The following is a 112574-nucleotide window of genomic DNA, read 5'->3' as shown; positions in this document are numbered from 1 at the left end:
GCCGTCGCTGTTCACGGCGAGCCGGACCACCGACTCACCGAGGTGGCCGGGCGGCCTGCTGCCCGGGCCGGGGCTCGGCGAGGAGCCCGTGCCGAAGCCGTTGCCGGTGGTGAGGAAGATCCGGCCGGAGCCGTCCGAGACCAGGCCGCCGCCGCTCTGCCAGATACCGGCCCCCTGGTTGCCGGAACCGGCCTCGTCGGACCACAGGGTCAGGCTACGGCTGCTGGTCTTCACCCCCACCACCTGGCCGACGTAGGGAGCGGCGTCGCAGTGAGAGGCGAAGGCCGCGTACACCCAGCCGTTGAGCAGCAGCAGCCCCGCACGCTGCAAGGAGGTGAACGCGTTGAACGGGTGGCCGGGGCTGTTGGTCGGCGTGCCCTGGATCCGCACCGGCCAGCCCGCGCGCTCGGCGCCGCTGGAGGCGTCCAACGCGTGGAAGTACCAGTGCGGGTGCTGCACGTCCGCACCGTCGTTGACCTTGCTGGTGAGGTAGACGGTGTTGGACGACTGGTCGTACACCGGGGTGGAGGTGATCCCCGTGTGCGGCGCGGGGGCGGTGCAGCCGGCCTGGACCGCCGAGGTGGGCCAGGTCGGGCCGAGCTGACGGGTCCAGTTCTTCTGCCCGGTGACGGCGTCGATGCCGTAGACGTAGTTGTTCTCGGTGGCGACGATCACATGCCTGCCGGTGACCAGCGGTTGGCCCTCCACCGCACCGCTCACCGCGGTGGACCAGCGCTGTCCGAAGCTCGACGAGGACACCTGGGCCGGCGACAGGTTCGGCTCGTTCGCGTCCCATCCCGTGCGGCTGTTGTTCACCGAGATGGTGGAGTCGATGGCCTGTGCCTGGGAGGCGAGTCCGAGCAGCAGCAGGCCCGCCGCAGCGGTGGCTCTCAGCCGCAGCAGCCGCCGTCTGCCCTGTCCTCCTGCCCCGGTTCGTCGGTTCGCAGGCGACGTGAGTCGTGTCATGTGCTCCGCCCTGGTTTCGGGTCCCGCTCAACTCGGCCGACACCGATTGTCTTGACGCACACTCAGGTGATCGGGCAGGCGGCTCTCGCCGCGACGAGGGATTCATTCCCGGGGAGCAACAGACACGGGGCGAGGACACCGGCAGGGTCCTCGACACCCCCGCCCGGCGTTGCCCCGCGCTCCTCCCGCCCAGCACAGTGGGGGCCATGGACGAACGACAGGCCCGCGTCTGGCTCGCCACCGCCGTAGCGGAGGCCCGTGCCGGCCTGGCCGAGGGCGGGATCCCGATCGGTGCCGCCCTCTACGCCCCGGACGGCACCCTCCTCGGCCGTGGCCACAACCGCCGGGTCCAGGACGGCGACCCCTCCGCCCACGCGGAGACGGCCGCCTTCCGCGCGGCGGGACGGCGGCGCACGTACCGTGGCACCACCATGGTCACCACCCTCTCCCCCTGCTGGTACTGCAGCGGCCTGATCCGCCAGTTCGGTATCTCCCGGGTGGTGATCGGCGAGGCCACCACCTTCCACGGCGGCCATGAGTGGCTGGCCGAGCACGGCGTGGAGATCCTGGTCCTGGAGGACCCCGAGTGCGTCTCGGTGCTGCGCGCCTTCGTCAAGGACAACCCCGAGCTGTGGAACGAGGACATCGGTGAGTGACACGCGCGTTCCGACCATTGATCTGCGGCCCTGGCTCCACGGCGACGAGGAGGCCCGCGCCGGCCTCGCTCGTACCGTCGACCAGGCACTGCAGACCGCCGGGTTCCTGCTGGTCACCGGGCACGGTGTGGAGCCCGGGCTGCGGGCCGGGATCCGGGCGGCCGCGCGGGAGTTCTTCCTGCTGCCCGTCGAGGTCAAGCGGCGGTACGAGGCGAGGGTCGGCGGCCGGGGCTGGCTCGGGCCCGGTGCCGAGGCCAACGGGTACGCGGAGGGTACCGAGACACCGCCCGACCTGAAGGAGTCGCTGACCTTCGCCACGGACGAGCCCTTCGAGGACCCGGTCGTGAACGCGGAGTGGTACGCGCCCAACGTATGGCCGGCCGAGGTGCCGGAGCTCCGGGAGCTGTGCAGGACCTACCTGTCGCGCATGGCCGCCCTGGAGAAGGAGCTGCTGTCGCTGCTCGGGTACGCGCTCGGGCTCGAGCCCGACTTCTTCTCGCGGCACATGGAGCGTCCGACGTACGGCTTCAACATCAACTGGTATCCGGGGACGGACGTCGTCGGCGAGCCGCTGCCCGGGCAGTTCCGGATCGGGCCGCACACCGACTTCGGCACCGTGACCATTCTCGACCGGCAGGCCGGGAAGGGCGGGCTTCAGGTGTACACCGACGCCGGCGGCTGGGAGGACGCGCCGTACGACCCGGACGCCTTCACCATCAACACCGGTGATCTGCTGGCCCGTTGGACCGGCGACCGGTGGCGGTCCGGGCGGCACCGGGTGCTGCCCCCGCCCGCCGACGCGCCCGCCGAGGAGCTGATGTCGCTCGTGTACTTCGGCGAGTGCACCCCGGGCACCGTCGTGGAGTCCGTGCCGGCGCCGGTGGGCCGGGTGACGTACCCGCCGGTCGACTCGCACGTGTACCTGCGCGAGAAGCTGGACTCGATCACCGTCGGCTGAACCGGGCCACCCCTGTCAATCCCGTGTCCGGGCCGCCACCCGTTCCGCTGAAACGAACCCGCCGGGCATGTCCCGTTCGCGTCCCGTGGCATTGGCCCTTGAAGGGGGCCCGCGACCAGGGGCCCCCTTTCTGCGATGGGAGACGCGTGCGAATCACTGACATCCAGCGCTGCGAGGTCCGGCCGGGACGGCTCGTCGAATGGACGCTGAGCCCGGCGACGGTGGCGGCGGCGACGGCACTCCCGGACGACTGCCGGCCCCCGGCGTACATCCAGGAGTCGCACATCAGGACCGCCCGGTGCGTCCGGGAGGACGGGCTGTTCGTGCCGACCTGGCTCGGCACCGCCTTCGACCTGCCGGGCCCGGTCGACCTCGATGTGCTGCAGGAGGCGCTGCGCGGCTGGACGGTACGGCACGAGACGCTGCGCAGCGGCTTCCGCTGGGCGGGACCCGCGGAAGACGAACTGCGCCGCTTCACCCTGGACGCCGCCGACGTGTCCCTGCACCGGGAGGAGGCAGGCGACTTCCGGGACGCGGACGAGCTGGTCCGGCGCCTCGAGGAACGGTTCGACGCGGTCGCGGACGCGCTGCGCTGGCCGAACCTGATCTACACGGCCGTCGTACGGGACGACGGCGCCAGCGTGTACATGGCCTTCGACCACAGCAACGTCGACGCCTACTCCCTGACCCGGATCGCCGCCGAGGTGCACGAGCTGTACACGGCGGGCCTGGCCGGCACCGGCCCCGGCTCCCGCACCCCGGCGGCCAGTTACGTCGACTTCTGCGAGCTGGAGCGGGCCGACGCGGACGGCATCGACGCCCGGCACGCCATCGTCGGCCGCTGGCGCGAGTTCATCCGGCGCTGCGACGGCATGCTGCCCGGCTTCCCCGTCGACCTCGGAGTGGAACCGGGCGGCCCGCTGCCCCGGCAGCGGATGCTGTGCGAGCCGCTGGCCGACGCCGCCGAGGCGGCGGCGTTCGAGGCGTACTGCAGGCCGTACGGCGGCAGCCTGGTCGGTCTGCTGGCCGCGACCGGGCTGATCGTGCACGAGCTGGGCGGGCAGCCGGTGTACCGGACGGTGGTGCCGTTCCACACCCGGGTGAAGTCGCGCTGGAGCGACTCGGTGGGCTGGTACGTGGGCGGCGCCCCGATCGAGGTCCCGGTGGGCCGTACGACGGGCTTCCCGGAGACCCTGCGGGCGGTGCGCGCGGAGCTGCAGGCCAACCGCTCGCTCGCCCGGATGCCGCTGGCCCGGGTGCTGAGCCTGCTCGGCGCGGACTTCCGGCCGACCTCGCCGGACCTGTACTCGATCGTCTCCTACGTCGACACCCGGGCCGTCCCCGGCGCCGAACGCTGGGCCGAGCAGCGGGCGCACGCGCTGCTGCGGGTGTCGTACGGCGACCAGGTGTGCGTGTGGGTGAACCGGCTGCACGAGGGGCTGTGGCTGGCGAGCCGGTATCCGGACACGGACGTGGCGGCGAAGAACCTGCGCCTGTACGTCGAGCGGCTGCGCGACCACATCGCCTCGGTGGCCCACGGCAGCCTGTCCGCGGTGTCCTGAGCCGGACACCGGGAAGGAGTGACCTGCCGCCCCCTAGGTGAACTGACCGGGAAGGGGCTCCGAGGGCTCGGGCGGCATCTTTCCCGGAAGAGGCCGGGACGACTCCAGGATGCCGATCAGGCGTTCGAATCTGTTGCGCCAGTCGGACTCCGACGCCGCCTCGCCCTGGAACTCGTGGGTGAAGCGCAGCACGCTCTCCGCGTCGCCGCCCCGCTCCAGATGGAACCGGATCCGGCCGCCGCCCTCGACGGTGTACTCCGCGACCCGGTCCACGTCCCAGGCGGTGACCCGGCCGGAGCCCAGGTCACGCAGGGTGACCGCGCCGTCGAGGCGGGGCTGCAGAACGTCGACGGCGGTGCACCACGCCCCGAGTCCCTCGGGGGTGGCCACCGCCGGCCAGACGTCTTCCATGGGCCGCGGGAGCCGCACCAGGAAGTGGAGTATGTGCGTGTTCCCGTGGGTCTGGCTGGTGCCCTGTGCGATGGAACCGCTCATGACACCAGTGTGGGCGACCCTCGGCTCACACGCCCGCGTAGGAGTGCTTGCCGCTGACGAAGATGTTGACGCCGTAGTAGTTGAACAGCCAGCAGCCGAAGGCGATCATCGCCAGGTAGGCGGCCTTGCGGCCCTTCCAGCCGGCGGTGGCCCGGGCGTGCAGGTAGCAGGCGTAGGCGACCCAGGTGATGAAGGACCAGGTCTCCTTCGGGTCCCAGTTCCAGTAGCGGCCCCAGGCGTCGCCCGCCCAGATCGCGCCCGCGATGATCGTGAACGTCCACAGCGGGAACACCGCCGCGTTGACCCGGTAGGCGAACTTGTCCAGCGAGGCGGAGGCGGGCAGGCGCTCCAGGACCGAGGTCGCGAAGGCACCGGGCTTGCCGCCGGTCTGCAGCTTGGTCTCGTACGAGTCCTTGAACAGGTACAGGATCGTGGCGACCGCGCCGACGTAGAACACCGCGCCGCAGAAGATCGCGGTGGAGACGTGGATGTACAGCCAGTACGAGTGCAGCGCCGGCACCAGCTGGTCGCTCGCGGTGTACAGGACGGTGACCGCGAGGCCCAGGTCCAGCAGGACCGTGGTGATCAGGAACAGCCCGAGCCAGCGCACGTTCTTCTTCAGTGCCAGCAGCGCGAGGTACACGCCGACGGCCACCGTGGAGAAGGTGATGTTGAACTCGTACATGTTGCCCCACGGCGCCCGCTGCACGGAGGCGGCGCGGGCGACGACACCGGCCAGCTCCACCAGGAAGGCGAGCACGGTGAGCGAGACGGCGATGCGGCCGTAGAGGTCGCCCTGCGCGTCCCCGCCGTGCGCACCCGGCCCGTCCGGCACATCACGGGCGCCGGAGGCCGAGCGGACCACGACCTTCGGCCGCTCCAGCACGGCCGTACCGCCGGCCTGCTTGACGGTGACGGCGGGGGCCTTCGCGGAGGTCTCCGGCTGGGCCGTCAGCGCGGCGGCCGTACGGGCCACCTTGCTGCGGCTGCCGAAGAGCCACTCGGCGATGTACGCGAAGAAGGCCAGGGTGTAGACGGCCATCGACGAGTAGATCAGCGTGTTGCTGATGCTCGCCAGGTGTTCGTTGGTCGCGGCGGCGAGATCGGTTGCGGCGGCGAGAGTCACTTCTCAGCCCCTTCGGCAGGTACGACTGGGGTGTCGGGGGATTCTGAAGGGTCGTCGTCGGGGTCGGGTGCCCCCGGCGCCTGGTCGTAGAGGATTCCGGCGAGGTCGCCCAGTTCCTCGGGCACCTTGGCGGACTCGCTGCGGCCCAGCCCGGCCATCTCGACGACCGTCACGCCGTCGGCGCCGCGCACCGCGCGCACCCACACCCGGCGCCGCTGGATGAACAGCGAGGCGGCCAGGCCGAAGATCGCGGTGAGGGCACCGCCCAGCGCCCAGCCGCTGCCGGGCTCCTGGACGATCTCGAAGCCGGCCCACTCCTTGATGTCCTTCTCGAAGGTGATCGACCCGGCGCCGTTCGGCAGCGTGAGCGTGTCGCCCGGCTGGAGAAGCTTCTTCAGCAGCTGGCCCTTGCTGTCCTTGAACGCCTTCATGTGCGTCTTGTCCAGCTGGTACACGCTCTGCGGAATACCGGAGTTGACGCCGAGGTCACCGTGGTAGGCGTTCACCGCGAGCAGCGGGTTCACCAGCGCCGGGAACTGGGAGAGCATCGTGCCGCTCTTCGGGTCGAAGGTCGGCACGAAGAAGGCCTGGAAGCCGAGCTGGTCCTTCCTGCCCTGCGCGTCGCGGTAGCCGTCCATCACCTTGATCACACCGTTGGAGGTGACGTTTCCGTCGAGCGGCAGCAGCGGCACGGCGTCGTGGTAGACGACGTCGCCCTTGCCGTCGCGGACGGTGATGACGGGTGCGTAGCCGTGGCTGACGAGGTAGACCTTGGCGTCGCCGATGTGCAGCGGCTGGTTGACCTGGATGGTGGTCGACTTCTGCTTGCCGTACGCGCCCTGGCTGTAGTCGATCTTGGCTTCGAAGGTGCGCGGCGTGCCCCTGTTGGGGCCGGTGACCTCGTAGGTGCCCCTGAAGTCCTTCAGGTCGAAGCTGAACGGCACGAGGTCGTCGTTCTGGAACAGGCTGCCGGACTTGAAGTCGTCGTACTGCGACAGCGCGTTGGAGAAGCCGTCGCCCTCGACCACCAGCTTGGTTCCGTCCGACTTGTACAGCTGGCCGGAGGCGAAGGCGATCAGCAGCACGATCAGGGCGATGTGGAAGGCCAGGTTGCCCAGCTCGCGCAGATAGCCCTTCTCGGCGGCGACGGCGTCCCCGGCGACATGGGCGCGGAAGCGGCGCTTCTTCAGCAGGGCGAGCGCGGCCTCGCGGACCTGCTCGGGCTCGGCGGTCGTACGCCATGTCGTGTAGGCGGGCAGCCGGGTCAGCCGCTTGGGGGCGCCCGGCGGACGGCCGCGCAGCTGGCCGACGAACTGCCAGGTGCGCGGGACGATGCAGCCGATGAGGGAGACGAACAGCAGGATGTAGATCGCGGAGAACCACACCGAGCTGTAGACGTGGAACAGTCCGAGCTTGTCGTAGATCGGCGCGAGCGTCTTGTGTGCCTTGCGGAAGTCGTCGACCTTGTTGAGGTCGGCGCCGGTCTGCGGGATGAGCGAGCCGGGGATCGCGCCGAGCGAGAGCAGCAGGAGCAGCAGCAGCGCGACCCGCATGGAGGTCAGCTGCCGCCAGAACCAGCGGGCCCAGCCGATGACGCCGAGGCCGGGGGCGGCGGACAGCTCCTCGCGCGGGGCGGTGGACAGCTGGGAGCCGGCCGCGCCGAGGTCCTCCTGGTCCGCGTCCGCCTGGTCCCGGCTCTTGTCGGTTTCGGTCTTGCTCATCGATCAGATCCCCACAGTGAAGCCGTCGGACCAGGTCTGCATCTGCTGCACCAGACTGTCCCAGGCGCCGGTCAGCAGCAGCACACCGGTCACGATCATCATCGTGCCGCCGATGCGCATCACCCATACGTAATGGCGCTTGACCCAGCCGAACGCGCCGAGCGCCTTGCGGAAGGCGATCGCGGTGAGCACGAAGGGGACGCCGAGGCCGAGGCAGTAGGCGACGGTCAGTATCGCGCCCCGGCCGGCGCTCGCCTGCTGGGAGGACAGGGCGATGACGGAGGCGAGGGTCGGGCCGATGCAGGGGGTCCAGCCGACCCCGAACAGGGCGCCGAGCAGGGGCGCGCCGATCAGACCGGCCGCCGGACGCCGGTGGAAGCGGAACTCGCGCTGGGTCAGCCAGGGCATCAGTCCCATGAAGAAGACGCCCAGCAGGACCATGAGCACGCCGAGCACCTTGGACAGCGTGTCCTTGTACTCCTGCAGGGTGGAGCCGAAGAAGCCGAACAGCGCGCCGCCGGAGACGAACACGGCGGTGAAGCCCAGGACGAACAGGAGGGCACCGGTGGCCATCCGCCCGCGTCTGGCCTCGGCCAGGTCGGTGCCGGCCACGCCGGTGACATAGGAGAGGTAGCCGGGGACCAGGGGCAGGACGCAGGGGGAGAAGAAGGAGACGAGCCCGCCGAGCAGCGCGACCGGCAGGGCGATCAGCAGGGCGCCGCTCCGCACCGTCTCGTTCTGGCCCGTCGCGGCCAGCGTCAGGAGCGCGCTCACGTCACTTCTCCGCGAGGACCGGCTTGAGCATCTTCAGCAGGGCGGTGTCGTCGAGCGCCTCCAGGGCCCGCGCGGCGACCTTCCCGTGCTTGTCGATGACGAGCGTGGAGGGGATCAGCTGCGGGTTGAGGGTGCCCTTCTCGAAGCGGAGCATCAGCTTGCCCGTGGGGTCGTACAGGCTCGGGTAGCTGATCCCGTGCTCCTTCTCGAAGGCGACCGCGGGAGTGGTGCTGGTGTCCCGGGTGTTGATGCCGACGAACTGCACGCCCTTGCCGTCGTACTGCTTCGACACCTTGGAGAAGTACTCGGCCTCCTCGCGGCACGGCCCGCACCACGAGCCCCAGACGTTGATGACGACGACCTGGCCCTTGTAGTCGGCGACGTCCAGGGTCCTGCCGTCGATGGTCTGGCCGGACAGGTCCGGGGCGCCGGCGCGCTTGCCCGCCGGCACGGTGTCGATGCCGTTGTGGCCGGTGACGAAGCCCATGTTGCCACCGCCGCCGGAGGTGCCGCCCTTGCCGCACGCGGACAGGGTCAGGGCCGCGACGGCGGCCACGGCGCTGAGCAGGACGGCGCGGCTACGGGTACTCATGTGAAAAGTTTCGCATGTCCGTTCCGGCGATCTCTGGCACCCCCCTGCCGGGCGGAAAACCGCATTTCAGGGCGTATTTACACGGGACATTTCCGACAGGGGGCCGAGCGGGAGGGCGCTGCGGGGAGCGAGCGGGAGGCTAGGCGAGGAAGGTCTTCCAGCCACCGGCCGGCGCCTGCCCGGGAGCGAGCGTGCGCAGCTTGGCGAGCACCTCGGGCTTCTGCACGTCGATCCAGTCGACGAACTGCCGGAAGGAGACCAGCCGGACGTCGGCGCCCTTCTCCTTCGCCTGGGCGATGTGCTTGAAGGCCTGCTCGACGGCGTCCATGTAGATGCCGCCGTTCCAGTGCTCGAAGTGGTTGCCGATGAACATCGGCGCCCGGTTCGAGAAGTATGCCCGCCTGAAGCCGGCGATGTACGCCCCGGCCGCCTGCTCGCGCCAGGCCGGGTAGTTGTAGGCCGGCGCCTTGGTCGAGTTCTGCGACTGGTTGAACATCATGTTGTAGTCCATCGAGAGGACCTGGAACTTCTTGCCGGGGAAGGGGATCTCCTGGAGCGGCAGGTCCCACAGCCCGTGCTTCTTCACCGGCCACATCTGCAGACCGCCGGGCGAGGAGGCGTCGTAACGCCAGCCCAGTTCACGGGCGGTGGGCAGCAGGTTCTCCTGGTTGAGCAGACAGGGCGTACGGCCGCCGACCAGTTCCTTCTCGTAGTCGAACGGCAGGGCCGGCATGTCGGTGAAGCCGGTGTTGGTCTTCCAGTTCTTCACAAAGGACTTGGCCTGCTTGATCTCGCTGTGCCACTGCTGGGGCGTCCACCACTTGACCGAGGTGTGGGCATCGCCGCAGAAGTGCCCGTTGAAGTGGGTGCCGATCTCGTGGCCTTCCAGCCAGGCCCGGCGGACGTTGGTCAGCGTCGCCTTGATGTGCTCGTCGTTGAGGTAGCCGATGTCGGAGGCGCCGACCCGGTTGTTCGGCGGCTGGTACAGGCGCTTCTTCGACTCGGGCAGCAGGTAGAGACCCGAGAGGAAGAAGGTCATGCTCGCGCCGTGCTCCTTGGCGAGGTCCAGGAAGCGCGGGAAGAGCCCGTTGCCGACCTCGCCGGCACCGTCCCAGGAGAAGATCACGAACTGCGGCGGGGTCTGGCCGGGCTGCAGCGGCTCGGGCGCGGCCGGCTGGTGCGGCTGCTTGCCGGTGTACGACGTGGAGCCGTCCCCGATGAGCCGGCCCTGCGGCGCGCCGTTCGCGCCGCCGTCCTGGCCGTTCTTCCCGTCACCGGAACCGTTCGACTGCCCGGCGCCGTCCGATGACGTGTGGCTCCCACAGCCGGCGAGGGTCGCGGCGGCAGCGGCACCCGCGCCGAGGCCGAGTATTCCCCGGCGGGAGAGGGTCCGGGAGTCGGTGCGCATGGAAATCCCCGATTCATCGCGCCATCTGATGGTCACCCATTCAGAGGGCACGACGATCGGGGAGGTTCCGATAATTCTTATGTTTTTCGCAATAGTTGCGGAAAAGACACCCTAAGTTACGTCAAACGGACCGTCAGGAAACCGCGGTCAGACGTCCTCAGGCCCCGAAGGCCTTCCCCTGAGCGGTGCCCTTGCCCTTCTGCGGCTTGGCACCGGCCCGCAGATGAGCCGGGACGAGATCGATGGCGGGCTCGCTGTAGCCGACCGACACGATCTTGTCGCCGAGGTAGGTGAAGGACGTGAGAGAGGCCAGCGTGCACTGCCGCTTGCGCGGATCGTGCCACAACCGGCGCCGCTCGACATAGGACCGCACGATCCAGATCGGCAGCTGATGGCTGACCAGCACCGCCTCGTGCCCGCGCGCCTGGTCCTTGGCCGCGTTCAGCGCGCCCGTCATCCGCACGACCTGGTCGACGTACGGCTCCCCCCAGGACGGCCGGAACGGGTTGACCAGGTGCTTCCAGTTCCCCGGCCGCTGCAGCGCGCCGTCACCGACGCCGAAGGTCTTGCCCTGGAAGACGTTGCCGGCCTCGATGAGCCGCTCGTCGGTGTCCAGGTCGAGACCGTGCGCCTTGGCGATCGGGGTGGCCGTCTCCTGCGCCCGCTCCAGCGGTGAGGCGCAGACGTACGTCACGTCCCGCGAGGCGAGGTGCTCGGCGACCCGGTCGGCCATCTGCCGGCCCAGCTCGGACAGGTGGTAGCCGGGCAGCCGCCCGTACAGAATCCCGGTCGGGTTCTCGACCTCACCGTGCCGCATGAGGTGGACGACGGTGACGTCCTTGTCCCGGCCGCTGCTGTCGCTGCTGCTGATGCTGTTGCTCACGCGGTGGCCTCCGCAGCCGCCCGGGCCGCCGCCGGAAGGGCGTCGGCGATCTTCTGGACGGCCCGCTCGTCGTGGGCCGTGGACACGAACCAGGACTCGAAGGACGACGGCGGCAGGTAGACGCCGTTCGACAGCAGCGAGTGGAAGAACGCGGTGAAGCGGAAGGACTCCTGTCGCTTGGCGTCCTCGTAGTCGCGCACCTGCCGGTCGGTGAAGAACACCGAGAACATGTTGGAGGCGGTCTGCACCCGGTGCGCCACGCCCTCCTTGTTCAGCGCCTCGGTGACGAGGGCCTGGATCTGCGCGGACACCGCGTTCACCGCGTCGTACGCGGCGTCGTCCAGCAGCCGCAGCTGGGCGAGCCCGGCGGCGGTGGCGACGGGGTTACCGGAGAGCGTGCCGGCCTGGTAGACCGGCCCGGCGGGCGCGAGGTGGGCCATGACGTCGGCCCGCCCGCCGAAGGCGGCGGCGGGGAACCCACCCCCCATCACCTTCCCGAAGGTCATCAGATCGGGCTTGACCCCGTCGACGCCGTACCACCCGGCGCGGCTGGTCCGGAAGCCGGTCATCACCTCGTCGGAGATGTAGAGGGCGCCGTTCTTGTGGCAGGCGTCCCTGAGCCCCTGGTTGAACCCGGGCTCCGGCGGCACGACCCCCATGTTGCCCGGCGAGGCCTCGGTGATCACGCACGCGATCTCGCCGGGGTGCCGGTGGAAGGCCTCCTGCACGGCCTCGAGATCGTTGTACGGCAGCACGATCGTGTCGCCGGCCTGGGCGCCGGTGACACCGGGGGTGTCGGGCAGCGCGAACGTCGCGACCCCGGAGCCGGCGGCGGCGAGCAGGGCGTCCACGTGCCCGTGGTAGCACCCGGCGAACTTGATCACCTTGGACCGCCCGGTGAACCCACGGGCGAGCCGGATGGCGCTCATGGTCGCCTCGGTCCCGCTGCTGACCAGCCGGACCTGCTCGATGGGCTCGACGCGGGCGACGATCTCCTCGGCGAGCGCGACCTCGCCCTCACCGGGCGTGCCGAAGGACGTACCGCGCGCGACGGCCTCCTGCACGGCGGCGATGACCTCGGGGTGCGCGTGCCCGAGGATCATGGGCCCCCAGGAACAGACGAGGTCGACATACTCCCGGCCGTCCGCATCGGTCAGGTACGGGCCGCGGCCGGACACCATGAAACGGGGCGTGCCGCCGACGGCGCGGAAGGCGCGCACCGGGGAGTTCACACCGCCGGGCGTGACGGCACAGGCGCGGTCGAAGAGCGCCTGGGAGGCGGGCGCGTCGTAGGGATAGGGCGTTTCGCTCAGGGCACTCATGGCGTGCGGCTTCTCCGGCTTCTCGGACTCCGGTGATGTGGGTGACCTCCTCAGGGTAGGCCGCGGCCGGGCCGCGAGGCGGCCGGCCTCCGGTCCGCAGCACCGCGGGGGCGCCATCTGCGAGACTGAGACCTGATACACACAGCTCTTACGCACGTAATGATCAGAGGCCGGACAAGAACCCGTGGACTGTTGTTCCACCGCACGTTTCGGCGGGCGGGCGTGGGGGAGGTCACTGACACGATGATCGGGTTGCGCGGCGGGGGCCACGCGTCCTAGAAAAGCAGTCGGGTGGAGATATGCATCGCGGTGGCGGACTGGGCGAGGGGACTGATGACCTGGGTCCTCGACGTGCCCGGCGGGGAAGGCACCGGCGCGACGCGGAGGAATCGACCGAGGCACGGCAGAGCGACGCACGTCAGACACAGGGTGTACCGGGTGAGCCCGAGCGGTACGACCGGCGGACCGACCGGCAGCTGGAGAGCCAGCTCGACCGGCCGGCGGATCGCCGGCTCGACCAGCGGGTCGACCGCCTGAGGGCGGGGAGCAGAAATGGTGGTCGAGTGGGGGTGACATACAAATACTTCGGCGCGCCGGACGGTGCGACCGCGGCTCGCGTCCCCATCTCGATGCGCCCCGAGGAACTCGGCGGCGACGAGCTGGGCATGAACGGCATGTTCACCAAGATCAAGCCGGAGACGATGGCCGCCATGGTGCTGACCGGCATCGAGGGTGTCCCCCTGCACAAGGTCCCGCCCCTGGAACTGGTCGTCCTCCACCCCGACTACGCCGTCGTCAAGCTCCCCATGACCGTCGTCGACCCCCTGCGCGGCATCGGCGAGGAAGCGGTCGGCGCGGCGGCCTTCATCTGGTCGACGGTCCCGGACCGGGGCGGGCCACGGGATGCGTTCAATGTGTACCAGTTGCTGCACGAATGGCAGGACTTCAGCCATCGGCTGCATGAGGCGGGACATCAGCCGTACTGCCTGGTTTGGCCCTGACCGGCTCTGAGCTGGGGTTTCTTGCGGGTTGGGCGGGGTCTTCGGGCCTCGCCCTTTTTGGTGCCGGGGAGGGCCGTCAGGCGACCAGGGCACATTGAGGGCACATTGGTTTTGCTGGGGGTGCTGATGTGCCCTGGGCTGCGGGTGGGTCGCCGTCGTTTTCCGCCTCGGCTTCCGTTTCCGTGAAGGCGTCGTCGATCGCCTTGCGGGTGCGGGTCTCGCTGGACGGCAGCAAGTGCGTGTACGTCCGGAGCGTGAAGCCCGGGTCCGAGTGGCCGAGGTACTCGGAGAGCGCCTTTATGCTCTCACCCGCGTCCAGGAGCACGGAGGCGTAGGCGTGCCGGAGGGCGTGCATCCCGTCTTCGGGGGCCGCCTGGAGGTACATCGCCCCGCGCTCGCGGGGAGGGATCACGCCGGCGGCGGCCAGAGCGCGCTTCCAATCGCCCATGTTGAAGACGCTGCGGTTGTAGGCCCGCCCCTTCGCGTCGACGAAGAGGAGACGGAAGGTCTTCGGCTCGCCGTCCGGCTTGGCCCAGGGCAGGGCGACTTCGACCGGCGGGAACTCCTTCATGTGGGCCTTGAGGGCTGCGGCAAGCTGGGCCGATAGAGGCACGGACCGGATCTTGTTCCCCTTGGGCAGGGCGAAGACGGGCTTCGTGCCGACGAGCCGCACCTGGCGGTTGACGTGGATCCAGCCGCCCTTGAAGTCGATGTCCTCGACGGCGAAGCCGAACACCTCGCCCTGACGCAGCCCGCAGCCGAACGCGAGCTTGCCTCCGGCCTGGAAGCGCTTGGGCAGACCGGCGAGGACTGCCCGGACGCGCTCCAGCGGCCAAGGGATGATCTTCTTCTTGGTCGCGGTCGGCAGCTTGACCGACTTCGCCTTGCAGGGGTTCTTCGGCAGCAGCCCATCCTCCACGGCCGCGCCGAGGATGCTGGAGAGGATGTCGAAAATGCCCTCGATCGTCGACACCTCCAGGCGGGCGTCCTGGAGCCTGCGGATCCAGCCCTGGATGACCGAGGGCTGGTTGAGGGAACGCAGCTCGCGTCGCCCGAGGTGCTCGACGATGTGGTTGCGGACCGTCGCCTCGTAGCGGAGGGCTGTCGTCGGACCGACGGAGTTCGCGTCCAGCCACTTCTGCGCGTAGGCGCCGAGCGTCTGCTTCGTCTCGGCTGGTACGACGTAGGAGCCGCGCCGGATCTCGACGTCGACCTCGGCGGCCCGGTTGTCCGCCTCGGCCTTGGTGTCGAAGTTCTCCTTGCGCTGGCGGCCGTCCAGATCGCGGTAGCGGACCTGCCACCGCTTGCCGACGCCGTGATCGGCGGTGGGGACCATCTGCCGCGTACGGCTCTTGTGTTCACCGCACTCGGCCTCGGTGGGCTTGGGGTGGGACTTGTGCCAACGGTCGTACACGTCAGCCAAGAAGGACCCCCTGAATGCGCTCCCAGGTCTGGATCGCAGAGGTCTCCAGAGGCAGCAGGACTGCGTGCGAGACGCCGAGGGCGGCGGCGATCGCGACGAGGTCGTCGACGTCACAGCGGCGGTGGGCGCGCTCGGTGCGGCTGAGGGCCGTGTTGGACATCGGGCGGCCCAGCGCGGTGCATCGGGCAGCCAGCTGGTGCTGGGTCAGGCCGCGCGCGATGCGTATTCGCTCTATGGCGCGGGCGGCGTGGAGGCCGGCGGGGCCTATTTCAACGGGTCGAGTTGCCATGACAGGTAGCTGTAACTTGCAGCCGACCTTTATGGCAAGAGTTGGCTCTAAAACTCTACAGAAGTCGTTGCAGGGTGACCGTGGGGCGGCGTGGCGTTTATCTCGCCCATTCACGAGGCACGGACGGGTAATTCCGGGAGTCGCCGTGCTAACTTGCCGTCGCGCGTGAACCTTGGGCGTTTTGAGCCGGTAACCGATGATGTGCTCACCGCTTGCTTCAGCTCACCTGATCACCTGCCCAGACAGGCTCCGGCCTGCACCAACCGACGAGACAGGCCCGGTCGAAGCCCCTCGGGCGATCAGGGATGAGGAGGTAGTCGCCAACTTTTTGGTCAACGGCCGATCCGCCTCTACGGTTATTCCCCCTCCCAGCCACGCCGAGGGAATTAGTGGAGAGTTTTAGAACCAACGCTGGACTTCTTCGCTGACGGTGTGGCTGTGTTGTCCAGGCACGCTGTCCAAGACCGAAAAGGAGCCCTGTGCCGAATACCTCTCTCCGCAGCGCGAACGCCCCTTCCTCCGCCGACGCTGCCCGGCGCGGCCCGTTGGCCACCCCGGCGGAAGTCGCTGCCTATCTCGGGGTGCCGGTGAAAACGCTCTACCAGTGGAAGTACCGGGGCATCGGCCCCAACGTGCACAAGGTCGGCCGCCACCTCCGCTACCGCTGGTCCGAGGTGGACGCCTGGGTGAACGCCCAGTCCGCGTACGACCTCACGGCCTGAAGCCGCCCTGCCGGGACAGCGAAGCGGCTCTCCGCGAGCCACCGCCGAGAGCCACGGAGTCCCCGCCCCCATCGCCCTTGAACGATCGAATCGGTGGGCCGGGCCTTGCCCGTCCGGCCCACCGGGAAGGAACGCCTATGGACGAATCTACGTCCCCCGACTCCTCCGCCGCATCCTCGATACCCACCTGGCCGCCCGTCGCCGCCCTGGGCCAGGACGCCACCGCGAAAGCCTCGACCTCGGAGGACGACGAGCCAGGGCAGCCCGGAGAAGGCGCACAGCTACTGGACGAGCTGCAGGAAGCCATCGCGCGGTACGTGATCCTGCCCAGCAGTGAGGCGCTGACCGCCGTCACGCTGTGGGTGGCGGCCACGCACATCCAGCCCGCCCTCCAGCACGCACCTCGCCTCGCCGTGGTCGGGCCTGCGAAGCGGTGCGGTAAGTCCCGCCTGCTGGACGTGCTCACCGAGACTGTGCGCGAGCCGCTGATCACGGTCAACACCAGCCCGGCGGTGGTCTTCCGCGCCATCGGTGCGGACCCGCCCACCCTGCTGGTGGACGAGGCCGACACCATCTTCGGCAGCATCAAGGCCGCCGAAAAGAACGAGGAGCTGCGTGGCCTCCTCAACGCCGGCCACCAGCGCAACCGGCCCGCCCTGCGGATCTCCGGGCCGGAGCACAAGCCGCAGGCGTTCCCCACCTTCGCCATGGCCGCGCTCGCCGGCATCGGGGACCTGCCGGACACGGTCATGGACCGGGCCGTGGTGATCCGAATGCAGCGGCGCAAGCCAGGTGAGCGGGTGGAACAGTTCCGCTCCCGCCGCGACATACCCGCCCTGCACGCCCTACGTGACCGGCTGACTGCCTGGCTGCGCCCGCTGATGGACACCGCAGCCGACCTGGTGCCGCCGATGCCGGTGCAGGACCGTGCGGCCGACACCTGGGAACCGCTGGTGGTCGTCGCCGAACTGGCAGGCGACTCCTGGCCGGAGCGAGCACGCGAAGCGTGCGTGGCCATGTGTGCCGCCGAGGTCGGCCAGGACGACGAGTCCAACGTGAAGACACGCCTGCTGAAGGACATCCGCCGCGTCTTCGCGTGCTACGGCGATCCTGACACCGTGCGCACGCGGGACCTGCTGGAAGAGCTACTCAAGGACCAGGAGGCGCCGTGGGCGGAGTACCGCAACACCGGTCTGACCCCGCGCTACCTGGGGATCCTGCTGAAGGACTTCGGTATCCAGGCAGCCGTCCTCCGCTTCGAAGGCGGACGGCAGGCCCGGGGATTCACCCACGCACAGTTCACCGATGCCTGGGCCCGCTACTGCCCCGAGGAGCAGCCACCCGACGGCGGTGAGACCACACGTCACGGGTCGGCCGTACACCCGTAAACACCCGTCGCACACGTCGCACCGCAGGTCATCCCCGTGACGGGTCCGGCAACTGTGACGGGTCCTCCCGTATCACGCCAGGCTCCCGTACCTGCCCTGACCAGGCATGCGACGGGTGCGACGAGTCCGCCGCCCTCCCCACTGGCAACCCCGCACCGTGCCTAGGCACCCGTCTCCCCCTGGAGTACCACGCTTGCCCTCACGCACCGCCCAAGCCCCCGTGCCGCCAGTGACCGTAGCGATCCGCCTCGGGGTCGCCCTGGTCGGCACGATCGGCTTCGCCCTCTCCTACGACGCCCTGCGGCAGATGGCCGTCGCCATCCACATCCGCGGAGTCCTCACCTACGCCTTCCCCCTCGTGATCGACGGGTTCATCGCCATCGGCGTCGCCGCCCTGCTCATCCTCCGTACCGCGCCCTGGCGTTCTCGCCTGTACGTCTGGGCACTGGTCGGTCTCGCCACCGTCACGAGCATCTGGGCGAACGCTCTGCACGCCGTCCGCCTCAACCAGCAGGCACACACCGCCGGGCTCCATCTGGACGATGTGACCGTCGGCGCCCTGTCCGCGATAGCTCCGCTCGCCCTGGCCGGCGCGGTCCACCTCGACCTCGTCATCCGCCGCCACCCCATGAGTCTGCGCCAAGAGGCCGCCTCCGCACCGGGCCACAACACCTCTGGCCACAGCCACAACGGCACGCACAGCGCCATGCGGCCTGCCTGTTCGCAAGACGATGACTTCCTGCCGAAGGAGGCACAGAGCTCGCCCGACGTGGCCGAGCGCCCAGACGTGGCGGAGGCAGCCGCCAACGTGCCGCAGGCATCGAAGCCGCTCTCCAAAGACGAGGGCCACGAAAGGGATGTCACCTTCGACGAACTCCTCGCCATCGCCCGCACCGCACCGCTGGGACGCGGGGACCGTGCCTCACGCCGCAACATCGAGGCGGCCATCCGAGCCGCTGAGTACCGCATCGGCAAGGACCGTCTCACCCAGCTCAAGGACCGAGTACAGGCCGAACTCGACTGGGCTGCCCGCCAGCGGCAGGCCGAGCCCGACACGGCCCCCGTCGGCGCGCGCTGAGGGCCGCCGCCCTACCCCGATCGACCCACTCCGCTCGTTCCCGCACAGTCCGGAGCGGGGACGAGCGGCCCACTAGGCGACACGGCCTCGCCCCCCAACACCGCACGGAGAACCCCTCAATGCACGACCAGCACCCCGAACTCGCCACCGACCGGACGCAGATGATGACCATCGCCACCAGCGCAGCAAGGTATGGCGTTGGACCGTCCAAGGGCCGGTCCAACGCAGGCACCTCCGCCCCGGGGGTGGCGGAGGACCTCGGGCACCAGGGGGTGCCCGAGGAGGTAACGCCCGGCGACGCAGCCGAACAGTCGCCCGCCGCCCCCGCCGACGAAGTCACCCTGCGTCGCATCGCTCGCCGCCGTACCCGCGAGAGCGTCCAGCGCAAGCAACGTGTCGATGTCCGCTACAGCAGCGATGAGAAGGCCCGGATCCTTACCCGTGCCCGCAAGATGGGCATCGCCGGCGCCCACCTCGTCGGCGCCGTGATCACGGCCTACCTCGACGGTGATCTCGCCGTGGGCCTGGCCGGGCAGCGCACCCAGCTCGACGACTGCCTCGACAAGCTCGACGCCCTACGGGCCGAAGTCGCGCGCATCGGCAACAACGTCAACCAGATCGCGCACCGCCTCAACGCCGGAGGCGATCCACACCCTGTGGACGCCACCGTCCTCGCCCAGACCGAACGCACCCTGGACGCCGTCCGCGCCGCCATCAGCGACATCGCGCAGACCATGAACCACGCCGTCTCCGTGAAGGCGGCCTGGTGATCGCCAAGATCGGCAGCGGCAAGAGCACCGCCGGCCTGATCCGGTACCTGTTCGACACGAAGAAGGCCAAGGACCACACCGACCCGCACCTGGTCGCCTCCTGGGACGGCTTCGCTCCCGACCCCGGCCGCGCCGACGACTTCGACGCCACAAAGAAGCGCCTCGTGGCCGACCTCGACCTGCGGGTCAAGCAAGCCCGCCGACTGGGCCGGGTACCCGAGCGGCACGTGTGGCACTGCTCCGTACGTGCCGCCCCCGGCGACCGGCACCTCACCGACGCCGAGTGGGCGGACATCGCGCGCCGCGTTGTGGCGGCCACTGGCATCGCGCCACAAGGCGATCCGGACGGGTGCCGGTGGGTCGCCGTCCGCCACGCCGACGACCACATCCACATCGCCGCCACCAAGGTCCGTGGCGACCTGCGCACCGCCCGCCACTGGAACGACTACCTGACCGCCGACAAGGAACTCGCCGCCACCGAGAAGGAATACGGCCTCAAGCAGGTCGTGCGCGGCGACCGCACCGCCGCCAAGCGTCCCACCCGCGCCGAGACGGAGAAGGCCCGCCGCGTCGGCAAGACCCAGACCTCCCGCGAACGCCTGCGCACCACTGTCCGCCAGCTAGTGTCCATCGCCACCAGCCCGGAGGACTTCCTCCTTCTGCTCGACGGCGTCGAGGGCGTCCTTGTGGACGTGCAGCATTTTCCCTCCGGTGACGTGCGCGGGTACAAGGTCGCCGTGGAGGGCGATACCAACGCCACTGGTGAACCCGTCTGGTTCTCCGGCGCCAAACTCGCCCCCGACCTGTCCTACCCCAAGATCCGCGAACGCCTCACTGCCATCGACGTCGCGCCTGTCAGCGAGCCGGGCTGCCGACGCAGGCCCAACCCCTGGCACCAGGCCACCGCCGCGGTCGAGCGCATCCCCCACCACCTCCACCACGGCGACGACGCAGCCGCCCAGGCCCACATCGGGGCCTTCGGCGAGGCCATCGACATCCTGCCCCTGCTCGCCCCCAGCCACCTGCGGCCACAGCTGCAGCAGGCCGCCATCGCCTTCGAGCGCGCCACCCGCTCCCGCATCCGCGCCCAGCAGGACCAGGCCCGCGCCCTCCGGGGCGCCGTCCGCGCCCTGCGCACCACACCGGTCACCGGCGACGGCTCCGGACTGGCGATGTTTCTCGACATCGCCGTCCTCGTCGTCATCGCCGCAGCGCGCTGGCACCAGGTCCGCCAGCACGACCAGCAGGTCGCCGCCGCGCACCAAGCCCTGCTCCACCTGCATGCCGCCTACCGACAGGCTGCTGCCGAGCCGCTGGCCGCTCTGGCCCAGCGCCAACCACCGGCCCGCACCATCGAACGGCACGCCCAGCGCGTCCTCGTGATGCTGCCCGACCACGCCCAGCAGATCCTCGACGACCCCGCCTGGCCGGCACTGGCCGCCGCCCTGACCGAAGCCGAGAACGCCGGCCACGACCCCGAACAGCTCCTCCAGCACACCGCACGGCAACGCGCCCTGGACGACGCCCGCTCCACCGCCAGCACCCTCACCTGGCGCATCCAACGCCTCGCCGCCCGACAGGCCCCCAGCGCCCGAGCACGAACCGCGCAAGCCGACACGAGCGCGCCAGCGCGACCGGCACGTCGCGAGCAGCGACGACGACCGCTATGAGGGACGACGGCCACCCGTACGAGCCATGCGTGGCGACACCAGCCGGCGGGGGATTCGCGGCAGCCGCCTCTACCTCTACCTATGCGGCTTCAGCCCCACGCGGAGTCGAGGACACGCTTGCGCGGAGTGCCGAAACCTCCGTGGCCCATGCCGAGATCTCGGCCAGGTGCTGTGGCTCGATACCTACTCGGGGATTGGGCTGGATGAGGAGAGTTGGCAGGCCGCGGGCGACACGCTCGGCTGACCATTCGTGGTCGAGGCCGGTGAAGTCGTCGTCGATCCACACAGCGGGCTCGTCGCCCAGCCAGGCGTCGACGTGGTCGCGTTTCCACAGATAGCCGTTGGGATGGCTGGTGGTGATGTCGGGGCGTGGCAGGTCGACGTGCGGCAGGGGCGGGAGGTCGAGGAGTGGGCCGATCAGCGTGGTGGCGTCCTGCCTCCAGCTCGTACACCAGATCGGTGTGATCAGGCCCGTACGGATCACGTCCATGAGCATGGGGCCGTGGTCGGGGTTGAGCCAGATGGTGACCGGGTCGTCTGCGCTGCGGCCGGTGGGGACGACGTCGTGGCGAACGTGGGAGGCCGGGGTGGCGCCGTCCGCGTCGGGGAAGGGTATGAGGACGCCGTCGATGTCGAGGAGCAGGTAGGGCGGGCGCATCGATTCCTCCACGGGGAGCCGAGGGTCAGAGCTTGCGCGCGGTGATCAGCAGGGTGGTGGGCCAGCGGCCCTGTCGGGGGTCGTGGAACTCCTGGGCCGAGGCGAGCCACAGGCCCGCGCGGCCGAGGTGCTTCTCCCAGCGGGCAGCGTCGAAGTCCCAGCGCGCGACGGGCAGGCGGGTGCGGTCGGGCAGCGTGACGTGGTCGCGGCGGGGGCGGTCGTCTGCGGAGGGCGGTCGACCGCCGCGCTGGGGGTGGGGGACGGAGAAGGCCAGGGTGCAGCCGGGCTTGAGGCGGTGGGTGATGGCGGGGAGCAGGAGTTCGGGGGCGACGAGGCCGACAGCTCCGAATACGGAGTAGATCGCGCCGAACTGCTCGTCGGAGGCGTGCAGGTAGTGCAGGGCGTGGCCGGCGACGAAGGTGAGGTTGTTCAGCCGTCCGTAGTGTGAGCGGGCGCGACGGACTTGCAAGCCGACCAGGTCGACGCCGGTGACGTGGGCCGCGTGCCGGGTGGCGAGGTAGGCGGCGTTGTGGCCGGGGCCGCAACCGAGTTCCACCACGCGCTTGCGGCGCAGGTCGGAGCCGAGGATTTCGGCTCCGGGCCCAATGCCCGGCCGTGTGGTCCACTCCATCCGCGGCGGTGGGGCGAGCGGCTCGGCCGGACCCGCGGCCGTGCGCTGGAGGGCGTGGGCGTACCAGGGGGAAGCTTGGGCGAGCACTTACACCTCCAGGAGCTGGAGGGCGTCGGTGATGTGTCGGCGTACGACCTTGATGTAGGTGGGATCGGTGGCGGGGTCGTTGATCCAGCGGATGGACTGCTCCATGAACCACTCGACGGCCCACATGCGGTGCCATCCCAGCGCCCACTTCTCGGCGGGCAGGCCACCGCGCTCGGCGAGGGCGTCGGGAGTACCGCCCTCGGTGACGTAGGACTCCAGGAAGACGCGCACGCATACGGGGTCGGGGTCGTCGAGGGTGCCGTGCCAGCTGGCGAGGTCGAGCAGGCCCGGTCCGGTGAAGGCGCGGGCGAAGTCCAGCAGGCGCCAGCCGCGCCGGCCGATGTGGAGGCTGGTGGGGTGAAACTCGGAGTGCACCCAGCCGAACGGGGCGACGGTGGTTCCTCGTGCGCGGGTGCCAGCGGCCTGGGCGATCTGGTCGAGGGCGTGCTCGATGTCGCCGGTGTCCGGCCAGCGGTCGGCCTTGCGGAGCTGGTCGAGGTGGTCCAGGGCGCGGCCGGGCAGGGCCCGCAGCCCTTCCTCGTGCAGTACAGGCAGCGCGCCGGCAGTGCGGGTGCGGTGGAGGACCACGGCCGCAGCGGCGCCGTCGAGATCGTCCGCTTCCCGGGTAGGAGTGCCGAGGTCTTCCAGGAACATGCCGAGCCAGCCCTCGATCCGGACCGAGTGGTAGACCTTCGGGACGGGGATGCCGAGGGTGTCGGCCAGTCGTAGAGCCTGGTCCTCGCTGTCGAAGGGCCTTTTGGCGTACTTGAAGATCCGCGTGCTGCCGTCGGGAAAGGTCACGCGTTCGACGCCGGACATCGACCACACCCTCACCTCCTCGCGCTTGGCGGTGGTCTGGTTCGCGACGATGCACAGGTTGGCGAGGAGATCGGTGGTCAGGTTCTCGTTCACGAGGACTCCATCACGGTGGTGGCGGCATCCGGGGCGAGCGAGCCTGCCCGCCCCGGAGCCTTGCTGCTGGGCGTTACGCGGCGGGGGCCACGCGCTGGGCGTAGACCTGCTCGATCCAGCCGGCCTTGAAGGCGGCCAGGTCGCCACGGAAGTTCGCCATCGACGCACCGTAGGGCGCGACGACGCCGCCGGACTGGTCCGGCACGGACTGGCAGCCGTGCACCAGGCGTCCGCCGAGGGCGGCGTGGGCCTTGATGGACTCGATGCGGCGGTGCTCGTTGAACCAGCCGCCGTGGTAGACCTCGTCCAGCATCCCGCCCATCTCGTCGTCCAGGTCGAAGACGACCGAGGTGGCGGCGGGGAAGAACCAGCACGGGCCGACGTTGGAGATGTGCCCGTCCAGCTCGACCTTGTTGAGTGCCATGAGCGTGGCCGCCTCGCGCAGCATGCGCAGGTGCTCGGCGGTGATCTGCGGCAGGCCGAGGCCGGCGAGGTGCTCGTCGCGGAACAGGTAGGCGTAGACCTCGTAGGCGGTCGCCAGCACGCGGGCGGCGTCCGAGGTGGACTCGCCGTGGGTCTTGATGAAGTCCAGCGCGAGCTGCTCGACCGCGCTCTCGGTGGTCTCCCGCGCGTCCAGGAGTTGGGACTTGACCAAGTCCCAGTCAGCGACGAGCCAGGTATTCGACTCGAAGCGGAAGAAGTACTCGGCCGGGTCGATCGTGATGCGCCGGCCGTCGACCTGGATGCCCGGCAGGCGGCTCCAGCGCTCGTCGAACGCCTGCGGCAGTTCGACCGTGATGGCCTTGGTGTCGATGGTGGTCACCGTGTCTCCGTCTCTGATCGGCCGGGTTCGGGCACAGGAGTGCCCGAACCCGGAGCGGGCGTACGGAACTTCAGGGAGCCGCCCGGAGCCGTGGGGAGAACCAGGACTGCAGTCGGGCAGTTCCGGGCGGCTGTGATTAAGTGAACAGTCCGTCACGCACAGTGGGTACGGTGTGGGCAAGGCCAAGCGGTATACACGGTTTACAGCCCCAGGACGGAGGAGGTCATGGCGGCACCCAACAGGCCCAATGTCCGTTTACGCGAGGCCATCGACGCGATCGGCTGCACCTACGACGCGCTGGCCAAGGACGTGCGCCGGATCGCCGCGGAGAACGGCGAGATCATCCACACCAACAAGTCGGCGATCTCCCACTGGGTAAATGGCACGCGTCAGCCCACCGGACGGACCGGCCGTTACCTGGCGGAGGCCCTCTCCCGCCGGGCCGGCCGCCCCGTAACCCTCACCGAGATCGGCCTACGCGACCCCGAGGTCGCCGTCCCTGACGACCCCGATCCCGTCGTCACGGTCACCCACCTGGGCCGCGCCGACATGGAACGGCGCCGCTTCCTCGCCGTGGCCGCCTTCACCACCGCAGGCGTGGCCATGCCCCTGGCCTACGACCACGAAGCCGCATCACGGATGCTCCGCACACGCACGGGCCGGGCGCTGGTGGGAGCGGAAGACGTCGACGTTGTCCGCCAGATCACCGCCGCGTTCAGCGCGGCCGACGAACGCCTGGGCGGCGGCCACGGGCTGACCACCGTTACCGCCTACCTCGCCGACACCGCCGCCCCCATGCTGCGTGCCCGCTTCGCCTCTGAAGCCTTACGCCGAGCAGCCTTCGGCGCCGTCGCCGAGCTGGCCTATCTCGCGGGCTGGAAACACCACGACCTCGGCCACGAAGGTGCCGCCCAGCGCTACTACCAGGTCGGCTACCAACTCGCCTGCGAAGCCGATGCGCACGGCCACGCCGCCTGGATGATGCGCGCCCTCGCCCACCAGGCCCTCAGCCTCAAGCAGCCCCACTACTGCGTCGACCTTGTGGAAGGCGCCCTCCGCCGTGGACTCGGCCACGTGGACGGTCAGACCGAGGCACTACTCCACATCACCCACGCCCGCGCCTTCGCCGCAGTCCACGAGAAACCCGCAGCGGCCCGCGCCCTGCTCGCCGCCGAAGACGCTCTGCTCCGCGACGACGGGCCACAACCCAGCTTCTCCCTCGTCAGCGGACCCGCTGCCGGCACCGTCGCCAGCCACACGGCCCGTACTCTCACCGACCTCGCCGATCACGTCGGTACGGAGCAACAGCACCGCGACGCGCTCGTCCGCTGGGATCCTGAGAAGTACAAGCGCGTCCACGCCCTCACATACGCCGACCTCGGCGACAGCCTCGCCGTCCAGGCCCGCGCCGATGAGGCGGTCGCCGCCTGGAGCGAGGCTCTCACGCTGATGGACGGCATGACCTCCGACCGCACCCGCAAGGCGATCACCTCCATTCGCTCGACCCTGGCGGTCTACCAGCGGCGCAAAGTACCCGGCGCCGCCGAACTCGCCCGCCGCGCCCGTGAGGCGCTCGCCTAACATGCCCACCAATCCCGCCGACGAAGGGACCCCCGTGGCTCAGCCGACAACCGATGACCAGCGCGAGGCGCTCAGGCCCGCCCTGGAATCCATGACCTTGCTGGTCGCCGCCGTCATCGTCCACGACAAGGCCACCGACCGCGTGGTCCTCCTCCAGCGCAGCGACCAGGCCAAATTCGCCAAGGGCAGGTGGGACCTCCCCGTCGGCAAGAGCGAGCCCGGCGAGCCGATCACCGCGACGGCCGTCCGCGAGCTGTACGAAGAGACCGGTCTGACCGTCAAGCCAGAAGCGCTCAAGGTCGCCCACATCATCCACGGCGCCTGGGGTGTGGAAGCCCCCAACGGCTTCCTCACCGTCGTCTTCGTCGCCGACGAATGGTCCGGCGAGCCCGAAAACCGCGAACCGCGCAAGCACGCCCAAGTCCGCTGGGTCGATGCCCACGCCATCCCCGACGAATTCGTCGAGACCACCGCCAGCGCCCTCCACCGCTACCTCAGCGGCGGGCCCCAGGTGTCGCTGGACGGCTGGAACTAACTGAGCGCCTTTTCTGGGAAAGCGTCTCGCCCCACGGTGTGATGAGTGACCGCGTTCAGCGTTCCCAGGTTTCCTCAGTGAACGCCCGACAAGACACGTCGGTGAAGAGGGAGACCATGACGTACGACCGCGACCGCATCGAAGCCCTGCTCGACGAGGGACTCCGCGACAAGGTGTACCCAGGCGCCGTGTGGGCCCTCGGCGACGCCACCGGCACCCTCGCCCAGGGCGCCACCGGCGTCCTCGACCCCGACGAGCCGGACGTGCCGATGCGCACCGACACCGTCTTCGACGCCGCCAGCCTCACCAAGATCCTGGCCGTCTGGTCCTCCACCGGCGCCCTGTGGGAGGACGGCACCCTCGACCTCGACGAGCCGCTCGGCAACTTCTGGCAAGAGGTCACCGGACACCCCCTCGGCGCCGTCACCGCCCAGCAACTGCTGACACACACCGCCGGCGTCCCACTGCGAGCTCAGCTGAAGAACCTCTACGGCACCAATCCGGACGACATCCGCCACGGCGTACTGCACGAGCCACTCCACCGCTCGCCCGGCGAAGCCGTCGAGTACACCGACCGGGCCGCCCTCATCCTCGGCTACCTCGCCGAACACCTCTCCGGCCGCCCCTTGGACCAGCTGGCCACCGCCCGCACCTGGCACCCGCTGGGCATGGCCGGCACCCGCTTCGGCCCCCTCCCCGCCGACCTCGCCGCCCGCTGCGCTCCCACCGAACTCGACCAAGAAACCGACACTCACCTCAAGGGAGTCGCCCACGACTTCTCGGCCCGCCTCCTCGGCGGCATCTGCGGGATCGCAGGCGTCTTCACCGTGCTCGACGACCTGGCTGCCGTCCTGCGGTACATGCTCGCCCCTGCCGCTTCCCAGTTCCGGGCTGGCTTCGGGGCCGAGTGGATCACCCGCTCCCTGGCCATCCAGACGGGTGATCTCCAGCCAGCTCGTGGCCTGTTCTGGCACCCGGCTCCCGGCACCACTGCCGAGGAGGACGTCTGGGTCCACTACGGCTTCACCGGCACGGGCATGTGGATCTCCCCTACCGAGGGTCGCTGGGCGGTGCTTCTGACCAACAAGCTCTACTACACCCGTGACCGCGAACCGCTGACCGGTGTCCGCAACGCCTTTCGAAAGCTGGCTTTCACGTAGGGACCGATCCTCCTGGCGTGCGACGTTTCGCTCGAATGGGTTCGGAGACCCGGTGAGTGGAGGTCGTGTCGCGTGTGGGTTCGGAAGTGAGCTGGCATTCAATTCGTCCGCCCGCTCTGCCGCCCGGCTTCGATCGCGGGCGGCAGTGTTGTGCTGTGTCCAGGGGAACTGCGCGGCGGCCAGTGTTGTGTCCAGAGCGGCGCGCATCCGGGCACCTGTCGCGACAGGGCAGGGGCGAGGTGGTGCCCCCTTACCCTGCCGGCCCTCGGCTGTGAGGTGCACACGTACCAGCAGCCGCAGCATCACCACCGTTCTGACGTTGGAGAACGGCCTTTCAAGTGACGCGGCCCCTACCGTGCCGCGCCCTTCGACCCAGCCGCTTCCGGTTGCGGCAGACGTACGGTTGAAGTACCGAGGGCATCACGCACTCCGGGCCACCACGCCGGGTCGTCCTCGACGAGTGAATCCGGGCCGCCCCAGCGGTCGGCGCGGAGACGGGTCGGGGCCATGTACGCCGCGGTCGAAGCAACTCAGCGCAAGCTCATCACGGCAAGGGCCGCGCTGAGCGCCCGTGCAGGTCCGCAACCTCGCCGAGGGGAGACGTGATGACCTTTTCCCGGCTGGACATCCATCGGCGGAACCGAGGAGAGCGGACGCTCGTCACGCTTGCCGGCGACATCGGGCCGGCCACGACGCCGCTGCTGCGGGCCGCAGTGGAGCAGTGTCTGCTGGACGGTGTCACCGTGATCGACATCGACCTGACCACAGTCGGCTCCTGCGACGCCAGGGGCTTGGACGTCCTCCTGTCGGCAGCACAGCGCGCCGGCCGGGTCCACGCTCGCCTGCGGCTGCACCATCCGTGCGCTCAGATCACCCGGGTCCTCGATGCCACGGGATCGACTTCGCTGCTCCCTACGGCCCCCGCGAGTCCCGTGCCGCCCGCCGCATCCGACGGCTTCATGAGTGCGGCGACGGGGGCGCCCGAGGACTCCGCTCGCCGACCGGACCAGCCGGTCCTCAAGGACGGGATCCGCCTTCGTCGGCTGACCCGCTGGCAGGCAGAAGACATGGGCGCGGACATCGCGGACCTGGCTGCGGAGTCCGTCGCAGGCACCACGGGCGAGCGGTACCACAACCGCGGGGACTTCCTGCACCGCTTGTCGATCACCGCCCGCCGCCCCGGCTTCGCCCTGCTGGTCGCCGAGACGACGGTGCTGGTCGGTTGCGCCTTCGGTTTTCCGATGGGCTCTGAAGGCCCCGGCAGCCGGGGGTCCGACGGAACGCTCCAGGAGATCATCCAGCGGCTCACCTCCCGCGCACGGTTCGTCGTCCTCACCCAGGTCGTGGCCCACCCGCACGTTCAGCACCGCGACATCGCCCGCCGGCTGCAACAGCGTCTGCTCACAGAGCTGCACTCCTCCCTCGGGATCACCCTGCTGCATCCTGCCGACCGGGCAGGACAAGCCGCCTTCTCGTCCTGGGGCTGGCAGAACATGGGTGAGGTCGTCGGGCTGCCCGGCTCCGTAGCCCCCTGCGTGTTGACCCTGTCCGCCGAAGGGCAGCCCTCGGCACGCCGATGACGTGGCAGAGGAGCGATGAGCCGGCGGTCGTACCGGCCGGGGCGGTCACGTGACCCGTCGTCCGCCGTACCGAGGTGCCTCCACGCGATGGCTGCCTGCCTCTCGGCGCGATGGCTGCGCACCACGCCGCCCGCCACGGCTGGGAGTAGCGTGGGAGGTACCGAGAACTTCCGGGCGTACGACCACGGCGGCGCCGTTCCCGGCGAGTGACTGACACGGGCAGCCGGAAAGCAGCGCCCGGAACGGGATCGCACGATGAACGCCATCACAAAGCCCGCCGAAGGTACCGCGCCAGGTTACGGACACTCCTACCGGATGCCCATGCCCCGGCTGCGCCTCACGCCGGACGTCAGCCATGGCCCGCTGGACGGCGCATGGTGGCCGCGCTGCGACGCACTCGAACTCGAATTGCCCGCGCTGGTCGGCTCCCTGGATCCGAGCAGCGGCACCGTCACCCGCGTTACCGTGGGGTCCGCCGCCTGGCCCGATGCTCCGCAGGAGGTGATGGCGCCCGGCCACGTGATCGAGGTGGTCCTGACCGATTCCGCCGCCGAGGCGCATGCCATCACCGTGGACTGCGGCACCGTGGGACGCTGGGAACTGCTGGTGATCCCCCCGGACGAGCCGGTCGGAGTAGCCACCAGGCTGCTGACCGCCGCCGCCGACGCCGGGAATCCACTGTCGGCTCCGCGCCTGCTGGCACTCGCCGAGAGCGGCCTCGACGGACAGGACGCATGGGAGTCGGAAGGCGGAGCCGGACCGAGATGAGCAGCCCGACCCGGCCGACTCCGTGACCGGCAGGCCGGGCGTCCACGACCCCGTGATGGAGCCATGGCACCGACAGACCCTTCGTCATCCTGGCCCGCCCCCACACGAAGCGTGACCGCGGCAGGTGAGGGGATGACGGCAGTACAGCGTACGGACCGGTCCGAAAGCTTCGGGGAAGCTCTCCTGGGAAAGATCCTCGACAGCGCGCACGAACTCCCGCCCCACCTCATCGGGCCCCTGGTCGCCGACGTCGTGGAGCGGCTCGGTGGCCGCCGTCCACAGGTGCTGTTGCAGGACTACGGCCAGCTGCTGCTCGTACCGCTGCCCGGTGAGTGCCTCGCCGACGGGGAACCGCAGGTTATCGACGACTCCGAGGCGGGCCGCTGCTTTCTCGACGCGGTCCCCGTGGAGGTGCCCCAGGAGGACGGCGTCCGGATCCATCTGCCTCTGCTGGACGGCGGTGACCAGGTAGGGGTCATGGCGGTGACGCTGGACAGCATCGACGCCCACGACCGCCGCCTGCTGCTCAGGATCTCCGGCCTGGTGGCCGACCTTCTGGTGACCAAACACGGCTACTCCGACCTGTTCTTCGACGTCCGACGCGGTGAGGCGATGAGCGTCGCCGCGGAGATCCAGTGGTCACTGCTGCCACCGCTGGCCATGATCATGCCCCGGGTAGCCGTGGCCGGGATCCTGGAACCCGCCTACGACGTGGGCGGCGACAGCTTCGACTACGCGCTCAACCACGACGTCCTCCACGTGGCCATGATCGACGCGATGGGCCACGGACTGGACGCGGCCACCATGGCCACCGTGGCCATCGGCGCCTACCGCCACGCCCGCCGCGCCGGCATCGGACTGTCGGAGATCTACGCGTTCATGGACCGCGCCGTGGCCAGGCAATTCGGTCCCGAGCATTTCGTCACCGCGCAGATGATGCAGCTGGACACGACGACGGGACGGGTGCAGTGGGTCAACGCCGGACACCCGCCGCCGATCCTCGTCCGCGACCACCGCGTCGCGCGGCGTCTGGCCGCCCCGACGACCCTCCCCGTCGGCCTCGGTGGTTCGGAGCCCCGGATCAGCGAGCTGGGGCTGGTGCCCGGGGACCGAGTCCTCTGCTTCACCGACGGAGTGGTCGAGGAGCACAGGAGCGGTGGGGAGGAGTTCGGGGAGGACCAGCTAATCGACTGCGTGAACCATCTGGAGAGGACCGGCCGCGGCATCCGGGCGGTGACGCGCTCCCTGTCCCACACGCTCAAGCAGGCGCGGGGCGGACAGACCAGCGATGACGCAACGCTGCTCATGGTGGAGTGGCGCGGCTGATCTCCCCCGCCGTCCGACACCGCTCGGCCGGTCACGCCCAGCGGCAGGCCCGTCAGCCCGGCGAACCGTGCCCGCTCCCGGTGTCGATGAGAATCTGTTCCGCCTGGCTGATGTTGTCTGCCCGGACCGCCTGGGCCATCGCGGCGCGGGCGGCGTCCGGTGCCGCGTCCGGCGGGACCACGAGCAGAGAGAAGATGTCCGTGTCGCCCCGGGTAATCAGGACCGTGTCGTCACCGACCGGGAAGGCATCGATGTGCACCACCCGGTCGTCCACGGCGATACGCGTCGGGAGACCTTCCCAGGCCGCGGTGTCCAGTCCCACACGGGTCACGGGGCCGAGGTGGGCAATGAGGGCGCTCAGGAGCGCGGGCAGCTCAGCACCGATGTCGCGCGAGCGCGGCCACCACGCGCCGTCGAGGACGCCTTCGCGTGATTCGGTCGTTTCCAGCCGGAGAAGCGCACACCCTGGCCGCACCGCCTCGTGGACGCCGCTGGGCAGACGCCGGGGAACAGGTGGTGTATCCGAGCTGGTCATGATGACCACCCGTCTGTAGGGCCGGTGCGACGACGGGACTCCGCCCCGCACCTGCCACGTTACTCCTGGTGTCACACGCGACGGCGTCTCCGAAGCTGCCCCTCGTCCGCCCCCGGAGGGAACGGATCCAGCACACAGGGGGTCCGTCGCACGTCGAGATTTGCGGAGGGGGCTCAGAACCGCGAATCAGTTGCGGAATATTTCGTGCTACTGTTTCGAGGTCTGATACGAGGTGGTGTCGTGTATGGCGATCGCTGAGCTGCGTGCACAGCCCGGGATGCTCGTGCTGGCGCGCGAGTCCCGCGGGCTGACGCAGGCTGAGGTCGCGACGGCTATGACCAAGGCGTCGCCGGGTGGCACTACGGTTTCTCAGGGCTACGTAAGCCGAGCCGAGGCTGGTCGTCTCGTCGTCACCGGCGGGCGTCTTGAGCTCTACGCAGCCGCGCTCGGCTACCCTCCTGAGCTGCTGTGCCTGGATCCGCAGGTCAGCGGCATCGGAGTGGGTCTGGTCCACCACCGCAAGAAAGCATCTCTGTCTGCTTCCGCTCTGCGACGCGTGCACGCCCATTTGGCGCTCTCACGGATTCAGTTGAACGGCCTGGCGTCCGCAGCGGCATTGCCACCAGTCCCGCAACACTTCTTCAGGGTCTCGCTGGATGCCCTCACCACCCCGAAGGACGCTGCCCGGCGAGTCCGCAGGGAGTGGTGCATGGCCCCTGGTCCGGTGCCCGACATCGTCGCGGTGCTGGAGCATGCCGGCGCACTGGTGATCACCCGCGACCTGGACAGCGACCTGTTGGACGCCGTAAGCCAGTGGGCAGAAGGCGGGCACCCTCTGCTCCTGGTCAACACCCGTGCACCGGGCGACCGACGGCGCTTCAGCATCGCGCACGAACTGGGTCACCTGGTGATGCATGACGAGCCGGGCACAGGGTCCACGCAGGAGAAGCAGGCCGACGCCTTCGCTGCCGAGTTCTTGATGCCTGCCTCCGATATCCGGCAGGCGTTCTCCGGCGGCGTCGATCTGGCCAGGCTGACGGAGCTGAAGCGGGTTTGGGGTGTCTCCATGAGCGCGCTGCTGCGCCGTGCCCAAACGCTCAACGCCGTCAGCGAGTGGCAGTACCGCACCCTGATGATCGAGATGTCAGCGCTCGGCTACCGGACCGCAGAGCCTGTTGATGTCCCCCGCGAGCAGCCGCGGCGCCTCGCCGCCCTTGTCCACACCTTGCTGACCGACCGCCAGATGACTCTGGAGGATACGGCTGCCTGCGCGCACCTGCTTCCTGAAGACTTCCAGCGCCTGTACGTCGAGGGCGCCGGTTCATCATCATTCCCGGCCTTCCGAAGGTGACCATGACCGACCGTTCCGCCCCGCTGCCTCGTCCGCGCTCCGATCTGACCGAGCCTCCCGACGCTGTGGGTGAGCGAGACCGGCCGGACAGCCTGAACGGTCTGCAGGGCCGCATGCTGATCCAGGTCAGCACCGCCCGGCTCGGCTACGTCCAGGGGCAGGTCGACCTGGCACGCAGTGGGCTCATCCTGTGCGGCACCGACGCCGTGAAGAAGGCCGGCACCCTGCGGTACAGGGAGGGCTACGCCGCTCCGCTCCTGATCGACCCGGCGGTGTACGAGGTCAGCGCCGCGACCGAGGAGAACCCCTTCCCCTACGACGCCGAGCCCAACCTCTTTCTCGACGATCCCCTGGAACTGTCTCTCGCCGAGCAGCGGGACGCCGGAGCAACGCTCCCCATGACCCCCACCGGCTACATCAGGGCCGAGGACTCCGATGCCCTCCGGGCCGCCGTGACCCGTGTCCTGGAACTCGACGACCCAGAGGTGATCTTCGCCGCTCCGGTGGATGTCTCCTGGCTACGCGACGAGGAATCGACCCGCCAGCTCATCGCCTACCTGCGGATGGTCAAGGGGCCGAAGGCCATCATGCTGGGCGGACAGATGGACCCCCTGGCGCGTTACGCCAAGGCCGTAAGCCATCTCAAGCAGGTCATCGAGGAAGTCCCCGGGGCTGCCCTGCTACGCACGGATCTCGCGGCATTCGGCGCGCTGGCCTTCGGTGCCGCCTTCACAGCCTTCGGCGCCAGCAGCCGCTACCGGCACGTCGTCGCCCCCGGCGAAAAAGCGCAGACCAACAAGAGCATCCCCGTCCAGTCACCGCACGTTCTCTTCCCCGACCTGATGGCCTTCTTCCTGGGTGAGACGATCGCCAAGCGTTACGGTGGCGCCGAAGCTCCGGTCTGCTTCTGCTCGGCCTGTGCCGGCAAGCTCGCACTGGACGCCTTCACAAGCAACCGCGGCGAGCTTCCTGCCGCAGCGGCGGCACACAACGTCGCGGTCCTCATGGAGTGGCTGCGTGCCCTGACTTCGGTCAAGCCCGGCACAGCACGCCAGCAGTGGTGGTTCGACCGCTGCCGTAAAGCTCTCGATCAGTACGAACTGATCAACACGTCCATCAGGCAGCCGAAGGCGTTCAAGTCTCCGGCGCAGCTCGATCGATGGGCGTCGACCGCTCCCGAAACCGCCAAGACACCGGCTCAGACAGCCGCCGCCGAGCGTAGGCGCTGATACACATCCTCGACGAACCACCAGGCCGCAGCGGTGTGCCGGGGCGGCCTGTAGTCCTCCGGCTCCAGTACCAGCTCGACCTCGTCTCCAGCGGCAACGAACACGCCGATGCCGTAGAAGTCGGCCTCGACAAGGACCTCATCCAGTCGGGCTGGACGACGGTCCAAGAGCATGGCCCGGCGGCAGAAGGGAGCAAACTGCCCGGCTCGCTCAAGGCCCTGGCGCCACCCGGAAGCGCGAACCACAGCAAGATCCACCTGCAGGGGCCGCACGGCACGTCGGGTGACCGTCTTCCGGTCTCGCTCCACCGCTCCCGACGGCAGCCCTCGCACCGCCCGCCGCGCCGGCGAGTCCAGCGATTGCAGCGGAACAGGAACGTCCACCGGGAGTGTCAGCAGGCACTCAAGGTCGGGCAGCTTATCCACCCGGGCGGCGGAGACTTCCTCGCGCCGCGCATGCTCGCCCTCGTTCAGACGGTAGAAGCACAGCGCCTCGGTCCCGAAGACAGAAACAGTTCGGGCCTGCCCGCCCGGCTCCAGCAAGGCGCGAGAAGCCTCCCGCACAGAACCGCCCGTCAGGGAACTCGCCAAGGTCACCATGGCCCCCACCCTGCCTCACTGGGATTCGACCGCATGCAGCGGCCCCGCGTTCATCCAACCCGTATGCGTACGGGTACACCTGCCAAACAGCTCAAGACTCCTCGCGGACACTGCCCGACTGGGCTCTTCTCCGCATCACTGCCCTCATCACGACGCCCTAAGGCGCGAAAGCTGGGCCTGAACGCGCCTCCCCAGCCACGTCCCCGGAGGGCACATCCAGGGCACATGAGCCTGGGAAACGGCGTTGACCCGTGAGAACTACTGAGACGAGTTCCCGCAGGTCAACGCACGTTCCACCGAGAAACCCCAGGTCAGCGCCCCGCCGCCCCCAATCGCTGCACGAGTGGCAGGACTTCAGCCATCGGCTGCATGAGGCGGGGCATCAGCCGTATTGCTTGGTGTGGCCCTGACCTGGGGTTTCACGGCGGATCCGAGTGACCGAGGTACTCGGAGGGCGTGCAGGGAACCGGACTGCCGCAGACGCAGGATGCCGGATCGGGTCCTTCTTCTCATCATGTGATCCGTGGATAGCATCGGGGTTCATGACGCTGACGCAGCGGTGGACTTCCCGTGTTCTCCTGGTGGACGGCGACGATCGCCTGCTCCTGCTGTGCGGCCGTGATCCGCGCAGGCCGGGGGCACGATGGTGGTTCACCGTCGGTGGTGGCGTCGAGGACGGCGAGAGCTATCCCCAGGCTGCCGTGCGTGAAGTCTGGGAGGAGACGGCGCTGTCTCTCCCCGTTGGGCGCCTGGGCCCCGTTGTCTGGACCCGGCAGGCGATCTTCAGCGTGGACGGCCGTGTCTTCGACCAGTACGAGGAATACCGCCTTGTCCGCGTCACGGCCGATGAGGTCCGCCGGATGAACGTCCGGACGCAGGAGGCTCGTTACGGGCACCGCTGGTGGTCGGCAGCGGAACTCGCCACCACTGCGGAGACCGTCCGGCCGAAGAGGATGGCTTCTCTCCTGCCCGATGCGCTGTCGGCCGTCGGCCTTGATCGAGCCCCTGTGCATTTGGGGAATTTCAACGAAGACACTGATCCGGAGTAGCGCATCGGTACGGTTTGAGCGGCCGAGCCATATTTGTCGCGATACAACCCGTATAGTCGGCCGGGCAGTTGGTTGACTGGGACGCATGTCATCATCTGCGTTCGAGACGGACAGGCCCGATCCCGTCAGCTATCTCGACCGGCTCGCCACGAGCGATCTCGGCCGCTCCTACAAGCGGCGGATGCTCGACGAACTCGACCTGCGTGCCGGACACCGGGTGCTCGACCTCGGCTGCGGCCCCGGTACCGACCTTGAGGCGCTCGCCCGGGCAGTCACCCCGGCCGGCGCTGTCGTCGGCGTCGACCACGACCGGAACATGGTGGACGCCGCGCGGGCCCGCACCGCCGGCGAGGCCGTGGTGGACGTCCGGCACGCGGACATCCACGACCTGCCGATGCCCGGCCACACCGCCGACCGCGCCCGCACCGACCGGGTCCTGCAGCACGTCGCCGATCCGCTGGCCGCGCTCGGTGAGATCCGCCGGGTCCTGCGGCCGGGCGGGCGGCTCGTCATGGGCGAGCCCGACTGGGAAACCCTGGCCGTCGACCATCCGGACAGCGACCTGACGCGTGCCTACACCCGACATGTGGCCGAACGGGTCGTCCGCAACGCGGGGATCGGCCGGCAACTGGCGCGCCTTGCGACCGAGAGCGGCTTCAGGGTGCCCACGGTCATCCCTGTCACACCTGTCTTCCGGGACGTCCAGGTCGCGGACAAGATCCTCGGCCTGGAACGCACCACCCGGCGCGCGGTCGAGGCCGGCTACTTCAGCGACCGGGCGGCGGAAGCCTGGCTGAGCCATCTCACGCGGGGCCCCTTTCTCGCGGCGGTGACGTTCTACATCGTCGTGGCCGAGACGTAGTCCCCCGTCGCATGGCCGTGCTCGTCGCGGAGCTCGGGCATCGGGGGCGGAGCGGGTGTCATGCCGCGGGGTCCCGTCGGACGAGCACGAGGACGGCGGCGCAGGTGGCCAGGGTGATCGTGGCCACCTGCGCCACGATGCCGGTGCCGAGGTGGGCGGTCCCTGAGGGGTCGAAGAGGTGGGTCCAGTCCCGCCAGTAGTGCATGGGCAGGACGATTTGCACGGCGTGCAGGGCGTGCGAGCCGTTGAGGATGCCGGCTGCGATCACGAAGGCGACGACGGCGCCGAGGGCCTCGAGTCCGCGGGGCAGGAGAAGTCCCAGGGTGAACGCGATCGTTGCGATGCTCAGCATGCACAGCAGGCAGTAGCCGGTCGCCGACAGGACGCGGGTGGCCGTCTCGCCACCGGTGAGATTCGGAGCGCCGACGATGTGGAACGGGTGCCAGCCGTAGATGGCAACGCCGGCGAGCAGTCCGGCCGTCAGCACACACAGGGTGGCGATCGCGGTCACACCGGCCAGCGCTGCGAGCTTGGCCGCCAGCAGGCGTGCTCGGCTCACGGGCGCGACGTACAGGTAGCGCAGGGTTCCCCACTCCCGGTCGGACGAGGCGATCGCGGCGGCCGGCAAGGCCACCATGATCGGGAGGAGCAGCGGTTCGATGAACGCCATGCTCGCCATGGCGTGGTTGAGCGCGGAGTAGGGGGAGGCGCCGAACAGGCCGGTCTGGCGGCCGTTGCGATGCCCCGCCTTGGATGCGTACGAAAAGCCGGACAGCACGGGGACGGCGGCCAGACAGGCGAGCACGACGAGCGTGCGGATCCGCAGCAGTTGGGTGGTCAGTTCAACGCGCAGCATGCTCGCCGGCTCCTTCGGTCATGGTCAGGAACGCCTCTTCCAGGGACTTGCTCTCCTGCTGCACGGACGTGACGCCGATGCCCTCCGTGACCAGCGCGCGTACCAGGTCGCGGGAGTGCACGCCGGGCGCGGTGACGACCATCTCGTCCCGCTGCGTCGCAACCGTCGCGACGCCGGGCAGTGCGCGCAGTACGGCGGCAGCCTGCTCGGTGTCGTCGACCTGGAGGCGGTAGGTGCCGGCGGCGCCGAGCAGTTCGTCCATCGGTCCTGCGGCGATCAGCCGGCCGTGGTTCATCACGCCGACGTGGGTGGCCAGTTGCTGCACCTCGGCGAGCTGGTGGCTGGAGACGAGTACGGCGGCCCCTCGTCGGGCCAGCTCCCCCAGGTACTCGCGCAGGGCCCGGACCTCGCCGGGGTCCAGGCCGTTGGCCGGCTCGTCCAGGATCAGCACGTCCGGCTTCCGCATCAGGGCCTGGGCCAGCATCAGCCGCTGCTTCATCCCCATCGAATAGCCCTTGACCTTGCGGTCGAGCGCCTCGCCGAGCCCGGCGAGATCCAGGGCGTCGTCCAGAGCGGGGGGCGGCCATGCCCGTCGTGTCGCCGACCACAGGAGCCGCAGGTTGGCCCGGCCGGTGAGGTGCGGCACGAACGCCGGGCCGTCGATGAGCACGCCGACGCGACGCAGCACGTCCGCGCCCAGTCCGACCGGCTCGCCCAGGAGGCGCGCGCTGCCGGTGTCCGGGGACGACAGGCCGACCAGCATCCGCATCGTGGAGGTCTTGCCCGCCCCGTTCGGGCCGAGCAGCGCGCAGATCTGGCCGGCTTGCACGGTGAGGCTGAGCCCGCTGACGGCCTGCCTGCGGCCGTACCGTTTGGACAGCTCGCGGGCGCAGATCGCAGGTGTTGCCTGTTCCTGCGGTGTGGACAGGTGCATCGTCACGCCTTTCACCGGTGCTTGTCCGGTCGTCGAAGGTGGGTGGCGACCGCGCCGAAGCGGCGGCGCGAGCCGGAGGAGTCGTACGGGAAGCAGGCGAGCAGGAGCGCGGCCGTGACCAGAGAGGTGGCCAGACCCGCGCCGAGTGTGAGGGCGGCCAAAGCCGGCACGGACGTCAGCGATCCCGTCCCGAACACCGGCCACAGTGCGTCGCGGAACGCCGTCGCCGCACTGATCGCGACGCATCCGGCGACGGCCGATGCCTCGGCGATACGGCGGGTCCGGGGGCGCGCCGGCCGGGCGATGAATCCCGCGACCGCGTTGCTGATCACGCAGAAGGCGAGGTTGGACGTCGCCACGACGATCAGAAACCAGGCGATGAGCAGCGGGTCCGTCCAGCGTTCGCCGATGGCCTGTGCGCCGGTGATGGCCGCCGCGGCCAGCGTGCTCAGCGCGACGAACACCGTCATCGCCCGGCGGCGCACCCGGTCCGCGGCGTCCGGACCGACCCAGCGCCGCAGTACGGGAATCCGCCGGCAGACGAAGACGGCGTCGCCGAGCCAGTCATGCCGCCATGGGCCGGCCGAGCCCTGCCCTCGGTGGCCTCGCACGAGCAACACCGCAATGGCCATGGTGAGTACGGAGTTGACGACCAGCCCGCCGATCAGCACCGATGCCCATGTCCCCGAGGATGAGGCAGGCGTCCTGGCGATGACCGCGGCCCACTCGGACACCACCGTGAGCCCGACCAGCGTGACCATCGCCCCCGCCGCACGCACCGTCTGCCGCACCCGGTCCGCGCCGCCCGGCGCCCGCCACACGAGCAGCCGTAACGCGATCACCAGGGCGAGCATCGGCACCGCAAACTGAGCCAGGGACACCACCACGTCGTACGGGTCGTCCTGCCACGGGCTTGCCGCCCTGACCGTCTTGTCCTGGGTCTCCAGCACCGTCAGCGCCTCGAACACACCGGCCGCGCCGAGGCTCGCCCAGACCACGGCCGAGGAAGCCCGGCCGTCCTCCTTCACGTCTTCCATGGCCCGCCATAGTACGCGCCTCGTACTACGTGACAAGTAGTATCGCGGCTCGTAGTATGTGGATCGGAGGCAAGGAGACCCATGCACAGCAACGACGCCCAGATGCTCGTGCTCACCGTCCTCGCGGACGGCCCGCGGCACGGATACGCGATCAACACCGCGATCGAGGAACTCACCGGCCGCAGACTCGGCCCCGGCAGCCTCTACGGCGCGCTGTCCCGCCTGGAGGGGCGCGGGCTGATCCAGCCCGCGGACGACACGGCCGGAACCCAGGAGCGCCACCGCACCATGCGGATCACCGACGCCGGCCGCGAGCAACTGCGCGCCCAACTCCAGCAGATGGCCCGGATCTCCGCCGCCGGCCTGCGCGCGCTCGGGATCACCCCGGCATGACCGCGGCCACGCTCCTGACCCGGCTCTACCCACCGGCCGTGCGCGAGCGATGGGGCGAGGACATCCGACACGAGGTGTCCGCCTCCGGCATCCGCTCCTGGCCCGACACCCTCGCGGGGGCCGCGCGGCTGTGGCTCCACCCCGGCGACTGGCCCGAGACGTCCAGCGGACAGACCCGCCGTGTGCTGACCGTGGCCCTGTTCGCGCTCACCGCGGCCACCGGCCTGCTGCTGCGCTCGGCCGAACCCTCCACCACCCTCACGGCCGACATCCGTCACCCCGCGGACAGCCTGTGGCTCGCCCCGCTCCTGCTGGGCATCGCCCTCGCAGCGCCGCTCCCACCGATGCACGGCGCTGCCCTCCGCGGCCTGACTGCCGTGGTGGTCCGCACCCTGGCCGCCCCGACCGCCGCGGTCGTCGCCCTGTGCCTGACGGCATGGAGCGGCAGGGCCGAACACCTCACAGGCTTCGCCGAGGCCGCGGCGGTCACCTCCTACTGGCTCACGCTCGGATTCGTCGCACTCCGCCTGTGTGTCCTCGTCGCCCGCATCTCCCGCACCGCCACCCTGCCGACCACACGCCGGCTGTCCGCGGCCCTTCTGTGCATCGGCACCGGACTGACGCTCGCGGCGAGCCAGAACCTCCTCGCCGCCGCCCGCACCGCCGTCAGCCCCGGCTCCCTGGCCGAGAGCACCGCACTGGGCCTCCTGGCCGCCATGGCCATCAGCACCGGCCACGACCTACGGCAGAAGAGGGCATAGGCCCCAGCCACTGGAGTGCCAGCGCTCCGCGAGCGCCGAGTGCCGGTACCGCTGAACCGTTCCCCACCCCTGACCCCGGACCCAGGAGTTGCCGATGACCGCCGTGCCGCCGAAGGTCGTTGTCGTCGTGCCGACCTACAACGAGCGGGACAACCTGCCCGTCCTTGCCGGCCTGCTCGCGGACCTGCCGGTGCCGGACCTGCATCTGCTCGTGGTCGACGACAACTCACCCGACGGCACCGGCGAGGTCGCCGACAGCCTCGCCGCCCGGTCACCGGACACCGTCGGCGTGCTGCACCGCACCGCCAAAGACGGACTCGGCCGCGCCTACCTCGCCGGAATGACCCGTGCGCTGGACGAGGGTGCCGACGTCGTGGTCCAGATGGACGCCGACCTCTCGCATCCGGCCTCGGCGATCCCGGCCATGGTCGACACCCTCCTGACGAAGGACGCCGCCGTGGTAGTCGGGTCCCGCTACGTGGCGGGCGGCTCGACCGCCACCGACTGGCCCTGGCACCGCAAGGCCCTGTCCGTCTGGGCCAACCTCTACGTCAACGCGATCCTGCGGCTGCACGTGAAGGACGCCACCGCCGGATTCAAGGCATGGCGGGCCGGGACACTGCGAGCGATCGACCTGCCGTCGATCCGCAGCAACGGCTACTCCTTCCAGGTCGAGATGAACCACCGCACCGTCAAACAGGGGCTGACCATCCTCGAAGTGCCCATCCGCTTCGAGGAACGCGTGCAGGGGACATCGAAGATGAGCCTGCGCGTACAGCTCGAATCCGCACTCACTCCATGGAAGCTCCGCTTCGGCAGCACCTTGAACTGAGACCTCGTGGCGCATGAACCGGGGCCGCGTCGTCGCCGTCGGTAAGCGCACCGCGTATCCGGTGCAGTGATCCCGAACGGCATACGGCCGGTGCGACCCCGGGAGCGGGGTTCGCACCGGCCGTTGTCGCAGGACGGGGCGTACGAGGCCGGATCAGTCCCTACGGGCTTTGAGGTGCCGTACGTCGAAGGAGCGGATGCCGCGTCCGTGTGTGGCGGCGTACAGCTTGCCGTCGGGGCCGAGGCGCAGCTGCATCACGGCCGTGGTGGGCAGGTTGTGGCCCAGGACGAGCCACTTGGTGGCGCCGGCGGGGCGGTAGAAGGTGGCCAGGTCGGTGCCGAGGGCGAGGCCGCCGTTCGGGAGGAGCTTGACCGTGTCGGCGGGGACGTCGGGCAGGTTGGCGGAGATGTCCGTCCAGCTCGCGCCGCCGTCCTTGGACTCGAAGACGTGGCCCACGCCCGCGCCGGGGCCCTCGGTCCACCTGCGGGAGAAGCCGTTGACCGCGACGTAGACGTGCTGGGCGTCGGCCGGGTCGACTTCGAAGCCGGAGATGTAGCGGTTCGGGATGGTGCCGTCGACCGGGAGGCTGAGCTGGTGCCAGCCGGTGCCGTCGGCGTTGCCGACCGCGATGCCCCGGGTGAAGCCCTGGTTGTTGCAGGGCCCGCACCAGCCGACGTACACGGTGCCGCCCGAAGACGCGACGGCCGTGGCCACGTGGCCCTCGCCGAGGTCGTAGGCGTTCGCCCATTCCTTGCCGGAGCGGATCGCGAAGCCCTTGGTGTTCACCCACACGTGCCGGCCACCGGCGATCCAGGTGTTGGTGTCCTTGGCGTCGGCGGCGATCGGCGCGATGAAGCGGGCGCCCGCACCGCCCTGGTCCTTGTCGGGCGGGGCGACCTCGTACTCGGTGGCCTTCGACGGATCCGTCGACCACGAGCCGTCGTTCACGCCGCAGTTCTGCGTCACCCACATGTCCAGGTACACGTACTCGGCGGCGATGTTGCAGCCGTTGGCGGGATCCGCGATGGTGTCGCCGCCGTCACCGCCGAAGTTCGAGCCCATGACCTTGTCCCGGCCGCGCAGGATCGACTGGCCGTTGTCCTGCAGGCCACCGGTCACCGAGACGCCACCATAGGTGAGGTCCTCACCCACACCCACGGAGTAGTACTGCAGGGTGTCGAGGGTGCCATCGCTCAGGGACTGCCAGTCCTTGGCGTGGCCGCCGGAGTCGACGGCGCCGCCCAGCGGGCGCCGGTAGATGCCGCCGTCGTTGCCGACATAGGCCCAGGTCTTGCCCCGGTAGCTGCCGATGGCGACCGCGTGCTGGTCGGAGTGGGTGGTGGGCGAGCAGTCACCGGTCTGCTTGGCCGGGTCGATGCTCCAGCAGGGGAAGGGGAAGTTCCAGTACGGGCCCGGGGTCGTCCAGCTCTGGCCGCCGTTCTTGGTCTCGAAGACCTCTTCCAGACCGAGGTACACATGGTCGGCATTGGCCGGGTCGACCTGGAGGAACTGGTTGTACCAGGACTGGATGCCCGGCATGTAACCCGCGCTCTGCAGCGCGGACCCGGACGCCTTCAGCTTGGTGTAGTCCGCGATCAGCGTCCACGGCCCGAACGGCGAGCCGCTCTTCGACACATACACGCCCTTGAGCCCGCTGTCGGGGTTGGCGGCCATCTGCGCCGGCGACTGGTCGATGGCGTACAGACGCGAGCCGTCGGCCGCGGCCGCGAACGTCATGTTGCCGACATCGGCACTGCTGGTCGGCAGGTCACCAAGACCGCTGACCGGCTTCCAGCTGCCGTCGCCCTGCTTGGCGTACAGCCCGTTGTAGGTGTCACCACCACGCCAGCCCACCGCGAGCAGAACCTTGGAAGGGTCCTTGGGGTCGACGGCGATGTCGTTGGCGATGTTCTTGTACGGCGCACTGGGGTCGTCCGCCTTCGCACCACCCGGCAGATAGTCCGGGTTGGGGGCGAACTCATGCTTCCACGGCCCGGACAGGGTGGCCGTGGAGTGCGACCAGACACCGGTACTGGTCGCCGCCCACACCGTGGTGCCGGCGAAACGCAGCGCATGAATGACGGTGGACTCCAGCTCGGCGCCGCCCACACGGTCACCGGGCTGGAACTGCCCGTGACGCGGGTCTTTGAGGACGTACACGCCCGTCCCCACGAACGACGTCGCCCCGGTATTGGACTCGCCCGTCGCATACCAGAGCCGCTGCTGCTGGTCGAGGGCCAGGGTGCCCGTCGACAGGGACGGCAGCCTGTCGGAGATCGGCTTCCACTGCCCGCCGCCGGTCGTGGAGCGGAAGACCCCGCCGTTCGCGCCGCCCGCGTACACATAGCCCTGGTCATCGGCCGCGATCCCGGTGATCCGGCCGGTCACGTCACCCGCGCCACCACTGGAGTTGGAGTTCACATCGCGATAGCGGGGATCATCCGAGTTGTACGCCTTCTTCGTGACGTGGTCCCAGCTGCCGCTCGTGTGCTTCATCGACTGCAGCTGCTGCCAGGCCGCCCCGTAGGCGCCGGGCGCGACCACGCCGGGCGCGGTGCGCGCCTCGGTGAACTGGGCCGTCGACTCGGCGGAGTTCTCCGCCTCGTCACCGCCGCCGTCATCGCCGCCCTCCGCGGCGAACGCGGACATGCCATGGCCCGCGTGCACCGCCTTGATGTGCTGCCGGCCCATGGCGGCCTGGTGGCCTGCCTGCCAGGGCCGGGGCCTGGTGTCGCTCGACGCCGCGAACGACTGGGTGGTCACCAGTCCGAACGCGGCGGCCGCGACGGTACAGGTGATGAACCGTCGCTGGTGCTTCGGGGGCAACATGCCCTCTCCTCCCTGCGACGGGAGCATGGGGGTGTCCCGGCGCAGGGGGATCTTGGCGTGACCACAACAGCCACACAAAGGGCTCACAGGAAAAATGGGGGGTTGTTTACCTTCCGCCTCACATGAACCCGAACTCCCGCTCCCTGCATGCGCTTACCCACGCTTGACCTCACGTGCGGTTCAGCTTCTACGTTCATGGTCATCGGCATCAGCCGCAAAGGAGGCAGTTCCCATGACCGTGACCGCCGTTCCCGAGACGTACCGCAACGCCGTCGTCGCCCACATCATGGTCGACGGCGCCGCGGACGCGATCGGCTTCTACACCCGGGCATTCGGTGCGGAGGAGCTGTTCCGCCTCGGCGGCCCGGACGGACGCATCGTGCACGCCGAGGTCCGCATCCAGGGTGCCACCATCATGCTGGGCGACGCCGAGGGCCCCCTCTTCAGCGCACCGACCGCCGTGGGCGGCACCACCGTGGGCCTGCACGTCTTCGTCGAGAACGTCGATGCGCTCGCGCACCGGGCGGCCGCGGCCGGTGCGGAGCTCCTGCAGCCGCCCGCCGACCAGTTCCATGGCGACCGCACGACCGTACTGAAGGACCCCTACGGCCACGTCTGGGTCTTCCTCACCCACCTGGAGGACCTGACGCCGGACGAGGTGGCCCGCCGGGCCCGGGAACTCTTCGGCTCTCCCGCTGAACGATGATCAGGCGAGGCCGAACCAGCCCAGGACCGTCTGGACCAGCAGGATGGTGGACATGGCGGCGACGCCGACGACCACGGCGGTGGCGGCGATGCGGTAGCGCGGCCCGTTGGCGGCCGCCCCCAGGACCGAGCGGCGGTTGGTCAGCACCAGGAGGTAGACCAGGACGACGGGACTGATCAGGCCCTGCAGCACCTGGGTGCCGATCAGCAGCTGGATGACGTCGACCGGGGTCATCGCCACCGTGGCGCCGAGCACGATCTGGGCGGTGAACAGGCCCAGGAACAAGGGCGCGTCACGGAAGCTGCGGGAGACCGAGCGTTCCACACCCGCTGCCTCTCCTATGGCGTAGCTGGCCGAGAGCGGGACGACGGCGCCCGCGAGAGCGGAGGCGCCCATCAGGCCGAGCGCGAACAGCAGCTCCGCGCCCTGGCCCGCCACCGGCTTGAGGGCCTCGGCGGCCTGGGCCGCGGAGTCCAGCGGGCCGGTGCCGCCGATCGCGGACGCCGTGGCGATGATGATGGTCAGGCTGATGACACAGGCGAAGACGGCACCGAGGATGGCGTCGGCGCGGATGAGCGGGTAGTCGGCGGGCTTGGCGCCTCGGTCGACGACGCCTGCGGCGGCGTAGAACTGCATGTACGGGCTGACCGTCGTACCGATCAACGCGACCGCCAGCAGGATGAAACCCTTGCTCGGCTCGATGTGCGGGACGACCAGGTGGTGGCCGACCGCGCCCCAGTCGGGGTGGCCGAGGATCATCGCGACGGGATAGGCGAAGAACGCCAACGACATGATGAGGAAGATGCGTTCGGCCCAGTGGTAGGAGCCGAACAGCACCAGCGCCCACAGCAGGACCGCGGCCGGCGGGATGACCGCCCACTTCGGTACGCCGAGGAGTTCGAAGGCCGCGCCGATGCCGGCGAACTCCGACACGACCAGGCCCGTGTTGGCCAGCAGCAGGCAGAAGACGGCCAGTGCGGTCAGGCGCAGGCTGAACTGCTCGCGGATCAGGGCGCCCAGGCCCTTGCCGGTGTGGGCGCCGAGGCGGACGGCCATCTCCTGCACCATCACCAGGGCGATGGTGACCAGGACCATGAAGAAGAGGGTGCCGTAGGTGAATTGGGAGCCTGCGGAGGCATAGGTGGCGATACCGGCGGCGTCGTTGCCGGCGTTCGCGGCGACCAGGCCCGGGCCCGCGACCGCCGCGATCACGGTGATGCGCCGCCAGCCGGTGCGGCGCGCGGGGGTCTGCGGGGCCGCGGTGGCGGTGTCGAGGTCACGGGTCACTGCAGGAACCTCCTGAAGTGCAGGCGCCCGCGTTCGGGCAGCATCGCGTCGAGCAGGTCGTCGGCCAGGATCCGGCCGATCGGGCGGTCGCTGTCGTCGACCACCAGGAGTGAGGAGGCGCGGGCCGCCACCAGGTGGTCGGCGGCCTCCGCCACGGAGGTGTCGGCCTGCACGGTCTCCGGGGGGCCGAACTGGGCCCGCCAGGCGACCAGGTCGGCGATCGGGGTCGTGTCCTCGGCCACCGCGACGTCGAAGAGCGGGATGTCGCACAGCAGCCGGTCCGTGCCGTCCACGACGGTGACCGCGTCGATCTCGGTGCGGTGCTCGTGCTGCTCGGCCAGCCGTCCGCGTACCTCGGCGACGGTCTCGTCCTGCCGGGCGGTGATCAGCAGCGTGGTCATGGCACCGCCCGCCGTGCCCTCCCGGTGGGTCAGCAGCCGGCGCAGTTCCGCCGCCTCGTCCTTCGGCATCCGTGCCAGCAGGGCCTCGCGCTCCTCACGGGTGAGGTCGCGCAGAGCGTCCGTGGCCTCGTCGGGCTCCATCTCGTCGACGAGGCGGGCGGCGTGCTCCGGCTGGGCCTCGCGCAGCAGGTTCTCCAGCTCGTGCGGTTCCATCTCCTCCAGCGCGTCGGCGGCCTGCTCCGGTTCCAGCCAGCCCAGCAGCTGCTGGCGTTCGGCACGGCCGAGGTCCTCGAGGATGTCGGCGAGGTCGGCCGGGCGCAGCCGGTGCAGCGCCGCCCGGGAGGCGCGCAGCCGGACCTCCGGCGGGCCCTCGGTGGCCTGTTCGGCGAAGGGTGCGACGGCCTGCCAGTCCAGGACCCGCTCCGGGGTCGGGCGGGCCTGCCAGCGGCGCGGACCGAGCCGGCGCAGCAGCGTGGGCAGGGAGACGTCCACCCCGACCAGCACCACCTGGTCCACCAGAGGCGCCAGGTACAGGTCGGCGGCCCGGGTCACCTGCACGCCGTCGACGTCGACCAGTTGGTGGTCCAGGACGTCCTTGGCCAGCAGGACCTCGCCGGGCCGGCGGACGAAGTCCCGCAGGTCGACCCGGGCGGTGCGCAGCCGTACGTGCCCGGCGTGCACCTTGCCGACGGCGTCGGCGGGCAGGAAGGTGCGGCGTCGGCCGATGCGCAGGATCAGCCCGGTGACCGGCGGGTACGAGTCCGCGCCGTAGAGCCGGGCGACGACGTCGACGACGCGGCCGACCTCCTCGCCCGACTGGTTGGAGACCGGGCCGCCGATCAGCCCGGCCAGGGAGACCAGCGAGGTGCGCACCGCCTTGGACGCGGTGGCGCGGCGCTCCAGGGTGACCCGGCGGTCACGCAGACGGGCCGAGGTGGACATGAGCAGAGTGTGGGCAGCCAAGATGAACACCCCCTTGCCCCGGCGTGGCGGGGCTACGGGCGGCCCACGGCAGCACACTTCTTCCCCGAGCGGGCGGCACCGGTCACCGCAGGGCATGGCACGGCAGGCGCACGCCGGCCACGCGGCCTGCCAGGCCGGTGAGCTGGGCGACGGTCAGGGAAGAGGGGGCTGCTCCGGGCCACGGAAGGACGGCGCGGACAACACGAAGAGGGGCCGACTATGGCCCGGACTACTGTCCATGTCGCCTCCTCCCGGTCACGGCCGCGCACGAAGTGTCGCGGTCCTGCGGCAAGGGGCAGCCGGAGCCGGCTCGGCCCGGCGCACCCCAACTCGTCAGAGCTTTGGCACTCCACGGCGTGATCCCCCGCGACTTGGCGGGAGAAGCCACTTGGGGTCACCCCTTGGGCCGGGGAGACCTGTCCTGATCCGGAGCGTCTCTCGACGGGTGGGATCAGTGGCCTGTGTCCGTGAAGACGCCTCACCGAACGAGGTGTCTGCTGAATCCGCGAAAAGGATACGCCCGCCCCGGCCCGCCTTCCGAACCCATGACCGGCCCTTGACCCGGACCGTGGGGAACGAAGACGTTCCGCATCCGCCGTGCGGGCGGCGTCTGTTCGGTGTTCGGCGTGCCTATACCTCGATGTGGGAGCCCATGATGACGGTGCGGTCGCGGGGCAGGCCGAAGTACTCGGCGGCATCGGCCGTGATGTAGGAGGTGGCGACGAACAGGCGCTTGCGCCAGGCGGCCATCGTCGGGGCCGTTCCGCGCCGCAGCTCGATCTTCGACAGGAAGTAGGACGCCTGGTCGAGGTTGAGCGGCCCTTCGGTCCGGGACGGGTCGAGCAGGGCGAGGGTGCCGGGCACGTCCGGCGTCTCCATGTAGCCGAACCGGGCGGTGACGTGGATGATCCCGTCGTCGGCGTAGCCGAGGTCGTCCACGACGACCCGCTGGTCGGCCGGGACGCGGGGCACGGGTTCGGTCGCCAGGGAGAGGATCACGACCTGGTCGTGGCGCACGTGGTTGTGCTCGACGTTGGCCCGCATGGCCAACGGTGCCGTCTGCTTGCCCCGGTTGAGGAAGACGGCCGTACCGGGGATCCGGCGCGTCGGCACCTTCCCCGAGCGGAGGTCGTCGATGAACTCGGGCAGCGGGCCCTCCAGCCGTGCCCGCTCGGCGGTGACGAGTTCGCGGCCGCGCTGCCAGGTCGTCATGACGGTGAACACGGTCAGGCCGATCAGCAGCGGCAGCCACGCGCCGTGGACGAGCTTGGTCAGGTTGGCCGCCACGAACAGCAGGTCCACAAAGAGCAGCACGGTCGCGCCGGCGACGACCAGCCACAGGGGCGTACGCCACTTCGCGCGGGCGACGTAGAAGAACAGCAGGGTGGTGATGGTGATGGTGCCGGTGACCGCCATGCCGAACGCGAAGGCGAGCGCCGTGGAGCTGCGGAAGGCGAAGACCAGGGTGAGGACCGAGACCATGAGCAGCCAGTTGATCCAGGGGACGTAGATCTGGCCGATGGTGGATTCCGAGGTGTGCGCGATCCGCAGCCTCGGCAGGTAGCCGAGCTGGGCGGCCTGGGAGGTGACCGAGTACGCGCCGGTGATCACCGCCTGGGAGGCGATGACGGTGGCCGCCGTGGCGAGCACGACCATCGGCCACTGTCCCCAGGCGGGCACGAGCAGGAAGAAGGGGCTGCTGATGTTGTGCGGATCGGCGAGGATCAGGGCGCCCTGGCCGAAGTAGCTCAGGATGCAGGCGGGGAAGACGAGGAACAGCCAGGCCCGGGTGATCGAACGGCGGCCGAAGTGCCCCATGTCGGCGTACAGCGCCTCGGCGCCGGTGACCGCGAGCACGACGGCGGCCAGGGCGAAGAAGGCGGTGCCGAAATGACCGAACAGAAAGCCCAGGGCGTACGTCGGTGACAGTGCCCGGAGGATGCCCGGGTGGTCGGCGATGCCGGCGATGCCGCACGCGCCGATGGCCGCGAACCAGACGATCATGACCGGCCCGAACACCCGGCCCACCGCCGCGGTTCCCCGGCGCTGCACCACGAACAGCACGACGATGATCACGGCGGTGATGGGTACGACCGCGCCGCCCAGCGACGGCTGGACGACCTTGAGCCCCTCGACCGCGGACAGCACCGAGATCGCCGGGGTGATCATGCTGTCGCCGAAGAACAGCGACGCGCCGAAGATGCCCAGCGCGGCCAGGACGACCGCGGCGCGTCCGCCCTGCCGCGAGCCCCACCGCCGCAGCAGGGTGATCAGTGCCATGATGCCGCCCTCGCCCTCGTTGTCGGCGCGCATCGCCAGCAGCACATAGGTGACCAGGACGATGATCACCACCGACCAGAACACCAGGGACACCACCCCGTACACGTTCTCGGTGCTGACCGGGACGGGGTGCGGGTCGCGCGGGTTGAACACGGTCTGGAGGGTGTAGATCGGGCTGGTGCCGATGTCGCCGAAGACCACGCCGAGGGCACCGATCACCAGCGCGAGGCGCACCGAGTCGTGGCCGCTCGTCCCCAGGGGCTCCGGCGCCTGCGGTACGGCTCCGTCGTCCGACGCGGTTCCCTGCCGGCGTCCGGCCATGGTGCTCCTCCTCCGTGCGGGCCGCTGAACTGCAGGCCAGGGCATCGGGGCGGACGATACCCACCCCAGGGCGCAACCCCCGGGAGGGGGCGCCGTTCCCTCTCGAACGGCGTTTCGCACGGTCGGTCTGCGGGGGGACGAAGTCGGCTACCGCGCCTTCAGCGTCAACGGCCGCAAACTGGGTCACGGCCGGCCGATCAGGGTCAGGACCGGACAGCGCGTGCCGTTCCACGTCCTCAACGCCAGCGCCACCGAGATCCGCAGCCTCGCCCTGCCCGGCCACACCTTCACCGTGGTGGGCCTCGACGGCAACCCCGTACCCCGCCGGGCCAGTGTTCCGGTGCTGTGGATCGGCACCGCCGAACGCGTCTCGGCCCTGGTGGAGATGAACCACCCGGGTGTGTGGGTGCTGGGCGACCTGTCGGACGACGACCGCAACGCCGGCATGGGCACCGCGGTGGAGTACGCCGGCCGCGGCGGTTCCCCCGGTGGATCGCGCCGCCCGCGTTCACCTGGGCCTACCGCGCCTTCGCCCGTCCCGGCTCCGCCCCGCGGCGGCCCGACCGCACCATCGACCTGCTGGTGGAGAAGCGCAACGCCGCCGAGCGGGGATTCAACATCTGGCCCCTCAACGGCGTCCCGTTCTCCCTGGACAGCGACAGGCCGGTGCTGGACGTGAAGCGCGGCAAGCGGTACCGGATGCGGCTCCACCTGCACCGGCACACCTTCGAGATCACGCACATCGCCGGAACGCCCACCCGTGGCCTGCGCAAGGACGTCGTCATGCTCGGCGGTTACCAGACCCTCGACCTCGACTTCACCGCCGACCAGCCCGGACTGTCCCTGTTCCACTGCCATCAGCAGCTCCACATGGACTACGGGTTCATGGTCCTGCTGCGCTGCTCCTGATCCCGCGGAGCCCGGTGCCCTCCCACCCGTTGGGAACCGGCCCCGGTCGGTCTATCGTCGGAATTCTCGGGTCAGGACGAGGAGGACGGCCGGTGATGCCGCAGGACGAGGCCGTGGTGGGCTGTATGGGCAAGGTACTCATCGGGACGCGGGGATCCGCGGGTCCCGGGGAGGTCCTGGTGCGGGTCAGAGGCGGTTCCGAAACGTTCCTGGCCTGGTCCGAGGATCCCCTGCCCGCGGGCGCTACGGTCCTCGTGATCGAATCACGGGGATGCCGCGAGGTCGGCGTCATCGAGTGGGTGGATCCATTGGACGCGCTCGGCGGCGAGGCCGCCGGCGCAGGCTGAGGAGTACAAGCATGTTCGGATACCGCGTTCCCGCTCCCGACGAGGCGATGTTGATCTCGGGCGGAAGGCGGGGACTGGGGGGCGCGCCGTTCCGAGTGGTGACGGGCCACGGAAAGTTCGTGCTCCCGGTCTTTCGCAAGGTCCGGTTCCTCACCCTCTCCATGTGCGAGGCCGAGGTCACCGAGACCTGTGTGACCAAGCAGGGCATCTCGTTGCACGTCCGCGCGGTCATCGCCTTCAAGGTCGGCAACGACCACGAGAGCATCATCAACGCCGGTCAGCGCTTCCTCTCCGACCAGGAGCAGATGTCGGTGCTCACCGGCCGGATCTTCGCCGGCCACCTGCGGGCGATCATCGGCTCGATGACGGTCGAGGAGATCGTCACCGAGCGGCAGAAGCTCGCCGCCGAGGTCCTGGACACCTCCAAGGTGGAGATGGCGAAGATCGGCCTGATCGTCGACTCGCTGCAGATCCAGTCCATCGACGACGGCAACACCGGCTACATCGACGCGATGTCCGCCCCGCACAAGGCCGCGATCCAGCGGCAGGCCCAGATCGCCCAGGCCCAGGCCACGCAGGCCGCGGTCGAGGCGGAGCAGGCGGCCGCCCGTAAGCAGGCCGAGTACGCCCGGCAGACCGCCATCGTCAAGGCCGAGTACTCCGCCGAGGTGGACCGCGCCCAGGCGCAGGCCGCGCAGGCCGGACCGCTGGCGCAGGCCCACGCCCAGCAGGAGGTGCTCGCCGCCCAGACGGAACTCGCCGAGCGCCAGGCCAGGTTGCGCCAGCAGCAGCTGGTCGCCGAGGTCGTCAAGCCCGCCGAGGCCGAGGCCGAGCGGGTCAGGATCCTCGCCGCCGCCGAGGCCCAGCGCATGAAGATCCAGGCGGAGGCCGCCGCCTCCTACGACCGGGTCGCGCTCGACCGGATGCTCATCGACCAGCTCCCGCAGATCGTGAAGGAGGCCGCCGGCGGCCTGTCCGGCGCCAACGTCAACGTCCTGAACGGCGCGGACGGCCTCGGCGAGATCGCCGCCGGCCTGGTGTCCCAGGGTCTGACGATCCTCGACTCGGTCCGGCAGAACCTGGGCGGCCAGGACAAGGACAACAAGGGGGACGGCGACAGCAGGGGCCTGCTCCAGCTGCACTCGGGCAGCAAGGAGCGCAAGTCGGACGACGGCCCCGTGGACATGGACTAGGCGCTCCGCCGGTTCGGCCGGGAGGGGCCGTCCGGCCAGGCGGCGGTGGCCGCATGTCAAACACAGCCCCGCGCGCCTTCGGGGCGCCGCTCCACGACCGTGATGTGGCGGTCCCGCCCGGGACACTCCAGCTCGTCCAGCACCGCGACCGCCAGGTCCTCGGCGCTGATCCGGGACCGGCCACCGGCATCCGTCAGCAGGGTGTCGGTGCCGCGCCGGTAGCGGCCGGTGCGTTCGCCGGGTTCCAATACGGCCGGCGGGCTGAGGTAGACCCAGTCGGCGTCGGTGCGGGCCCGGCAGGCGCGCAGCTGGGCGACGCCGGCGATCGCCACGGCGCGGTGTTCCTCCGGCACGTACGCGGGGTTGTCGGCGACCAGCAGCTCCCGGTCGCCGGGGCTGCGCAGGGCGCCGGCGCCGCCCACCACCAGGACGCGGATCCCGAGCCGGGCGGCGGCGTCCAGCACCGTGCGCGTGGCGCCGACCAGGAAGTCCTGGTCGGCCGGGAACGTCCGTACGGTCAGTACGACGGCGTCGGCGCCGGTCAGCGCCTCCTGCACGGCGCACCGGTCGGCCACGTCCACCGCGACCGGCGTCACCTCAGGGTCGTCGCTCGGCGGCGGCTTCCGGGACAGCGCCGGCACCCGGTGTCCGCGCGTCCTCGCCTCGGTGACCACCCGGGTGCCGACCATCCCGGTGGCTCCGAGCACGGCGATCGTCATCGCACCTGTCCTCATCGGGCTTGTCCTCCTTCGTCCGGGGTCCCGTGGGACCGAGTTGCGCGGCCACCAGCGCGGTCAGCGCCAGGGCGAAGCCCAGGGTCTGCGGCGGGCTCAGCGACTCGCCCAGCGTGCTGCCGATGACGGTCGCGACCAGCGGGGACAGCAGCACCAGCGGCGCGGACGCGGCGACCGGCAGACTGCCGATCCCGCGGAACCACAGCGTGTACGAGATCAGCCCGCCCATGCTGCCGAGCCACAGATAGCCGCCGGCGGCACCCGCGTCGATCCCCTGCGGCACCCCTTCGACCGCCAGGGTGAGCGGCAGCAACAGCAGCCCGCCGACGGTCAGTTGCCAGCCGGCCAGGGTGAGCGGGCCGACGCCCGCCGGCCGGCCCCAGCGCTTGGTGAGGACGACACCGGCGGCCATCATCGCCGTATGGCCGAGACCGGCGAGCACGCCGACGGCGTCCAGCCGGGCCTGTGGTCCGAGCACGACGAGCCCGACTCCGAGCACGCCGAGCACGCCCCAGGTCAGCCGCCAGGCCGTGGGCCGGTCGTGGAGCAGCGCGAGGCCGAGCCCGGCCACCAGCAGCGGCTGGGCGGCGCCGAGGGTGGCGGCCACACCGCCGGGCAGGCGTTCGGCGGCCACGAACAGCAGGGGCATGGGGCCGATGTTCAGGACGCCGAGGACCGCGGTCCTCCACCACCACTGCCCGCGCGGCAGCACCCGGGTGACCGCCAGCGCGAGCAGTCCGGCGGGCAGGGCCCGCATCAGGCCCGCGAAGAGTGGATGCCCGGGCGGGAGCAGCCGCGTGGTGACCACGTAGGTGGTGCCCCAGGACGCGGGAGCGAGCCCGGTGAGCAGGACGGTCGCCGCCCGGGCCCGGTACCGGTGCGTGGAATGCGGGGGATGCATGGGGGAAGTCTTGGCGGAAGACGTCCATGATTCCAAAGCATGGTTGTCATCACAGCCATGAACGAGCACGATTGATCCGTGGATCTTCAGCAGCTGCGCTACGTCGTCGCCGTCGCCGACACCCTCAACTTCACCCGTGCCGCGGAACGGTGTCAGGTGGTGCAGTCGGCGCTGAGCCATCGGATCGCCGCGCTGGAGCGGGAGGTGGGGGTGCGGCTGTTCGCCCGGTCCAGCCGCCGGGTCGAACTGACCGGCGCCGGCGCGGCGTTCCTGGTGGGCGCGCGCGAGTGCCTGGCCGCCGCCGACCGCGCGGTCGCCGACGCGGCGGCCGCGACCGGGGTGGTGCGCGGGCGGCTGGCGGTCGGCGTGATCGTGACCGCGGCCGCCGTCGACGTGCCCGAGCTGCTGCAGCGCTACCGCGCCCGGCATCCGGAGGTCCGGGTCGTCCTGCGGTCCGGCCGCAGTGACGAGATGGCGGCGGCGATCCGCGCCGGGGAGCTGGACATCGCCTTCCTGGGCCTGCCGGAGGGTGAGCGGCCGGCCGGGGTGGAGACCGTCGTGCTCGATCACGACCGGCATGTCCTGGTGGTGCCGGCCGGGCACCGGCTGGCGGGCGCCCCGCGGGTCACGCTGGCGGAGATCGCGGGCGAGACCTTCGTGGACTTCGTGGCCGGGACGCCCGCCCGCGCCCAGTCCGACCGGGCCTTCGCCGCCGCGGGTCTGTCCCGTGACGTCGCGTACGAGGCGGGGGTCGTGGAGCTGATCACCCGGCTGATCGGGCGCGGGCTCGGCATCGCTCTGCTGCCGTCGGCGTTCATCCGACCGCTCGCCGACGACGACTCCCGGCTGGCCCTGGTTCCGGTGCTCGACGGACCGCGACGCCTGGAGTATCTGGCCTGGAGCCGGTTCAACCCCAGCCCGGCGACCCGGGCGATGCTCGAGGTCCTCGGCGTCCGACAGCCGCCCGCACGGACCTGACGGGCTCCGGCGCCGCACAGCCCCCCCTCGTCGAGGGCCTCTTCCGGTTCAGTCCAGCTGGAGCCGGTCCGCCAGGCCTGCCTCCTCGAACGCCTTCACCACGTCCTCGCGGGTCTCGGTGAAGTGGGCCCAGCTGTCGCAGTGGGCCGGGACCACCCGGCGGGCGGCGAGCAGCCGGGCGGCGGCGGCCGTCCCCTGGCCGTCGAGGACGAGGAGGGCGTCGTCGAGGACGGGCATCCTGGGCGCGCCCGCGAAGAGGACGGCGGTGTCGACGGGGGCGTGGCGGTCGGCGATCTCCTGGACCAGGTCCAGGGAGGCGTTGTCGCCGCTGACGTAGACGCTGGGCAGGTCGGCGGAGGTCAGCAGGAAGCCGGTGACCTCGCCGACGAGCGGCTCGGAGCCCTTGGGACCGTGCAGGGCCGGGGCGGCGGTCACGGTGACCGTGCCGCCGTCGGGGCGGGCCAGCTCGACGGACTGCCAGGGGGTGAGCGGCTCGGTGGTGCCGCCGAGCCGGGCGGCCGCGGCGGGGGTGGTGAGGGTGCGCGGGGTGGCGGCGAGCAGGGCGCGGCCGGAGTGGTCGAGGTTGTCGGCGTGCTGGTCGTGCGAGAGCAGGACGACGTCCACCGGGCCGAGTTCGGCGGCGCTCGTGCGGGGCGGCGCGGTCTTGGTGAGGGTGCGGCCGCTGGGCGACGGGTAGTCGCCGGGGTCGTCGAAGGTGGGGTCGGTGAGGAGGCGGAGTCCGCCGTACTCGATGAGGACGGTGGGGCCGCCGAGGACGCGGACCGGAATCTGCTCGCCGGAATCACCGGCACGGACAGCAGCAGCCATGGAACTCTCACCTCACGGATAGTAGGAGCGTCATCCGTGAGACACGCTATACCTCTCTCACGGATGGCGGCAAGCCGTACCATGAGAAGCATGAGTTCCCCGACCCCCGCCGAAGAAAGCGCCGGCCCGGTCCCGCCGCCCGCGCCCGGCGCCGCCGAGCATCTCGCCCTCGACCTCGCCAACAGCGCGATCGTCCTGCCCGGCGGACAGCGGGTCGACCTGATCGACACGCCCGCGCGGGCACAGCGCTGGCTGGTGGACCGCGGGCTCGCTCCGGCCGGCGCCGGCCTGCGCGAGACCTGCGCGAGCCGGCTGCGGTCACTGCGGGAGCACATCCGCCCGCTGCTCGCCTCCCGCATCGAGGGCCGCCCCGCCCCCGGCGACGCCCTTTACGCCGTCAACGAGGCACTCACCCTCGCCCCGGCCGCCTCCCTGCTGCGCTGGTCGGCCGAGCAGGGCCTGCACCGCGCCACGGCCCACCCGACCACCCAGATCGTCGAGCACGCCCTGGCCGCCCTCGCCGCCGACGCCGCCGACCTGCTCACCGGCCCCGACGCCGACCGCCTCACCGCCTGCGGCTCCGCCCCCTGCAACCGCTACCTGCTCCGCCACGGCCGCCGCCACTGGTGCTCCACCCGCTGCGGCGACCGCGCCCGCGCGGCCCGCGCCTACGCCCGCCGGACGGGCCGCACGGAGGAAGAAGACTGAGCGGGACCGGGCGGAGACCCGCCCCCGCGCCCTCACCGTCCCCCCGGCCGACCCTACGTATTGTAGGTTCCCAACCGCCAGCGATCGCAGGGCTGTTCATTCGTCTGTTCATCGGGGGATCCATGCAGGACACGGAAACGGAGGCCGGCGGCGAGGTCTGTGTGCGCAGCCTGGCACCGACACTGACCCTGCTGGCCGTCAGCCTTGTGATCGCCGCCGTCGGCGTGTATGAACTGTGCGGGTTCGGACTGCACAGCCTCGACCGGCGGCCGCACCTGTTCAGCGACGGGCTCGCGACCGGCGGGGTGATCGTCGCCGCGGTCGCGGCCGGCGCGGCGGTGGGCAACCTGGGCTGGCATCTGATGACGGCCCGGCGCGGCAGGGGAAGGGCCGGGTAAGAGGCACGGCATCGGAAGGGCCGGGTAAGAGCGGTTGTGGGTACGCTCCTGTCCGGTACACGGCCCAACCGGACTACCTGACAAGCTGTAGGGTCAAGGGTGGCCTCGACCGAGGTCGCCCCGTCCCCCCTCATCTCAAGGTGACCAGTCACCATGTCCGCTCAGCAGCAGACCCTGATCTCCTCGCAGGTCCCCGCCCAGCGCGGTTCCCGCCGCATCCCCCAGTTGCCCGTGCCGGGCCCCCGCCTGCGCGCGCGGGCGGCCTCGGCCACCGTGTGGTACCTGCGGCTGATCGCCGTCTTCAACATCATCGCGGTCATGTCGCTGCCGTTCCGCAAAGAGGTGCAGGAACACAACGACGGCAAGCTCTTCACCGCCCGCCACGTCCACGCGCACACGCACCACGCCGGCCAGTTCTTCACGCCGTACCTGGCCACCGCGGGTCTGGTCTCGGCCGCGGCGGCGATCTTCCTGGCGCTGGTGATGCGGCGCGGCAAGCGGGCCGCCTGGGTGGTCAACCTGCTGTGCGCGGGCCCCCTGTTCGTGCTCTACGTCCTCGCGCTCACCCAGCACCCGTTCCGCGACCACGCCTTCAACTGGGTCTCCACCGCCCTCACCGGGCTCTTCGTGGCCGCCCTGCTGATCGGCCGCCGTGAGTTCAACGCCATCGGCGACCCCTCCAACCCGAAGCTCGCGCTGGCCGTCGGCGCCGGTGGGCTCCTGCTGACCGGCGGTCTGGGCACGCTGCTCGTGCACGCCACCAACAAGCTGCCCCACGCCCCTCTGCTGGAAGAGCTGGCCTACAGCCTGCTGCGCGGCATCAGCGTCGGCCCACTCGCCGACCGGGTCGACTCCGTGCACTCCCCGCGCTGGGTCGACATCATCCTCAACATCCTGCTCGCCGCGGCCTTCTGCCTGGTCCTGTACGCCTGCTTCCGCTCCCCGCGCGGCCGGAAGCTGCTCACCGAGGAGGACGAGACCCGGCTGCGGGCCCTGCTCGACAAGCACGGCGCACGCGACTCCCTCGGCTACTTCGCGCTGCGCCGCGACAAGGCCGCCATCTTCTCCCCCACCGGCAAGGCCGCCGTCACCTACCGCGTCGTCGGCGCGGTCTCCCTCGCCTCCGGCGACCCGATCGGCGACCCCGAGGCCTGGCCCGGCGCCATCGACGCCTGGCTCAGCGAGGCCCGCCGGCACGCCTGGACCCCCGCCGTCATGGGCGCGAGCGAGGAGGCCGGCACCATCTACGCCCGGCACGGCCTGGACGCCCTGGAACTCGGCGACGAGGCGATCGTCGACATCGCCGACTTCACCCTCGAGGGCCGCGCCATGCGCGTGGTCCGCCAGGCCCACAACCGGGTCAAGCGGGCCGGCTACACCGTCCGCATCCGCCGCCACGAGGACATCCCCGCCGAGGAGATGGCCCTGCTCGTCGAGCGCGCCGACCGCTGGCGCGACGGCGCCACCGAGCGCGGCTTCTCCATGGCCCTGGGCCGGCTCGGCGACCCGGCGGACGGCCGCTGCGTGATGCTGGAGTGCCGCGACGCCAACGACGAGCCGCGCGCCCTGCTCAGCTTCGTGCCCTGGGGCGAGCACGGCCTCTCCCTGGACCTGATGCGCCGCGACCGCGACTGCGAGAACGGCCTGATGGAGTACATGGTCGTGGAGCTTCTGCTGCGCGCCAAGGAGTTGGAGATCAAGCGGGTGTCGCTGAACTTCGCGATGTTCCGCTCGGTGTTCGAACGCGGCGCCCGTCTGGGCGCGGGCCCGGTCCTCCGGATCTGGCGCTCGACCCTCACCTTCTTCTCACGTTGGTGGCAGATCGAGTCCCTCTACCGTGCCAACGCCAAGTACCGCCCGGTGTGGGAACCGCGTTTCCTGCTCTTCGCCAAGAGCAGCGACATCCCCAGGATCGGCCTGGCGAGCGCCCGGGCGGAGGGTTTCCTCACGCTGCCGGGTATGGGCGGCCGGGAGTCCTGAGCCGAAGGAAGCCGCTCACTTCACAACGCCACGGCGCTCACCCGCCCACGGTGAAACCGATCACCGCTCCTCCGCCCTCCCGCCGGAAGGCGAACGGTGCTCCGCCATGTGCCATGGCGACCTCGCGAACGATGGACAGGCCGAGGCCGGAGCCGGGCAGGGAGCGGGCGTCCGCGGCGCGGTAGAAGCGGTCGAAGATCCGGATCAGGTCGCCCTCGGCGATACCCGGCCCCCGGTCCAGCACCTCCACCCGCACGGTCCCCGACCGTGCGGGCCCGGTGATGCTGATCTCGATGGGCTCCTTGCCCCCCCGGTCGAACTTGGCCGCGTTCTCCACCAGGTTCGACATGGCCCGCTGAAGCATCCCGGGCCGCCCGTCGGTCGTCGTGTCACCGCTGGTGCGCAGCACGATCTCGCGCCCGGTACGGCGCTTGGCGAGCCCCATGACGTCCTCGGCGATGTCGGCGAGGTCCACCCGCTGCGGCGGCTCGGTGTCCGACTGCCCCGCCGCGAGGTCGACCAGCTCGTTGACCAGGTCGGTCAGCTCCCGCGCCTCCTGGGTGAGGTCGGCGACGAGGTCCTCCCGGGTGGCGGGCGGCAGTTCGTCGATACGGCGGAGGAGGGAGATGTTGGTGCGCAGGGACGTCAGCGGGGTGCGCAGTTCGTGGCCCGCGTCCTGCACCAGACGCCGCTGGTCCTCCTCGGACTGGGCCAGGCGGCCCAGCATGCGGTCGAAGGCGCGGCCGAGCCGCCCCACCTCGTCCAGACCGGCGACCGGCACCTCGATGCCCAGCCGGCGGGTGCGGGCCACGTCCTCCGCGGCGGAGGTGAGGATCACCAGGCGCCGGGTGATCCGGCGGGCCAGCCACCAGCCGAACAGACCGGCTGCCACCACGACCGCCGCCATCAGGATCAGCGTGCGCTGCTGCAGCGTGCGCAGCAGGTCCTCGGTGTCGCTGAACTCCTGCGCGACCTGGACCGCGCCCCGCCCGTCACCGAGCGAGACGGTGGCGATGCGGTACACGTCCGAGTCCACCGGCACGTCCTTGTGCTGGACCACCTTCCCCGCCGTCGTCGCGAGCGCCATGGCCTTGTCACGGGAGGTGACGGGCAGGCTGGGGTTGCCGCGGTCCACGATCTGGCCCTGCGCGCCGAGCACCTGCACATCGGTGCGGGCGGGCCGGACCAGGTCGTGCCCGGGGCGGGAGGAGGAGAAGTCCTCGGGAACCATCTCGTGCTGCCGCACCTCGCCCCGCACGTCCTGCACGACCTGCGTGAACACCGACTGCTGGTCGACCCGGACCAGCCGTGCGGCACTGCCGTAGGACAGGATGCCGACGAGGATCGTGACGGCGGCGGTGACGGCCGCGAAGGAGACGGCGAAGGTGGTGCGCAAGGAGACCAGCTTGGGCCGGCCGGGCGCCAGCAGCCGCCGCAGCCGGCTCACCTAGTCCTCCCGGAGCACGTAACCCACGCCCCGCACGGTGTGGATCAGCTGCGGTGCGCCGGGCTCGTCCAGCTTGCGGCGCAGGTAGCCGACGTAGACGGCGAGGTTCTTCGAGCCGGGCCCGAAGTCGTAGCCCCAGATCCGGTCGTAGATCGTGGAGTGGTCGAGCACGATGCCCGCGTTGCGCACGAGCAGCTCCAGCAGCTCGAACTCGGTGCGGGTCAGCTCCAGCTCGCGCTTGCCGCGCCAGGCCCGGCGGGCCTGCAGGTCCATGCGGATACCGGCGGCCTCGACCTGCCGGTCGGAGAGCTGGGGCTCCCGGCCGCCGCTCTCGCCGCCGCCGGTGCCGTTGCCGTTGCCGGCGGGCACCGGGCTGGTGCGGCGCAGCAGGGCGCGCAGCCGGGCGAAGACCTCCTCGACGTCGAACGGCTTGACCACGTAGTCGTCGGCGCCGGCGTCCAGGCCCGCGATGCGGTCGGCGGTCTCCACGAGGGCGGTGAGCATGAGAATCGGGGTGCGGTCGCCCTCCGCGCGCAGCACCCGGCAGACCTGGAGCCCGTCGATCCCCGGCATCATCACGTCGAGCAGGAGGACGTCCGGCGGCGTCTTGTGGGCCTGTGCCAGTGCCTCGACACCGTCGGCCACCGCCGTCACCTCGTACCCTTCCAGGGTCAGGGCACGCTCCAGGGCATGACGGATGGCACGGTCGTCTTCAGCGAGCAGCACAGTCTGGGGCACGCACCCAGTTTGCCAAGGCCTGAAGCGGTTCGGTCGGGGCGAGCGGACCTACGATCACGCTTTTTACCCCTCTCTCACCGTCACACGGGCAACCCGGCCCGCCGCCCTACCGTCTTCTCACCTCGCCTGAGCGCCGAGCCGGGCGAGCTGCTCCTCGAACGGTACGACCAGCGGCCCGGCCGTCCTCCCGGGCGCGGCCCCCCGCAGCCCCGTCATCAGGCCGGCCAGCTCGCCCGCCGCCCGCTCGATCCGCCCGGGCAGTCCCTCCTCGCCCCAGTCCTCCGACGCGGCGTACACCCCCGTCGGCACGACCACGGCCCGCAGATGGGTGAACAGCGGACGCAGCGCATGCTCCAGCACCAGCGAGTGCCGGGCCGTACCCCCGGTGGCGGCGATCAGCACCGGCTTGCCCACCAGCGCTTCCTTGTCCAGCACGTCGAAGAACGACTTGAACAACCCGCTGTACGAGGCACTGAACACCGGTGTGACGACGATCAGCCCGTCGGCCCCCGCCACCGCGTCCTGCGCGGCGGCGAGCGCCTTCCCGGCGAACCCGTTGGTGAAGTTGTGCGCGATCTCGACGGCGAGGTTCCGCAGCTCGACGACCTCCACCTCCACCTCCGCCCGGCGCGCCACGGCGGTGGCGAGCCGGTCGGCCAGCAGCCGGGTGGAGGACGGGACGCTCAGTCCCGCGGACACGACGACGAGCTTCATGCGACGTTCTCCTTCCGTGCGTCCTTCTGCGCGTCCTTCTGCGCGTCCTTCTGGGCGGCGGCGAGCAGGGACCGGTGGGTCGGCGCCTCCGGCACGTCCGCGGGGCGGCCGTTCGCGAACTCCTTGCGCAGTACCGGTACGACCTCCTCGCCGAGCATGTCGATCTGCTCCAGCACGGTCTTCAGCGGCAGACCGGCGTGGTCCACCAGGAACAGCTGGCGCTGGTAGTCCCCGGCGTACTCGCGGAAGGTCAGGGTCTTCTCGATCACCTGCTCCGGCGTGCCGACGGTCAGCGGGGTCTGGTCGGTGAAGTCCTCCAGGGAGGGCCCGTGGCCGTAGACCGGCGCGTTGTCGAAGTACGGCCGGAACTCGCGCACCGCGTCCTGCGAGTTCCTCCGCATGAACACCTGGCCGCCCAGGCCGACGATCGCCTGCTCGGGCGTGCCGTGCCCGTAGTGGGCGAACCGGGTCCGGTACAGCTCGACCATCCGCTTGGTGTGGTCGGCCGGCCAGAAGATGTTGTTGTGGAAGAAGCCGTCGCCGTAGTAGGCCGCCTGCTCGGCGATCTCCGGGGAGCGGATGGAGCCGTGCCAGACGAAGGGCGGTACGCCGTCCAGCGGGCGCGGGGTGGCGGTGAAGCCCTGCAGCGGTGTGCGGAACCTGCCCTCCCAGTCCACGACGTCCTCGCGCCACAGCCGGCGCAGCAGGGCGTAGTTCTCCAGGGCGAGATTGATGCCCTGCCGGATGTCCTGGCCGAACCAGGGGTAGACCGGCCCGGTGTTGCCGCGGCCCGTCATCAGGTCGACACGCCCGTCGGCCAGGTGCTGGAGCATCGCGAAGTCCTCCGCGATCTTCACCGGGTCGTTGGTGGTGATCAGGGTGGTGGACGTGGAGAGGATCAGGTTCTCGGTCCTGGCCGCCACATAGCCGAGCATGGTCGTCGGGGACGACGGCACGAACGGCGGGTTGTGGTGCTCGCCGGTGGCGAAGACGTCCAGGCCGGCCTCCTCGGCCTTGAGCGCGATGGCGACCATGGCCTTGATGCGCTCCGCCTCGGTCGGCGTACGCCCCGTGGTGGGGTCCGGCGTGACGTCGCCGACCGTGAAGATCCCGAACTGCATGGTCGCTCACCCTCCAGGTTGTTTACTGTTCAACTATACCCGTCGAACAGTTCCCCGCCCCTGGTTGTTCCAGCCCCCTTCAGGGCGCGATCACCAGCCGCCCGCGCACCCCGCCCTCCGCGAGCCGCGCATGCGCCTTGGCCGCCTCCTCCAGGGCGAACGTCTCCGCCACCCGCAGGGTCAGCACACCCTCGTCCACCAGCCGGACCAGCTCCGCGAGCTGCGCACCGTCGGCCCGCACCCACACGTTCCGCGTGCGCACCCCCCGCTCCGCCTCCGGCAGCACCCCGTCACGGACCGCGACGAACCCGCCCCCGTCCCGCACCCACGCGAGCGCCGGCACCCCCAGCACGGCGGCGTCCAGCACCGCGTCCACACTCCCCGGCTCCACCCCGCCCTCCGTGAAGCGCGCGGCACCCAGGGAACGCACCAGCTCCTCGTCGCCCGCCCGGCCGTGCCCGGTCACCTCGATCCCCCGGTGCGCGGCCAGCTGCACCGCGAACCCGCCGACCGCACCCGCCGCCCCGGTCACCAGCAGCCGGTCACCCGGCGCGAGATCCAGCAGATCCAGGGCCTGCAGCGCGGTCAGCCCGTTCAGCGGCAGGGTGCCCGCGTGCGCCGCGTCCACCGAGGCCGGCGCCGCGGCCACGGCCTCCGCGTCCACGACGACGTACTCGGCATGAGCCCCCAGCGGATCCGCAACCCCCGCCACCAGCGCCACCACCGCATCGCCGGCCTCCCAGGAGGCGGGCGCACCCACCGCGTCCACCGTCCCGGCCACGTCCCAGCCGAGCCCCAGGGTCTTGCCGGCCCCGCCGAAGACACCGGCGCGCACGGCCGCGTCCACCGGGTTCAGTGCACCCGCGGCCACCTTGATCCGCACCTGCCGCGCCCCCGGCTCCGGCACCGCGACATCCGCGATCTCCACGCTCTCCGGCCCGCCGAACGCCCTCACCACAGCAGCACGCATGACAACTCTCCCCACACACAAGGCAGTTGATGACTCCGCGGCACCTTTCCGGCCGCAGCACCAACCGCAGGAGAGCTACTATCCATTGGTAAGTAGTTACCTGAGAGTGCGTAGCTGTCCCGAAGGGAAGAGCCCATGGCGACCACGACCGCCGCCCAGCGCCGCGAACAGGCCCGCGCCGACTACGACGCCTTCCTGCGCGCATGCCCCTCCCACCAGCTGCTCGGCCGGCTCAGCGACAAGTGGGTCAGCCTGGTCATCGCCGCCCTGTCCGGCGGCCCCAAGCGCTACAGCGACCTCGGCCGCACGATCGCCGGCGTCAGCCCCAAGATGCTCACCCAGACCCTGCGCACCCTCGAACGGGACGGCATCATCAGCCGCACCATCACCGCGTCCGTCCCCGTCCGCGTCGACTACGCCCTCACCCCCCTCGGCGCCGGCCTCGCCGGCCTGCTGACCGCCGTGAAGGACTGGGCCGAGACCCACTTCGAGGAGGTACGAGCGGCCCGCGAGCACTACGACACGCAGAACCCCGCCTGAACCCCTGACCAGCGGGCCTCAGAAGGCGTACGAGTCCCCGGTGTCCAGGACCAGCACCCGCACCCGGTCGTTCGTGTGGTCCTTGCCCGTCGTGCCACCGCCCCACACCTTCTCGATCTCCAGCGTGACCTCCGACGACGTCTCCCCCAGCCGCACCGGCACGTCCAGCTGCTCACCCGCCCCCTTCACGGCCAGCGCACCCGTCCCGCACACCACCGTCCGCTCGTCCTCCCGGACACACCGCGCCGGCAACTGCTGCCCCTCGGCCAGCGCCACCGACCAGCGCAGCCGCACGGTCGCGTCCGGCACGGCGGCGGGACCGTCGTTGCGCGGGGTCAGCTTCACCTCGACCTCGTCGCCGCTCATCACCGCCGTCCCGTGAAAGGACAGATCGGCCTCGGGCACGGGAGCCGGGGCGGCCACCGCGGCCCCCGACGCCGACAGCACACCGGCCAAGGCCCCCGCCACCATCCACGTCCGCATCCGCACGCCGCTCACCACTCCACGCTCGCGATCGATCCCACTGCTGAACGGATGTATGCCACGCAGACCACGGCGCAGGCGCCGTCCAACAGGTGACAAGCCACGCACCGGCTCCCACACCCCGCATGACAGGCTGCTGCCCATGTCGATCCTCCGCTCCGCCGCCCTCTTCGTCGTCGCCGCCGTCTTCGAGATCGGCGGCGCCTGGCTGATCTGGCAGGGCGTACGCGAGCACCGGGGCTGGCTGTGGATGACCGGCGGGGTCCTGGCCCTCGGCGCGTACGGCTTCGTCGCCACCTTCCAGCCGGACGCCCACTTCGGCCGCATCCTGGCCGCGTACGGCGGCATCTTCGTCGCCGGCTCACTGCTGTGGGGCGCGGTCGCGGACGGCTACCGCCCCGACCGCTGGGACGTGACCGGGGCGCTGATCTGCCTGGCCGGCATGGCCGTGATCATGTGGGCCCCGAGGAACGGCGCCTGAGCCTCACTTACGCTGGACGGAGCCGTAAGCCACCCGAACTCCAGGAGCTGCCCATGGCCCCCGCGTCCCGCATCGCCGTCGTCACCGGTGCGAGCAGCGGCATCGGCGCCGCCACGGCCCGGCAGCTCGCCGAGGCCGGCTACCGCGTCGTCCTCACCGCCCGCCGCAAGGACCGCATCGAGGCACTGGCGGAGGAGCTGACCAAGGCGGGCCACTCGGCGGTCGCCTACCCGCTGGACGTGACCGACCGCGCGGCCGTCGACGAGTTCGCGACGGCCTTCCAGACCATCGGCGTCCTGGTCAACAACGCGGGCGGCGCCCTCGGCGCGGACCCCGTGGCCACCGGCGACCCGGCGGACTGGCGCACGATGTACGAGACGAACGTCATCGGCACCCTGAACCTCACCCAGGCCCTGCTGCCCAAGCTGGTGGCCAGCGGTGACGGCACCATCGTCGTCGTCTCCTCCACCGCAGGCCACGGCACCTACGAGGGCGGCGCCGGCTATGCCGCCGCCAAGCACGGCGCCCACGTCCTCGCCGAGACCCTCCGCCTGGAGATCGTCGGCCGGCCGGTCCGCGTCATCGAGATCGCCCCCGGCATGGTGAAGACGGAGGAGTTCGCCCTGACCCGCTTCGCCGGCGACGAGGCCAAGGCGGCCAAGGTCTACGAGGGCGTGGCCGAGCCCCTCACGGCGGACGACGTCGCGGAGACGATCACCTGGGCCGTCACCCGCCCCAGCCACGTCAACGTGGACCTCCTCGTCCTCCGCCCCCGCGCCCAGGCCTCCAACACCAAGGTCCACAGGGAGCCGTGATGCCCGAGTCCCCCGACCTCCCCGAGACCCCCGCCTCCGCCGACGCCCTGGAGAGCCTGGAACAACGGCGCCTGGCCCAGGAGACCAGGGACGAACGCAAGGTCTGGTACTTCCTGGGCTACTTCCTCTTCGGCATCCACCTCGTGGCCTTCGTGATGATCTACGCGGTACGGCACGCGAAGTGACCTGACGGACAGGCTCGTTCACTCACACGAGGGAACCTCGCAGATCACCCGATCAACAACCGAACAGGCGCCCCAGGCTCGCGCCACACGATCAATTCGACGGCCCTCAGCAGGGATGCAGCCCCGCTGAGGGCCTCACCAGCACGGAAGTGGAGGCTTCCCTGTGGCTGAATGCGAGCCTATCGGGCACCGGTTCATGGATCTCACGGTGCCCGAGTACGCGTACATGTTCGGGTTCTTGCAGGCGGATGGGCATCTGCAACAGGGCGCCGGGCAGAAGGGCAAGTTGACTGTTGAGCTCAGCGCACGAGACGCCGACCTCCTGAGGGCCTTCCAGAAGTTGACGCCGTACAACAGCAGCGTCACCCAACGCACCCGGTCCACGAACTTCGCCGAGACACACTCCGCCGCCGTCTGGAGCCTGTGTTCGCTGGAAGCCAGAACCAGGATCAACGAACTCGGCCTTCCGTACGGACGCAAGTCAAGAACGATTGCGCCGCCCCAGGTCGAATTCTCCCGCCCCGATTACCTGCGGGGCCTGATCGATGCAGACGGCTCCGTCGGCTTCACCACGCAGGGCTACCCGTTCCTCTCCCTGACCACAGCCAGTACGGCCATCGTCGCCTACCTGTGCTTCTACGTAGAGGGGACTACGAGCACCAAGCGCACGCCTCGACGCAACCAACGCGATGACATCTACAACATCACCTACATCACCGAGACGGCCAAGGCCCTGAGCGAGCATCTCTACTATCCCGGCTGCCTTTCTCTGCAGCGCAAGCGGGAGGCCGCCGACCTCGTGGCCAACTGGGTTCGTCCCGCAGGATCAAAACCCAGACGTCCCCGCATCGAGTGGACGAGTGAAATGGACCGAGTCCTGCTCGCGGCTCCGAAGATCGCGCACGCGGCAGCCCAACTCGGCCACTCCCAGAGCGCCTGCCAAGTACGCCGCTGGAAACTGCTGCACGGCGTAGTGCCGCTGCCCGCCTGAGCAGCCTGCTGGGCGCGGCGAGGGTTCGCCGCGCCCAGCAGCATTCCTAGCCCTTCACACAGATGAACTGCTTCAGCTTCGCCACGACCTCCACGAGATCACGCTGCTGCGCCATCACCTGGTCGATGTTCTTGTAGGCGCCCGGAATCTCATCCAGGACCCCCGCGTCCTTGCGGCACTCCACACCCCGCGTCTGTTCCTCAAGGTCCTTGACGGTGAAGTGCCGCTTCGCTGCGTTGCGACTCATACGCCGACCTGCCCCGTGGGACGCCGAGTTGAAGGCCTTCTCGTTCCCGAGGCCCTTCACGATGTACGAGCTGGTACCCATCGAGCCCGGAATGATCCCGAACTCCCCGGAGCCGGCTCGGATCGCTCCCTTGCGGGTCACGAGCAGATCCATGCCCTCGTACCGCTCCTCAGCAACGTAATTGTGGTGACACGAGATCTCCGGCTCGAAGGTCGGCTTGGCCTTCTTGAACTCCTTGCGGACCACGTCCTTCAGGAGCGCCATCATGAGCGCGCGGTTGTACTTGGCGTACTCCTGCGCCCAGTAGAGATCGTTCCTGTACGCCGCCATCTGCGGGGTGTCCGAGACGAACACCGCCAGGTCACGGTCGACCAGCCCCTGGTTGTGCGGGAGCCCCTGCGCGGCACCGATGTGGTACTCGGCGAGTTCCTTGCCGATATTGCGTGAACCAGAGTGCAACATCAGCCAGACCGAATTTGTCTGATCCAGACACAACTCGATCAGGTGGTTGCCGCCTCCGAGTGTCCCCATCTGCTTATGCGCCCGCTCCTGACGGAATTTGACGGCTTCCGCAACCCCGTCGAACCGCCCCCAGAAGTCGTCCCACCCGGCCGTGGCCAAGCCATGGAAGTCCCCCGGCTCCACGGGATCCTCATGCATCCCCCGCCCCACCGGAATCGCCTGCTCGATCTTCGAGCGCAGACGCGACAGGTCACCCGGCAGGTCGTTCGCCGTCAGCGACGTCTTCACCGCCGACATCCCGCAGCCGATGTCCACCCCGACCGCCGCCGGGCACACCGCGCCCTGCATGGCGATGACGGAACCGACCGTCGCACCCTTGCCGTAGTGCACGTCCGGCATCACGGCCAGGCCCTTGATCCACGGCAGGGTCGCCACGTTCTGGAGCTGGCGCAGGGCCACGTCCTCGACCGTCGCGGGGTCGGTCCACATCCGGATCGGGACCTTCGCGCCCGGCATCTCCACGTACGACATACGTTCCTCATTCCCCCGAAAACGACAACAAAGGCTTACACAACGCTTATAAGCGGCAAACCGGAAAAGCAGCATCGACGCCGGTGAAAAAGGACAAGGGACCGGCGGTCACGGCAGTGCGTGCGATAGACATTGTCTCCAGGGGGCGCCCCGCTGCGGCAAGCGAATAACCAGCGGGGACACTGGAGCACCAAGCGAGCGCACACCCGAGAGGAGCCCGACCGTGCAGCGGAAGGCGTACGTAACCGGCACCGCCGCTCTCCTCGCGGCGCTGCTGGCCGGCTGCACGAGCGGCTCGGGCAGTGACAGCCCCCCGGACAACGCCAATCCGGGCGACGCCGGCACCGCCAAGGCCGCCGCCCAGCCGGGCAGGTACCGCACGCTGCCGGAGCCCTGCGGTGCGGTCAGCCACGACACCCTGGACTCGATGCTGCCCGGCATCAGGCAGATCGCCGACCCCGCCCAGCGGGACAAGGCCTACCAGGGCCAGGCCGCGCTCACCTACGACACCGATCGCAAGGTGGGTTGCCGCTGGAAGGTGGAGTCCGCCGACGCCACCGATCGTCTCTCGGTCGATTTCGAGCGCGTGGTGTCGTACGACAACACGGTCAGCGACGACGACCAGGCGAAGAAGCTGTTCGAGGGCTTGGAGTCGGCCGCCGACCTTCCCGAGCCGAGCGGTTCCGCGGCGACGAGCGGGTCACCGGCGCCCTCGTCCTCGGCCTCGTCCTCGGCTTCGGTCCCGGCCTCGCCGTCGTCGTCCGCCTCGTCGTCCTCGTCGTCCGTTTCCTCGTCCGCGCCCAGCGGCAGTCCCTCCGGTTCTCCGTCCGGCTCTCCCTCCGGTTCCGCCACGGCCGATCTGCAGCCCCGGGTGCTGTCGGACCTCGGTGACGAGGCGTATATCGACGACCAGCTCGGTTCGTCCGGTTCGACCGTCGGGCAGCGGACGGTGACTGTGGTGTTCCGCACGTCCAACGTCGTCGTCACCATCGAGTACGAGGAGCAGCCGACGGCCGTCGGAACGGTTCCGGACAGCAAGGAAATGCAGGACAGGGCCCGTAAACTGGCCTCTCAACTGGACGATGCGCTGGGCGGTTGACCGCCCGGGGGGCCGTCGGCTCGGCCGCGCGCGAAGCATCCGAACGGAAACCGCACAGCTCCTTCACCGCGTACCGTGGGGCCCCGCAGGAACCCGCACGACCACCGAGCGTCATGAGTGAAGGAACCATGCAGCGAGCAGCCCAGCAAGACGACCGTGCCCAGCGACAGATGCGTGGCAAGCGCCTGAGCCGTGTTCTTGTCTGCGCGGCAGCCGTGCCGGCGGTGTTGATCACGGCCGCCTGTTCGTCGGGCTCGGGTGACTCCAAGGGCAAGGGCACCGGCAGTGGTGCGCAGCAGTCCGCGGGGAGCGGCGCGCAGTCCACGGCGAGCGTGTCCCCGGGTGTGCAGGCGGCCGCGTACCAGAAGCTGCCCGGGGCGTGTGCGGTGCTGTCGCAGAAGACCCTGACGGATCTGGTGCCGAAGGGCACGTCGGGCAAGAAGGGCGGGTCGGACGATCCGTCGTTGCGTGGCTCCTGTTCCTGGAGCAGTCTGGACAACAACGGTGTGAAGGGGTCGCAGTTCCGGTGGCTGAACGTGTCCCTGCTCCGTTTCGATTCGGACGCCACGCGCGGTGCCGGTGACACGCAGGCCCACACGTACTTCGCCCAGCAGGTCAAGGACGCCGAGTCGGTGGCCGGTGCGAAGAACACCAAGGAGGTTCCGCTGTCGGGTACGGGGGCGGAGGCGACGGCCGTGCGGTACGACCTGCAGAAGAAGGAAGGCCTTTTCAAGCAGCAGACGGTGGTCGCGCGGGTCGAGAACGTGGTGGTCACGCTCGACTACAACGGCGCCGGTCTCGCGGGTGAGCAGACCCCGGACGCCGACGAACTGACGAAGGCGGCGGAGCGTGCGGTCAAGGAGGCGGTCGGGGCGGTGCAGTCCGCCAACGGTTCGTCCTCGTCGGCCGGTTCGGGTGCGAAGGTCTCGGCGTCGCCCTCGCAGTCGGCGTCGGGGTCCCCGTCCAAGTCGGCTTCTTCCAGCGCTTCTCCGTCCAAGTCGGCCACGAAGAAGAACTGACCGACCGGTCCGTAGGGGTTCGAAGTCCCGACCGGTACCACGTTCGCCGTTCGCGTGTGCCACCCTGTTGCGCGCAACAACAGGCAAGGGGAGGGGAGTACGAGTGGCCGCGCCACTGCAGCTGACTCGGATGCACCGCGTTCTCATCGGTGTGGTCGTGACCGGCGCCTTGATCATCGCTGGTATCGGCTTCGCCGGCTCCTACGCGGCCGTCCGTGAGCTGGCCATCAAGAAGGGCTTCGGGAACTTCTCCTATGTCTTCCCGGTGGGCATCGACGCGGGTATCTGTGTCCTGCTGTCCCTGGACCTGCTCCTGACCTGGATCCGCATACCCTTCCCGCTGCTGCGGCAGACGGCGTGGCTGCTGACGGCGGCGACGATCGCGTTCAACGGTGCCGCCGCCTGGCCGGATCCGCTGGGTGTCGGCATGCACGCGGTGATCCCGGTGCTGTTCGTGGTGGCGGTGGAGGCGGCCCGGCACGCGATCGGCCGGATCGCCGACATCACGGCGGACAAGCACATGGAGGGTGTCCGTCTGACGCGCTGGCTGCTCTCTCCGGTTCCCACCTTTCTGCTGTGGCGTCGGATGAAGCTGTGGGAGCTGCGCTCGTACGACCAGGTGATCAAGCTGGAGCAGGAACGTCTCGTCTACCAGGCCCGCCTGCGCTCCCGCTTCGGCCGCGCCTGGCGCCGGAAGGCGCCGGTGGAGTCCCTGATGCCGTTGCGTCTGGCGAAGTACGGCGTTCCGCTGGCGGAGACGGCCGGGGCGGGCCTGGCGGCGGCGGGCATAGAACCGGTCCTGTTGCCGGCCGTGCCGCAGCAGCTGCGGCTGGCGGCGGGCGATGCCGGCGCCGTGGTCGCGGGCGGTCGTGCCGTTGGGGCGGCACCCGTGCCGCAGCAGGCGGTACCTGTCGGCGAGCAGCGCCCCGAGGAACCCCCGGTGGACGAGCAGAGTCCCTGGTTCCAGGCTCAGCGTCAGGTCGACTACCACGGTGGCTACGACCCGGCCTATGACCCGATGATGCAGGAGCCTCAGTACGCCCCGGACGAACAGTACGAGGAGTGGTACGAGGAGCAGCAGCCGGAGGACTTCCAGCAGCCCTCGCCCGAGGAGACCGGCAGTTTCCCCATTCCGGTGGGCCCGAACCGCACCCGGGAGCTGGGTGAGGGCGGTGGTGCCCCGGAGCCCGATGAGGAGTCGTACTACCAGGTCTTCCGTCAGTCGATCGACGGCAGCTTCCCCACTCCGCATCAGTTCGGCGAGGCGGTGGAGGCGACGTTCAGCATGAAGCTTCCCAGCCGTGAGGCCGACCGTATGGTCAAGCGTTTCACCAACCGCTTCAACGCGGAGCTGGAAGAGAATCACATCGCCTAGAGTCCGCACGGGAAAAGGGGCCCTCCGTCGAGGGCCCCTTTTCCGTTACCGCTTGTGCGTACCGGTGCTTGTGCGGACCGGTTACGTGTACCGGCTCACTCTCCGAGCAGGCGCCGTACCCGCTCCTGCCCGACCGCGAGCAGCAGCGTGGGCAGCCGGGGGCCGGTGTCGCGGCCGACGAGCAGGTGGTACAGGAGGGCGAAGAACGCGCGCTGAGCCGTCTTGATCTCGGCGGGGAGTTCCTTCGGGGTGGCGTCGGCCGGGAAGCCGGCCTGTACCTTGGGCACGCCGTAGACGAGGTGGGTCAGTCCGTCGAGCGACCAGTGCTCGGCGAGTCCGTCGAGCAGCAGCCGTACGGACTGCTGGGAGGCCTCGTCGAGGGACTTCAGCAGTTCGGCGTCGGGCTCGTCGCGCACGATGGTCCGCTGGTCGGCGGGCACGTGTGTGTTGATCCAGGCCTCGGCCTTGTCGTAGCGGGGCCGTGCCTCGTCCAGGGAGGCGAGCGGCTGTTCCGGGTCCAGCTCGGACAGGATCCGCAGTGCCTGGTCCTCGTGTCCGGCGGTGATGTCGGCGACGGAGGCGAGTGTGCGGTACGGCAGCGGGCGCGGGGTCTTCGGCAGCTCGGCGGCGGCCGTACCGACGGCGCGGGTGTACGCGGCGACGTCGGCGGGCAGGGCGGAGCCGTCGGTGACCTTGGCCGCGAGCTTGTCCCACTCGTCGTAGAGCCGCTGGATCTCCTGGTCGAAGGCGATCTTGAAGGACTGGTTGGGCCTGCGGCGGGCGTAGAGCCAGCGCAGGATCTGCGGTTCCATGATCTTCAGTGCGTCGGCCGGGGTCGGGACCCCACCGCGCGAGGACGACATCTTCGCCATGCCGCTGATGCCCACGAAGGCGTACATGGGCCCGATGGGCTGCTTGCCGCCGAAGATCCCGACGATCTGGCCGCCGACCTGAAAGCTGGATCCCGGGGAGGAGTGGTCGACGCCGCTGGGCTCGAAGACGACGCCTTCGTACGCCCAGCGCATCGGCCAGTCGACCTTCCAGACCAGCTTGCCGCGGTTGAACTCGCTGAGCCGCACGGTCTCGGTGAAGCCGCACGCGGTGCAGGTGTAGGCGAGTTCGGTGGAGTCGTCGTCGTAGGAGGTGACGGTGGTCAGGTCCTTCTCGCAGTTGCCGCAGTACGGCTTGTACGGGAAGTACCCGGCGGAGCCGGAGCTGCCGTCGTCCTCGGACGCGGCGCCCGAGCCCTCCTCGGCCTCCAGTTCGGCCTCGTCGACGGCCTTCTGCTGCTGCTTCTTCGGGGCCTTCTTCGTGCGGTACTGGGCGAGGATCGCGTCGATCTCGCCGCGGTGCTTCATGGCGTGCAGGATCTGCTCGCGGTAGGTGCCGGAGGTGTACTGCGCGGTCTGGCTGATCCCGTCGAACTCGACGCCGAGCTCGGCGAGCGAGGCGATCATGGCGGCCTTGAAGTGCTCGGCCCAGTTCGGGTACGTGGAGCCGTGCGGTGCCGGCACCGAGGTCAGCGGCTTGCCGATGTGCTCGGCCCAGGACTCGTCGATGCCCGCGATGCCTGCCGGGACCTTGCGGTACCGGTCGTAGTCGTCCCAGGAGATCAGGTGCCGGACCTGGTGGCCACGGCGGCGGATCTCGTCGGCGACCAGGTGCGGGGTCATGACCTCGCGGAGGTTGCCCAGGTGGATGGGTCCGGACGGCGAGAGTCCGGACGCGACGACGACCGGTTTGCCCGGGGCCCGGCGCTCCGACTCCTCGATGACCTCATCCGCGAAACGGGAGACCCAGTCGGTGGTCTCGGTGCTCTGAGCCACGATCGGCACGTCCTTCTTTCTGAACGGGGTGGCACTCCATCTGATCGGGGTGACACCCCATTCTCACAGACGGGCTCGCGCCCGCGAAAACGGCTTTACCCGCCGTGGGATACTGGCTGGGACTATCCATCCCCACGAGGAGAACGGCACCCATTCCTATGGCCTCGGTCACGTCCCTCAGCGACAACGTCCAGCGGCACCTCGCGTCCGCCCTCTCGGCCACCCTGCCGGAGGCCGCCGGCGCGGACCCGCTGCTGCGACGAAGCGACCGGGCCGACTTCCAGGCCAACGGGATCCTCGCGCTGGCCAAGAAGGCGAAGGCGAACCCGAGGGAGCTGGCGACGCAGGTCGTCTCCCGGGTGGTGACGGGTGACGAGCTGATCAAGGACGTCGAGGTCTCCGGCCCCGGCTTCCTGAACATCACGGTCGCGGACCGGGCGATCACCGGGAACCTGGCCGCGCGGTACGCGGACGAGACCGGCCGCCTCGGCGTGCCGACCGCCGCCGAGCCGGGCACGACGGTGATCGACTACGCGCAGCCGAACGTGGCGAAGGAGATGCACGTCGGCCATCTGCGTTCCGCCGTGATCGGGGACTCGGTGGCCCAGCTCCTGGAGTTCACGGGCGAGAACGTGGTGCGGCGCCACCACATCGGCGACTGGGGCACCCAGTTCGGCATGCTCATCCAGTACCTGGACGAGCACCCGCACGAGCTGGACCACAAGGAGGCCCAGGTCACCGGTGAGGAGGCGATGTCGAACCTCGACCGCCTCTACAAGGCCGCGCGCAAGCTGTTCGACTCCGACGAGGAGTTCAAGACGCGGGCCCGGCGCCGGGTGGTCGACCTCCAGGCCGGCGACCCGCACACGCTGGCCATGTGGCAGAAGTTCGTGGACGAGTCGAAGATCTACTTCTTCTCCGTCTTCGAGAAGCTGGACATGGAGATCCGCGACCCGGACATCGTCGGCGAGTCGGGCTACAACGACATGCTGGCCGAGACCTGCCGCCTTCTGGAGGAGTCCGGGGTGGCCGTCCGCTCGGAGGGCGCCCTGTGCGTCTTCTTCGACGACGTCAAGGGCCCGGACGGCAACCCGGTGCCGCTGATCGTCCAGAAGTCGGACGGTGGCTACGGCTACGCGGCGACGGACCTGTCCGCCATTCGTGACCGTGTCTTCAGCCTGAAGGCGAACAACCTCGTCTACGTGGTGGATGCCCGCCAGGCCCTGCACTTCAAGATGGTCTTCGAGACGGCGCGGCGGGCCGGCTGGCTGAACGAGGACGTCACCGCCTTCCAGCTGGCCTTCGGCACGGTCCTCGGCAAGGACGGCAAGCCGTTCAAGACGCGTGAGGGCGAGACGGTCCGTCTGGTGGACCTCCTCGACGAGGCGATCGACCGTGCCTCGGCCGTCGTGCGGGAGAAGGCCCAGGACCTGTCCGAGGAGGAGATCGCCGAGCGGGGTGCCCAGGTGGGCATCGGCGCGGTGAAGTACGCGGACCTGTCGACGTCGGCGAACCGGGACTACAAGTTCGACCTGGACCAGATGGTCTCGCTCAACGGCGACACGAGCGTGTATCTGCAGTACGCGTACGCCCGGATCCGGTCCATCCTCCGCAAGGCCGGTGAGACCCGTCCGGCCGCGCATCCGGAGCTGGCACTGGCGGAGGCGGAGCGTGCCCTGGGCCTGCATGTCGACGCGTTCGCGGAGACGGTGACGGAGGCGGCGGCGGAGTACGCCCCGCACAAGCTGGCGGCATACCTCTACCAGCTGGCGTCCCTGTACACGTCCTTCTACGACAAGTGCCCGGTCCTGAAGGCCGAGACGCCGCAGCAGGTGGAGAACCGTCTGTTCCTGTGCGACATCACGGCCCGCACCCTGCACCGGGGCATGGCCCTGCTGGGCATCCGGACGCCGGAGAAGCTCTGACCCCCAGCACGCGGGGCGTAAGTAGGACAGCCGCTGTCCTACTTACGCCCTAGGGTCCTCGTCATGACCACGGAGACCTCTCCCGCGCCCGCGTTCCGCTTCGCCGCCGTCACCTTCGACTGTGCCGACCCCGCCGAACTGGCCCGTTTCTACGGCGAGTTGCTCGGCATGTCGGTTCTCTTCTCCACCGACGACTTCGTCCTCCTCGGCAAGGAGGGCGCGACCGGCCTCGGCTTCAACCGGCTCGCCGACTACCGCCCGCCCACCTGGCCGGACCCGGCCCAGGAGAAGCAGGCGCACATCGAGCTGGGCGTGGACGACCTGGACAGCGCCGAGAAGCGGCTGCTCGACCTGGGCGCCCGCAAGCCGGAGTTCCAGCCGGGCGAGGAGCGGTGGCGGGTGCTGCTGGATCCCGCCGGGCACCCGTTCTGCATCACCACGCTCGTCTGAGCGCGTTCGTGGCCGGCTCGCTCACGCACGGACACGCCCGCGGCTCACAGAACAGCCCCGCCGCGGGCCCCGCCCTGCACCTCGTGCCCGCCACCCGGGCCGCCTTCACCGCCTTGCTGAAGTGACCGTCTGCCCCGTCTGCCGCGCGGCGTGCGTTGGGGCCAGAACAGGACGTACGCCGCCGAGCCGATGCAGAACGCCAAGCGTATGAGGCCCCGGGTGGAGTCCGAGGGGATCAGCAGGGCGCTGCCGTAGAGGGAGATGAGGGCGATCCAGCTGACCCAGGGGACCAGGCGGCGTTGGCCGATGGAGTCCCATATGAGGGTGCCGAGGAGGACCGAGGCGTTGTAGTAGGTGTAGACGCTGGGGTCGAGGAGGATACGGGCGTCCACGGCCAGGAAGATCACCGCCGGCCAGCGGCCCCGTCGTACGGCCAGGGCGCCCAGGCCCATGCCCAGCGCCATCTGCGCGGGGCGGTCCCACCAGGGGGTCGCGGGGTCGTTCACACCGAACCAGCGCAGTGAGGACGCCCGTTGGTTGGGGATGGTGAAGCGGGCCGCGTGCAGGGTTTCCAGGTGGGTCAGGTAGAAGGGCAGCCAGGCCACCGCCACCAGGCCGACGGTCCAGGCCGCCGCGCGCAGACGGGTCGGGCGCGGCAGGGCCAGCAGCAGGGGCAGGAAGCCGACCGCCCAGGGTTTGGAGTCGACCGCGAGGGCCAGGAAGACACCCATCGACGTCGCGTTGCCCCGGACCAGTGAGCGGACCGCGAGGGTGGTGAAGAACAGGGCGAGGACGTCGTCGAGGTGGGCGAAGCGGACCGAGACCTCGACCCACATGGGGATGAAGGCGGCTCCGGCGACCAGGACGCGTTGCTGGAGGCGTTTGTGGTTGACGCCTGTGCCGAGGTAGTGGTCGGCCGCCGCACGGCCGACGAGCACCAGCATGTACAGGCCCAGGCCGGACATGAACGCGTCGGCCAGTTTCTCACCCAGGGCGGTGGGGAAGGGTGCGAAGAGTCCGGCGACGAGGAAGCTGACCGGGCCGATCTGCAGCTCGGGGTGGTTGGCGTAGAGGGCGAGGCCGCCGCCGCCGCTCTGGCCGAAGAGCAGTTGCTCGCCCTCGCGCAGATAGTGCCACGAGACGGCCGCGTGGCGTTCGGCCACGACGAACCAGACGGCCGTCCACAGGGTGAGCAGCACGATGTGCCACCGCACCGGGTAACGCCCGATCCGCACGTTCCTCCGTCCCTCCTGTCACGACGGTCGCCGTGTCCTCACCCATCACAACACCACACGGTAAGAGCGGCTCCAGCGGCCCCTGGTTCCTCCGGATGGCAGGGCAACGTCGTTGTCAGTGGCGGCCCTTACAGTCACGGGTATGGCGACTCTTCCCAATCCGCTGCCCAAGCTGGCCACCGACCCCAGCGGTCGTTCCCTGGGGCTGCAGCTGCCTCCCGGCAGGCTCATCGACACGACCGACGACGGGCCCTGGCACGAACCCCTGCTGTGGCAGGCGGAGAAGCCGGCCGCGCCGGGCACCTGGAAGGCACTGGGCGCACCGGGCGCTCGGGTCGGTCTGCTGCCGGTGCTCGTTGACGTCGGCGGGCGGCAGGGCGGGCCCACGGAGTGGGAGCTGATGCCCCGCTTGACGTCCTACCCGGGTGATCACGACGTCGAGGACGTCCTCGCCGACTACTGGGGGTACTGGACGGAAGAAGAGGAAGAGGAAGAAGAAGATGAAGGGGAGGAAGGGGACCAAGGGGAGGTAAAGGCCGAGGAAGGGGGCGCGGAAGAGGGCGACGACGAGCCGGCCGAGTTGGTCGCGCCGTTCGGGGCCGACTGGCCGGGACTCGCGCCCGCGCCCACCCCGACCGCCGATCCCGACACGCGCGCGGCCCAGGTGGCCGACTCGCTGACGGAAGCCGCCTCCACATGGTTCAAGGAGGCGCGGCTCGCCCTGGTGCCGGCCCGCCGGTCCGCCGACATACCGGCGGCGATCGGCTGGACCGGCCCGCTGAACCACGACAACGACGTGGCCCGGCTGTGCGCGGTCCTCCGCTCGTGGGAGGACCGCTTCGGCATACGGGTGGTGGGGCTCGGCTTCGACATCCTGGTGGTGTCCGTCGCGGCCCCGCCCGGCACGCTCGCGGACGCGGAGGTGCTGGCCGCCGAGCACTTCGCCTTCTGCCCGGACAACCTCACCCAGAGCGGGCCGGCCAGCCTGCGGGACTATGCCAAGCGCCTGGTCGGTAACCCCACCTGGTCCTTCTGGTGGGACTGATCCCCGGCCGCCGTCAGCCCCCGAGGCGTCCGAGCCCCCGCCCCAGCCTGCGCAGCCCCTCCGCGATCTCCTCCGGGGTCTGGGTGACGAAGCACAGGCGGAGGGTGCGGGGGTCGGGAGCGCCGGCGTAGAAGGGCGCGCCGGGGACGTAGGCCACGTTCTGCTCGACCGCGCGGGGCAGCAGGGCGAGGGTGTCGTACGACTCCGGCAGGCGCGCCCAGAGGAACATGCCGCCCTCGGGCCGGCTCCACACCGACCCGGCCGGGAGCGCGTCGGGCAGCCCGGCCAGCATGGCGTCCCGGCGTTCGCCGTACACGGCCCGCACCCGGGCCACATGGGCGTCCAGGACGTCCAGGTACCGTGCTGCGGCGAGCTGGTTGAGCGTCGGGGTGTGCAGGTCGGCCGCCTGCTTGGCCACCGCACAGGCCCGGCGCAGCTCGGCGGGTGCGCGCAGCCAGCCGAGGCGCAGGCCGGGGGCCATCACCTTGGAGAAGGAGCCGAGCAGCACGGTCCGGTCCTCGGCGCCGGGGAGGGAGGCGATCCAGGGGACGCGCTCACCGTCGTAGCGGAGTTCGCCGTAGGGGTCGTCCTCGACGATCCACAGGCCTGAGCGGGCGGTCACGGCGGCGATCTCCGCGCGGCGCGGCGCGGGCATCGTACGGCCGGTGGGGTTCTGGAAGGTGGGGACGAGGTAGAGCAGCTTGGGGTGCTCGCGGTGGATCGCCTGCTCCAGCGCGGCCGGGTCCACGCCGTCCGCGTCGCCCGGCACGGCCACCACGCGCGCTCCCGCGAGGCCGAAGACCTGAAGTGCCGCCAGGTAGCAGGGGTTTTCGACCAGGACCGTGTCGCCGGGTTCGAGCAGGGCCGTCGCGAGGAGGGACAGGGCCTGCTGGGAGCCCGTGGTGATCAGCAGGTCGTCGGGGACGGTGGCCAGGCCCCGCGCGGTGACACGCGCGGCCAGGCCCGCCCGGAGCGCCGGCTCGCCCTCCGTGGTGGAGTACTGCAGCGCCTGCGCCGGGGTGCGCGCCAGCACCTCCTCGAACGCCGCTGCGATGCCCTCCCGGTCGAAGAGCTCGGGCGCCGGGAGACCGCCCGCGAAGTTGATCACCTCGGGGCGAGCGGTGACCGCGAGGATGTCCCGCACGGGCGAACCCCCCACACTGCGGGCACGCGCGGCGAGCGGCGGGACGGGAGCGGGTGCGCAGGTCGGGTCCGGCTCGGCGACAGCAGGGGCGGGTCCGGCAACGGTCGTGGCGGCTCTCGGGGCGGGCTCGGCGGCGGTCATGGCTCGGCTCTCCTTCGGCTCTGGGAGCCGTCAGACTAGAGAGGTACATGCCATCTACAACGGTAATTCCGCGATCCGGACGGCCCGTTCGCGACGGGCGGTGCCGGACTCCGCTTCTCATGGCGCCCACCCTGTGGGCGCCACAGCGAGCCGCGTCCGCGAGGTCAGCGCAGCTTCTGTGCCGCCTCGGTCGCCCAGTAGGTGAGGATGTTGCGGGCCCCGGCGCGCTTGATGCCGGTCAGGGTCTCGAAGATGGCGCGGTCGCGGTCGATCCAGCCCTTCTCGGCGGCGGCCTCGATCATCGAGTACTCGCCGGAGATCTGGTAGGCGGCGACGGGCACGTCCACGGCGTCGGCGACCCGGGCGAGGATGTCGAGGTACGGCCCGGCCGGCTTGACCATGACCATGTCCGCGCCCTCTTCCAGATCGAGGGACAGCTCCCGCAGGGACTCGCGCCAGTTGGCGGGGTCCTGCTGGTAGGTCTTGCGGTCGCCCCGGAGCGAGGAGGCGACGGCCTCGCGGAAGGGGCCGTAGAAGGCGGACGAGTACTTGGCGGTGTAGGCGAGGATCGCCACGTCCTCGCGCCCGATCTGGTCGAGCGCGTCGCGGATGACGCCGATCTGCCCGTCCATCATCCCGCTAGGGCCGACGACATGAGCTCCGGCGTCGGCCTGGACCTGCGCCATCTCGGCGTACCGCTCCAGGGTCGCGTCGTTGTCGACGCGGCCCTCGGCGTCCAGGACCCCGCAGTGCCCGTGGTCGGTGGTCTCGTCCAGGCACAGGTCGGACATGACGAGCAGGTCGTCGCCGACCTCGGCGCGCACGTCCCGGATGGCGACCTGGAGGATCCCGTCCGGATCGGTGCCCGGAGTCCCGACGGCGTCCTTCTTGCTCTCCTCCGGCACGCCGAACAGCATGATCCCGGAGACCCCGGCCTGCACGGCCTCCAGCGCGGCCTTCTTCAGGCTGTCTCGGGTGTGCTGGACGACACCGGGCATCGCGGCGATCGGCACGGGCTCGCTCACGCCCTCGCGGACGAAGGCGGGGAGGATGAAGTCGGCGGGGTGCAGTCGCGTCTCGGCGACCATGCGCCGCATGACGGGCGAGGTCCGCAGTCGCCGGGGACGGGTACCGGGAAACGATCCGTACTTCGTCATCCCTCTACGCTACGCCCGCCCGTCCCCCACATTTGCCGACGTCCTGTCGGCTGACCCCGCCCGGCACGGCCGGCCTGCCCCGGACGAAGATTTTGCGGTAGCTCGACCTTTCCTCGAACCGCTGCCCATCTGCGCGGTGTCCGGATTGCCCTCCCCCTTGTCCCCGGTGGTAACGCCGAGTTCACTCCGCACCCCCTCCCCAGCGTTCTACGCGCGTGGTGTCATGCCCGCGCCACCCCTCCTCGCCCGTGAGCCTAGGAGTCACGCATGCTGCGGAAGGTCCTCACCCGCGCGGCCATCGCCCTGACCGCCGGTACCGCCGTCGTCGCCACGGCCGTCCCCGCGAACGCCGCGAGCTACTCGGCGTTCGCCTTCTCCCAGACCGGCAGCCAGCCCACGATCTACGACTTCATCGACTCGGCCACCAGCACGCTCGACATGACCATGTACGAGCTGGAGGACACCACGGCCGTCAACGACCTCATAGCCCTGAAGAACAAGGGCGTCACGGTCCGCGTCATCCTCGACCGCCAGCACAAGACCGCCAACAACTCGGCGTACACGTCCCTGACCAATGCGGGCGTGGGCGTGGTCTGGTCGTCCTCGGCGTTCGTCTACACCCACCAGAAGACGATCACCGTGGACGGCGTCAAGTCCCTGGTGATGACCGGCAACCTGACGGCGCAGTACTACACGACCAGCCGCGACTACGGCGTCTTCACCGACGACACGCGCGACGTCGCCTCCATCGAGAAGGTCTTCAACGCCGACTACACGGCGACCTCGATCACCCCCACCGACGGCGACCACCTGCTGTGGTCCCCCACCGACTCCCGCAACCGCCTGGTGTCCTTCGTCAACTCCGCGACCAAGAGCCTGGACGTGGAGGAACTGGAGTTCAGCGACAGCACGGTGGTCAACGCGATCGTGGCCCGCGCCAAGGCGGGCGTGAAGGTCCGCGTGGTCCTGGAGAATCCTTCCAGCTACTCCAGCGAGGTCTCCGCCGTCAAGGCGGCCGGCGGCACGGTCGTCGGCTACTCCGACCCCAACGGCTTCTTCATCCACGCCAAGGCCATGGTCGCCGACTACGGCCTGACCACCCAGGAGGTCGAGGCCGGCTCCATGAACATCAGCAGCAACTCCCTGAGCAACAACCGGGAGCTGGGCATCATCCTGACCGGCACGGGCGTGGCCGAGCCGGTGGCCCAGACGATCGAGACGACGTTCAACAACGACTACGCGGGCGGTACGGGGGCCTGATCGGGCGTGCGGCAGGCGGGCGTCGCCTCGCACCCGCCTGCCGCTCAGCGTTCACCGAGATCCTCGAGGATGCGATCGATCAGCTCGACCCGGTCGGGAGCGTGTCGCATTCGCGAACGGCAGTCCTCCAAGCGGCGCACCACACCGAAGGGAACACGCTCCGCTCCCATGTCCTCCACGCCTCTCCCGAGAGCCTGCAGCCCCCAGTACTGGTTGAAGGGGAGCGATTCGCCGGTCACTGCGTCGACCAGCGCGTCCAGCGCCACGGGCTCGGGCAGGGCGTACAGGCGCGCGTAGGCGGCCAGACGCAGTCCGGCGTCCTGGGAACCGAGCAACTCGCCGGCGTCGAAGTCCCGCATGCGCTGGGTCGCGCGCACCAGTCGGGCGAAGACCTGGTCCATCCGGCGGGTCCGCGCCCGGCCACTGGGCAGCTCCAGGCGTACGTTCACGTACTCGGCGGCCAGTTCCTTGACCATGTCCCAAGCCGCGCTGTCGTCCACTGCGCCGCCCTCGGGACCGTCCCCGACGAGAGCCGCGTTCGCCGTCCGCTGGACGGCCTCGATCCTGCGCTCGATCTCCCGGAACTCGATCCTTCCGAGGCCGGGCACCTCGATACTGCGGAACAGCTCTCCGAGCCATGGCACCGCGGCCACCACGAGCAGCATCACCGTGATGCCGTCGATCTTGAGATCGGGTTCCAGGACGTGAAGGACGGCGGTTCCCACCCCGACACACGTCAACACCATCGCGGCAGCACGCCGCCGTAACCAGCGGGCCGCACCATCACGTCGTCGATCTTCCCCACTCATGCCGATCAGCATCGCAGACGCGCGCTGACGAAGAAGGTGATTCGGTCAGGAGTGGCCCCAGAGAGGCAGCGGGCAGATGTCCCAGGAGAAACGGCGTAATCGCGCCTGCGCGACGTGCTCGGCCGTGTTGCCGTGGTCGATGTCGAGATGGCGGCCGAGAACCACGATGGCCACGCTGCCGGCCCCGGCCGCGGCGCCACCGCATCACGCGTTTCCCGGCTCCGGTGCGAGGTGCGCCGACGGTGCCGCCGCATCGATCTCCGCCCACACCGTCTTGCACGGCACCGGTCCCTGCCGCACGCCCCAGCGGTCCGCCAACTCCTCGACCAGTAGCAGGCCGTAGCCGCACTCGGCCGGTACGGTGGCGGCGGTCCGTGGAACGGGCAGTGCGTCACCCCGTGTGTCGGTGACCTCGATGCGCAGAACGCCCTCGGCCGTCACCGCGAGAGCGAGCCGGAAGCTCCGGCCGGTAACCCGGCCGTGCAGCGCGGCGTTCGCCGTCAGCTCGGCGACGATCAGCCGCGCGGGGTCCAACGGCAGTCCCCAGGAGCGCAGTTGCTCGGTTGCCAGCAGCCGGCCGAGGCGGGCGCCGCGCCGGGTCGCGGAGAGAGGCACAAAGAACTGGCGCGCCGAGATGTGGAGGGTGGAGATTTGCTCGTTCACGTCACTCAGCGTGTCCGTGCATGCATAGCCTGTGAAGAAGGGCGGCCCGTGCGGACGGGGGCTGTCCGTGCGGTGTCCGGTTGCGTCCGGGCCGTACGGGGTGACTGGTGACGGGAGGACGGCCTACGTGAGCGACTGGGACGCGGGGCTGGAGGACGACGAGGCCGGGGCCGTGATGCGGACGGTCTCACGGCAGCTGAAGTTGTGGCGGGAGGCGGCCGGCCTCACCCAGGCGGAGTTCGGGACGGCCATCGGGTACGGCGAGGAGCTGGTCTCCTCGGTGGAGCGGGGGCGGCGGATTCCCCGGCCGGAGTACCTGGACGCGGCGGACGAGGTGCTGGGCGCGGGCGGCAGGGTCGCCGCGATGAAGAAGGACCTGGCCGAGGTCCGGTATCCGAAGAAGGTGCGGGATCTGAAGAAACTGGAGGCGGAGGCGGTGGAGCTGTGTGCCTACAACAACTCCGTGATCCATGGGCTGTTGCAGACGGAGGAGTACGTGCGCGCGTCCATGGCCACCCGACGGCCTCCGTTCACCGAAGAGGAATTGGAACAACAGGTGGCCGCCCGCCTGGCACGCCAGGACATCCTCGCCGAAGCGCCGCTGCGAGTCTTCAGCTTCGTCCAATGTGAGTCGACGCTGCGGCGCCCCGTCGGTGGCAGGATGGTCATGCGAAGGCAGCTCGAACACCTGCTGGACGCCGGTCGGTTCAGGAACGTCGACTTGCAGGTCCTGCCCTTGGACCGGGAGGACAACGCCGGTCTGGCGGGTTCGTTCAGGCTGCTGCGGCTGCGGGACGGCAGCACTGTCGGACACAACGAGGTCCAACTCGTCAGCCGCGTGATCACCGACCCGAAAGAGGTCCAGGTGCTGGACATCCGCTATGGGATCATCCGCGCACAGGCTCTCACCCCTCGGGAGTCACTGTCCTTCATCGAGAAAGTGCTTGGAGAGACATGAAGCTGGAGTGGATAAAGAGCAGCTACAGCACGCCTGACGGCCCTGACTGCATCGAGGTGGCCGCCCCCGACCGGGACCGCATCCTCGTCCGCGACTCCAAGAACCCCACCGGCCCCCGCCTCGCCCTCACCCCCACGGCCTGGGCCCGCTTCCTGCCGTACGCCTCAGAGCACTGACACACGAGCGACCGTGCCCTCGCATCCTCCACCGTGGGTGCGAGGGCACTCTGCTGTTGATCAGGCCAGGCCCTCCGCCATCTCCTCGGCTTGCTTCAGCACCCGCTCGATCGCCGCAGGCCGCTTGCCCGGCGGATAGCCGTGCTTGCGCAGCAGGCGCAGCACTCGGGCCATGATCCGGTCCCGGGCCTGCTCCTTCACCTTCCAGTCGACCGTGACATCCTTCCGGATCTGCTCGTACAGCTCGTGGGCGATCTTGGCGAGGACGCTGTCCTCCATTTCCTCCAGAACGGAAGGGTCGGCGGCGAGGGCGTCGTAGAAGGCGAGTTCGTCCTCGCTCAGGCCGAGTTTCTTCGCCCTGCCGCGGTCGGCCGACACCTCCTGCGCCAGTTCCACCAAGAACTTCATGAACTCGGCAGCCGTGAGCAGGCCGTTGGTGTACCGGTTCATGGCGCGCTGCATCTTCTCGGTGAAGGTGTGCTGGCGGGTGATGTTGTTCGGGTGGGCGTCCTTGATCTCCTTCATCAGTGCGCGCCGAAGTGCCGCAATGGCGAGGTTGGGGTGCTTGCTGGCCTGGAGGTCGCGCAGCACCCGGTCGTCCAAGTGGGACAGGTCAGGCTTGGTCAGGCCGACCGCGTCGTAGATGTCCACCACGCCGTCGGCGGCGACGACGGACTCGTTGAACTGGGCGATCAGCAGGCGTACGTCAGCGGCCATGGCGAGGCCCTGTTCCTCCCTCTCGTCCATGGCGTACTTCTCGCGCGAGGTGCGTACGGCCTCGAAGAAGCGGATGTCGGGGAGCAGGTCCTGTACGCGCCGGTCGGTCGGGCAGAGAGAGAAGGCCTGACGCAGCAGGTTGGCGTGGTGCATAAACCGCTGCCTGCGGGTGGCCTTGTCGGGTTCCAGCCCTGGTTCCGGCGCGATCAGGAACTCCAGCGCCTCCGTCAGCGCTTCCCGGTAGGCAGAGGGACCACCCGCATCGCGGATGCTCCGCCATGCGCAGTCGGCGAGGAGCGCGTCGATGTGCTGGTGGCTCTCCCGTACGAGCTTGACGGCCCCGTCGAGGTCCGCGCCGAGCATCGGGTGCTTCTGGTCCTGCTCGGAGTACTCGGCCAGGGCCTCCTTGATCTCGCGGATGACGCCCTGGAAGTCGACGACCAGACCGGACGGCTTGCCCGGCCAGGTGCGGTTGACTCGGGCGATGGCCTGCATCAGGGCTGCGCCTCGCATGCGCTTGTCCAGGTAGAGGGTGTGCAGCGGCGGAGCGTCGAAGCCGGTCAGCCACAGGGACTGGACGATGACCAACTCCAGTGGATCCTTCTCCTTGGTCACCCGCTCCTGGATCTTCTTGAGCTGGGCGGGGGTTCGCACGTAGTCGGCGACCTCAGGGCCGTCCTTGGCGGCGTTGCCGGTGAACACCACCCGGATCCGGCCAGTGTTGTCGGTCAGCAGCTGGGTTTTCGGGTCGCGCTCGCCCGCCCAGTCGGGTCGGCGGCGGATGATCTCCTCGAAGAGGCGGGCGGCGATGACACGAGACGCGCAGACGATCATTCCCTTGCCCCGGTAACCGGTGAGCTTGACCATCTCGCTGCTGCGTGCGTCCCAGTGGTCGAGCAGCTTTCCGGCGAGTTCCCTGATTCGCTCCGGAGCGCCGATGAGGTTTTCGTACTCCCCGAACTGCTGACGAGCCTTGCGCTTCTCCTCCTCCGACAGGCCCTCTATCAACCCCTCGGCGCGGGCGTCGAGGTCGTCGAGGTCGACGTCGGCGGGCAGGCGCACCCGCACCAGGTGCGGCTCGTAGAAGACGGGGACGGTCGCCCCGTCGTCCACGGCCTGGGTGAGATCGTACGTGTGGATGTCCTCGCCGAAGACACCCCGGGTGCTGCCGACGCGGTTCTCGATGGGGGTACCGGTGAACGCGATGAAGGTGGCGTTCGGCAGGGCGTCGCGCAGGTTGCGGGCGTAGCCGTCGATGAAGTCGTAGTGGCTACGGTGCGCCTCGTCGACGACGACGATCACATCGCGGCGCGGGGAGACCAGCGGATGCCGGACCCCGGCCGCCCGCTCCTCCTCAGTGAGGCGGAACTTCTGGAGCGTGGTGAAGATGACCCCGCCGGCCTGCCGTTGGAGAAGTTGCCGCAGTTGCCCGACGTCGTCCGCCTTCTCCGGCGGTTCGCCGATGACCTTCTCCAGAGTGCGGCTGGTGGTGAAGGTCTTGCGGAGTTGGGTGTCCAGGTCGATGCGGTCGGTGAGGAGGACGAACGTTGGTTTGGCCAGCTCAGGACTCCGGGTCGCCTTGACGACGTAGAACAGCATCTCCTCACTCTTGCCGGCGCCCTGCGTGTGCCAGACGACGCCTGCACGACCGTCGGTCGCCACGGCGGACTCGGTGGCCCGCACGGCGGCATTCACGGCGATGTACTGGTGGGCCTTGGCGAGCTTGACCGTGTCGACGGCGCCGGACTCCGGGGCGGAGTAGGACAGGAAGTTCGCGATCAGGTCGAGGAAGCGGGTGGGCTCGAACGCGCCGTAGATCATCCGCTCCAGGGCACGGCCGTCCTCGCGCTCGTCCTTGCGGAGCATCACGTCGTGCTCGTCGGCATGCCAGGGGGCCATGTGCTGCCACGGCGTGAACGGGGTGCCCATGCGGGCGGTGATGCCGTCGGAGACGAGGGTGACGAGGAGCGTGTGGAAGGTGCTGGTCTCTTTCAGCTCGCGCCGGTAGCCCTGGAGCTGGTCGTACGCGGTACGGGCGTTGTCGTTGCTGTCGGCCTTCTTCAGCTCTACGACGGCGAGGGGCAGGCCGTTGACGTAGAGGACGATGTCGAAGACGAAGGTCCGGTTCTTGGTGCTGCGCACGCGTACCTGGGAGGCGGCCACGAGGTCGTTGTCGTGCGGGTCGGCGAAGTCGACGGGTCGGATGGTGGCGTGCCGCTTCTCGCCGGTCTCGGGGTTGTCGTAGGGGATGCGGACGCCGCCGGTCAGGCGCTCGTAGAAACGGTGGTTCTCGCGGAGGTCGTTCCGGGTGTGCCAGCGCAGCAGCTCGTTGACGGCGTCGTCGGCGACGTGGTCGGGCAGGCGCGGGTATCGGTTGCGGATCGCCTTGAGCAGGCGCGGGCGGAGGATCAGATCGTCCCAGTCCGCCCGCACGCCGTAGGCGGGGCCCAGCTCCGGCCCCGGAATGTGCTGCCACCCGTACTCGGCGAGCAGTTCGAGCGTGTGCGACTCCAACTCCTTCTCGGTGAGCCGGTCTATCGGCGGCTCACCAAGCGCCGGCTCGGCACCTGCGGTCATACGACCTCCTCGACGGTACGGACGGCGTCCTTGACGCGGAGCTTTCCGGAGAGCAGTTGGGGGAGGAGGGTGTCGCGGAGGTCGGCGAGGGTGCGGTTCTCGTTCCTCACGGCAGCGGCCTGCGCGTGCAGTGGAGCACACTTGTTGTTGAACTCGGTGAGTGAGGCCTGCGAAGGAAGCGTGATCCGCAACGACTTGATGTCCCTGAGACTCAGATAGTCAGCCATATCGGTCTGCCCCTTCATGCCCGCCGCCTGACGCCAGAACTCCGGGCCGCGCATCCAGTGAAACAGATAGACGCTCGACAGTCGCGAGTTATCCGCGGGGCGGAAATAACAGACCTGGGGGCTATACACGAACTCAGGATGATCAGCAGAGATCAGCGCGACTCGACCGACGGTTCCTTTGGTGGTTAGCACGACATCTCCTGGCCGCGATGTCTTCCTCCCCATGACAGGACGGTAATCATCGCTGACGTAGTCTGCGAAAGCAGGACGGATCTCACCGTCCGCAATTTCGGCCACTCGTAGGATCGGGATACCGGGCTTTCCGTGCTCAGCACGCTTTGTGCGGTAGCCGTCACCGAACTCGAGTTGACCTTCTGCCGCAAGCTGCGCAAGCGTCGCAACGGTTCCTGCGCTGCTGTCCTGATGCACAACCTGGGAGTAGCAGTCTGCCAGCTCAAGCGAGGTGGCACAGGTCCGCTCGTTGAGCGCGATCTTGTCGTCCAGGGCGCCGAGCACTTCGGCGATGGCCTGCTGCTCGTTGAGAGGCGGCAAGCTCAAGGTGATGGCTCGTAGCTGCGTGAGATTGAAACCCGGAACCGAGCTGCCGATCGCTGCTCCTTGCACCCGCGAGACCATGACTGGTGACGACATCGCGTAATACATAAAGAGCGGGTCAGTCAGCCCCTTGTCTAGGGAGAGCTTCATCTGCTTGTTAGACACGATGTATCGGTTATATCGCGCCCTATTGTCAATCAGGCCAACTTGACCGATAGTGCCCCAGCAGGTGAATACAAGATCCCCATTGGTGGCCATACTGCGCTGAAATTCATTGGCCTTCTCGGCACTGATGAACACAACGTCGTCGTCACTCAGCCGGGTACCAACATCCAAACTGAGATTGGAGCCGCGGATCACAGGTACTCCATCATCCAGAAAGTGCCGAGAAGAGATGGCAGATCCGAACGGTCCAGTTGCGAGTGAATTTTTACCGGGCGCGGCAAGCTCAGCGATCGTGTAGGTCTTCCAATCGCTCATCGCACCCTCCCCAACTGCTCATCCACAACCTTCGCCAACCGCGCCGACTCCGCGAACTGCTCCCGCAACAGAGCCGTCAAGCGCGCGATCTTCTCCTCCACCGGCTCCGCATCCGGATCCACCTCCGCCTCAGCCGTACCCACGTACCGCCCCGGCGTCAGCACGAAGTCGTGCTCGGCGATCACATCCAGCGAAGCGCTCACACAGAAGCCCGGCACGTCCTCGTAAGGGCCAGCTCCCTCCACGCCCCGCCACGCCCGTACCGTGTCGCCGATCCGGTGGACGATCTCCTCCTCCGTCAGCTTCCTCAGCGTGCGATTCTCCATCTCACCGAAGTCGCGCGCGTCGATGAACAGCACCTCGCCCTTGCCCCCCGGCGCCCAAGCCGAGTGCCGTCCCTTGCCCTCCGCCAGGAACCACAGGCAGGCTGGGATTTGAGTGGATCGAAACAGTTGGCCCGGCAAGGCGATCATGCAGGCCACCAGGTCGGCTTCAACGATCGCGCGGCGGATGTCGCCCTCGCCCGACTGCTTGCTGCTCATCGAGCCGTTCGCCAGGACGACACCGGCCCGCCCACCGGGGGCGAGTTTGCTGATCATGTGCTGGAGCCAGGCGTAGTTCGCGTTGCCGACCGGTGGAGTGCCGTACACCCACCGCTTGTCCATGCCAAGCAACTCCCCGCCCCAGTCGGAGATGTTGAAGGGCGGGTTGGCCATGACCACGTCCGCCTTCAACTCCGGGTGCTGGTCGTTGCGGAACGTGTCGGCCGGCTCGTCGCCCAGCTTGGCCTCGACCCCGTGGATCGCGAGGTTCATGTGGGCCAACTGCCAGGTGGTCTGGTTGAGTTCCTGGCCGTAGACGGCGACATTCAGTGGGTTGCCGCCGTGCGTCTCGATGAACTTCTCCGCCTGGACGAACATGCCGCCCGAGCCGCACGCCGGGTCGTAGACCCGCTCGCCCTGCTTCGGTTCCAGGACCTCGACCAGGAGCTTCACCACGCTCTCGGGGGTGAAGTACTCGCCGCCCTTGCGGCCCTCCTTCAGGGCGAACTCGGCGAGGAAGTACTCATAGACCTCGCCCATGATGTCCCGCGCGCCCTTGCGCCGGCCGTCCTCGCCCAGCTGCTCCTGGAAGACCAGCCGGTCGAGCAGCTTCACCAGGCCAGCAAGGCGTTCCTCGTCCACTTGGCCGCTGTTGTAGATCTTCGGAAGGGTCCGGTTCAGCGCCGGGTTGAACTTCTCGATGGCGCGCATGGCCGCGTCGATGGTCTCGCCGACGCTGTCGCCCTCGACCGCGCCCTTCGCCCTCTCCAGCACGCTCTCCCAGCGGGCGGTCGGCGGAACGTAGAAGATGCCGGAGCCGGTGTACTCACGGCGTTCCTCCAGAGTGGCGAGGATGTCCTCCTCGCTCCAGCCGCCCTCCTCGCGCAGCTCGGCCTCCAGCTGGGCCCGCTTCTCGGCCATGGCGGCGGAGACGTACTTGAGGAAGACCAGGCCCAGGACGAAGTGCTTGTACCCGGCGGCGTCCAGGCTGCCGCGCAGCTTGTCCGCCGACGCCCACAGCACCTTCTTCATGTCCTGGGCTTCAGCCGTCTTCTTCTTCCGTGGCGGCACGGGTGCCTCACTTCTTTCCTGATCGTGGTGTTCTTCGTCGTACGACGCCGTGGTGGCCGGCGCTGCCGTGCTTTCCGTCGTCATGCCCGACCGCGCCTCAGGCACTACCGGGTCTACGGCGCAGCGCCAGGTCGCCGTCGGCGACTCCGGCCGCCAGCCGCAGGGCCAGGTTGTCCAGTGCCGCCAGTTGCCGCCGCACGTCGGCGCGCTGCCGGTCCGTCTCGGTCAGGATGGCCTCCAACTCGGCGACCTCCTCGGGCGGCAGCTCGGGCAGGTCCATGTCCCGCACGCTCACCCTGCGGACCAGCGAGCCACTGCCGCGCTGCTGGTTGCGCGGGGCGGCGAGCAGTTGGGCGAGCGGGTGCGGGCGCATCCACACCTCCTCAGGCCGCACTTCCCCGGCCAGGAACCTCCGGTACGCCGGGATCCGCAGCCCCTGCACGGGTGCGAGCAGTACACAGCCGCCCCCATCGTCCACCCGCGTGCGCACCCCGTGCTCGGTGAGCAGGAAGACGTCGCCGCGCTCGGTGGTCTGAGCCTGCGGATATGCGGCCAGGTCTTCCAGCGCGATTCGACGCTGACCGAGCGGCAGCGCGCCGAGCATCTCCTCACGGCCGACGACCATCAGACCGGCGTTCCCTATGTCCGACTCGCGGATCCGGTGCCCGGCCAGCAGCCTGAGCTGGCCCGCCCGCAGGTGCTCGCCGACCTTGCGGTGTGCCACCTCGCTGCCGGGGACCCGCCTGGCGACACCGAGATCGCCGATCCACTCCTTGAGCTGGGGCAGAGCCGTCGCGGCCTGGCGTCGTGCGTCCAGGGTGGCGGAGAAATGGTCCAAGCCCTGCTCCTTCGTGCCGAGCCGGTGCGCTGGCAGGACCGATCGGCCGTCGAGAAGGGCTTCTCCCCTCGCGCCCTTGGCCGACACGGGAAAGTCCCTGGCCTCCTCGGCCAACGGTGACCCTCCGTCCTCCAGCACCTTCGCGACGTACGCCGGCCACGCACCTCCGACCCGGCGGGCGATCCGGTCGGCGTCGACCAGCAGCACCCGGCCCCGGTTCTCCGGTACTGCCTCGTCGCGCAGCACAAGCAGCGCGTGTTCCGCTCCCGTGCGGAATCGGTGAATACGGCGCGGCAACTGGATGACCGCCGCGACCGCGTCCCGGCTCAGCAGTTCCTCACGCATCCGTGCGTTCGGCGTGGGTGCCATGCCGCGCGGCCGGCTCAGGGTCCAGGACGGTACGACGACCAGGCCGCGCCCACCGGGGTTCAGGCGGTGAACGGCTTCCAGAGCCCAGCTGAGGGGCCCATCCTCATCGAACTCCCGCTCTCCCGCGGCATAAGGCGGGTCGGCGAGGATCACATCGCCGGACGGAATACCCCACGGGCGTTCCGGGGCCAGGTCGAACTCCCGCTGTTCCCACGGCCGCAGGGTGTCCAGTTCCTCGGGGCGCGCGCAGATGTCCACGGCGGTGCAGTGATACGCGAAGAGCCGGTAGAGGATGATCTTGCGGCGCAGCGGATCGGGTTCCACCGCGACGATGCCACCACGTCCCTTGATGCTGTCGAGAGCGAACAACAGCTCCCCGGTGCCGGCGCACAGGTTGATCACCGTCGGATGGTCCGGAGCGGACGACACCACCCCCACAGGACCGGCCAGCCTGCTGACCAGCTCCGCGAGCGCGGGCGGCGTCGTATCCATGACCAGGTCCGACTCCAGCCGCTCGGCCAGATCCAGCACGGTGTCAGCCGCGGCACCCGGCGAACCCAGCTCCTCGATCAGCTGCCGCACGGCACGGACGACGCGTGGATCGGCGGCTTCCATATCGGCCGTCAATTCTGCCGGGAGAGCCTCCGGGTACCAGTCGCCACCTTCCCCGGCCATGGCACATACGGCAAGCGCGTCGATGATGAGCCGCTCCGCCGAGCCCAGTTCGTGACGTAGGGCCACGAGTCCGCGCAGCCGCAAGCCTCGCCGGAACCGGTCGCCGTAGGTCGGCAGGGAGCCGTCCTCACCTGGCTCCGCGTCCGGGATGGGCCGCAGGTCCAGCCAGGACGCCACATCCTCCGCGTCGAAGAGGGGCCTGCTGTCGCTGCCGCCCACCGGATCTGGGAACGGCGGGCGCCTGTCGCCACCCACCTGAGGGGACTCCTTGGAAAACCTGCGCCGCCAGTTGCTGACGGTGGGCCGGCCGACCTCGGCGAGTTCCTTGATCTCGCCCAGCGAAACCAACGCGGACACCGCACACGCATCGCCTGGCGTCGTGTCTTCCCTCGTCATCTCACAACCTCACCGGATCACGGCCCGACAGCACACCACTCCTCCGGGCCAGGACCTCAGGCACCTGACTGTGTTTGTCGTGCCGCTCGGCCATGGGGGAGGACAGATAGCGCAACAGAGCGACCGCCGTGCGGAAGTCCTCGTCGAGGTGCCGGTGGAAGATGCGCTCCTGGTGCGCGATGCGGTTGCGCAGGGTACGCATGCGGTCGAACTTTCCGTGCAACGCTTCCCGACCGCCACGGTGCTCACGAAAGAGATGCCTGAGCGAAGGGTTCCAGTACTTCATCTCGTAGTTGCCGCCCCGCCCGCCCTTGCCCAGCAAACTGATCCAGAACCCGAACGACAGCTGAGCCACCACGTCACATGCCTCGTAGTTTCGCCGACGCCTGGCCAGCTTCTCCTCGGCCGCCTGGATCTCCTCCCGCCCGTACCAGTTCGGCTCCGCACGGCGTTCGTTCCACCAGTCCGGACGGCCGTAACGTCCTCCGAGCTGTCGGTGGACCCGGTTCCGTAGACTTACTTCCAGGTCACGCAGCGGGCCCTGCAGAGCGCGGGCAATCTCCGAATCCCAGGCGTACAGACGCATGGCCCGCGCGTCGTCGCCTCCACACTCGTCCAGGAAAGGCTGGAACCTCTCGGCGGAGATGACCTCGATTAACGGCCCGTGCTCACCCTGTGTCATCGTCGCCCTCTTTCACGCTACGACGCCACGTGGTAATGTCGTCGCCGTAAGCCTTGGAGTCCTGTCACCGCATTGCACACAGCCCAGGGCAGAGCCTGGTTGTTCGCCCCCGAGTCCGCCCGCCCAGTTCAGGCGGACTCGGGGGCACAACTGCTTCTAGAGCAGGGTGGGTTGACCCCGCATCAGCCGGACTGCGGCGCCCACGAAGCACAGTAGTAGTCCCGACAGACTCCGGTCAATGACTCCGAGAGAGCTAGTCCTGAGAAGCCTCCTTCTCAGGACTAGCTCTCTCTTTCCATAGTGGCATTGAAAACTACCCACCCAGTCCCCCCAACGCGAACGCCCCGCCGTTTCCCGAGTGCGGGACGGCGGGGCGTCAGAGTTGCTCTGAAGAGCAGGGCTACGTCGTAGACCGCCGCCTCCGCGCACCCGGCCGACGCTCGCTGGGCCGCGTCACCGGATCCCCGTTCTCCAGCGCGACAGCGCGCCGCTTCAGACCGAAGTCCGCCAGCGCCTCCGCCAGCTTGTGGACCGACGGCTCGGGCGCCATGACGTCCACCCGCAGGCCGTGTTCCTCGGCCGTCTTCGCCGTGGCCGGGCCGATGCACGCGATCACCGTCACGTTGTGTGGCTTGCCCGCGATGCCGACCAGGTTGCGGACCGTGGACGACGACGTGAAGAGGACCGCGTCGAAGCCGCCGCCCTTGATGGCCTCGCGGGTCTCGGCCGGCGGAGGCGAGGCGCGGACCGTCCGGTAGGCGGTCACGTCGTCCACCTCCCAGCCCAGCTCGATCAGACCGGCCACCAGGGTCTCCGTGGCGATGTCCGCCCGCGGAAGGAACACCCGGTCAATGGGATCGAACACCGGGTCGTACGGCGGCCAGTCCTCCAGCAGACCCGCCGCCGACTGCTCGCCGCTCGGCACCAGGTCCGGCTTCACGCCGAAGGCGACCAGTGCCTTGGCCGTCTGCTCGCCCACCGCGGCCACCTTGATGCCCGCGAAGGCACGCGCGTCGAGGCCGTACTCCTCGAACTTCTCCCGTACCGCCTTCACCGCGTTGACCGACGTGAAGGCGATCCACTCGTAGCGGCCCGTGACCAGGCCCTTGACCGCCCGCTCCATCTGCTGGGGCGTGCGCGGCGGCTCCACCGCGATCGTCGGGACCTCGTGCGGCACCGCGCCGTAGGACCGCAGCTGGTCGGAGAGCGACGCCGCCTGCTCCTTCGTCCGCGGCACGAGCACCTTCCAGCCGAACAGCGGCTTGGACTCGAACCACGAAAGCTGGTCGCGCCGGGCGGCGGAGGAACGCTCGCCGACCACGGCTATCACCGGCCGGCCGCCGTCCGGGGACGGCAGCACCTTCGCCTGCTTCAGGGTCTGCGCGATCGTGCCGAGGGTCGCCGTCCAGGTGCGCTGGCGGGTCGTCGTACCGTCGATCGTGACCGACAGGGGGGTGTCGGGCTTGCGGCCCGCCGAGACCAGCTCGCCCGCCGCTGCCGCGACCGCGTCCAGGGTCGTCGAGACGACCACCGTGCCGTCGGAGGCGCCCACCTCGGTCCAGCAGCGGTCGGAGGCCGTACGGGCGTCCACGAAGCGGACGTCCGCGCCCTCGGCGTCCCGCAGCGGCACACCGGCGTACGCGGGCACGCCGACCGCCGCCGCGACACCCGGGACCACCTCGAAGGGCACCCCGGCGGAGGCGCAGGCGAGCATTTCCTCGGCCGCGTACGTATCAAGTCCCGGGTCCCCGGACACCGCACGGACGACCCGCCTGCCGCCCCGCGCAGCCTCCATGACAAGATGAGCGGCATCCCGGGCAGCAGCCGGGGCAGCGGCGGCTGTTGACGTGCCGTCAACGACCGTCAGCTGGGGCGTGCCCGTGCCCGGCGGCGAGACCGAAGAAGGGTCTGCGTCCGTCTGCACGACGGAGACGCCCTGCCGGGCGTGCGTCCGGATCACGTCGAGCACCTCGTGCTCGGCGATCAGGACGTCCGCGTTCGACAGCGCCTCCACGGCGCGCAGAGTCAGCAGTCCCGGATCTCCGGGTCCGGCACCGAGGAAGGTGACGTGCCCGTGTTCAGGACCGGCGGCAGGAAGGGCGGTGGGGCTCAATGTGCTCGCTCCCCCATCAGACCGGCCGCGCCCTGGGCGAGCATCTCGGTGGCGAGTTCGCGACCGAGTGCCAACGCCTGGTCGTGCGTCTGGGGCACGGGACCGGTGGTGGACAGCTGCACCATGCGGGTGCCGTCGGTCGTGCCGACGACGCCGCGCAGGCGCATTTCCTTGACAAACTGCCCGTCGGCCAGCAAGTCGGCCAGCGCGCCCACAGGGGCGCTGCAACCGGCTTCCAGGGCGGCGAGCAGTGACCGTTCGGCGGTCACGGCGGCCCGTGTGAACGGGTCGTCGAGTTCGCCGAGCGCCGCGACGAGGTCCGCGTTGTCCGCGGCACACTCGATCGCCAGGGCCCCCTGGCCGGGGGCGGGCAGAACCGTGTCGACCGACAGGAAGTCGGTCACCTCGTCGATCCGGCCTATCCGGTTCAGTCCGGCGGCGGCCAGGACGACGGCGTCGAGTTCGCCGTCGTGGACGTACCGGATCCGGGTGTCCACGTTGCCGCGTATCGGGACCGTCTGTATGTCCAGGCCGTGGGCGCGGGCGTACGCGTTCAGCTGTGCCATGCGGCGCGGCGCGCCGGTGCCGATGCGCGCCCCGCGCGGCAGGTCCGTGAACTTCAGCGCGTCCCGGGCGACGATCACGTCCCGCGGGTCCTCGCGCACCGGTACGGCGGCCAGGACCAGGTCCTCGGGCTGCGCGGTCGGCAGGTCCTTGAGCGAATGAACCGCGAAGTCGACCTCGCCCTTCAGCAGCGCGTCGCGCAGCGCCGTGACGAACACGCCGGTGCCGCCGATCTGCGCGAGTGCCTCGCGGGAGACGTCGCCGTACGTGGTGATCTCGACCAGCTCGACGGGCCGCCCCGTCACCCGGCGGACGGCCTCCGCCACCTGCCCGGACTGGGCCATGGCGAGCTTGCTCCGCCTGGTCCCCAGCCTCAGTGCCTTTTCTGTCATGCCGGTCGGTCCTTCTTTTCTGTGCTGTCCCCGGCCCGGGAGACGGAGGCGACCGTCTCGGGGTCGAGGTCGAACAGGGTGCGCAGCGCGTCCGCGTACCCGGCGCCGCCGGGCTCGGCCGCGAGCTGCTTGACCCGTACGGTCGGCGCGTGCAGCAGCTTGTCGACGACCCGGTGCACGGCCTGCCGGATCTCTCCGCGCTGGCGTTCGTCCAGGTCGGGCAGGCGGCCGTCGAGCCGCGCGATCTCGCTGGCGACGACGTCGGCGGCCATGGTGCGCAGCGCGACCACGGTCGGCGTGATGTGCGCCGCCCGCTGGGCCGCCCCGAAGGCCGCGACCTCGTCGGAGACGATACGCCGTACCTGGTCCACATCGGCCGCCATCGGCGCGTCGGCGGAGGCTTCCGCCAGCGACTCGATGTCCACCAGCCGCACCCCGGCCAGCCGGTGCACGGCCGCGTCGATGTCCCGGGGCATGGCCAGGTCGAGCAGGAAGAAGAAGGGCGCCGGGCGCTCGGCCGGCGGCTCCGGCCGGCGCCGCTCGGGGATCCGGCCCACGCTCGCGGCGGTCGCGGCGAGCGCGGTGATCAGCTCGGTGTCCGCCTCGGGGCTACGGCGTCCCGTGCGGTCGATCGTTCCTCCTGCGACCCAGGCCGCGTGCTGCTCCAGGGTGGCCGCGTCCATGCCCGCCACGGCGGCCTCGCCCATGAGGGAGAAGCCGGACTGCACGGCGGCCAGGTCCAGCGGGCAGTTCTCGTCGGCGCCGACGGAGGTGGACGGCAGCGGGGCCGCCTTTGCGGCCGTGACAGCGGTGTCGGCGACGGCCGGCCGGCCGGTGCGGCCCTCGACCGCCTGCACGACGGCCTGCGCCGTGAGCACCAGGCCGGTGGCCCCGGTGCAGGAGACGACGACGTCGGCACGTGTCAGCTCGTCCGGCACGGCGTCCATCCGTACCGCGCGGGCGGTCACCGCGTTGTCGTCGGCCTCGGTGAGGATCTGCGCGAGGCGCTCGGCGCGCTCGAGGGTGCGGTTGGCGACGACGACCTCGGCGACCCCGGCCCGCGCGAGCGTGGCGGCGGCCAGCGAGGACATCGAGCCGGCGCCGATGACCAGCGCCTTCCTGCCCCGGGCCCAGTCCTCGACGGCTCCGCCGACGGCCAGCTGCTCCAGGCCGAAGGTGACCAGGGACTGGCCGGCGCGGTCGATGCCGGTCTCGGAGTGGGCGCGCTTGCCGACCCTGAGGGCCTGCTGGAACAGGTCGTTCAGCAGCTTGCCGGCGGTGTGCAGCTCCTGCGCCGTGGCCAGGGAGTCCTTGATCTGGCCGAGGATCTGCCCCTCGCCGACGACCATCGAGTCCAGGCCGCAGGCCACCGAGAACAGGTGGTGGACGGCCCGGTCCTCGTAGTGCACGTAGAGGTAGGGGGTGAGCTCCTCCAGGCCGACGCCGCTGTGCTGGGCGAGCAGCGTGGACAGCTCGGCCACACCGGCGTGGAACTTGTCCACGTCGGCGTACAGCTCGATGCGGTTGCAGGTGGCGAGCACCGCGGCCTCGGTGGCCGGCTCGGCGGCGACCGTGTCCTGCAGCAGCTTTATCTGGGCGTCCGCGCTCAGCGCGGCCCGCTCCAGCACGCTGACCGGCGCGCTGCGATGGCTCAGCCCGACGACGAGGAGACTCATGCCGGCATCACGGCGGGTACGTCCCCGTCGGGCCCCTGGTCGGCGGAATCGTCGGCGGCCGCGCCACGGGGTGCGGCAGCGGGCAGCGCGCTGTCGCCCACCGCGGTCTCCATGGGGGGCTCCTCACCGGCCTTGCGCTGCTCGTGGAAGGCGAGGATCTGGAGTTCGATCGAGAGGTCGACCTTGCGCACGTCGACGCCGTCCGGGACGGACAGCACGGTCGGCGCGAAGTTCAGGATGGAGGTGACCCCGGCGGCCACGAGCCGGTCGCAGACCTGCTGGGCGGCACCGGCGGGGGTGGCGATGACGCCGATGGACACCCCGTTGTCCTTGATGATCTTCTCGAGGTCGTCGGTGTGCTGCACCGGGATGCCGGCGACGGGCTTCCCGGCCATCGCGGGGTCGGCGTCGATCAGCGCGGCCACCCGGAAGCCACGGGAGGCGAACCCGCCGTAATTGGCGAGGGCGGCGCCGAGGTTACCGATACCGACGATGACAACCGGCCAGTCCTGGGTCAGGCCGAGTTCACGGGAGATCTGGTAGACGAGATACTCCACGTCGTAGCCGACACCGCGCGTTCCGTAGGAGCCCAGGTACGAGAAGTCCTTGCGCAGCTTGGCGGAGTTGACCCCCGCCGCGGCCGCCAGCTCCTCGGAGGAGACCGTGGGTACCGAGCGCTCCGACAGTGCGGTCAGGGCTCGGAGGTACAGCGGAAGCCTGGCGACGGTGGCCTCGGGAATCCCTCGGCTGCGGGTCGCCGGTCGGTGTGTTCGGCCAGTTGCCACGGTGCTCCTGCGGGTAGAGCGGGGCTGCGGGCGGTCATACGTCCGCAGACCGCCCCGTCGACAGCAGGCTATGTCTTTGTGAACGCGTGCACAAAGATGGTGTCCGATTTGCCCGGCAGAAGTGACCGGGGTCACGCGCCTTTCGCGCCCTCGGCGGGAACCGGCGCACACGCACCGACGTTCCTTCGTTACTGGGGGCAAAACCGCACACTCTCCTCACGAATCCCGCCCCCGAGATCAGTCCGCCGTCGATCCTAAGCGACTTTCCGACCTGTTTGGACTAGTCGGTCAGTGCCCGGCGCAGCCGCTCCTCGTTCACGCGCCAGAAGGTGTGCTGTTCACCGTCGATCAGTACGACCGGGATCTGCTCCCAGTACTGATCGTGCAGGGCCCTGTCCTCGGTGATGTCCTTGTGCTCCCAGGACACGCCCAGTTCCCCGCAGACCTTCTCGACCACGACCTGTGCGTCGTCGCACAGGTGACAGCCGGGCTTGCGGATCAGCGTGACCAGCCGGTCACGGGGGGCGGCGGGGTCGGCCGGATCGGCCTTGCGACGGAAAAGTGGACTCATACGGCCATTCTCGCGCGTGCCGTGCACGCTTCGGATCAGGGCTTTAACGGCCCGGTCGCGGAGAGTTCACACGCATCCAACCTCTCCTCCGACGGAAGCACCGAACAAACTGGCTATGCTCACGACATGGCCGCTCTCGGATGGCTCACTCCCCGTAGGCGCTCCGCCACGGCGCGCAGCGTGTTGGCAGGCGAGGCCTCGGCGGAGGCTGCCCGCAAGTCCTCGCAGGAGGCGCAGGAAACTCCGCAGGTCACCCGCAAGGAACCGGAGTTCCCCGTCATCGGCGACGACAAGGCGGCTGCCTTCTTCGACCTCGACAACACCGTCATGCAGGGCGCCGCGCTGTTCCACTTCGGCCGGGGCCTGTACAAGCGGAAGTTCTTCGAGACGCGCGACCTCGCCAAGTTCGCCTGGCAGCAGGCCTGGTTCCGGCTGGCCGGCGTCGAGGACCCCGAGCACATGCAGGACGCGCGCGACTCGGCGCTGTCGATCGTCAAGGGCCACCGGGTCGCCGAGCTCGAGTCGATCGGCGAGGAGATCTACGACGAGTACATGGCCGACCGCATCTGGCCCGGCACCCGCGCCCTGGCCCAGGCCCACCTGGACGCCGGGCAGAAGGTGTGGCTGGTCACGGCGGCCCCGGTGGAGATCGCCCAGGTGATCGCCCGCCGCCTGGGCCTCACCGGCGCGCTCGGCACCGTGGCGGAGTCGGTGGACGGCATCTACACCGGCAAGCTGGTCGGCGAGCCGCTGCACGGCCCGGCGAAGGCGGAAGCGGTACGCGCGCTGGCCGCGGCGGAGGGCCTGGACCTCTCGCGCTGCGCCGCCTACAGCGACAGCCACAACGACATCCCGATGCTGTCCCTCGTCGGCCACCCCTACGCCATCAACCCCGACGCCAAGCTGCGCAGGCACGCCCGCGAGAAGGACTGGCGCCTGCGGGACTACCGCACGGGCCGGAAGGCGGCGAAGGTCGGCATTCCGGCGGCGGCCGGCGTCGGAGCGGTGGCCGGCGGCACCGCGGCGGCGATCGCCCTGAGCCGACGCCGGCGGTAGCCCGGCGCTGGTCGCGCCCGCGCGCCGGAGCCGTGTGCCGACACGGCCCCGCGCCCCTTCGGGGTGCTGTCGCGCGCGTCTGGATTATGCCGCGGCCATTTCAACACGCCCTGTACCTCACCGAAACCGGCCAGATTTCGGTCAACAAGTGATCAGCCTACGGCACTTGATAGGACGTCAACCGGTAACAGAAGCGACGCAATCGATGATTTGAGCAACTCGGTGTAGCAGTGCCTGCACGAAGCGTTATTCTCCTCAGACGCAAACCGGTACCTCTCCGTCGCTACGACGGGTGAATGGTTCCGCACTGCACGTGATGGAAGCTCTGCCTCTGGGAGTCCCGTGTACCCACACGTCGGGGTTGACGCCTCGGGCCTGGCTACGCTGCGCGCAATGGTCGCGACGGTCAAAGAGACGCTGCGCGGCCTCGTCCCCACCGCGTACGCCGTCCCCGCCCTCGCCGGCGCCGCGCCCGTCGGCCCGTGCTACGCACTGGCCGACGGCAGCGCCGCGGTCGGCAGACGGGGGCGCTCCGCCGGGGGCGCCGCCACCGCCCGCCGCCCGGCCGCGGACAGCGACAGCGCCCGGATGATGGACCTGGTCGAGCGCGCCCAGGCGGGCGAGGCCGAGGCCTTCGGCCGGCTGTACGACCAGTACAGCGACACGGTGTACCGGTACATCTACTACCGCGTCGGCGGCCGCGCGACCGCCGAGGACCTCACGAGCGAGACCTTTCTGCGGGCTTTGCGCAGGATCGGCACCTTCACCTGGCAGGGCCGCGACTTCGGAGCCTGGCTGGTCACGATCGCCCGCAACCTCGTCGCCGACCACTTCAAGTCCAGCCGCTTCCGCCTGGAGGTCACCACCGGCGAGATGCTCGACGCCAACGAGGTCGAGCGCTCCCCGGAGGACTCCGTCCTGGAGTCCCTGTCGAACGCCGCGCTGCTGGACGCCGTACGGCGGCTCAACCCGCAGCAGCAGGAGTGCGTGACACTCCGCTTCCTCCAGGGCCTCTCGGTCGCCGAGACGGCCCGCGTCATGGGCAAGAACGAGGGCGCCATCAAGACCCTCCAGTACCGCGCCGTCCGCACGCTCGCCCGTCTCCTGCCGGACGACGCGCGCTGAGACCGGCGACTCTCGGCAACGCCCAACTCACGTTCCGTGAACGTCCGTTGCCTTTCCGATCCGGGCATCCGCCGTCCGTAACCCAAGTGCCGCGCCAGTCGTTGTGCGGGATACAGGCTCCCTGTGGTCACGTCCTGGCCGACCCTGATCGCTCGATCGTGTGAAGTGGTCGCGGGCGTGCAACCCTCAGGACCCCCTGGGGAGTCGACCGTCATGACGAGAGGAGGTGCCGCCAGTGATCGCGAACGTATCGGCGCACCGGCGGGCGAACGCCTTCGCCCAGGCCCTGGAAGAACAGTCCGACCGGGACGCGGCGGCCGAGCAGTCCGTAGGCACGGCGGGATCCCCGCCGACCGCCGAGGAACAGACCGAGCGGGGCGAGCTGCTGGCCCTGGCAGCGGGCCTCGGCGCGCTGCCCAAGCCGCAGCTCGACCCCGAGGTCAAGGTCGTGCAGCGCGCCCAGTTGGTGGCCGCGATGGAGGCCATGCTCCAGGAGGGCACGGGGGCGGCGGACGCGTCGGTACCGGAACAGCGCGCGTCCCGCTCCCGGGGCGCGCACCGGGCGAGCCCGCTGGGCAAGCTCCGCCCGCGTTCCCGGCTGACCAAGGGGCTCGCGGCGGGCGGGCTCAGCGTGGGCGTGGCCGCGGGAGCCTTCGGCGGGGTCGCCGCCGCCAGCTCGAACGCCCTGCCCGGTGACTCGCTCTACGGCCTCAAACGCGGCATCGAGGACTTCAAGCTCAACTACCTGACCACCGGCGACGACCAGCGCGGCCAGACCTACCTCGACCAGGCCTCCACCCGGCTCAGCGAGGCCCGCCGGCTGATGGAGCGCGGCCGCGGCGGTCACCTCGACCACGAGTCCATCAGCGAGATCCGCCGCACGCTCTCCGGCATGCGGCAGGACGTCACCGAGGGCCACCGCCTGCTCCACGAGGCCTACGAGGCCAACCCCGAGCACCTGGGCCCCATCCAGGCCCTGTCCACCTTCTCCCGCTCCCACCGAGAGGCGTGGACCGCGCTCAGCGACAGGCTGCCCGTACAGCTCGGGGACGTCAAAGAGCAGGTGTCGTCGGTGTTCGACGCCATAGACCAAGAGGTCGCCCCGCTGCAGTCCCTGCTCCCGCAGTCCCCCGCCCAGGGCGGTGGCGGCAAGCGGCAGGGCTCCGGCTCGGCATCCACCGGTTCCTCCGGCGGCCACCGGTCGACCGCACCCAGCTCCTCCGGCAGCACCCCGTCCTCCGGCAGGCACGCCCGCTCCGGCGACCCGAGCGGCCCGGCCACCGGCAGCAGCGGCGAGGGCCTGCTCGGCGGCTCCACGGGCGGCCTGCTGGAGCCACCGAAGACCGGCACCGGCAGCAGCACCCCGTCCACCAGCAAGCCCCCGACAACGACCCCCGCCGTCACCCTCCCCCCGCTGCTCCCCGGCCTCCTCCCGGGCCTGGGCATCGAAGGCGAGGACACGCACTAGCGGCGGTACGGCCACGGCAGTGGCCCACGACAGTGGGGGCGCCCTTCCCGAGCGGGGCGCCCCCACTCGGCTTTCCCGGATTCCCCAGAAGAACGGATCAGCAGAACACCGAACGGATCAGCAGTACCGAACGGATCAGCAGAACACCGATCAGAAGAACACCGAGCGGCGCTGCACCAGCAGCTTGTACAGCGTGTGCTGGATCTGCTCCCGCACCTGGTCGGTCAGGTTGAACATCAGCATCGGATCCTCGGCCGCCTCCGCCGGATACCCGTCCGTCGGGATCGGCTCCCCGAACTGGATCGTCCACTTCGTCGGCAATGGAATCGCACCGAGCGGCCCCAGCCACGGAAACGTCGGCGTCATCGGGAAGTACGGAAAGCCCAGCACCCGCGCCAGCGTCTTCGCGTTGCCGATCATCGGGTAGATCTCCTCCGCCCCCACGATCGAGCACGGAATGATCGGCGCCCCCTGCCGCAGCGCGGTCGACACGAAGCCGCCCCGCCCGAACCGCTGCAGCTTGTACCGCTCGCTGAAAGGTTTCCCGATGCCCTTGAAGCCCTCCGGCATCACCCCGACCAGCTCACCCTGGGCCAGCAGCCGCTCGGCGTCCTCCGCGCAGGCCAGGGTGTGCCCCAGCTTGCGGGCCAGCTCGTTGACCACCGGCAGCACGAAGACCAAGTCGGCCGCCAGCAGCCGCAGATGACGGTCGGCCGGGTGGTGGTCGTGCACGGCGACCTGCATCATCAGCCCGTCCAGCGGCAGCGTCCCGGAGTGGTTGGCGACGATCAGCGCACCGCCCTTCGCCGGGATGTTCTCGATGCCCTTCACCTCGACCCGGAAGTACTTCTCGTACACCGGCCGCAGCAGCGACATCAGGACCTGGTCGGTCAGCTCCTCGTCGTAACCGAAGTCGTCGACGTCGTAGTCACCGGTCAGCCGACGCCGCAGAAAGGCCAGCCCGGCCGCCACACGCCGCTCCAGGCCGGCGCCCGGCCCGTCGGTACCCGACGACCGCTCCGGAGGCTGCTCCGGCTTCTCCTCACGGCTCACAGGCCCATCTTCCCGTGCCCGGCCCCGGCCCGGCAGCGGCTGGACCTCACCCATCTCCCCGGTCCCGGACTCGGCGAGGGCGCCGCGCCGGCTGCCCGTGCCGCGGCGCCGCGCCGGGCGCTGTGCGGCGCTCCCGCGGGACCGGTCGTCGTCGAACGGAATGACCTTGGCGTCCGCCATCGTTGCCGCTCTCCTCAGTTGGCGCTGTCGGCGCTGTGCGTCGTGGGCCGGCCGCCGCCCCTCGCGGCGAGCGCGGCGATCCGGTCGACGGCCCCCGCGAGGGCCTCCGGCGGCACCAGTCCGGGGCCCTGGCCGCGCGCGAAGTCCGCGAACGTCTCCGCCGTCGTGTACCTGGGCGTGAAGCCCAGCGTCTCGCGCATCTGGACCGTGTCCACCACCCGCCCGTGCGTGAGCAGCCGGATCTGCTCCGGCGAGAAGTCCGTCATACCGAGCGTACGCACCAGCGAACCCGCCCAGGTGACCGCGGGCAGCAGCAGGGGCACGGTCGGCCGCCCGAGCCGCCGGGAGCACTGCGAGAGCAGCAGCACACCGTCCCCGGCGATGTTGAACGTGCCGCTGTTGAGGGTGCCCCGGCGCGGGTCGTGCGAGGCGATCCGCAGCACCTCGACGACGTCGTCCTCGTGCACGAACTGCAGCCGCGGGTCGTAGCCGAACACGGTGGGCAGGACCGGCAGCGCGAAGTAGGAGGCGAGCGGGGTGTCGGCGGCCGGTCCCAGGATGTTGGCGAACCGCAGCACGCACACGGCGACGTCCGGCCGCCGCCGGGCGAACCCGCGCACATACCCCTCGACCTCGACGGCGTCCTTCGCGAAGCCGCCGCTCGGCAGGGACTTCGGCGGGGTCGTCTCGGTGAACACGGCCGGATCGCGCGGCGCGGAGCCGTACACGTTCGTGCTGGACTTCACCACCAGCCGCTTCACGGTCGGCGACTTCTGGCAGGCGCCGAGCAGCTGCATGGTGCCGATGACGTTGGTCTCCTTGACCGTGGCCCGGTTGCCGCTGCCCAGCGCCGTGCCGGTCACGTCCATGTGGACGACCGTGTCGGCGCCGGTCTCGGCGAGCACCCGTGCGATCGTCGCCTGCCGGATGTCGGCCTGGATGAAGTCCGCGCCGCCCAGATGGTGCGCCGGCGGCACCGCGTCCACGGCGATCACCCGGTCGACCTCCGGGTCCCGCTGGATGCGCCGTACGAACCGGCCGCCCAGTTGCCGGGCCACTCCGGTGACGAGCACGACCTTCCCCAAGATCAGCGCCTTCCCTCGTACGAGATGCGTACGGCCAACCTAGCGGGTCGATGTTGCGCTGTGATGACTGCCCGATGCACGAAGTGACGGAAATTCACTCATCGGAATATGCCAGGTCGCCGGAAACGCCTGCGGCCCCCCATCAGTACAGATGGGAGGCCACAGATGTGCGCTGACACGCTCTCGCGGCGCCGCTTACTTCTTGTTGCGACGCTGAACGCGCGTGCGCTTGAGCAGCTTGCGGTGCTTCTTCTTGGCCATCCGCTTGCGCCGCTTCTTGATAACAGAGCCCACGACTACCCTCGCTCACTTCTCATCACTCGGTTGTTTGGGCGCCATGGGCCCACACGACCTACGAGGGGCTAGCCTACCCAACCGAGCGCCAAGGTCGTAATCGAGGGGGGAACCCCGGGTCACCCCGGGGTCACCCTGGAGTTGCCGTCAGGCCGTCTCCACCCCCACATAGCTGTCACGGAGGTACTCGTGTACCGCTTGCTCCGGGACACGGAACGACCGCCCGACCCGGATCGCGGGCAGATGACCGCTGTGCACCAGGCGGTACACGGTCATCTTCGACACTCGCATCACCGAGGCGACCTCCGCCACGGTAAGGAACACGACCTCGTTCAGAGGCCTCTCGTCAGCTGCAGCCATGACACACCTGAACCTTCCGCACTCGACGGCCACCGGCTTCCCCTTCCGGTGACTCTTCGTCGTTGCGTGCTCACTCCCCAATGTAGGGGCGGGTGATGCAAGTGGGGAAGAGGTGCACCCATCGCAGGCCTACTGTGACAGACACGCTCGTTTGAGTACGTAGCGGGTGAGCGGCCGGTAGTACTCAGACCGCACGGCGTCATCAACCGGAACGACGACGGACACGCGCCCCTCCGCCTCCCCCACGAACAGCGCCGGATCGTCGGTGTCGGCCAGACCGATGGCCTCGAACCCCAGCTGACCAGCACCGCAGACCCACCCGTGGTCCCCCACGACCAGCTCGGGCAACGGGCCGCCGCCCTCCGCCGCGGCCTCCAGCGCAACCCGAACCGGCAGCGGCGAATGACTGTGCACGCCGGGCTCACAACCGGGGCGCCCACCGTCGGTTTCCCGCACCAACCCGACTCCTCGTGCGTAGTCCACTGCACACGTACGTAGACCGAACCGGGTCAATATGTCGACACAGTGACCCTGCGCGGGAGTGAGCACGTCACACCCCGCCGCCGAGAGGGCGTCCGCCAAGCCGGCGTAGAACCCGAGCAGCCGCTGCGGATGCCCGGTCCCGAACAACACGGGCGCACCGCGCCTGGCCACCTCCCGGATCCGCCCCGCAAAGCCGTCCAACGCCGCCAGCGTCCGGGCCGGATCGATCACGTCCGGCCCCGAGGTATGCCGAGGATCGGCCGAAACCCCGCACTTCTCGGCCATCAGCTCCAGCAACTCCGGTTGCCCCCAGGCCCCTTCGGGATCGATCCCGATCAGCACCCGAGGATCCCGGGCCGCGAACAGCCGATAGCTCCGCAGACTGTCCTCCCGAGAGGTCCCCACCACCCCGGCAAGCCGAACAGCCAGCAGATGCGCACGCAGAGCTCCGCTGGTCGACATGGGTGCGATGGTGACGCACAGAGGCGGAAGAGGGAGCACAAACCGGGGGAAGTGCGCACGGTTGGCGTAACGGAGGGGCCACTCGCCGGGACCCACCCGACCGCCGCCTAGGCCCCCGAGCCGGACAGCACCTGCCCACCGACCCGAGCAGCGCCTGCCCGCCGACCCGGGCACGAGCGAGCGCTGCCACGGCGCCGAGCCGGGCAGCGCCTGCTCATCCGCCCCGGGCACACCCCGAGCGCTAACCACACCACCGAGCCGACAGCGCCCGCCCATCAACCCAGGGCCGCCCGAGCGTCACCCACCCCACCGAGCCGGACAGCGCCTGTCCATCCACCCCGAGCGCTAACCACGGCACCGAGCCGTGCAGCCTCTGCCCACCCACCCGGGCACGAGCAAGCGCTGCCCACCCACCCGGGCACGAGCAAGCGCTGCCCACCCCACCGAGCCGAGCAGCACCGACCGCGACCACCCCACCCGCCCCAGCACGGCCGGTGCCTTCCCATCCACCCGAGCCCCGGCGGGGTGCGCTCTCAGCCGACCGAGACGGGTGGGTGGGTGGGAAACCGGGGGTCCAGGGGGCGGAGCCCCCTGGGCGGTTCAGGGCAGCAACCCCCGCAGCGGAAACACCGCCCGACGAGTCGCCCGTACCGCCTGATCAACCCGATCCGCAGGGTCGTAACCCGACTCCCACGACGCCCAACTCACCGGCCACCGCCCATCAGTCATCCGCTGCGGCCCGAACTGCCGAGTCCGAGCGAACGCGTCCTGCCGCCACGCCTCGGGAATCATCGCCTCCGGCGCCACCGGCCTCCCCGCCGCGATCCCCACCAGATGCGTCCACGAGCGCGGCACGACGTCCACCACCGCGTACCCGCCGCCCCCGAGCGCGACCCACTTCCCCCCGGCGTACTCGTGCGCCAGCTCATGACACGCCACCTGCACAGCCCGCTGCGCGTCCAGCGACACCGCAAGATGCGCGAGCGGATCCTCGAAGTGCGTATCCGCCCCGTGCTGCGACACGAGCACCTGCGGCCGGAACTCCGCCAGCAGCTCCGGCACCACCGCGTGGAACGCCCGCACCCACCCCGCGTCCCCGGTCCCCGCAGGCAGCGCCACGTTCACCGCGGCCCCCTCCCCCGCCCCGGCGCCCGTCTCCTCCGGCCACCCGGTCTGCGGGAACAACGTACGGGGATGCTCGTGCAGCGAGATCGTCAGAACCCGCGGATCCTCCCAGAACGCCGCCTGCACCCCGTCCCCGTGGTGTACGTCGACATCCACATACGCGACCCGCTCGGCCCCCAGCTCCAGCAACCGGGCGATGGCCAGCGAGGCGTCGTTGTACACGCAGAACCCCGACGCGCCCCCGGGCATCGCGTGATGCAGTCCGCCCGCGAAGTTCACGGCGTGCTCGGCATCCCCCCGCCACACCGCCTCCGCCGCCCCCACCGACTGCCCGGCGATCAGCGCGGACACCTCGTGCATCCCCGCGAACGCGGGATCGTCGAGGGTCCCGAGCCCGTACGACGGGTCCGCCGCCGCCGGATCGGCCGACGCGGCCTTCACGGCGTCGATGTAGTCCTCACGATGGACCAGCCGCAGCGTCGACTCCCCGGCCGGCTTGGCCGCGACGACCTCCATCTCCCGGTCGAGCCCGAAAGCCCCCACCAGTTTCCGGGTCAGTGCCAGCCGGACCGGATCCATCGGATGGTCCGGGCCGAAGTCATAGCCCGTTACTGCCTCGTCCCACATCAGCTGTGCGCGGCCGCTCATGCCCGCCACCGTATCTGTCCGGTTGAGCGGCGAACGACCTGGCGTACACGAGCGTCACCAGCACCAACACCATCGGCACGAGCATGGCTCCCCGATAGCTCCAGGCATCGCCCAGAGCACCCACCAAGGGCGAACCGACCAGGAATCCCACGTAATTGAAAATATTGAGCCGCGCGATGGCCGCATCCGAAGCCCCCGGGAACAACCGCCCCGCCGCCGCGAACGTCTGCGGCACCAGCACGCACAGCCCCAGACCCAGCAGCGTGAACCCGAGCATCCCCACCCACGCCCCGGACGCCGAGGCCACCACCGCGAACCCGCCGGCCGCCACCAGCGTCCCGAGCCGTACGACCGCCACGGCCCCGAACCGCCGCACCCCGAAGTCCCCGATGGCCCGCCCCAGCAGCGTCGTCACCATGTACACGTTGTACGGCACCGTGGCCAGCTGCTCCGAGCTGCCCAGCACGTCCTTCAGGTACTTCGCGCTCCAGTTGGAGACGGTCGAGTCCCCGATGTAGGCGAAGGTCATCACCAGACACAGCGGCAGCAGCAGCCTGAAGACGACACCCCCGCCGCTCCTGCCCTGCTCCTCGGCCACGGGCGCCGGATCGCCGTCGACGTACCACCGGCTCCCCACGAACGTCGCCGGCAGCAGCACGGCCACCACCGGCAGGTACGACACCCACAGCGCGAGATGCCAGTGCGCCCCGACCCACGCCAGCGAGGCCCCCAGGATCCCGCCCAGGCTGTACGCGGCATGGAAGCTGAGCATGATGCTGCGCCCGTACGACCGTTGCAGGCTCACCCCGAGCATGTTCATGGAGGCGTCCAGCGCGCCCACGGCCAGCCCGAACGCGCCCAGCGCCACCGCCAGCTCCGCGAGGTGCCCGCCCGCCCCGGCGCCGAGCAGCGCCAGCAGGACGACCGGCTGGGACCAGCGCAGCAGCCGGCTGGGCCGTATCCGCTTCACCAGCTGCTCGGTGGTCACGCTGCCGGCACCGGCGAGGATCGGTACGGCGGCCAGGAAGACCGGCAGCAACGCGTCGGAGACGCCGTACCGGTCCTGGATGGCCGGGATCCGCGTCACCAGCAGGGCGAAGGTGGCGCCCTGAGCGAAGAAGCTGAACGCCAGCGAGGCCCTGCCGCGCCGCAGCACATCAGTCATGGCGGCGAGCGTAGGGCCCCGGGCTACCTGTGGGTAGATCCAGCCAAAGATGAATTTCCCTCAGCTTTACCGAGTGGCGGCGTTACCGAGTGGCGGCGTTACCGACTGACGGCGTTACCGACTGACGGCCTTACGGCATGACGGCTCAGGCGACGACAGCGACTTCGGACGCACCGGCCTCGGACGTCTCGGAGACACCGGCCTCGAGCGTCCCGGCTTCGCCGGCCTCGACCTCGGCGGCCAGCATGCTCTCCATCGGCCCGGCGGCCAGGCCGCCGCTGACCACGAACCCGATCACCATCGCGCCGACGAGGACAACGGTCCCGAGCCACACCATCGTGTCCACGGGAACGGTGTACGCACCCACAACCCGGGCGGCACACTCGGCGAGCAGCACCAGCCCCCAGACGACCGAGAACGCCTTCTCCTTGCTCCGGAAGTCCGCGGACCGGACCGACGCCCCGGAGACCAGCCGCTCCCAGGCGGCCTCCTTGGCCGCGTCGCCCTTCACCAGGAACGGCTTCATGCCCGCGGTCATCATCGGCTTGCCCACCCAGACGGAGGCGAGGATGCCGAAGGCGACGACGCTGCTGACCCCGCTGTCCTTGGCGAGCATCAGCCGCGGGTCACCGGAGACGAAGCTCAGCAGCAGCGAGACGACGTTGACGACCAGGATGAGACCGGCCAGCGCGTTCGTCCTCCGCTCCTTCACCAGGCCCCACACGGTCCTCAGCGCCGGCACCACACTGCTCCAGGCGAGCGCGGCGAAGGTGCTCATCCCGAAGGCGTCCTTGAAGAGGTAGTACGAGCCGAGCGGCACCGCGACGTCCAGGAGCAGCGGCTTGAAGTTGTCCAGCACGCTCGGGTTCTGCTTCTGCTGCCGCTCGGTCCGGCCCTGGGTCCCCGTGTTCTTCGTCATGCCCTCAGCATCGCCGCCGCAGGGGGTCCCCCAGTAGAAACGATCGTCCGGACGTCCGCATGACAATTGTCAGGACTGGACCGATGGCTCAGGTCATACCAGCAGGTCAGCCAACTCGCCCATGGTGGAAAAGAGTTGGTCGGCGCTTGCCAGCTTCGCCGCCGGCGTCATCGCGGTGAACCCGTAGACCGTCATCCCGGCCGCCACGGCCGCCTGGACCCCCAGCGGAGAGTCCTCCACGACCAGACACCGCTGCGGCGACACCCCCATCCGCTCCGCGGCGTACAGGAAGAGATCGGGCGCCGGCTTCCCACGTCCCACGTCCTCGGAGCTGAAGATCCGCTCCTCCGCGAACCAGCGGTCGAGCCCGGTCGTACGGTGCCCGACCCGGATCCGGGCATGACTGCCCGAGGAGGCCACGCAGTACGGCACCCCGTCCGCGGCCAGCTTCTCCAGTACGCCGGCCACGCCCGCCACAGGCTGCAACTCACGCTCGAACGCGGCGAACACGCGCGCGTGGAAGACGTCGTCGAAGTCGTCGGGCAGTCGCTGACCGGTCCGCTGCAGCACGACCTCATGGACCCGGTGCATCGCCGAGCCCATGTAGTCCCGGATGGATTCCTCGTACGACGTCGGGTGCCCCAACTCGGTCAGGTAGGCGGCCAGATGCCGATTGGAGATGGGCTCGCTGTCGACGAGCACCCCGTCATTGTCGAAGATGATCAGGTCAAAGCGCATGGGCCAACCCTAAACGCAGAAAGGCCCACGCCTTCCGGCGTGGGCCTTTCCCAAGAATTGTTCGGCGGTGTCCTACTCTCCCACAGGGTCCCCCCTGCAGTACCATCGGC

The 112574-nt window shown here is 70.0% G+C and carries 108 protein-coding genes and 1 riboswitch (1 of these 109 running past the window's edge); of the genes, 48 read left to right on the top strand and 60 right to left on the bottom strand.

Going from position 1 to position 112574, the window contains the following annotated elements; genetic code table 11:
• Positions 1-966: the 5' portion of an outer membrane protein assembly factor BamB family protein gene (locus ACWDEN_RS30550; RefSeq protein ID WP_450860988.1), read on the bottom strand. It extends 783 nt beyond the left edge of the window; the window shows 966 of its 1749 coding nt (coding positions 1-966); it begins with the start codon at positions 964-966; the stop codon falls past the left edge of the window.
• A 206-nt stretch (positions 967-1172) separates the two neighbouring features.
• On the opposite strand from ACWDEN_RS30550, the gene ACWDEN_RS30545 reads away from it, so the two are divergent.
• From ACWDEN_RS30545 to ACWDEN_RS30535, 3 genes are all read left to right on the top strand, one after another.
• Complete coding sequence (locus tag ACWDEN_RS30545) at positions 1173-1622, top strand: nucleoside deaminase (RefSeq protein ID WP_450860986.1); 450 nt, start codon at positions 1173-1175, stop codon at positions 1620-1622.
• Entirely contained in the window at positions 1615-2580 is a 966-nt protein-coding gene (locus ACWDEN_RS30540; RefSeq protein WP_450860985.1) for an isopenicillin N synthase family dioxygenase, read from the top strand. The genes ACWDEN_RS30545 and ACWDEN_RS30540 overlap by 8 nt, the downstream gene beginning before the upstream one ends.
• 146 nt (positions 2581-2726) lie before the next feature.
• Positions 2727-4142: a condensation domain-containing protein gene (locus tag ACWDEN_RS30535; RefSeq protein ID WP_450860983.1), complete on the top strand. Its 1416-nt coding sequence runs from the start codon at positions 2727-2729 to the stop codon at positions 4140-4142.
• Positions 4143-4175: 33 nt separating this feature from the next.
• On the opposite strand, the gene ACWDEN_RS30530 is transcribed toward ACWDEN_RS30535, so the two are convergent.
• From ACWDEN_RS30530 to hemL, 8 genes are all read right to left on the bottom strand, one after another.
• Positions 4176-4637 (bottom strand): hypothetical protein, encoded by a 462-nt coding sequence (locus ACWDEN_RS30530; protein ID WP_450860981.1) that lies wholly within the window; start codon positions 4635-4637, stop codon positions 4176-4178.
• 25 nt (positions 4638-4662) lie between these two features.
• Entirely contained in the window at positions 4663-5763 is a 1101-nt protein-coding gene (ccsB, locus tag ACWDEN_RS30525) for a c-type cytochrome biogenesis protein CcsB (RefSeq protein WP_351610081.1), read from the bottom strand.
• Positions 5760-7484, bottom strand: coding sequence for a cytochrome c biogenesis protein ResB (gene resB / locus ACWDEN_RS30520; protein ID WP_351610078.1), 1725 nt, complete (start codon positions 7482-7484; stop codon positions 5760-5762). Before resB ends, ccsB begins: the two co-directional genes overlap by 4 nt.
• Before the next feature lie 3 nt (positions 7485-7487).
• Positions 7488-8258 (bottom strand): cytochrome c biogenesis CcdA family protein, encoded by a 771-nt coding sequence (locus ACWDEN_RS30515; RefSeq protein ID WP_351610075.1) that lies wholly within the window; start codon positions 8256-8258, stop codon positions 7488-7490.
• A 1-nt stretch (position 8259) separates the two neighbouring features.
• Positions 8260-8850: a TlpA family protein disulfide reductase gene (locus ACWDEN_RS30510; protein WP_351610073.1), complete on the bottom strand. Its 591-nt coding sequence runs from the start codon at positions 8848-8850 to the stop codon at positions 8260-8262.
• 139 nt (positions 8851-8989) lie between these two features.
• Complete coding sequence (locus ACWDEN_RS30505; RefSeq protein WP_351610070.1) at positions 8990-10258, bottom strand: polysaccharide deacetylase family protein; 1269 nt, start codon at positions 10256-10258, stop codon at positions 8990-8992.
• Positions 10259-10415: 157 nt separating this feature from the next.
• Positions 10416-11075 carry a histidine phosphatase family protein gene (locus tag ACWDEN_RS30500; RefSeq protein ID WP_351610196.1) on the bottom strand — a complete coding sequence of 220 codons (660 nt, stop codon included), beginning with the start codon at positions 11073-11075 and terminating at the stop codon, positions 10416-10418.
• Between the two features lie 62 nt (positions 11076-11137).
• Entirely contained in the window at positions 11138-12454 is a 1317-nt protein-coding gene (gene hemL / locus ACWDEN_RS30495; RefSeq protein WP_450861025.1) for a glutamate-1-semialdehyde 2,1-aminomutase, read from the bottom strand.
• A gap of 572 nt (positions 12455-13026) precedes the next feature.
• On the opposite strand from hemL, the gene ACWDEN_RS30490 reads away from it, so the two are divergent.
• Complete coding sequence (locus ACWDEN_RS30490) at positions 13027-13464, top strand: hypothetical protein (protein ID WP_003974483.1); 438 nt, start codon at positions 13027-13029, stop codon at positions 13462-13464.
• Positions 13465-13540: 76 nt separating this feature from the next.
• Here ACWDEN_RS30490 and ACWDEN_RS30485 read toward each other — a convergent pair whose 3' ends face one another.
• Complete coding sequence (locus ACWDEN_RS30485) at positions 13541-14878, bottom strand: tyrosine-type recombinase/integrase (protein WP_450861023.1); 1338 nt, start codon at positions 14876-14878, stop codon at positions 13541-13543.
• A 1-nt stretch (position 14879) separates the two neighbouring features.
• The gene (locus tag ACWDEN_RS30480; protein WP_450860978.1) at positions 14880-15176 is read right to left on the bottom strand and encodes a helix-turn-helix domain-containing protein; all 297 of its coding nucleotides are present in this window, start codon (positions 15174-15176) and stop codon (positions 14880-14882) included.
• 479 nt (positions 15177-15655) lie between these two features.
• Between ACWDEN_RS30480 and ACWDEN_RS30475 the strand changes: the two genes are divergently transcribed.
• The 5 genes from ACWDEN_RS30475 to ACWDEN_RS30455 all read left to right on the top strand — a co-directional run bounded on the left by ACWDEN_RS30475 (position 15656) and on the right by ACWDEN_RS30455 (position 20804).
• Positions 15656-15898, top strand: a complete 243-nt coding sequence (locus ACWDEN_RS30475; RefSeq protein WP_079088060.1) for a helix-turn-helix transcriptional regulator — start codon at positions 15656-15658, stop codon at positions 15896-15898.
• A 137-nt stretch (positions 15899-16035) separates the two neighbouring features.
• Positions 16036-17286 (top strand): DUF3631 domain-containing protein, encoded by a 1251-nt coding sequence (locus tag ACWDEN_RS30470; protein ID WP_058081473.1) that lies wholly within the window; start codon positions 16036-16038, stop codon positions 17284-17286.
• A gap of 220 nt (positions 17287-17506) precedes the next feature.
• Positions 17507-18364, top strand: a complete 858-nt coding sequence (locus tag ACWDEN_RS30465; protein WP_388951355.1) for a DUF2637 domain-containing protein — start codon at positions 17507-17509, stop codon at positions 18362-18364.
• 119 nt (positions 18365-18483) lie between these two features.
• Positions 18484-19134 (top strand): MobC family plasmid mobilization relaxosome protein, encoded by a 651-nt coding sequence (locus tag ACWDEN_RS30460; RefSeq protein ID WP_450860976.1) that lies wholly within the window; start codon positions 18484-18486, stop codon positions 19132-19134.
• Positions 19131-20804, top strand: coding sequence for a relaxase/mobilization nuclease domain-containing protein (locus ACWDEN_RS30455; RefSeq protein WP_450860974.1), 1674 nt, complete (start codon positions 19131-19133; stop codon positions 20802-20804). Before ACWDEN_RS30460 ends, ACWDEN_RS30455 begins: the two co-directional genes overlap by 4 nt.
• A gap of 79 nt (positions 20805-20883) precedes the next feature.
• Here the strand turns inward: ACWDEN_RS30455 and ACWDEN_RS30450 are convergent, their stop codons facing one another.
• The 4 genes from ACWDEN_RS30450 to ACWDEN_RS30435 all read right to left on the bottom strand — a co-directional run bounded on the left by ACWDEN_RS30450 (position 20884) and on the right by ACWDEN_RS30435 (position 23915).
• A complete protein-coding gene (locus tag ACWDEN_RS30450) occupies positions 20884-21462 on the bottom strand; it encodes a hypothetical protein (protein ID WP_450841329.1) in 579 nt (192 codons plus the stop codon).
• A gap of 25 nt (positions 21463-21487) precedes the next feature.
• Positions 21488-22180 (bottom strand): class I SAM-dependent methyltransferase, encoded by a 693-nt coding sequence (locus ACWDEN_RS30445; RefSeq protein WP_450860972.1) that lies wholly within the window; start codon positions 22178-22180, stop codon positions 21488-21490.
• The gene (locus ACWDEN_RS30440; RefSeq protein WP_450860970.1) at positions 22181-23092 is read right to left on the bottom strand and encodes an aminoglycoside phosphotransferase family protein; all 912 of its coding nucleotides are present in this window, start codon (positions 23090-23092) and stop codon (positions 22181-22183) included.
• A gap of 73 nt (positions 23093-23165) precedes the next feature.
• Entirely contained in the window at positions 23166-23915 is a 750-nt protein-coding gene (locus ACWDEN_RS30435) for a hypothetical protein (protein WP_399774698.1), read from the bottom strand.
• 225 nt (positions 23916-24140) lie between these two features.
• On the opposite strand from ACWDEN_RS30435, the gene ACWDEN_RS30430 reads away from it, so the two are divergent.
• The 6 genes from ACWDEN_RS30430 to ACWDEN_RS30405 all read left to right on the top strand — a co-directional run bounded on the left by ACWDEN_RS30430 (position 24141) and on the right by ACWDEN_RS30405 (position 30865).
• Positions 24141-25496, top strand: coding sequence for a helix-turn-helix domain-containing protein (locus ACWDEN_RS30430; RefSeq protein WP_450860968.1), 1356 nt, complete (start codon positions 24141-24143; stop codon positions 25494-25496).
• Between the two features lies 1 nt (position 25497).
• The gene (locus ACWDEN_RS30425) at positions 25498-26031 is read left to right on the top strand and encodes an NUDIX domain-containing protein (RefSeq protein WP_399774694.1); all 534 of its coding nucleotides are present in this window, start codon (positions 25498-25500) and stop codon (positions 26029-26031) included.
• Between the two features lie 116 nt (positions 26032-26147).
• Positions 26148-27191, top strand: a complete 1044-nt coding sequence (locus ACWDEN_RS30420; RefSeq protein ID WP_450841327.1) for a serine hydrolase domain-containing protein — start codon at positions 26148-26150, stop codon at positions 27189-27191.
• A 605-nt stretch (positions 27192-27796) separates the two neighbouring features.
• Complete coding sequence (locus ACWDEN_RS30415) at positions 27797-28771, top strand: STAS domain-containing protein (RefSeq protein WP_079133892.1); 975 nt, start codon at positions 27797-27799, stop codon at positions 28769-28771.
• A gap of 255 nt (positions 28772-29026) precedes the next feature.
• Positions 29027-29539, top strand: coding sequence for a DUF5994 family protein (locus tag ACWDEN_RS30410; protein ID WP_450860966.1), 513 nt, complete (start codon positions 29027-29029; stop codon positions 29537-29539).
• 132 nt (positions 29540-29671) lie between these two features.
• Positions 29672-30865 (top strand): PP2C family protein-serine/threonine phosphatase, encoded by a 1194-nt coding sequence (locus ACWDEN_RS30405; protein WP_450860964.1) that lies wholly within the window; start codon positions 29672-29674, stop codon positions 30863-30865.
• A 52-nt stretch (positions 30866-30917) separates the two neighbouring features.
• Here ACWDEN_RS30405 and ACWDEN_RS30400 read toward each other — a convergent pair whose 3' ends face one another.
• Complete coding sequence (locus ACWDEN_RS30400; protein ID WP_369365184.1) at positions 30918-31400, bottom strand: DUF5994 family protein; 483 nt, start codon at positions 31398-31400, stop codon at positions 30918-30920.
• Between the two features lie 244 nt (positions 31401-31644).
• Here ACWDEN_RS30400 and ACWDEN_RS30395 point away from each other — a divergent pair, with 244 nt between their 5' ends.
• Entirely contained in the window at positions 31645-32751 is a 1107-nt protein-coding gene (locus ACWDEN_RS30395) for an ImmA/IrrE family metallo-endopeptidase (protein ID WP_450860962.1), read from the top strand.
• A gap of 2 nt (positions 32752-32753) precedes the next feature.
• The gene (locus ACWDEN_RS30390) at positions 32754-33980 is read left to right on the top strand and encodes a hypothetical protein (RefSeq protein ID WP_450860961.1); all 1227 of its coding nucleotides are present in this window, start codon (positions 32754-32756) and stop codon (positions 33978-33980) included.
• On the opposite strand, the gene ACWDEN_RS30385 is transcribed toward ACWDEN_RS30390, so the two are convergent.
• The gene (locus ACWDEN_RS30385) at positions 33950-34579 is read right to left on the bottom strand and encodes a hypothetical protein (RefSeq protein WP_450860959.1); all 630 of its coding nucleotides are present in this window, start codon (positions 34577-34579) and stop codon (positions 33950-33952) included. The genes ACWDEN_RS30390 and ACWDEN_RS30385 overlap by 31 nt on opposite strands.
• A gap of 542 nt (positions 34580-35121) precedes the next feature.
• Between ACWDEN_RS30385 and ACWDEN_RS30380 the strand changes: the two genes are divergently transcribed.
• Together ACWDEN_RS30380 and ACWDEN_RS30375 are read left to right on the top strand one after the other, a co-directional pair.
• On the top strand, positions 35122-35628 hold the full coding sequence (locus tag ACWDEN_RS30380; protein ID WP_351610047.1) for an NUDIX hydrolase: 507 nt from the start codon (positions 35122-35124) through the stop codon (positions 35626-35628).
• 85 nt (positions 35629-35713) lie between these two features.
• On the top strand, positions 35714-36490 hold the full coding sequence (locus tag ACWDEN_RS30375; protein WP_450860957.1) for a methyltransferase domain-containing protein: 777 nt from the start codon (positions 35714-35716) through the stop codon (positions 36488-36490).
• A 58-nt stretch (positions 36491-36548) separates the two neighbouring features.
• Here the strand turns inward: ACWDEN_RS30375 and ACWDEN_RS30370 are convergent, their stop codons facing one another.
• The 3 genes from ACWDEN_RS30370 to ACWDEN_RS30360 are packed head-to-tail and all read right to left on the bottom strand — an operon-like array spanning position 36549 to position 39317.
• The gene (locus ACWDEN_RS30370) at positions 36549-37346 is read right to left on the bottom strand and encodes an ABC transporter permease (RefSeq protein ID WP_351610042.1); all 798 of its coding nucleotides are present in this window, start codon (positions 37344-37346) and stop codon (positions 36549-36551) included.
• On the bottom strand, positions 37333-38280 hold the full coding sequence (locus tag ACWDEN_RS30365) for an ABC transporter ATP-binding protein (RefSeq protein ID WP_450861021.1): 948 nt from the start codon (positions 38278-38280) through the stop codon (positions 37333-37335). The genes ACWDEN_RS30370 and ACWDEN_RS30365 overlap by 14 nt, the downstream gene beginning before the upstream one ends.
• An 11-nt stretch (positions 38281-38291) precedes the next feature.
• A complete protein-coding gene (locus tag ACWDEN_RS30360) occupies positions 38292-39317 on the bottom strand; it encodes a hypothetical protein (RefSeq protein WP_450860955.1) in 1026 nt (341 codons plus the stop codon).
• Positions 39318-39398: 81 nt separating this feature from the next.
• Here ACWDEN_RS30360 and ACWDEN_RS30355 point away from each other — a divergent pair, with 81 nt between their 5' ends.
• The 3 genes from ACWDEN_RS30355 (at position 39399) to ACWDEN_RS30345 (ending at position 41303) form a co-directional block, all read left to right on the top strand.
• On the top strand, positions 39399-39710 hold the full coding sequence (locus tag ACWDEN_RS30355) for a PadR family transcriptional regulator (RefSeq protein WP_351610037.1): 312 nt from the start codon (positions 39399-39401) through the stop codon (positions 39708-39710).
• Positions 39707-40471 (top strand): hypothetical protein, encoded by a 765-nt coding sequence (locus tag ACWDEN_RS30350; protein WP_351610034.1) that lies wholly within the window; start codon positions 39707-39709, stop codon positions 40469-40471. The genes ACWDEN_RS30355 and ACWDEN_RS30350 overlap by 4 nt, the downstream gene beginning before the upstream one ends.
• Positions 40472-40565: 94 nt before the next feature.
• Positions 40566-41303 carry a polyprenol monophosphomannose synthase gene (locus ACWDEN_RS30345; RefSeq protein WP_351610032.1) on the top strand — a complete coding sequence of 246 codons (738 nt, stop codon included), beginning with the start codon at positions 40566-40568 and terminating at the stop codon, positions 41301-41303.
• A gap of 153 nt (positions 41304-41456) precedes the next feature.
• Here the strand turns inward: ACWDEN_RS30345 and ACWDEN_RS30340 are convergent, their stop codons facing one another.
• The gene (locus ACWDEN_RS30340; protein ID WP_450860953.1) at positions 41457-44132 is read right to left on the bottom strand and encodes a glycosyl hydrolase; all 2676 of its coding nucleotides are present in this window, start codon (positions 44130-44132) and stop codon (positions 41457-41459) included.
• 232 nt (positions 44133-44364) lie between these two features.
• Here ACWDEN_RS30340 and ACWDEN_RS30335 point away from each other — a divergent pair, with 232 nt between their 5' ends.
• Complete coding sequence (locus ACWDEN_RS30335; RefSeq protein WP_450860951.1) at positions 44365-44838, top strand: VOC family protein; 474 nt, start codon at positions 44365-44367, stop codon at positions 44836-44838.
• Here ACWDEN_RS30335 and ACWDEN_RS30330 read toward each other — a convergent pair whose 3' ends face one another.
• The 3 genes from ACWDEN_RS30330 to ACWDEN_RS30320 all read right to left on the bottom strand — a co-directional run bounded on the left by ACWDEN_RS30330 (position 44839) and on the right by ACWDEN_RS30320 (position 50090).
• Positions 44839-46125: an NRAMP family divalent metal transporter gene (locus ACWDEN_RS30330; RefSeq protein ID WP_351610024.1), complete on the bottom strand. Its 1287-nt coding sequence runs from the start codon at positions 46123-46125 to the stop codon at positions 44839-44841. It abuts the gene before it with no gap.
• Positions 46122-47468, bottom strand: coding sequence for a magnesium transporter MgtE N-terminal domain-containing protein (locus ACWDEN_RS30325; RefSeq protein ID WP_450860949.1), 1347 nt, complete (start codon positions 47466-47468; stop codon positions 46122-46124). Before ACWDEN_RS30325 ends, ACWDEN_RS30330 begins: the two co-directional genes overlap by 4 nt.
• Positions 47469-47806: 338 nt before the next feature.
• Positions 47807-47986: riboswitch (M-box (ykoK) riboswitch) on the bottom strand.
• Positions 47987-48119: 133 nt separating this feature from the next.
• Positions 48120-50090 (bottom strand): potassium transporter Kup, encoded by a 1971-nt coding sequence (locus tag ACWDEN_RS30320; RefSeq protein WP_450860947.1) that lies wholly within the window; start codon positions 50088-50090, stop codon positions 48120-48122.
• A 43-nt stretch (positions 50091-50133) separates the two neighbouring features.
• Between ACWDEN_RS30320 and ACWDEN_RS30315 the strand changes: the two genes are divergently transcribed.
• The 4 genes from ACWDEN_RS30315 (at position 50134) to ACWDEN_RS30300 (ending at position 52539) form a co-directional block, all read left to right on the top strand.
• Positions 50134-50769: a hypothetical protein gene (locus ACWDEN_RS30315; RefSeq protein ID WP_450861019.1), complete on the top strand. Its 636-nt coding sequence runs from the start codon at positions 50134-50136 to the stop codon at positions 50767-50769.
• The gene (locus tag ACWDEN_RS30310) at positions 50673-50999 is read left to right on the top strand and encodes a multicopper oxidase domain-containing protein (RefSeq protein WP_450860946.1); all 327 of its coding nucleotides are present in this window, start codon (positions 50673-50675) and stop codon (positions 50997-50999) included. Before ACWDEN_RS30315 ends, ACWDEN_RS30310 begins: the two co-directional genes overlap by 97 nt.
• A 95-nt stretch (positions 51000-51094) precedes the next feature.
• Positions 51095-51346: a hypothetical protein gene (locus ACWDEN_RS30305; RefSeq protein ID WP_208899459.1), complete on the top strand. Its 252-nt coding sequence runs from the start codon at positions 51095-51097 to the stop codon at positions 51344-51346.
• 11 nt (positions 51347-51357) lie between these two features.
• Complete coding sequence (locus ACWDEN_RS30300) at positions 51358-52539, top strand: SPFH domain-containing protein (protein ID WP_351623133.1); 1182 nt, start codon at positions 51358-51360, stop codon at positions 52537-52539.
• 56 nt (positions 52540-52595) lie between these two features.
• Here ACWDEN_RS30300 and ACWDEN_RS30295 read toward each other — a convergent pair whose 3' ends face one another.
• Positions 52596-53228, bottom strand: a complete 633-nt coding sequence (locus ACWDEN_RS30295) for an NAD(P)-dependent oxidoreductase (RefSeq protein ID WP_450861018.1) — start codon at positions 53226-53228, stop codon at positions 52596-52598.
• Complete coding sequence (locus ACWDEN_RS30290; protein ID WP_450860943.1) at positions 53137-54174, bottom strand: EamA family transporter; 1038 nt, start codon at positions 54172-54174, stop codon at positions 53137-53139. The genes ACWDEN_RS30295 and ACWDEN_RS30290 overlap by 92 nt, the downstream gene beginning before the upstream one ends.
• A 78-nt stretch (positions 54175-54252) precedes the next feature.
• Here ACWDEN_RS30290 and ACWDEN_RS30285 point away from each other — a divergent pair, with 78 nt between their 5' ends.
• The gene (locus ACWDEN_RS30285) at positions 54253-55152 is read left to right on the top strand and encodes a LysR family transcriptional regulator (protein WP_450860941.1); all 900 of its coding nucleotides are present in this window, start codon (positions 54253-54255) and stop codon (positions 55150-55152) included.
• A 48-nt stretch (positions 55153-55200) separates the two neighbouring features.
• Here ACWDEN_RS30285 and ACWDEN_RS30280 read toward each other — a convergent pair whose 3' ends face one another.
• The gene (locus ACWDEN_RS30280) at positions 55201-55980 is read right to left on the bottom strand and encodes an MBL fold metallo-hydrolase (RefSeq protein WP_351614889.1); all 780 of its coding nucleotides are present in this window, start codon (positions 55978-55980) and stop codon (positions 55201-55203) included.
• Positions 55981-56061: 81 nt separating this feature from the next.
• Here ACWDEN_RS30280 and ACWDEN_RS30275 point away from each other — a divergent pair, with 81 nt between their 5' ends.
• The 3 genes from ACWDEN_RS30275 (at position 56062) to ACWDEN_RS30265 (ending at position 59066) form a co-directional block, all read left to right on the top strand.
• Complete coding sequence (locus ACWDEN_RS30275; RefSeq protein WP_450860939.1) at positions 56062-56688, top strand: CGNR zinc finger domain-containing protein; 627 nt, start codon at positions 56062-56064, stop codon at positions 56686-56688.
• Between the two features lie 122 nt (positions 56689-56810).
• Positions 56811-57086, top strand: a complete 276-nt coding sequence (locus ACWDEN_RS30270; protein ID WP_351614884.1) for a hypothetical protein — start codon at positions 56811-56813, stop codon at positions 57084-57086.
• Between the two features lie 153 nt (positions 57087-57239).
• The gene (locus ACWDEN_RS30265; protein ID WP_450860937.1) at positions 57240-59066 is read left to right on the top strand and encodes a phosphatidylglycerol lysyltransferase domain-containing protein; all 1827 of its coding nucleotides are present in this window, start codon (positions 57240-57242) and stop codon (positions 59064-59066) included.
• Positions 59067-59103: 37 nt separating this feature from the next.
• On the opposite strand, the gene ACWDEN_RS30260 is transcribed toward ACWDEN_RS30265, so the two are convergent.
• From ACWDEN_RS30260 to ACWDEN_RS30240, 5 genes are all read right to left on the bottom strand, one after another.
• Positions 59104-60513, bottom strand: coding sequence for a sensor histidine kinase (locus ACWDEN_RS30260; RefSeq protein ID WP_351614878.1), 1410 nt, complete (start codon positions 60511-60513; stop codon positions 59104-59106).
• A complete protein-coding gene (locus ACWDEN_RS30255) occupies positions 60514-61239 on the bottom strand; it encodes a response regulator transcription factor (protein WP_351614900.1) in 726 nt (241 codons plus the stop codon).
• A gap of 129 nt (positions 61240-61368) precedes the next feature.
• Positions 61369-61965, bottom strand: coding sequence for a CE1759 family FMN reductase (locus ACWDEN_RS30250; RefSeq protein WP_351614875.1), 597 nt, complete (start codon positions 61963-61965; stop codon positions 61369-61371).
• Positions 61962-63086 carry an LLM class flavin-dependent oxidoreductase gene (locus tag ACWDEN_RS30245; protein WP_450860934.1) on the bottom strand — a complete coding sequence of 375 codons (1125 nt, stop codon included), beginning with the start codon at positions 63084-63086 and terminating at the stop codon, positions 61962-61964. Before ACWDEN_RS30245 ends, ACWDEN_RS30250 begins: the two co-directional genes overlap by 4 nt.
• Positions 63087-63165: 79 nt before the next feature.
• The gene (locus ACWDEN_RS30240; RefSeq protein WP_450860933.1) at positions 63166-64056 is read right to left on the bottom strand and encodes an NADP-dependent oxidoreductase; all 891 of its coding nucleotides are present in this window, start codon (positions 64054-64056) and stop codon (positions 63166-63168) included.
• A 135-nt stretch (positions 64057-64191) separates the two neighbouring features.
• On the opposite strand from ACWDEN_RS30240, the gene ACWDEN_RS30235 reads away from it, so the two are divergent.
• Positions 64192-64596, top strand: coding sequence for a winged helix-turn-helix transcriptional regulator (locus ACWDEN_RS30235; protein ID WP_351614867.1), 405 nt, complete (start codon positions 64192-64194; stop codon positions 64594-64596).
• 18 nt (positions 64597-64614) lie between these two features.
• On the opposite strand, the gene ACWDEN_RS30230 is transcribed toward ACWDEN_RS30235, so the two are convergent.
• Entirely contained in the window at positions 64615-65094 is a 480-nt protein-coding gene (locus tag ACWDEN_RS30230; RefSeq protein WP_351614864.1) for a hypothetical protein, read from the bottom strand.
• 127 nt (positions 65095-65221) lie between these two features.
• Here ACWDEN_RS30230 and ACWDEN_RS30225 point away from each other — a divergent pair, with 127 nt between their 5' ends.
• From ACWDEN_RS30225 to ACWDEN_RS30210, 4 genes are all read left to right on the top strand, one after another.
• Positions 65222-65560: a YnfA family protein gene (locus ACWDEN_RS30225; RefSeq protein WP_351614861.1), complete on the top strand. Its 339-nt coding sequence runs from the start codon at positions 65222-65224 to the stop codon at positions 65558-65560.
• 53 nt (positions 65561-65613) lie between these two features.
• Entirely contained in the window at positions 65614-66375 is a 762-nt protein-coding gene (locus ACWDEN_RS30220; RefSeq protein ID WP_351614858.1) for an SDR family NAD(P)-dependent oxidoreductase, read from the top strand.
• Positions 66375-66560, top strand: a complete 186-nt coding sequence (locus ACWDEN_RS30215; RefSeq protein WP_351614855.1) for a hypothetical protein — start codon at positions 66375-66377, stop codon at positions 66558-66560. The genes ACWDEN_RS30220 and ACWDEN_RS30215 overlap by 1 nt, the downstream gene beginning before the upstream one ends.
• A 196-nt stretch (positions 66561-66756) precedes the next feature.
• On the top strand, positions 66757-67551 hold the full coding sequence (locus ACWDEN_RS30210) for a hypothetical protein (protein ID WP_450860929.1): 795 nt from the start codon (positions 66757-66759) through the stop codon (positions 67549-67551).
• 46 nt (positions 67552-67597) lie between these two features.
• On the opposite strand, the gene ACWDEN_RS30205 is transcribed toward ACWDEN_RS30210, so the two are convergent.
• Positions 67598-68791 (bottom strand): RtcB family protein, encoded by a 1194-nt coding sequence (locus ACWDEN_RS30205; RefSeq protein ID WP_450861015.1) that lies wholly within the window; start codon positions 68789-68791, stop codon positions 67598-67600.
• A gap of 223 nt (positions 68792-69014) precedes the next feature.
• Here ACWDEN_RS30205 and ACWDEN_RS30200 point away from each other — a divergent pair, with 223 nt between their 5' ends.
• From ACWDEN_RS30200 to ACWDEN_RS30190, 3 genes are all read left to right on the top strand, one after another.
• Positions 69015-69890 (top strand): DUF3558 domain-containing protein, encoded by an 876-nt coding sequence (locus tag ACWDEN_RS30200; RefSeq protein ID WP_450860927.1) that lies wholly within the window; start codon positions 69015-69017, stop codon positions 69888-69890.
• A 128-nt stretch (positions 69891-70018) separates the two neighbouring features.
• On the top strand, positions 70019-70909 hold the full coding sequence (locus ACWDEN_RS30195; RefSeq protein WP_450860925.1) for a DUF3558 domain-containing protein: 891 nt from the start codon (positions 70019-70021) through the stop codon (positions 70907-70909).
• A 130-nt stretch (positions 70910-71039) separates the two neighbouring features.
• The gene (locus ACWDEN_RS30190) at positions 71040-72284 is read left to right on the top strand and encodes a DUF2637 domain-containing protein (RefSeq protein ID WP_351614894.1); all 1245 of its coding nucleotides are present in this window, start codon (positions 71040-71042) and stop codon (positions 72282-72284) included.
• Between the two features lie 95 nt (positions 72285-72379).
• On the opposite strand, the gene lysS is transcribed toward ACWDEN_RS30190, so the two are convergent.
• Positions 72380-74119 carry a lysine--tRNA ligase gene (gene lysS / locus ACWDEN_RS30185; RefSeq protein WP_450860923.1) on the bottom strand — a complete coding sequence of 580 codons (1740 nt, stop codon included), beginning with the start codon at positions 74117-74119 and terminating at the stop codon, positions 72380-72382.
• Positions 74120-74268: 149 nt separating this feature from the next.
• Here lysS and argS point away from each other — a divergent pair, with 149 nt between their 5' ends.
• Together argS and ACWDEN_RS30175 are read left to right on the top strand one after the other, a co-directional pair.
• Positions 74269-76035: an arginine--tRNA ligase gene (gene argS / locus ACWDEN_RS30180; protein WP_450860921.1), complete on the top strand. Its 1767-nt coding sequence runs from the start codon at positions 74269-74271 to the stop codon at positions 76033-76035.
• Between the two features lie 63 nt (positions 76036-76098).
• Entirely contained in the window at positions 76099-76485 is a 387-nt protein-coding gene (locus tag ACWDEN_RS30175) for a VOC family protein (RefSeq protein ID WP_351614834.1), read from the top strand.
• 44 nt (positions 76486-76529) lie between these two features.
• Here the strand turns inward: ACWDEN_RS30175 and ACWDEN_RS30170 are convergent, their stop codons facing one another.
• Positions 76530-77720, bottom strand: a complete 1191-nt coding sequence (locus tag ACWDEN_RS30170) for a hypothetical protein (RefSeq protein WP_351614831.1) — start codon at positions 77718-77720, stop codon at positions 76530-76532.
• Positions 77721-77862: 142 nt separating this feature from the next.
• On the opposite strand from ACWDEN_RS30170, the gene ACWDEN_RS30165 reads away from it, so the two are divergent.
• Complete coding sequence (locus tag ACWDEN_RS30165; protein ID WP_450860919.1) at positions 77863-78765, top strand: DUF4253 domain-containing protein; 903 nt, start codon at positions 77863-77865, stop codon at positions 78763-78765.
• A 13-nt stretch (positions 78766-78778) separates the two neighbouring features.
• Here ACWDEN_RS30165 and ACWDEN_RS30160 read toward each other — a convergent pair whose 3' ends face one another.
• Positions 78779-80050 (bottom strand): aminotransferase-like domain-containing protein, encoded by a 1272-nt coding sequence (locus ACWDEN_RS30160; protein WP_450860917.1) that lies wholly within the window; start codon positions 80048-80050, stop codon positions 78779-78781.
• A gap of 164 nt (positions 80051-80214) precedes the next feature.
• Positions 80215-81207 (bottom strand): porphobilinogen synthase, encoded by a 993-nt coding sequence (gene hemB / locus ACWDEN_RS30155; protein ID WP_351614823.1) that lies wholly within the window; start codon positions 81205-81207, stop codon positions 80215-80217.
• A 267-nt stretch (positions 81208-81474) separates the two neighbouring features.
• Between hemB and ACWDEN_RS30150 the strand changes: the two genes are divergently transcribed.
• Complete coding sequence (locus ACWDEN_RS30150) at positions 81475-82467, top strand: phospholipase D-like domain-containing protein (protein WP_351614820.1); 993 nt, start codon at positions 81475-81477, stop codon at positions 82465-82467.
• A 44-nt stretch (positions 82468-82511) separates the two neighbouring features.
• On the opposite strand, the gene ACWDEN_RS30145 is transcribed toward ACWDEN_RS30150, so the two are convergent.
• The 3 genes from ACWDEN_RS30145 to ACWDEN_RS30135 all read right to left on the bottom strand — a co-directional run bounded on the left by ACWDEN_RS30145 (position 82512) and on the right by ACWDEN_RS30135 (position 83939).
• The gene (locus ACWDEN_RS30145; RefSeq protein ID WP_450860915.1) at positions 82512-83192 is read right to left on the bottom strand and encodes a hypothetical protein; all 681 of its coding nucleotides are present in this window, start codon (positions 83190-83192) and stop codon (positions 82512-82514) included.
• A gap of 129 nt (positions 83193-83321) precedes the next feature.
• Positions 83322-83450 carry a hypothetical protein gene (locus ACWDEN_RS30140; RefSeq protein ID WP_450860913.1) on the bottom strand — a complete coding sequence of 43 codons (129 nt, stop codon included), beginning with the start codon at positions 83448-83450 and terminating at the stop codon, positions 83322-83324.
• A gap of 30 nt (positions 83451-83480) precedes the next feature.
• Positions 83481-83939 (bottom strand): ATP-binding protein, encoded by a 459-nt coding sequence (locus ACWDEN_RS30135; protein WP_450860911.1) that lies wholly within the window; start codon positions 83937-83939, stop codon positions 83481-83483.
• 127 nt (positions 83940-84066) lie between these two features.
• Here ACWDEN_RS30135 and ACWDEN_RS30130 point away from each other — a divergent pair, with 127 nt between their 5' ends.
• Positions 84067-84897, top strand: a complete 831-nt coding sequence (locus ACWDEN_RS30130; RefSeq protein WP_450860909.1) for a helix-turn-helix domain-containing protein — start codon at positions 84067-84069, stop codon at positions 84895-84897.
• The gene (locus ACWDEN_RS30125) at positions 84894-85073 is read left to right on the top strand and encodes a DUF397 domain-containing protein (RefSeq protein ID WP_450860908.1); all 180 of its coding nucleotides are present in this window, start codon (positions 84894-84896) and stop codon (positions 85071-85073) included. The genes ACWDEN_RS30130 and ACWDEN_RS30125 overlap by 4 nt, the downstream gene beginning before the upstream one ends.
• A 60-nt stretch (positions 85074-85133) precedes the next feature.
• Here the strand turns inward: ACWDEN_RS30125 and ACWDEN_RS30120 are convergent, their stop codons facing one another.
• The 10 genes from ACWDEN_RS30120 to ACWDEN_RS30075 form a co-directional block, all read right to left on the bottom strand.
• Positions 85134-88367, bottom strand: coding sequence for a type I restriction endonuclease subunit R (locus ACWDEN_RS30120; RefSeq protein ID WP_450860906.1), 3234 nt, complete (start codon positions 88365-88367; stop codon positions 85134-85136).
• Positions 88364-89629: a restriction endonuclease subunit S gene (locus tag ACWDEN_RS30115; protein ID WP_450860905.1), complete on the bottom strand. Its 1266-nt coding sequence runs from the start codon at positions 89627-89629 to the stop codon at positions 88364-88366. The genes ACWDEN_RS30120 and ACWDEN_RS30115 overlap by 4 nt, the downstream gene beginning before the upstream one ends.
• Positions 89626-91242: a class I SAM-dependent DNA methyltransferase gene (locus ACWDEN_RS30110; protein ID WP_450861013.1), complete on the bottom strand. Its 1617-nt coding sequence runs from the start codon at positions 91240-91242 to the stop codon at positions 89626-89628. The genes ACWDEN_RS30115 and ACWDEN_RS30110 overlap by 4 nt, the downstream gene beginning before the upstream one ends.
• 97 nt (positions 91243-91339) lie before the next feature.
• Positions 91340-93481, bottom strand: a complete 2142-nt coding sequence (locus ACWDEN_RS30105; protein ID WP_450860903.1) for an N-6 DNA methylase — start codon at positions 93479-93481, stop codon at positions 91340-91342.
• Between the two features lie 40 nt (positions 93482-93521).
• Complete coding sequence (locus tag ACWDEN_RS30100; RefSeq protein ID WP_450860901.1) at positions 93522-94106, bottom strand: hypothetical protein; 585 nt, start codon at positions 94104-94106, stop codon at positions 93522-93524.
• 496 nt (positions 94107-94602) lie between these two features.
• A complete protein-coding gene (locus ACWDEN_RS30095) occupies positions 94603-96315 on the bottom strand; it encodes a uroporphyrinogen-III synthase (RefSeq protein WP_450860899.1) in 1713 nt (570 codons plus the stop codon).
• Entirely contained in the window at positions 96312-97271 is a 960-nt protein-coding gene (hemC, locus tag ACWDEN_RS30090) for a hydroxymethylbilane synthase (RefSeq protein WP_351614798.1), read from the bottom strand. Before hemC ends, ACWDEN_RS30095 begins: the two co-directional genes overlap by 4 nt.
• Entirely contained in the window at positions 97268-98947 is a 1680-nt protein-coding gene (locus ACWDEN_RS30085; RefSeq protein ID WP_450860896.1) for a glutamyl-tRNA reductase, read from the bottom strand. Before ACWDEN_RS30085 ends, hemC begins: the two co-directional genes overlap by 4 nt.
• Positions 98944-99732: a redox-sensing transcriptional repressor Rex gene (locus ACWDEN_RS30080; RefSeq protein WP_351614793.1), complete on the bottom strand. Its 789-nt coding sequence runs from the start codon at positions 99730-99732 to the stop codon at positions 98944-98946. The genes ACWDEN_RS30085 and ACWDEN_RS30080 overlap by 4 nt, the downstream gene beginning before the upstream one ends.
• A 280-nt stretch (positions 99733-100012) precedes the next feature.
• Entirely contained in the window at positions 100013-100303 is a 291-nt protein-coding gene (locus tag ACWDEN_RS30075) for a glutaredoxin family protein (RefSeq protein ID WP_351614791.1), read from the bottom strand.
• A 126-nt stretch (positions 100304-100429) separates the two neighbouring features.
• On the opposite strand from ACWDEN_RS30075, the gene ACWDEN_RS30070 reads away from it, so the two are divergent.
• The 3 genes from ACWDEN_RS30070 (at position 100430) to ACWDEN_RS30060 (ending at position 103952) form a co-directional block, all read left to right on the top strand.
• Positions 100430-101359 carry an HAD family hydrolase gene (locus tag ACWDEN_RS30070; RefSeq protein WP_351614789.1) on the top strand — a complete coding sequence of 310 codons (930 nt, stop codon included), beginning with the start codon at positions 100430-100432 and terminating at the stop codon, positions 101357-101359.
• Positions 101360-101701: 342 nt separating this feature from the next.
• Positions 101702-102484, top strand: coding sequence for an ECF subfamily RNA polymerase sigma factor, BldN family (locus ACWDEN_RS30065; protein ID WP_351614787.1), 783 nt, complete (start codon positions 101702-101704; stop codon positions 102482-102484).
• Positions 102485-102719: 235 nt separating this feature from the next.
• Positions 102720-103952: a DUF5667 domain-containing protein gene (locus ACWDEN_RS30060; protein WP_450860893.1), complete on the top strand. Its 1233-nt coding sequence runs from the start codon at positions 102720-102722 to the stop codon at positions 103950-103952.
• Between the two features lie 150 nt (positions 103953-104102).
• Here ACWDEN_RS30060 and ACWDEN_RS30055 read toward each other — a convergent pair whose 3' ends face one another.
• The 9 genes from ACWDEN_RS30055 to ACWDEN_RS30015 form a co-directional block, all read right to left on the bottom strand.
• The gene (locus ACWDEN_RS30055) at positions 104103-105185 is read right to left on the bottom strand and encodes a lysophospholipid acyltransferase family protein (RefSeq protein ID WP_351614784.1); all 1083 of its coding nucleotides are present in this window, start codon (positions 105183-105185) and stop codon (positions 104103-104105) included.
• 14 nt (positions 105186-105199) lie between these two features.
• Positions 105200-106270, bottom strand: coding sequence for an NAD-dependent epimerase/dehydratase family protein (locus tag ACWDEN_RS30050; protein ID WP_450860891.1), 1071 nt, complete (start codon positions 106268-106270; stop codon positions 105200-105202).
• Positions 106271-106465: 195 nt separating this feature from the next.
• Complete coding sequence (locus tag ACWDEN_RS30045) at positions 106466-106564, bottom strand: 30S ribosomal protein bS22 (RefSeq protein ID WP_003948845.1); 99 nt, start codon at positions 106562-106564, stop codon at positions 106466-106468.
• Between the two features lie 147 nt (positions 106565-106711).
• Positions 106712-106924, bottom strand: a complete 213-nt coding sequence (locus ACWDEN_RS30040) for a helix-turn-helix domain-containing protein (RefSeq protein WP_159045602.1) — start codon at positions 106922-106924, stop codon at positions 106712-106714.
• 129 nt (positions 106925-107053) lie between these two features.
• A complete protein-coding gene (locus ACWDEN_RS30035) occupies positions 107054-107869 on the bottom strand; it encodes a phosphatase (RefSeq protein WP_351614780.1) in 816 nt (271 codons plus the stop codon).
• A 600-nt stretch (positions 107870-108469) separates the two neighbouring features.
• On the bottom strand, positions 108470-109642 hold the full coding sequence (locus ACWDEN_RS30030) for an acetoin utilization protein AcuC (RefSeq protein WP_351623393.1): 1173 nt from the start codon (positions 109640-109642) through the stop codon (positions 108470-108472).
• Entirely contained in the window at positions 109593-110807 is a 1215-nt protein-coding gene (locus tag ACWDEN_RS30025) for an MFS transporter (RefSeq protein ID WP_351623392.1), read from the bottom strand. The genes ACWDEN_RS30030 and ACWDEN_RS30025 overlap by 50 nt, the downstream gene beginning before the upstream one ends.
• 145 nt (positions 110808-110952) lie before the next feature.
• Positions 110953-111726 (bottom strand): VC0807 family protein, encoded by a 774-nt coding sequence (locus tag ACWDEN_RS30020; RefSeq protein ID WP_351623391.1) that lies wholly within the window; start codon positions 111724-111726, stop codon positions 110953-110955.
• 93 nt (positions 111727-111819) lie between these two features.
• Positions 111820-112464: an HAD family hydrolase gene (locus ACWDEN_RS30015; RefSeq protein ID WP_351623390.1), complete on the bottom strand. Its 645-nt coding sequence runs from the start codon at positions 112462-112464 to the stop codon at positions 111820-111822.
• Positions 112465-112574: the final 110 nt, after the last annotated feature.

Source organism: Streptomyces sp. NPDC001153 (assembly GCF_053598315.1).
Note: the sequence above shows the minus strand (reverse complement) of the source record. Positions and strands in the feature narration are given on the sequence as shown.

What these genes read in the sequence shown, in the direction of transcription:
- ACWDEN_RS30545 (WP_450860986.1), top strand. Translation starts at nt 1,173, where the DNA reads ATGGACGAACGACAGGCCCGCGTCTGGCTCGCCACCGCCGTAGCGGAG.
- ACWDEN_RS30530 (WP_450860981.1), bottom strand. Translation starts at nt 4,637, where the DNA reads ATGAGCGGTTCCATCGCACAGGGCACCAGCCAGACCCACGGGAACACG.
- resB (WP_351610078.1), bottom strand. Translation starts at nt 7,484, where the DNA reads ATGAGCAAGACCGAAACCGACAAGAGCCGGGACCAGGCGGACGCGGAC.
- ACWDEN_RS30510 (WP_351610073.1), bottom strand. Translation starts at nt 8,850, where the DNA reads ATGAGTACCCGTAGCCGCGCCGTCCTGCTCAGCGCCGTGGCCGCCGTC.
- ACWDEN_RS30505 (WP_351610070.1), bottom strand. Translation starts at nt 10,258, where the DNA reads ATGCGCACCGACTCCCGGACCCTCTCCCGCCGGGGAATACTCGGCCTC.
- ACWDEN_RS30500 (WP_351610196.1), bottom strand. Translation starts at nt 11,075, where the DNA reads ATGCGGCACGGTGAGGTCGAGAACCCGACCGGGATTCTGTACGGGCGG.
- ACWDEN_RS30480 (WP_450860978.1), bottom strand. Translation starts at nt 15,176, where the DNA reads ATGGCAACTCGACCCGTTGAAATAGGCCCCGCCGGCCTCCACGCCGCC.
- ACWDEN_RS30470 (WP_058081473.1), top strand. Translation starts at nt 16,036, where the DNA reads ATGGACGAATCTACGTCCCCCGACTCCTCCGCCGCATCCTCGATACCC.
- ACWDEN_RS30460 (WP_450860976.1), top strand. Translation starts at nt 18,484, where the DNA reads ATGCACGACCAGCACCCCGAACTCGCCACCGACCGGACGCAGATGATG.
- ACWDEN_RS30450 (WP_450841329.1), bottom strand. Translation starts at nt 21,462, where the DNA reads ATGCGCCCGCCCTACCTGCTCCTCGACATCGACGGCGTCCTCATACCC.
- ACWDEN_RS30430 (WP_450860968.1), top strand. Translation starts at nt 24,141, where the DNA reads ATGGCGGCACCCAACAGGCCCAATGTCCGTTTACGCGAGGCCATCGAC.
- ACWDEN_RS30425 (WP_399774694.1), top strand. Translation starts at nt 25,498, where the DNA reads ATGCCCACCAATCCCGCCGACGAAGGGACCCCCGTGGCTCAGCCGACA.
- ACWDEN_RS30420 (WP_450841327.1), top strand. Translation starts at nt 26,148, where the DNA reads ATGACGTACGACCGCGACCGCATCGAAGCCCTGCTCGACGAGGGACTC.
- ACWDEN_RS30415 (WP_079133892.1), top strand. Translation starts at nt 27,797, where the DNA reads ATGACCTTTTCCCGGCTGGACATCCATCGGCGGAACCGAGGAGAGCGG.
- ACWDEN_RS30410 (WP_450860966.1), top strand. Translation starts at nt 29,027, where the DNA reads ATGAACGCCATCACAAAGCCCGCCGAAGGTACCGCGCCAGGTTACGGA.
- ACWDEN_RS30405 (WP_450860964.1), top strand. Translation starts at nt 29,672, where the DNA reads ATGACGGCAGTACAGCGTACGGACCGGTCCGAAAGCTTCGGGGAAGCT.
- ACWDEN_RS30400 (WP_369365184.1), bottom strand. Translation starts at nt 31,400, where the DNA reads ATGACCAGCTCGGATACACCACCTGTTCCCCGGCGTCTGCCCAGCGGC.
- ACWDEN_RS30395 (WP_450860962.1), top strand. Translation starts at nt 31,645, where the DNA reads ATGGCGATCGCTGAGCTGCGTGCACAGCCCGGGATGCTCGTGCTGGCG.
- ACWDEN_RS30390 (WP_450860961.1), top strand. Translation starts at nt 32,754, where the DNA reads ATGACCGACCGTTCCGCCCCGCTGCCTCGTCCGCGCTCCGATCTGACC.
- ACWDEN_RS30385 (WP_450860959.1), bottom strand. Translation starts at nt 34,579, where the DNA reads ATGGTGACCTTGGCGAGTTCCCTGACGGGCGGTTCTGTGCGGGAGGCT.
- ACWDEN_RS30380 (WP_351610047.1), top strand. Translation starts at nt 35,122, where the DNA reads ATGACGCTGACGCAGCGGTGGACTTCCCGTGTTCTCCTGGTGGACGGC.
- ACWDEN_RS30375 (WP_450860957.1), top strand. Translation starts at nt 35,714, where the DNA reads ATGTCATCATCTGCGTTCGAGACGGACAGGCCCGATCCCGTCAGCTAT.
- ACWDEN_RS30370 (WP_351610042.1), bottom strand. Translation starts at nt 37,346, where the DNA reads ATGCTGCGCGTTGAACTGACCACCCAACTGCTGCGGATCCGCACGCTC.
- ACWDEN_RS30365 (WP_450861021.1), bottom strand. Translation starts at nt 38,280, where the DNA reads ATGCACCTGTCCACACCGCAGGAACAGGCAACACCTGCGATCTGCGCC.
- ACWDEN_RS30360 (WP_450860955.1), bottom strand. Translation starts at nt 39,317, where the DNA reads ATGGAAGACGTGAAGGAGGACGGCCGGGCTTCCTCGGCCGTGGTCTGG.
- ACWDEN_RS30355 (WP_351610037.1), top strand. Translation starts at nt 39,399, where the DNA reads ATGCACAGCAACGACGCCCAGATGCTCGTGCTCACCGTCCTCGCGGAC.
- ACWDEN_RS30350 (WP_351610034.1), top strand. Translation starts at nt 39,707, where the DNA reads ATGACCGCGGCCACGCTCCTGACCCGGCTCTACCCACCGGCCGTGCGC.
- ACWDEN_RS30345 (WP_351610032.1), top strand. Translation starts at nt 40,566, where the DNA reads ATGACCGCCGTGCCGCCGAAGGTCGTTGTCGTCGTGCCGACCTACAAC.
- ACWDEN_RS30340 (WP_450860953.1), bottom strand. Translation starts at nt 44,132, where the DNA reads ATGTTGCCCCCGAAGCACCAGCGACGGTTCATCACCTGTACCGTCGCG.
- ACWDEN_RS30335 (WP_450860951.1), top strand. Translation starts at nt 44,365, where the DNA reads ATGACCGTGACCGCCGTTCCCGAGACGTACCGCAACGCCGTCGTCGCC.
- ACWDEN_RS30325 (WP_450860949.1), bottom strand. Translation starts at nt 47,468, where the DNA reads ATGTCCACCTCGGCCCGTCTGCGTGACCGCCGGGTCACCCTGGAGCGC.
- ACWDEN_RS30320 (WP_450860947.1), bottom strand. Translation starts at nt 50,090, where the DNA reads ATGGCCGGACGCCGGCAGGGAACCGCGTCGGACGACGGAGCCGTACCG.
- ACWDEN_RS30305 (WP_208899459.1), top strand. Translation starts at nt 51,095, where the DNA reads ATGCCGCAGGACGAGGCCGTGGTGGGCTGTATGGGCAAGGTACTCATC.
- ACWDEN_RS30300 (WP_351623133.1), top strand. Translation starts at nt 51,358, where the DNA reads ATGTTCGGATACCGCGTTCCCGCTCCCGACGAGGCGATGTTGATCTCG.
- ACWDEN_RS30295 (WP_450861018.1), bottom strand. Translation starts at nt 53,228, where the DNA reads ATGGTCGGCACCCGGGTGGTCACCGAGGCGAGGACGCGCGGACACCGG.
- ACWDEN_RS30290 (WP_450860943.1), bottom strand. Translation starts at nt 54,174, where the DNA reads ATGCATCCCCCGCATTCCACGCACCGGTACCGGGCCCGGGCGGCGACC.
- ACWDEN_RS30280 (WP_351614889.1), bottom strand. Translation starts at nt 55,980, where the DNA reads ATGGCTGCTGCTGTCCGTGCCGGTGATTCCGGCGAGCAGATTCCGGTC.
- ACWDEN_RS30275 (WP_450860939.1), top strand. Translation starts at nt 56,062, where the DNA reads ATGAGAAGCATGAGTTCCCCGACCCCCGCCGAAGAAAGCGCCGGCCCG.
- ACWDEN_RS30270 (WP_351614884.1), top strand. Translation starts at nt 56,811, where the DNA reads ATGCAGGACACGGAAACGGAGGCCGGCGGCGAGGTCTGTGTGCGCAGC.
- ACWDEN_RS30265 (WP_450860937.1), top strand. Translation starts at nt 57,240, where the DNA reads ATGTCCGCTCAGCAGCAGACCCTGATCTCCTCGCAGGTCCCCGCCCAG.
- ACWDEN_RS30250 (WP_351614875.1), bottom strand. Translation starts at nt 61,965, where the DNA reads ATGAAGCTCGTCGTCGTGTCCGCGGGACTGAGCGTCCCGTCCTCCACC.
- ACWDEN_RS30245 (WP_450860934.1), bottom strand. Translation starts at nt 63,086, where the DNA reads ATGCAGTTCGGGATCTTCACGGTCGGCGACGTCACGCCGGACCCCACC.
- ACWDEN_RS30240 (WP_450860933.1), bottom strand. Translation starts at nt 64,056, where the DNA reads ATGCGTGCTGCTGTGGTGAGGGCGTTCGGCGGGCCGGAGAGCGTGGAG.
- ACWDEN_RS30235 (WP_351614867.1), top strand. Translation starts at nt 64,192, where the DNA reads ATGGCGACCACGACCGCCGCCCAGCGCCGCGAACAGGCCCGCGCCGAC.
- ACWDEN_RS30225 (WP_351614861.1), top strand. Translation starts at nt 65,222, where the DNA reads ATGTCGATCCTCCGCTCCGCCGCCCTCTTCGTCGTCGCCGCCGTCTTC.
- ACWDEN_RS30220 (WP_351614858.1), top strand. Translation starts at nt 65,614, where the DNA reads ATGGCCCCCGCGTCCCGCATCGCCGTCGTCACCGGTGCGAGCAGCGGC.
- ACWDEN_RS30215 (WP_351614855.1), top strand. Translation starts at nt 66,375, where the DNA reads ATGCCCGAGTCCCCCGACCTCCCCGAGACCCCCGCCTCCGCCGACGCC.
- ACWDEN_RS30210 (WP_450860929.1), top strand. Translation starts at nt 66,757, where the DNA reads ATGGATCTCACGGTGCCCGAGTACGCGTACATGTTCGGGTTCTTGCAG.
- ACWDEN_RS30205 (WP_450861015.1), bottom strand. Translation starts at nt 68,791, where the DNA reads ATGTCGTACGTGGAGATGCCGGGCGCGAAGGTCCCGATCCGGATGTGG.
- ACWDEN_RS30195 (WP_450860925.1), top strand. Translation starts at nt 70,019, where the DNA reads ATGCAGCGAGCAGCCCAGCAAGACGACCGTGCCCAGCGACAGATGCGT.
- ACWDEN_RS30190 (WP_351614894.1), top strand. Translation starts at nt 71,040, where the DNA reads ATGCACCGCGTTCTCATCGGTGTGGTCGTGACCGGCGCCTTGATCATC.
- argS (WP_450860921.1), top strand. Translation starts at nt 74,269, where the DNA reads ATGGCCTCGGTCACGTCCCTCAGCGACAACGTCCAGCGGCACCTCGCG.
- ACWDEN_RS30175 (WP_351614834.1), top strand. Translation starts at nt 76,099, where the DNA reads ATGACCACGGAGACCTCTCCCGCGCCCGCGTTCCGCTTCGCCGCCGTC.
- ACWDEN_RS30165 (WP_450860919.1), top strand. Translation starts at nt 77,863, where the DNA reads ATGGCGACTCTTCCCAATCCGCTGCCCAAGCTGGCCACCGACCCCAGC.
- ACWDEN_RS30160 (WP_450860917.1), bottom strand. Translation starts at nt 80,050, where the DNA reads ATGACCGCCGCCGAGCCCGCCCCGAGAGCCGCCACGACCGTTGCCGGA.
- hemB (WP_351614823.1), bottom strand. Translation starts at nt 81,207, where the DNA reads ATGACGAAGTACGGATCGTTTCCCGGTACCCGTCCCCGGCGACTGCGG.
- ACWDEN_RS30150 (WP_351614820.1), top strand. Translation starts at nt 81,475, where the DNA reads ATGCTGCGGAAGGTCCTCACCCGCGCGGCCATCGCCCTGACCGCCGGT.
- ACWDEN_RS30125 (WP_450860908.1), top strand. Translation starts at nt 84,894, where the DNA reads ATGAAGCTGGAGTGGATAAAGAGCAGCTACAGCACGCCTGACGGCCCT.
- ACWDEN_RS30120 (WP_450860906.1), bottom strand. Translation starts at nt 88,367, where the DNA reads ATGACCGCAGGTGCCGAGCCGGCGCTTGGTGAGCCGCCGATAGACCGG.
- ACWDEN_RS30115 (WP_450860905.1), bottom strand. Translation starts at nt 89,629, where the DNA reads ATGAGCGATTGGAAGACCTACACGATCGCTGAGCTTGCCGCGCCCGGT.
- ACWDEN_RS30100 (WP_450860901.1), bottom strand. Translation starts at nt 94,106, where the DNA reads ATGCGTCTGTACGCCTGGGATTCGGAGATTGCCCGCGCTCTGCAGGGC.
- hemC (WP_351614798.1), bottom strand. Translation starts at nt 97,271, where the DNA reads ATGACAGAAAAGGCACTGAGGCTGGGGACCAGGCGGAGCAAGCTCGCC.
- ACWDEN_RS30085 (WP_450860896.1), bottom strand. Translation starts at nt 98,947, where the DNA reads ATGAGTCTCCTCGTCGTCGGGCTGAGCCATCGCAGCGCGCCGGTCAGC.
- ACWDEN_RS30075 (WP_351614791.1), bottom strand. Translation starts at nt 100,303, where the DNA reads ATGAGTCCACTTTTCCGTCGCAAGGCCGATCCGGCCGACCCCGCCGCC.
- ACWDEN_RS30070 (WP_351614789.1), top strand. Translation starts at nt 100,430, where the DNA reads ATGGCCGCTCTCGGATGGCTCACTCCCCGTAGGCGCTCCGCCACGGCG.
- ACWDEN_RS30055 (WP_351614784.1), bottom strand. Translation starts at nt 105,185, where the DNA reads ATGGCGGACGCCAAGGTCATTCCGTTCGACGACGACCGGTCCCGCGGG.
- ACWDEN_RS30040 (WP_159045602.1), bottom strand. Translation starts at nt 106,924, where the DNA reads ATGGCTGCAGCTGACGAGAGGCCTCTGAACGAGGTCGTGTTCCTTACC.
- ACWDEN_RS30035 (WP_351614780.1), bottom strand. Translation starts at nt 107,869, where the DNA reads ATGTCGACCAGCGGAGCTCTGCGTGCGCATCTGCTGGCTGTTCGGCTT.
- ACWDEN_RS30030 (WP_351623393.1), bottom strand. Translation starts at nt 109,642, where the DNA reads ATGAGCGGCCGCGCACAGCTGATGTGGGACGAGGCAGTAACGGGCTAT.
- ACWDEN_RS30025 (WP_351623392.1), bottom strand. Translation starts at nt 110,807, where the DNA reads ATGACTGATGTGCTGCGGCGCGGCAGGGCCTCGCTGGCGTTCAGCTTC.
- ACWDEN_RS30020 (WP_351623391.1), bottom strand. Translation starts at nt 111,726, where the DNA reads ATGACGAAGAACACGGGGACCCAGGGCCGGACCGAGCGGCAGCAGAAG.
- ACWDEN_RS30015 (WP_351623390.1), bottom strand. Translation starts at nt 112,464, where the DNA reads ATGCGCTTTGACCTGATCATCTTCGACAATGACGGGGTGCTCGTCGAC.